This window comes from Streptomyces sp. NPDC001401 (assembly GCF_042895385.1).
Taxonomy (GTDB): domain Bacteria; phylum Actinomycetota; class Actinomycetes; order Streptomycetales; family Streptomycetaceae; genus Streptomyces.
On the sequence record NZ_JBIAWI010000005.1, the window covers coordinates 1 to 114,161 of the forward strand.

Here is a 114,161-nt window from a genome sequence, read left to right on the forward strand (position 1 = left end):
ATTTTTGGCACGCTGTTGAGTTCTCAAGGAACGGACGCTTCCTTCGTACTCACCCTCGCGGGCTTTCCTCCGGGCGCTTCCCTTCGGTCTTGCGTTTCCGACTCTATCAGACCGTTTCCCGATCCGATTTCCTCGGTGCTTTCCAGGATCCCGCTTTCGCGTTTCCCTTTCCGGCGCTTCCGACTTTATCAGAACTTTCGAGCCGGACTGACCGGCCGCTCATTTCCGATTCATCGGGAGTGGCTTCTTCGAAATCGATGTTTCCGAGAAGCAGACAGATGCTCACCGCTGCCGACCGGACTAGATCCAGTTCCAGGCAACTGTTCGAATCTACCTCCCCACTTGGTCCGTGTCAACGGCTCTTGTGGGGCGAAGGAGAGACTAACAGCTCAGGAGGTGTGTCCGCACATCAGGCGGCCATCGGCACCGTGGCGCTGCGGTCCGCTGTGTCGACGTCACCCGTCTCCCCGGCACGGGCTGCTCGGCCGCCCAGGACGAAGACGTACACGAGGAAGGCGAGCTCTACAGCGACCCCGATGCCTATTCGGGCCCAGGTGGGCAGGCCCGACGGGGTGACGAAGCCTTCGATGGCACCTGAGACGAAGAGGACGAGCGCGAGACCGATCGCCATGCCCACTGCGGCACGGCCTTCCTCGGCGAGGGCCGTGCGTCGGGAGCGGGGGCCTGGGTCTATGAGGGTCCAGCCGAGGCGGAGGCCGGTTCCGGCGGCCACGAAGACGGCCGTCAGTTCGAGCAGGCCGTGTGGGAGGACGAGGCCGAGGAAGGTGTCGAGTCGGCCGGCCGAGGACATCAGGCCGAAGCCGACCCCGAGGTTGAGCATGTTCTGGAAGAGGATCCAGAGGACGGGCAGGCCGAGGAAGACGCCGAGGATCAGGCACTGAGCTGCGGCCCATGCGTTGTTCGTCCAGACCTGGGCGGCGAAGGACGCCGCGGGGTGGCTCGAGTAGTACGTCTCGTACTGTCCCCCGGGACGGGTGAGTTCGCGCAGCTCACTGGGGGCCGCGATGGTGGCCTGCACCTCGGGGTGGGTGCCGATCCACCAACCCAGGAGGACGGCGACAACCGTGGACAGGAGCGCGGTGGGGACCCACCAGCGGCGCGATCTGTAGACCGCGGCAGGGAAGCCCTGCGTCAGGAAGCGTGTGACGTCGCGCCACGAGGCGCGTCGGGTGCCTGTCACCGCGCTACGCGCGCGCGCCACGAGTTGGCTGAGGCGTCCGGTCAGCTGGGGATCGGGGGCGCTGGACTGGATCAGCGAGAGGTGAGTGGCCGTGCGCTGGTAGAGCGCGACGAGTTCGTCGACCTCGGCGCCGGTGAGGCGGCGTTGACGCTTGAGGAGAGCGTCGAGGCGGTCCCATTCGGCTCGGTGGGCAGTGACGAAGACGTCGAGGTCCATCGGTTTGCCTGCTCCTCGGCTGCTCGTCGGCGGCTCGTCGTGGTGTCAGCTTTTCGTACTGCGGCGCGATGCGCCCTCAGCTTGGCAGACTGACCGTTCACGGGGCAGGCCAGGGGAAGGACTACGGGCGTGAGTGAGCTTGTGACGGGCGAGGCGGTGGCGCTGGAGTTGCGTCCCGCGAGGCTGCCCAGCAGGGCGCTTGCAGTGTTGCTCGACCTGGTCGTGGCCATGGTCGTCTACGTAGTCCTGACCATCGCTCTGGTCGCTGCCACGGCTTCGCTGGACGACGCGGCGCAGATCGCGGTGTCGATCGCGACCTTCGTACTGGTGCTGGTGGGCGGGCCGATCGCCGTCGAGACGCTCAGCCACGGTCGGTCGCTCGGAAAGATGGCCTGCGGGCTGCGAGTGGTGCGGGACGACGGGGGGCCGATCCGGTTCCGGCATGCACTGGTTCGGGGTGGGATCGGCGTGGTCGAGATCCTGATGACGTTCGGGGTCGTCGCCTGCATCGCATCCCTTGTGTCGGCTCGTGGGCGGCGGCTCGGCGACGTGTTCGCCGGGACTCTCGTCGTTCGGGAACGGGTGCCCGTGGCGCGGACCGGCTTCCTGCCTCCGCCGCCGCCCTGGCTGGCCGGAAGGTTCTCGGGGCTTGATCTGTCTGCGGTTCCCGACGGGTTGTGGCTCGCCGTCCGTCAGTATTTGACGCGGATGCAGCAGCTGGACCCTCAGGTCGGCTGGGCCATGGCGGAGCGGCTCGCTTCGGACCTCTCGGCTCGTACGGGGACACCGGCTCCGCAGGGCGTTCCGCCGGCGGTGTATCTGGCGGCTGTGGTGCAGGAGCGCCAGGCCCGCGAGGCACGACGGGCCTTCGCGAATGGATCGGTGGTGGGGAGTCCGGCTGCGGGTGGGCAGTCTGCGGGTGCCGTACGCCTAGGTGGTGCGCCGGGCTCCTACGAGCCTCCGGCCGGATTCCCTCCGGTGGTGGCTCCGCCAGCCGCTCATGTAGCGCAGCCAGCTGCGGTCGGGCAGCAGGCTGAGGCGCCGACACACGAAGCTCCGGCACGCGAGACCGCACAGACCGCACCGCAGGATGCGACGACGACCGGGCGTCCGGCCAGTGGCGCGAGCGGAACCGCCGAGTCCACCGGGTTCGTACCCCCGGCGTAGCCCCGTCGCGGCCGCCGTCGGCCGACGCACGAGCCGCATGGTCCGGCGAACGTCCAGCTCAGGTGAATGTGGACGGCGGCGATTCGAGGTCTTCGAGCTCGACGCCGGGCGCCGCGAGCACCACGTCGCCGGCGATGTGTACGGCGTGCTGCTCACCCGTGTCCAGGGCTGTGACCTGGTATTCGTCCACGGTCAGAGGGGCGTTGTCAGTGGCGTGTGTTTCTCTGTTCACCAAGGCCCAGGACTGGTCCACGGTGCGCGGGGCGAGGACGGGGTCGGTGAAGGCGACGAGGCGTACGCGGGTTGCTGTGGCAGAGGGGGTGAGGCGCAGGAGACGGGTGGTGGCGATGAGGAACGCGGGGGATGTGCCGGTGAAGGCGTGGGCGCGGACGTTGCCTTCGCTGGCATGGGCTCCGGTGGGGTCCGTGCGGACCCACGTGACGCCGTCGAGGGCGGCGCCGCGGACCTGCCAGCCCGCGGCGTGGAGTTCGAGGCGGATGGGGCGCCCCAGTTCGTCGAGGGCGAGGTCGACGGAGCCCCGGTGATCTCCCGCAGGGGTGGTGAGTTGGGAGACGTAGCGCCAGCCGGAGGGGCCGGGGGCGCAGTGGAAGTGCTCGTCTGCGAGGGGGGTGTGATCGTGCGGATCGTGGAGCGAATAACGGCCGCGGGGCATGAGGGTCCTGGGTCTTGACGGGCTGGTCCGGCCGCAGCGGCCAAAGGGGCAGGCCCCCGGCACGGGGGTGCGGGGGCCTGCCTCGGAGGAACTGCTGCGGGTGAGCGTGTCAGCGCACCGACGCGCTCACCGCAGCGGCGCCGAGCCGCTCAGTAGCGGTAGTGGTCCGACTTGTACGGGCCCTCGACCTCCACGCCGATGTACGCGGCCTGCTCGGGGCGGAGCGTGGTCAGCTTCACGCCGAGCGAGTCCAGGTGGAGACGAGCGACCTTCTCGTCGAGGTGCTTGGGCAGCGTGTACACGCCGGTCGGGTACTCGTCGGGCTTGGTGAACAGCTCGATCTGGGCCAGAGTCTGGTCCGCGAAGGAGTTGGACATCACGAACGACGGGTGACCGGTGGCGTTGCCCAGGTTCAGCAGGCGGCCCTCGGACAGCACGATGATCACCTTGCCGTCCGGGAACTTCCAGGTGTGGACCTGCGGCTTGACCTCGTCCTTGACGATGCCCGGGATCTTGGCGAGGCCGGCCATGTCGATCTCGTTGTCGAAGTGGCCGATGTTGCCGACGATCGCCTGGTGCTTCATCTTGGCCATGTCCGAGGCCATGATGATGTCCTTGTTGCCGGTCGTGGTGACGAAGATGTCGGCCTTGTCGACGACCTCGTCGAGGGTCGTGACCTGGTAACCGTCCATCGCCGCCTGAAGGGCGCAGATCGGGTCGATCTCGGTGACGATGACGCGGGCGCCCTGTCCGCGCAGGGACTCCGCGCAGCCCTTGCCCACGTCGCCGTAGCCGCAGACGACCGCGGTCTTGCCGCCGATGAGGACGTCGGTGGCGCGGTTGATGCCGTCGATCAGGGAGTGGCGGCAGCCGTACTTGTTGTCGAACTTCGACTTGGTGACGGCGTCGTTCACGTTGATCGCCGGGAACAGGAGGACGCCGTCACGCTGCATCTCGTACAGGCGGTGGACGCCGGTGGTGGTCTCCTCGGTCACGCCGCGGATCTCCGAGGCGAGCTGGGTCCACTTCTGCGAGCCGTTGGTGATGGTGCGGTGCAGGAGTTCGAGGATGACGCGGTGCTCGTCGGACTCGGCGGTGTCGACGGAGGGGACCTTGCCGTCCTTCTCGTACTCGACGCCCTTGTGGACGAGGAGGGTGGCGTCGCCGCCGTCGTCGAGAATCATGTTGGGGCCGCCGGTGGGGCTGTCCGGCCAGGTCAGCGCCTGCTCGGTGCACCACCAGTACTCCTCCAGGGTCTCGCCCTTCCAGGCGAAGACCGGGATGCCCTGCGGGTTCTCGGGCGTGCCGTTCGGGCCGACGGCGATGGCGGCGGCCGCGTGGTCCTGGGTGGAGAAGATGTTGCAGGAGGCCCAGCGGACCTGCGCGCCCAGGGCGACCAGGGTCTCGATGAGGACGGCGGTCTGCACGGTCATGTGCAGGGAGCCGGTGACGCGGGCGCCGGCCAGCGGCTGCGTCTCGGCGTACTCCTTGCGGATCGCCATCAGGCCGGGCATCTCGTGCTCGGCGAGGGTGATCTCCTTGCGGCCGAAGTCGGCCAGGGAGAGGTCGGCGACCTTGAAGTCCTGTCGGTTGTCGACAGTCGTCATTGCGAGCTGCTCCTCGGGGTTGGGGCGAGGTGGGTACGGCTGGTCTGCGCGGCGGCGGACACAGGGGTGCCCGAAAGAGGACACAGGCATGCCCGCGTGCGCGCAGCGCAGTCCGTCGGAGGCCCTCTCTCCCTCGGTCGGTCCGCAGTGGGACCGCCCGACCGCCATCAGCAGCGACGTCTGGCTCCGTCCCAAGCTACACCGGTCGGCCCGGCGGCCCCCAGTCCGCCTTCGAACACATCGCGCCGATCGGGACGTGTGGCGGGCGCTGGTCGCGAGGGTTGGGGGGAGCGATAACAGGTCACCTACGAACGGGAGAGCAGGAGGCAGCAGACCAGGTCGAACAGGGACTTTCGTGCCTTTGAGCCGGGCGGCGGGTGTTGCAGGATGCCAGGAGATCGGGAACCACTGATCGATCTTGCGGGGCGTCCGGGACGGCGCTTCGTGCGACAAAGGCGTTAGGAGATCGAAGTGACCAATCCGGCCGGCCCTCCCCCCATGGGCGGCGGCGATGGCGAGCAGAGGCGGCTGAAGCTGCTCGCGGTGACCGCATGCCCGACCGGCATCGCACACACGTACATGGCTGCGGAGAAGCTCGCGCAGGCTGCCGAGAGCCGTGGCATCGGCATGAAGGTGGAGACCCAGGGATCCATCGGGGCTGAAAACATCCTCGGCGACAACGATGTCAGAACCGCGGACGGCGTCATCGTCGCCGCGGACAAAGACGTGGACCTGAGTCGTTTCGCGGGCAAGCGGGTTCTCAGGGTCGGGGTGGCCGAGGGCATTCGCCACCCCGAGCGGCTGATCGAGCAGGTGCGGTCGGCGCCGGTGTATGAGCCCGGTAGCGCTGCGGCGGCTTCGGCGGCGGGCGGTGGCAGGGAGCGGAGCGTCACGTACAAGGCGCTGATGAATGGGGTCAGTTACATGATCCCGTTCGTGGTGGTCGGCGGATTGCTGATCGCCGTCTCGCTCTCGCTCGGTGGGCACGCGGACCCCTCCGGTGGTCTGGTCATCCCGAAGGGCTCCTTCTGGATGGACGTGAACAACATCGGGGTCATCGGCTTCACGCTGATGGTGCCGATTCTGTCCGGGTACATCGCGTATGCCATCGGTGATCGGCCTGCGCTCGTGCCGGGCATGATCGGTGGCTGGATCGCCAACACCGGGTCCTTGTACGGCTCCAAGGCGGGCGCGGGGTTCATCGGGGCGATCGTGACCGGGTTCCTTGCCGGGTATCTGGTGCTGTGGATCAAGAAGTTCAGGGTTCCGAAGTTCGTGCAGCCGATCATGCCGATCATCGTGATCCCGATCGTGGCGACGACGGTGCTCGGGATGTTCTTCATCTACGTCATCGGGAAGCCGATCTCGTGGGTGTTCGAGCATCTGACCAGCTGGCTCAGTGGAATGACGGGCACCAGCGCGATCCTGCTCGGCGCGATTCTGGGGCTCATGATCGCGTTCGACATGGGCGGGCCGGTCAACAAGACGGCCTTCCTGTTCGGCGCGGGACTCATTGCGACCGGCAACCAGACGGTCATGGGGATGTGCGCCGCCGCTATCCCGGTCATGCCGCTGGGGCAGGGGTTGGCGTCGCTGATAAGGAAGCGGCTCTACACCGAGCAGGAGCGGGAGACCGGTCTCGCGTCCCTGTTCATGGGCTGTTTCGGTATCTCCGAGGGGGCGATCCCGTTCGCGGCGGCGCGGCCCGCGCAGGTCATTCCGGCCAACATGCTCGGCGGCGCGGTGGCCGGTGCGGTCGCCGGTGTCGCCGGGGTGAAGGACGCGGTGCCGCACGGTGGGCCGATCGTGGCTGTGCTGGGCGCGGTCAGCGGCGTACCGATGTTCTTCGTGGCGGTGGTGTTCGGCACGGTGGTCACGGCGCTGACCACCGTGACCCTGGTCGACATGAGTGAGCGCAGGCGGCGCGGTGCGCCGGTGGCCGTCGTGGGCGTGGTTGGTGCCGAGCCCGCGCTGGTCCCGGCGGGCGTGGCGGTGTCGTCGGCAGGTTCGGACGCGCGTGCCGGCGTATCGACGCAGACCGTGGGTGGATCCATGCTGCCCACTTCGGGCTCGGTCTCAGTAAGCGGCCCCGCTCCTGAGGCCGAGCCGGCCGAGTCCGCCGAGAGCGGCGATGACGTCCTCTCCGGCTACCTCACCCAGCAGACCGTCAAGGTCCGGCTCGACGCGCAGGAGAAGGAGGCTGCCATCCGGGAGATGGCGGAGCTGCTGGCGCGGAGCGGCAAGGTGGCGGATGCGGACGAACTCGTGCGGGCGGCGCTGCGGCGCGAGGAGCAGGGTACGACCGGGCTCGGCGAGGAGATCGCGATTCCGCATGCCAAGACGGACGCGGTGACTGCGCCGGTCGTCGGGTTCGCTCGGTCCGCAGAAGGCGTGGAGTGGGGGTCGTTGGACGGTACGAAGGCGCGGCTGGTGTTCGTGATCGCCGTGCCGGAGGCGGCCGCGGGCGATGAGCACCTGCGGATTCTGGCGCTGTTGTCACGGAAGTTGATGGACGCCGGGTTCCGGGAGCGGCTCTTGGCGGCCGGGGACGAGCAGGCGGTGCTCGGCGTGCTGAGCGAGATCCGGTAGCCGGTTCAGGGCCTGCGTCCTGGCGAGGGCGCAGGCCCGCACAGCCGGTTCGCAGAGGGCCGCTACCCTCTGCGCGGCGCGGATGTTCCGCGTGGGGAGGGAGTGGCGATGAGCAGGGCGCGGAAGCTCGGGATCTGGGCGGGGGTGCTGGGGCCGCTGGGGGTGGTGCTGGTCGTTGTGGCGCTGTTGAGCCTGTGGACCGGCTACCACGGCACCACGGTCGCCAGCGACAGCATGTCGCCGACCTACACACAGGGGCAGCAGCTGGTGTACGAGCGTATGGACGGGACCGGCGTGCGGCGCGGCGACGTCGTGCTCTACTCGGCGCCGGAGCGCTATCAGGGCGCCGTCGTCATGCAGCGCGTCATCGGAGTGGGCGGCGATCACATCGTCTGCTGCACGGGCGGAGGCGAGGACGGGCGGCTCCTGGTGAACGGCAAGCCGCTCGACGAGCCGTACGTGTCGGAGGGCATCGCCGACGGAACGCATCAGTCGTACGACGTGCAGGTGCCCGAGGGTCGGCTCTTCGTGCTCGGTGATCACCGGTTGAACTCGCGGGACTCGCGGGCCTTTCCCGACGATCACGGTGGAACAGTGCCCGTGAGCGCGGTCCAGGGCCGTGTGACGGACGACTACACCGTGTTCGCGCTGCTCGGGGCGGCCGCGCTGGTGGGGGTCCTGATGGCGCTTACCGGGCTCGGGCTGGGGATCGCGGCCGTGGCCGTACGGAAGCGTGTCGTCGTGCCCCCGCCCCCGCCCTGGGCCGTACAGGTGTGATGACGGCCGACGGGGCCCGCCGAGCGTTCGGCGGGCCCCGTCGTCGTACGGCGGAAAAGGGTCAGTGGCCCGCGGGGTGCGGTGCCGGTCCCCCGGGCGTGGCCTCGCGGTCGGGGCCCTTGGCGGCCTCGGCCTCGCTGTAGATGTCCGGCTCGAGGTAGATGACCCGGGCGATGGGGACGGCGGCACGGATGCGGGCCTCGGCAGCGTTGATGGCGGAGGCTACCTCGGCGGCCGTGTCGTCGTGCTGGACGGCGATCTTGGCGGCGATCAGCAGCTCTTCGGGGCCGAGGTGGAGCGTGCGCATGTGGATGATGCCGGTGACCGTGTCACCGTCGACGATGGCGGCCTCGATCTTCTGGACCTCCTCGACGCCGGCGGCCTCGCCGAGGAGGAGGGACTTGGTCTCGGCGGCCAGGACGAGGGCGATGAGGACGAGCAGGATGCCGATGCAGACCGTGCCGATGCCGTCCCAGACGCCGTCGTCGGTGAGCAGGGCCATGCCGACGCCGCCGAGGGCGAGGACCAGACCGATGAGCGCACCGAAGTCCTCCAGGAGGACGACGGGCAGCTCGGGTGCCTTGGCGCGGCGGATGAACTGCGACCAGGACAGCTTGCCGCGCAGCTCGTTCGACTCCTTGATGGCCGTGCGGAACGAGAAGCCCTCGGCGACGATCGCGAAGACGAGGACGCCCACCGGCCAGTACCAGTGCTCGATCTCGTGCGGGTGGCGGATCTTCTCGTAGCCCTCATAGATGGCGAACATGCCGCCGACGGAGAAGAGGACGATCGAGACGAGGAAGGCGTAGATGTACCGCTCGCGGCCGTAGCCGAAGGGGTGTTGCGGGGTGGCCTCGCGCTGGGCCTTCTTGCCGCCGATCAGGAGCAGGGCCTGGTTGCCGGAGTCGGCGAGCGAGTGCACGCCCTCGGCGAGCATCGACGAGGAGCCGCTGAACGCGAACGCCACGAACTTCGATGCCGCGATCGCGAGGTTGGCGCCGAGTGCCGCCACGATCGCCCTGGTGCCGCCTGACGCGCTCATGTGTCCGCGTTGTCCCTTCGCCTTCGTACGTACGCCGTCCGGGGCCCCGCCTCGTCGCGGCTTTGCCCGTCCTTTGCCGGTGGGCCATTCTTGCAGCCCTGCCCGACGACGGCGCGTCAGGTATCCACAACCCCGGTCATACGATCGCACCGATCCGGAATCACACGACCACCGTGGCCCGGAAGACCGTGCCGGCTCCGGACACTTCCGCCTTCTCGCCCGCCGGGACGAAGACCGACCGGCCGGGGCGCAGTTCGTGTTCGCCCGCCCGCACGGCACCGGCCGTGCAGAGCAGGATCTGCGGGGTGGCGCGGGTGAGGTCGTGGGCGGAGCCGCCCTCGGGGAGGACGTACCGCGACAGCCGGAATTCGTCGATCGGCGTCTCGTAGACCTCCTCGCCGTCCGGGGACGCCTCGGGACGCAGCACTCCGGGGTCGCCGGCCTCGAAGCGGACGATGCGCAGGAGTTCGGGGACGTCGACGTGCTTGGGGGTCAGGCCGCAGCGCAGGACGTTGTCGGAGTTGGCCATGATCTCGACGCCGAGGCCGTTGAGGTACGCGTGCGGGATGCCTGCGCCGAGGAACAGGGCCTCGCCCGGCTGCAGACGGACGTGGTTGAGGAGCATCGCGGCGATGACGCCCGGGTCGCCGGGGTAGTGGTGGGCGATGTCCGCGTAGGGCGCGTAGTCGCCGCCGAGGCGGGTGCAGGCGGCCGCGGCTTCGGCGACCGTGTGGTGCATCTCCTCCGGGTCGGCGGTCAGGATCGCCGTCAGGACCTCACGCAGGGCCGCGTCCTCGGGGTGGGCGTGCAGCAGGTCGACGTACGGCTTGAGGGAGTCGACGCCGAGGCCGTCCAGCAGGTCGGCCGCCTGGAGCGGGTCGCGGAAGCCGCACAGGCCGTCGAACTCGGTGAGCGCGCAGATCAGTTCGGGCTTGTGGTTGGCGTCCTTGTAGTTGCGGTGCGGGGCGTCGACGGGGATGTTCCGGCGCTCCTCGTCCTCGTAACCCTCCTTCGCCTGCGCCAAGTTGGGGTGCACCTGGAGGGAGAGCGGGGCGCCCGCGGCGAGGATCTTGAGGAGGAAGGGCAGGCGGGGGCCGAATTTGGCGACGGCGGCCGGGCCGAGTTCCTTCTCCGGGTCCGCGTCGACGACCTCGACGAGCGTGCCGCGTTCGGTGCGCGAGGGGGCGCCGGGATGGGCGCCCATCCACATCTCCGCCTGCGGTTCACCGGTCGGTTCGACACCGAGCAGGTGCGGGATCGCGGTGGTCGAACCCCAGGCGTAGGGGCGGATGGTGTTGTCGAGGCGGTCCATGCTGTGTCTTCGTCTCCGTACGTACGCCGCTCGGCGGGCGCTGGTCAGTGGGCGCGGGTTGCGCGGGTCAACGTCAGGCCCCCGAGGCGAGCGCCAGGTAAACGGCGGCGAAATCCGTGATGGCGATCAGTTCGGCGAGGGTCTCCAGTTCGTCGCCGGGTTCCGGTTCCAGCTCGCTGATCGGCGTGTCGTGGCTGAGGGCCAGGTCACGGGCGGCGGGGGCCGCGGTGAGGCCGCCGATCGGGCGGTCGCGGAGCAACACCACGCGCGCGTGCAGGGCGGGTGCTTCCTCTACGCGGTCGCGGAAGAAGTCGTCCGGGTCGGCGCTGGCGGCGAGCGGACCGGCCAGCAGGGCGCTGTGTGCGGCGAGTGCCTCGGGGAGTTCGGCCACGACCGCCGGGCGGCCGGCGAGTTCGGCGAGGGCGGCCGCGAAACGGCGGCCCGCGGCGCCTGCCGAGACGCCCTCGGTCCATACGACGGGCAGCGCGTCGGCGAGTTCGGCGGCGAGCGTCTTGGCGGGGTTGCTGTAGGTCGCGATGGCGGGGCCGCAGCGTTCGGCGATGTGGTCGAGGCGGTCGGCGATCTTCTCGACGGCCTCCGGCGGGGCGGTGACCAGGCCGGTGCGGTCGAGAAGGGCGAGGAGGGGCGTGAGCAGCGCCCACAGGACGCCGGGGGCGGATGCGGCGAGCTCTTCTTCGTCCTGCTCGTACGGGGCTGTCGCCATCGGCACGAAGAGGCCGTGGGCGCCTTCCACCGCCTCGATGAGCGGGGTGCGGGCGGGGGCGACCGCGACGACCGTGCAGCCTCGGCGGTAGGCCGCGTCGGCGAGCAGGGACAGGCCCGGTTCGGTGCCGTCGGGAGTGGTGATCAGGAGCAGGTCGACGCTCCCGGCCCAGCCCGGGAGCTCCCAGCGCAGGGCGCCCGCGGCGGGGGCGACGCCGGTGGGGGCGAGGCGGATGACCGGGCTGCCGGGGCCGGCGAGGGTGCCGAGGAGGTCGGCGGCGCAGATCGCTGCGGCGCCGGGGCCCGCGATGAGGACCGCGCGGGGGCGGCCGTCGGGCTTGAGGTCGTTGACGCCGGCCTCTGCGGCGTGCCGCGCGGCCGTGCGGACGCGGGCTCCTGCCTCGGCGGCGCCGCGGAGCAGGCCGCGGCGGTCGGCCTCCGAGAGTGCCTCGGGGGTGTCGAGCAGCGATTCGTCGAGCATGGGCGGCAGCCTCCGATCGCCGGGGGTTCCTTGAGTGCGCGCCAGGGGTCGTACGCGCGCCGGGGCTTCGTGCGCAGGTGCCTGCGTGCGGTGCCTGTCTGCGCAGGTGGCGGGGGCGGCGTCAGGCGGGGCGGCGGGCCTCGTCGACGAGCAGGACGGGGATGCCGTCGCGGACGGGGTAGGCCAGGCCGCAGTCCTCACCCGTGCAGATCAGCTCGGATTCCTGCTCCTTGAGAGGGGCGTGGCAGGCCGGGCAGGCGAGGATCTCCAGGAGGCCGGCTTCGAGCGGCATGGGTGTGTCCCTTCGGGGAGGTGCGGTTGCGCTTGCTTGGGCGTGTGCGTGTGCGGATGTGCCTGGTCAGCGTACCGCCGTGGGGGGCGGGGTGCCGGGGTTGGGACGGGGTCGGGTCGGGTGGCTGTGGGAGCCCTGCGGCGGAGTCGCTGATGGATGCAGTCGCCCCCGCCGCCCTTACCCGTCCCGTCCCCAGGGGCTCCGCCCCTTCGACCCCGCCAGGGGCTCCGCCCCCTGGACCCCCGATCGGCCTGAACGGCCTCGTCCTCAAACGCCGGACGGGCTGAGAGTGGTCAGGCTCGGATGATGGCCAAGGCCTCGTCGCGGATCTTTGTCATCGTTGCCTCGTCCCTCGCCTCTGCGTTCAGACGCAGCAGCGGTTCGGTGTTGGAGGGGCGGACGTTGAACCACCAGTCGGTGGAGGTGACCGTCAGGCCGTCGAGTTCGTCGAGGGCTACGTCCTCGCGGGTGCCGTACGCCGACTTGATGGCCGCCAGGCGGTCGGCCTGGTCGGCGACCGTGGAGTTGATCTCGCCGGAGCCGACGTAGCGGTCGTACTCGGCGGTGAGGTTGGAGAGGGGGCCCGTCTGGCCGCCGAGGGCCGCGAGGACGTGGAGGGCGGCCAGCATGCCCGTGTCGGCGTTCCAGAAGTCCTTGAAGTAGTAGTGGGCCGAGTGTTCGCCGCCGAAGATCGCGCCCGACGTCGCCATTTCGGCCTTGATGAAGGAGTGGCCGACTCGGGTACGGGCCGGGGTGCCGCCGTGTTCGCGAACCACCTCGGGGACCGACCAGGATGTGATCAGGTTGTGGATGATCACGCCCTTGCCGCCGTTCCTGGCCAGCTCCCGCGCGGCCACGAGGGCCGTGATCGCGGACGGCGAGACCGGGTCGCCGTGCTCGTCGACGACGAAGCAGCGGTCCGCGTCACCGTCGAAGGCGATGCCGAGGTCGGCGCCCTCCTCGCGGACACGCTGCTGCAGGTCGACGAGGTTCGCCGGGTCCAGCGGGTTCGCCTCGTGGTTCGGGAACGTGCCGTCGAGTTCGAAGTACATCGGGACGAGGGTCAGGGGCAGGCCCGCGAAGACCGTCGGGACCGTGTGGCCGCCCATGCCGTTGCCCGCGTCGACCACGACCTTCAGGGGGCGGATGGAGCTCAGGTCGACGAGGGAGCGGAGGTGGGCCGCGTAGTCCGACAACGTGTCGCGCTGCGTGATGGTTCCCGGCGTCGCGGCCGGTTGCGGAGCGCCCGACTCCGTCCACTGCTCGGCCAGTTCGCGGATCTGGGCCAGGCCCGTGTCCTGGCCCACCGGCGCCGCGCCCGCGCGGCACAGCTTGATGCCGTTGTACTGCGCCGGGTTGTGGGAGGCCGTGAACATCGCGCCCGGCAGGTTCAGGGCGCCCGAGGCGTAGTACAGCTGATCGGTCGAGCACAGGCCGATCTCGGTCACGTCGACGCCCTGTGCGGCCGCCCCGCGCGCGAAGGCACGCGACAGACCGGGGGACGACGGCCGCATGTCGTGGCCGATCACGATCGCGTCCGCCCCCGTCACCTGGACGAAGGCCGCCCCGAACAGTTCGGCCAGCGACTCGTCCCACTGGTCCGGGACCACCCCGCGTACGTCGTACGCCTTCACGATCTGCGACAGATCAGCAGCCACGGCCAACCCTCCTGAAGTCCTATCGGTCGCCTCAAACTACCCGTACCGGTTGGCCGTGCGCTGCGCCGACTCCGAGTGGACCCCCAGCCGTAATCTCAGGTCAGAGCCGGGTGAGAAACCGGGAAGAGTCGGGGCAGGATCCGGGAAGAGTCAGGGCAGCATCCAGTCCAGGACCGGTGAGCTCTGGCCCATCACGATCAGGCACATCACCAGCAGCAATCCCGCACTCCAGGGCAGCACCTTGCGCAGCAGATCCCCCTCGCGGCCCGCGAGGCCCACGGCCGCGCATGCGATGGTGAGGTTCTGCGGCGAGATCATCTTGCCGAGTACGCCGCCCGAACTGTTGGCGGCTGCCAGGAGTTCGGGGGACAGGCCGGACTCGTGGGCGGCGGTCACCTGCAGGGCCCCGAACAGGGCGTTGGCCGACGTGTCCGAGCCGGAGACGGCCACCCCGAACCAGCCCAGGACGGGCGAGAGGAAGGCCAGTCCGGCTCCCGCCGCCGCCACGAAGTGGCCGATGGTGCCCGCCTGTCCGGAGAGGTTCATGACGTACGCGAGCGCCAGCACGGACGTCACGGTCAGGATCGCGAACCTCAGCTCGTGCACGGTCGCGAGCCACTCCTTGACCGCCACGCGTGCGTGCACGCCGAGTACGACCGCCGTGCAGACTCCGGCGAGCAGCACGAGCGTGCCGCCCGTCGACACGATCGGCCAGGTGAAGACATTGCCGCCGACCGGCTTCCCGTCCGGCCCGGCGACCTCCAGGAACGGCCAGTCGTACGTCTGGGTGGCCCGGGCCAGCCAGTCCTTGACCGCCGGGATCTGGGCGACCGAGAAGATCGCGACGATGAGTGCGTACGGGGCGTAGGCGCGCAGGACTTCGCGGCGCGGGTCCTGCTCGTCCAGTTCCTCGCTGCGTACGCCGGTCAGCACGGACGCGCGTACGGACTCGGTGGCGGGCACGCGCGCGTGCGGTACGGCGACCAGGGCGCCCGCGCCCGCCAAGGAGGCGCCGATGTCGGCGAGTTGGGCGGAGACGTAGTTGGAGGCGGCGAACTGGGCGACGGCGAAGGCGACTCCGCACACCAGGGCGGGCACCCAGGTCTCGCGCAGACCGCGCCGCCCGTCCACCAGCCAGACCAGGACGAGCGGCACCACCAGTGCCAGCAGCGGTGTTTGACGCCCCACCACAGAGGCCACGGAGTCCAGCGGCAGCCCCGTCACCTGCGCGAGCGTCACGACCGGGGTGCCCATCGCCCCGAAGGCGACCGGCGCGGTGTTGGCGACGAGCGCGACGACCGCCGCGCGCACCGGGTCGAAGCCGAGGGCGACGAGCATGACCGAGCAGATCGCGACCGGCGCACCGAATCCGGCGAGGGCCTCCAGGAGCGCACCGAAGCAGAACGCGACCACGAGCGCCTGGATGCGCGGGTCGTCCGACAGCCGGCCGAAGGAGCGGCGCAGGATGTCGAAGTGCCGGGTGCGGACGGTCATCCGGTACACCCACAGGGCGTTGACGACGATCCACAGGATGGGGAAGAGGCCGAAGACGGCTCCCTGGGCGGCGCTGGAGAGCGTCTGGTCGAGCGGCATGCCGTAAGCGAGCCAGGCGACCAGGACGGCCGCCAGGAGGCCTGTCGCGCCCGCCAGGTGCGCCTTCATGCGCACCCCTCCGAGCAGGACCAGGACGATCACCAGGGGCAGGGCCGCGACGAGGGCGGACAGGCCGAGCGAGTCGGCGACGGGTTCCAGTTCCTGGACGTACACGGGCGCCTCCCCGGATTCCGGCATGCGGAAAGCGATTTCCCGCCGGCCACCCGGAATGGTCGTGTCCGCGACAAGGGCGCGTCAATGGGCGTGCACCGCTGGATGAAACGGAGGGGGTGGACGTCCTCAGTTGTCGGGAGACCGCAGCACCCGCAGATGCCCGCGCCGCGCGACCTCCATCGGGTCCGCCGTGCGCCCGCCACCGCCGGCACCGGCCGCCCGCTCCTGGGGGCGTGCCGCCTCGCGCACCGCGTTGGCAAGCGCTTCCAGGTCGTCGCCGCTGGGGCGGGCCGGAGCGGAGCCGTCGAGGAGCCGGACGACCTCCCAGCCGCGCGGGGCGGTGAGGCGCTCGGAGTGCTCGGCGCACAGGTCGTAGCAGTGGGGTTCGGCGTAGGTGGCGAGCGGGCCGAGGACCGCGGTCGAGTCGGCGTAGACGTACGTCAGCGTCGCGACGGCGGGACGGCCGCAAGCGGTGCGCGAACAGCGACGTACAGGGCTCACGACGTTGGACGGTACCGCACTCTTGAGCGGGCCGCGACGACTCTCCCCCAGGTCACTCCACCGTGTCGTAGTGTGAAACACCCCACACACCTCTCCGGGAACACCCTGTTGACCTGCACGGACGCGCATTCACAGGGCGTCGCGCACTTCTGCGCCCGATCAACACACCGTACAAACACCGTCATTTGCCCCAAGATCGTCGGTCTCGGAGAGATACGGAAACGAGCCCAACCTTGGCTGGAATGGTCATCCTGCGACATGCCGTCCAGGGGGGTCGGAGGCCGTCCGGCCAGCCGCGTGGGGCACGGCGCACGGTCCCGGCGGGGACTACGCTTCACCAGTGATGGACAACCCCGTACCGCCCCGTGCCGCCCGCTCCGGGCCCCGCCGTCGTGATCGCCACGGCCGGGGCATGCGCGGCCCGATCGCGCCGCCCCAGGTGCCGCTCGCTGCGAGCCGTGCCGAGGCGTTCGCGGATCTGGTGCAGGACTCCGTGGAGCGGCTGGAACGGCGGTGGCCGCAGCTCGCCGAGATCGATTTCCTCGTCCTCGAGGTGCCGCGTCTGGACGGCCCCGGCGAGGCATGGAACGACGAGGCGGTGCCGCTGGGCGGCACGATTCCCTCCCGGGAGGGACGGCCGGCGCGGGTGATCGTCTATCGGCGACCGGTCGAGATCCGCACCAAGGGGCGTGACGAGCGGGCCGCGCTGGTGCACGAGGTGGTCGTGGAGCAGGTCGCCGAGTTGCTGGGGCTGACTCCGGAGACGGTGGATCCACGCTACGGCGAGGACTGAGCGGGGGGCTTCTGGGCCCCCGTACGTGGGGCGCCCTTCCTGGGGGCTGCCGCCCCCCAGACCCCCGCTTTCGGCCTGAACGGCCTCGTCCTCGAACGCCGGACGGGCTGAAAGATCAAAACCCGGCCGGCGCCCACCGGATGCGGCTATTTCTGCAGCACCGAAAGGTCCTGGTCCGCCTCCGGTACCGCGACCGTCCCCCGGTCGTCCGGCAGCGTCTGGACCGTGAAGCCCGGGACTCCCTCCTCCGTCGCCGCCAGCGTCCGAGCCGCGTACACCGGGCCGCCCGACAGTGGCTCGACCGTCAGTGCGTAGGTGCCCTTCAGGCCGCTCGGGACCGGGGCGTCGATGTCCTGGGTGGTGCCGGCCTTGATCGTGTACGTCTTCGAGACGGCGGTGCCGCCGTCGCTGCCCGCGGAGGCGGTGACCTTCACCTTGGCGGTGCGGGTGGGTGCCGCGAGGGACAGCGTGGAGCCCTTTCCGCTGTTGTCGGCGGACGTCGCGCGCGCGCCCACCGGGCTGGTGGCCGGGATGAACGCCGTCTCCTGCTTGTCGCCCCTGCCCCGTACGACCCGCAGCGCGGCGACGACCGGCACGGACTTGTCGGTGGGCGTGAGGACCAGTGAGCCCGCCTCGCCGCGCGTGACGGGACCGAGGTCGACCGCGGTGGTCATGCCGGCCTTCACGTGCAGCGTCTCGTTCCCGGCGGGCGTGATCTGCCCGGACGGGGAGGCGAGCCGCACCTTCAGGTCGGCGTCCGTGTCGCCGGGCGTGAAGGCGATCAGGCGCACGGACGTGGCGTCCTTGGGGATGCCGGGCAGGACGAGGCTGCCCGTCGGGTCCGTGGACGCGGGCAGCCAGTCGCCGCCGACCTTGTCGTCGAGGGCCTGTACGGCGGCGCCGACGCGTCCGCTGCGGACGTTCACGTGCACGGTGAGGTTGGTCTGCTTCTGGTCGGTGAGTGTGGACAGCAGCACCGGGTCGCTGGAGTGGGGGGCGACCGTGATGCCCTCCCCCACGGTCGACTTGAGGGCGCCGTCCTTGCCGTAGAGCTCGACGTCGACGACGGCGGCGGAGTCGTCCGGATTGGTGAGGTGGACGTAGTCGGTGCGGGCGGCGTCCGTGCTGGCGCCCGGGAACCAGAACTCGGTGTCCGGAGCGGTGCAGTTGACGCCCTGGAGGCCGCGGCCGGTGCCCGCGGCGACCTCGGTGGTCTCCTGCATCGCCCAGCCGGGCGCGAACCTGCCCTCGGCGGTGCCGACGAGGGCAGGCGTGTCGGCACCGGAGGTGTCGCCCGTGACGGGCTTGCCGGGCTCCTTGGGCGTGAGGACCGGCTTGTCGGCTGCCTTCTTCTTGTCGGCCTTCTTCTTGCCGCTCTTCTTGGTGTCCGTCTTGCCGCTGCCGCCCGTCGCGTCGGCCGACTGCTCGGTGGCGGACTGGAGTTGGGCCGTGCCGTCGCTTCCCGTGCCCTTGGTGACGGGCGTGAAGGACGTGTACGACGTCTCGGCGAGGTCGGAGGTGCTGGGCGCCGGGCACAGCAAGGTCGTGCGTTCCACGGGCAGTTCGGCGGCCGCCTTGGCGGTGTCCGCTCCGGAGGCGCCCGGAGCGGTGAGCGAGGCGAAGCCCGTGATGGCGGCGAGCGCGGCCGTGCCGGCGATCAGGGAGATGGTGGTGCGGTTCACTGCTGACTCCCGTCGGGGCGCTCAGGGGCGTTCGGGTGCGGCTGCGCCGGGTCGTACGTCGGGTCGTAACCCTGCTGGTACGAGGGGTCGTACGCGGTCTGGTCGTACGACCCCTGGGGGGAGCCCCCGTACGCGTACGGGTCGTACTGGCCGCCCTGGTACGGGTCCGCCTGGTACGTCTGGTCGTACGTGCCCGCCGGGTACTGCTGGGCGTCCTGGTACTGCTCGTTGCCGTAGCCGCCGTACTCGGCGCCCTGGTAGGCCGCCGCGTCCCAGTCGCCGTAGGACTGCTGCTGCGGGACCGCCACCGGTGTCTCCTCCGGAGGAGGAGACGGGAACTCATCGCTCCGGCCCGCCTCTTCGGCCTCGGCCTCCGCCTGGGCGCGCAGGCGGCGGGCGCGGCGGCCCTCGCCGGCGACGGCCTCGGCGGGAACGGCCGGCTCCTCCGGGAGGTCGTCGTCGATGTCGCGGCGCCGGCCGGGCAGGGCCAGGACGACGAGGACGACGGCCAGGAAGCCCTGCGCCCACAGCCAGGCGGTGTGCGTGATCGGGGCGTCGTAGGTGACGTCCAACTTGCCGCCGGAGGAGGGGAGTTGGAAGCCCTGGGCCCAGCCGTCGACCGTGGTGCGGGTGAGCGGCCTGCCGTCCAGGGTGGCCGTCCAGCCCTCGGCGGCGGTGTCGGCGAGGCGCAGGACGCGGCCGCCGGAGCCGGACGGGACCGTGGTGTGGATCTCGACGGGTCCGGCGGCGACCGGCTGCGCCGTACCGGAGCCGGAGGCGGGGACGATGGTGGCGCGCGCGACCTCCTGGTCGACCCGCCACAGGGCGCTGCCGCCCTGCTGGCTCAGGCGCGAGAGGCCAGGAGTGGCGTCCAGGACGCGGGTGACGTCGCGGGGCGCGCCCTTGCGGACGAGGACGTAGCGGACGGCGAACTTGCCGAGTTGGTCGGCCTGGTCGGCGCCGGAGCCGGCGACGAGGTTGGCGACGACCTTGTCCAGCTTGGCGTTCTCGCCGTCGGCCGCGGCGCTCTCGGCGTCGCCGAGGCGGGCGCCGGAGCCGCGGACCAGGGTGTAGCCGACGCGGGCCGTGGAGTCGCTGTCGAGCACGAGCGTGCGTGCCTGGTCGCGGGTGCCGCTCTCCTCGGCGACGAACGCGGGGACCTGCACGGGGTCCTGCCGCTCGACCGGTCCGTCGGCGCCGCGGATCATCCAGCCGAAGGCGAGGACCAGCGGGCCCGCGAAGGCGGCGAAGGCTATGAGAGCGGCCACCGGCTGGCGCCAGCCGAAGCTCTGCTCGGCCACACGCGCGCGTGCGCCGTCGGCGCCGAGGACGGCGGCGGCCAGGAGAGCGAGGCCGTAGACGAGGGTCGCCGGGCCGGCCCAGGTCGAGTTGTTGGACAGGACAGCGAAGACGAGGCCCACCAGGGCGACCGCCCAGGCCGTCCAGATTCCGAACTGACGCTCCGAGCGCAGCAGGGCGGCCAGCGCGGCCAGGACGATGCCGATGAGCATCAGCCCGCTGACCGTGCCCGGGCCGCCGGGGCTCACGCCGAGCAGGTCGAGGGCGGAGGCGGCCGAGGGGCCGTAGTCGAGCCCGGCCTCCTTGAAGAAGCCGAACGGGAGCAGCGACAGCGACCAGGGTGCGAGGACCAGCAGGGGCGTGCCGAGCTGGGCCAGGAAGCGCAGGCCGTGGGCGGTGATGTCGGCGCGCCGCACGGCCAGCAGTGCGATGCCGAGGACCAGCGCGACAGGCCACACGATCGGCGTGAACGCCGTGGTGATCGTCAGCAGCAGGGTGTACGCCCAGGTGGCGCGCCAACTGCCGTGCGCGGCCGAGTCGCTCGCGAGGCCGCTGGCCGCGACGCCTGCGCGCGCGATGAGCGGCAGCAGCACGGCCAGTACGGCGGTGCCTATGCGGCCGCCCGCGAGCGCGCCCGTGGCGGCGGGCAGGAAGGCGTAGACGACGGCCGCCCACGCGCGCAGCAGACGCGACTCGACGAGCGGGCGGGAGGCGAAGTACGCGGTGACGCCGGCCAGCGGCACCGAGCACACGAGCAGGACCGTGACCGCGAGCCCGGTCGAGCCGAACAGTGCGGAGGCGAGCATCGCCACGATCGCGAGGTACGGCGGCGCGGACGGAGTGCCGCCCGCGCCCACGGCGTGCCAGGAGTCGAGGTAGCGCGACCACAGCTCACCGGAGTCGGCCGGGGCGGGCAGCAGGGCGCCGCCCGCGAGCGCGCCGCCGCCGAGCAGTTCGCGGCAGGCGACCAGCGAGACGAACAGCAGCACCAGGAAGAGCATCGGGCCGGGCTTGCGGCCGATGCGCTTGAGGCGGGCGAACTGCTCGATCTCCAGGAATTCGGCATCGTCGCCGCCGGGTCCGGACTCGACCGCGCCGCCGTGCCGTCCGGCGCCGGAGGTCACCTCGGGGTCGGAGCGGCCGACGAGGTTGCCCGCGGCCTGCTCGACGGTGGCTCGTATGGTCGCGCCGGGCGGCGGGAACAGGGCGCGCAGTTCGCCCTTGTCGATCTGCGGGCGGCCGCGCCTGCGCCGGCCGGCGATGATCCGCTCGGGGCGCAGCAGTGTGCCCAGCAAGCCGCGGATCTCGTCGACCGCCTGCCCCGGCACCTTGCCGACGAGGTAGGCGACGGTCCGCAGAAGTGTGCCGAGCACGAGCCGCAGCAGCACCCAGGGCAGTGCGGCCGTACGCGTGTTGACCAGGAGGGTGTAGGCGGCGCCGGCCTTGTCGACCTTGTGCGGGGAGGCGACGGTGCGGCCCGAGCAGTCGACGGTGCGGCGCTCGCGGGAGGCGGCCTCGGCGTGTCGTACGAGCGCCTCGGGGGCGACGAGGACGCGGTGGCCTGCGGCGGTGGCGCGCCAGCACAGGTCGACGTCGTCACGCATCAGCGGCAGCCGGTTGTCGAAGCCGCCGAGTTCCTCGAAGACGTCGCGTCGGATCAGCATGCCGGCGGTGGACACGGACAGCACGGTCCGGACGTGGTCGTGCTGTCCCTGGTCCTGTTCGCGGCGGTCCAGACCGGTCCAGCGGCGGCCGGAGTTGGCGATGGTGACGCCGACCTCCAGGAGCTGGCGACGGTCGTACCAGCCGCGGAGTTTGGGGCCCACGACGGCCACGTCGTCGCGGCCGAGCTCCAGTTCGTTCTCCACGACGCGCAGCAGCTGGGCCAGGGCGTCGGGTTCGGGGGCGCAGTCGTCGTGCAGCAGCCACAGCCACTGGACCGGCTCCCCGTGCGGGAGGTCCGGCATGTCGTAAGCGTCGTCGCGCCAGGTGCGCGTGACCGGGTCCCAGCCGCTGGGCCGCTTCAGATAGGTCAGCTCGTCCGGGGTCAGGACGGGGGCGGTGCGTGCCGCCTCCTCGACGGCCTGGCCGAAGCCGGTGCGCCGGGCGAGGTGCAGCACGCGGTCGGCGCCGAGGGCGTCGGTGACCAGCTGCGCGGAGTCGTCCGCGCTGCCGGTGTCGGCGGCCACGACGTACTGAACGGGGCGCTCCTGGCCGAGCAGCCCGGCGAGCGCGTCGGGCAGCCAGCGGGCGCCGTCGTGGGAGACGACGACCGCCGTCACCACGTGACGTGGGAACTCGGGCGGGCGGGCCGGGTCAAACGCTGCTGCGGCAGCGACGCCTTGCTGGGCTGCCGAGTGGCTGTGCACGGACATCGAGGTACGGGCCCCGGTTCGATGGACTGCGGTGGACGTCTGCGCCCCGTGGGGGCGGCGAGGCGTCTCGGACGAGCGACCACACTATCGGCTGGGCATCACGGCGGCCCGCCGCCTGTGGATAACCCCACCTGCGACGGGCCGTTCGATTGTGTTTCGGTTGTGAGGCTGTCAGGCCGCCCGGTCAGATTGCGGCCTTCTTCAGACGGCGTCGTTCGCGCTCGGACAGACCGCCCCAGATACCGAAGCGCTCGTCGTTGGCGAGGGCGTATTCGAGGCACTCGGAGCGGACTTCACAGGCCAGGCAGACCTTCTTGGCCTCACGCGTGGAGCCGCCCTTCTCGGGGAAGAAGGACTCGGGGTCGGTCTGGGCGCACAGCGCGCGCTCCTGCCAGCCGAGTTCCTCGTCCGCGTCGTCGACCAGCAGTTGCTGCACCAGCTCGGTCATGTGCGCCCCTCGTCTGTCTTTCGCGTCCCCGTGATGTAGCCGTTACCGATTCCGGCTGAACGACACGAGTGAAATTACAAGTGTGCTGCTCCGGGCGAGTCAAGCCGAGATCTGCTATTGAGCCCCTTATTCACTCTGCGGAACCAAGGCCATGCGGAAAGTGTTCAAATCGGCATAAACCTTGACATGCAGACGAGGCCCGGAAGGAACTTCGACCCCGCGCAGAGCCTGTACGGGGAAGGACGCCCGGAGATCCGATCTCGTTCCACGCGCACCTCGAAGCAAACCGGATCACAGTCGGATCACAGGACCGCAACGAGGTTTGAGCGCCATGTGTCCCGGGCGGCGACTGCACAAACCTTTCGCCTCGGACATGAACCGGATGAGGTGAACCATGTCCCACATGCCGGGCGTCGAGTTGACAGTGAAGGTGTGAACCGCTGTCCTTGTGGGCATGCTCGCGAACTTGGCACTCACCTCGACCCGCACCGCCGGGTCCCACGGTGCTGCCCGCGCTCGCTGTAGCTGTTGTTGCTGTTCCAGCTGTTGAGCCACACCCGCTCCGGCTGTAGGCCCTGTCGTTCGTGACTGGGCTCCCGTTCCCTCTGACCTTCCTTCACTGAGGAACCACGCAACCCCTATGAACAGCGACAACGATCTCCAGATCGCCGGCGACATCCTCGAAGTCCAGCACCTGCTGCAGCCCCCGCGCGAGCACCCGGCCACGGTCGCCGAGTTCGTGGGCCTGGCCCGCTCCATCGCCGCCGACCGCTCGCAGTGGGAGCACCTCGTCGAGTACGACGCGACGACGCGCTGGTACCACCGGCTGCGCACCGGCCCGGGCTACGAGGTGTGGCTGCTGTCCTGGGTGCCCGGTCAGGGCAGCGGGCTGCACGACCACGGCCGGTCGTCGGGCGTGCTGACCGTGCTGGAGGGGACGCTGACCGAGCGCACCGAGCGGGGCACGCGCGCGTTGGGGGCGGGCGCGCAGCGGGTGTTCGCGCCGGGGTATGTGCACGAAGTCGTCAACGACGCGCTGGAGCCGGCGGTCAGTCTGCACGTCTACTACCCGGGGCTGACGGAGATGCCGATGCACTCCACGTGCACGGCGGCCCCCGCGGCATACGACGAGGTGGACGTCGTAACCGCCTGACGCGTTGTCGTACCCGCCTGCAAGACTTGCCTCATGCGCATTGTGGTTCTGGCAGGCGGCATCGGTGGTGCCCGGTTCCTGCGCGGTCTGAAGAAGGCCGTGCCGGACGCGGACATCACCGTCATCGGCAACACCGGGGACGACATCCACCTCTTCGGGCTGAAGGTCTGCCCGGACCTCGACACGGTGATGTACACGCTCGGCGGCGGCATCAACGAGGAGCAGGGCTGGGGGCGGGCCGACGAGACCTTCCATCTCAAGGAGGAGCTCGCGGCGTACGGCGTGGGGCCGGAGTGGTTCGGGCTCGGCGACCGGGACTTCGCCACGCACATCGTGCGGACGCAGATGATCGGCGCCGGATATCCGCTGAGCGCGGTGACGGAGGCCTTGTGCGACCGGTGGAAGCCCGGCGTGCGGCTGATCCCCATGACGGACGACCGGGTCGAGACGCATGTGGCCGTCGAGGTCGACGGTGAGCGCAGGGCGGTGCACTTCCAGGAGTACTGGGTGCGGCTGCGGGCCTCGGTGCCGGCCGAGGCGGTCGTGCCGGTCGGCGCGGAGCAGTCGAAGCCGGCGCCGGGTGTGCTGGAGGCGATCGCGGAGGCGGACGTCGTCCTCTTCCCGCCGTCGAACCCGGTCGTGTCCGTCGGCACGATCCTTGCCGTGCCCGGCATCCGGGAGGCGATCGCCGAGGCCGGGGTGCCGGTCGTCGGCCTCTCCCCCATCGTCGGGGACGCGCCCGTGCGTGGAATGGCCGACAAGGTGCTGGCCGCGGTCGGCGTGGAGTCCACGGCCGCGGCGGTGGCCGAGCACTACGGCTCGGGTCTGCTCGACGGCTGGCTCGTCGACACCGTGGACGCGGGCGTGGTGGACCGGGTCGAGGCCGCCGGGATCCGGTGCCGGGCCGTGCCGCTGATGATGACCGACCTGGACGCGACCGCACGGATGGCGCGCGAGGCGCTCGCGTTGGCGGAGGAGGTGCGGGTGTCTTGAGCGACGGGATTTCCGTGGGCGCGGATGCGCGCGGCGGCGGGGATACGGCCGACGGTGACGCTGCGGCGGGCGATACGTCACGGGTGGCTGAGAGCACGGGTGGCGGCGGGCGCGCGGGCGCGCCGAGCGGTGAGGCGGCGGCAGCCGCCTCTGCCACGAGCGGTACGTCCGCGGCGCACGAGGGGCCGAGAGGCAGCAGGCCTGCGGCCGCCCGCAGAAGTGAGGCTGCCGCAGCCGCCTCTGCCACAAGCAGTACGTCCGCGGCGCACGAGGGACCGAGAGGCAGCAGGCCTGCGGCCGCCCGCAGAAGTGAGGCTGCCGCAGCCGCCTCTGCCACAAGCAGTACGTCCGCGGCGCACGAGGGACCGGGGGGCAGCGAGCACGTGGGTGGGCCTGGTGGTGGGGCCGTGGGTGGCGGGCGTGTCGCGGGGGGCGATCCTGCGGTAGGAGGGGATGTCGTGGCCGGCGGTGTAAGTGGGTATCGGGTCTGGGCTGTGCCCGGGCTTCCCGAGGTTGCGCCGGGGGACGACGTCGCCAAGCTGATCGCCGCCGCCGAGCCCGGGCTGGTCGACGGGGACGTGTTGCTCGTCACCTCCAAGGTGGTGTCCAAGGCGGAGGGGCGGGTCGTCGAGGCGGGCGACCGGGAGGCCGCGATCGATGCCGAGACCGTGCGGGTCGTGGCGCGGCGCGGGGCCTTGCGGATCGTCGAGAACCGGCAGGGGCTTGTCATGGCCGCGGCCGGAGTGGATGCCTCCAACACGCCTTCCGGCACGGTGCTGTTGCTGCCCGAGGATCCGGACGCGTCCGCCCGGGCGATCCGGGACGGGCTGCGGGACGCCCTCGGCGTCAACGTCGGAGTCGTCGTCACCGACACCTTCGGGCGCCCCTGGCGCTCGGGGCTCACGGACGTCGCGATCGGCGCCGCCGGGGTGCACGTACTCGACGATCTGCGCGGGGGCACGGACGCGTACGGCAATCCGCTCAGCGCGACGGTCGTGGCGACGGCGGACGAGCTGGCCGCCGCCGGCGATCTGGTCAAGGGCAAGGCCGCCGGGCTGCCCGTCGCCGTCGTGCGCGGGCTGCCGCACGTGGTGGCCGAGGACGACGGGGAGGGGGCGCGGGCCATGGTGCGTGGCGGGCGCGACGACATGTTCCGGCTGGGGACGTCCGAGGCGATCCGCACGGCGGTGACCCAGCGCCGTACCGTGCGGGCCTTCACCGACGAACCCGTCGATCCCGGTGCCGTACGGCGGGCGATCGCCGCGGCCGTGACCGCGCCGGCGCCGCATCACACGACGCCGTGGCGGTTCGTGCTGCTGGAGTCGGAGGGCGCGCGGACCGAACTGCTGGATGCGATGCGCGATGCCTGGATCGCCGATCTGCGGCGGGACGGGAAGAGCGAGGAGTCCATGGCCAAGCGGGTGCGGCGGGGGGACGTGCTGCGGAACGCGCCGTACCTGGTGGTGCCGTGTCTCGTCATGGACGGGTCGCACACGTACGGGGACGCTCGGCGGGACGGGGCCGAGCGGGAGATGTTCGTCGTCGCTGCGGGCGCCGGCGTGCAGAACTTCCTGGTTGCGTTGGCCGGGGAGCGGCTGGGGTCCGCGTGGGTGTCGTCGACGATGTTCTGTCGGGATGTCGTGCGGGGGGTTCTCGGGTTGCCCGAGGACTGGGATCCGATGGGGGCCGTGGCGGTCGGGCATCCGGCGGAAGAGCCTCGGCCCAGGCCGGAGCGGGACGCCGGTGCGTTCATTGAGGTGCGGTGAGGCTGCCCTCCGGGTGCTGGGCGCCTACGGTTTGTGGGGTTCGGGGTTTCGTGCGCGGCTGCGGGTGAGTGGGGGCTTGTCGCGCCCACGCGGCGGAGCCGCAAATCAGACACAGCCCCGCGCCCCTGAAAGCCATAAGCCGTTGTGCGCACCGGCGGTCGTTCGTACCGCCTAGTCTCTTAGGGCATCCCCGACATCCCCAGGAACTCAGCCGTGGCAGGACGTTTCGCTCCCCGGCCCACTCGTACGACCGTGCGCGGTGGGCATGTTGTCGTGCCGGCGCGTGGTGGTGTGCCGCGGCAGGCCGTCGCGCCGGGGCGGGTGCGGACGGTCGTACCGAACGGGCCGCTGGATCTCGGGCTGGTGCTCGGGCCACTTCGGCGGGGTGGTGGGGATCCGACGTTTCGGGCGATGCCCGACGGGTCGGTGTGGCGGGCCAGTCTCACTCCGGCCGGGCCCGGCACGCTGCGGGTCTCCGTGTTCGGCGATGCGGTGCGCGGGGAGGCCTGGGGGCCGGGGGCCGAGTGGCTGCTCGACCAACTGCCGGAGTTGCTGGGGGCGGCGGACGATCCGGACGCGTTCGCGCCTCGGCACCGGCTGGTGGCGGTCGCGCGGCATCGGCGGCCTGGGTTGCGGCTGACGCGGACCGGGCTGGTGCTGGAGTCGTTGATTCCGTCGGTGCTGGAGCAGAAGGTCACGACCGGTGAGGCGTATCGGGCGTGGCGGCTGCTGGTGCGGAAGTACGGGGAGCCGGCACCGGGGCCCGCTGCGGGCGGGCGGCTGTGGGTGATGCCGGGGCCGCGGACGTGGGCGTTGATTCCGTCGTGGGAGTGGCACCGGGCGGGGGTCGACAACAAGCGGGCGTCGACGATTCTGCGGGCCGTGAAGGTCGCCGCGCGGCTGGAGGAGGCGGTCGGGATGGAGCCGGCGGCCGCGCAGGCGCGGTTGGAGGTCGTGCCGGGCATTGGCCCGTGGACGTCCGCTGAGACCGTGCAGCGCAGTCATGGGGCGCCGGACGCGGTGACCGTCGGGGATCTGCATCTGCCGGGCATCGTGGGGTGGGCGCTCGCCGGGGACCGGCACGCGGACGACGCGGCGATGCTGGAGCTGTTGGAGCCGTATGCGGGGCAGCGGCATCGGGCCGCGCGGTTCATTCTGCTGAGCGGGCGTACGCCGCCTCGGCGGGCGCCGAAGATGCCGAAGACCGACATCGGGCTGTTGTAGCGGCCCCGGAGGTGGAGCTGGGCGGGGGTGGGTTGCGCTCGCCCGTGCTTACGGGGTGCCGCCTGCGCCCACCCGTGCCGCCCTGGGCGGCACGAATGCCCGCAGGCTACGCGGCTGCGCGGCTGCAGCACGGCACCCCGACCGCCCTACTGGTCCGAGGAGAACCGCACCGACCCGGCCGGAATCCGCGCGTCGCACCACACCCGTACACCGTCCCGCAGTTCGTTGTCGGCGCCGACGACCGCGCCGTCGCCGATGACCGTGCCGGTCAGGACGGAGCGTTCGCCCACTCGGGCGCGGGTGCCGATGAGGGAGTCGGTGATGACGGCGCCGGGTTCGATGACGGCGCCCGGCAGGATCGTAGAACCGAAGACCCTGGCACCCTCCGCCACGAACGCGCCCTCGCCCACCACCGTGCCGCCCGTCAGCTTGGCGTCGGGGGCGACCCTGGCCGTCGGCAGGATCAGGCGGTCGCCGCAGCGGCCGGGGACCGCGGGGGACGGGGCGCGGCCCAGGACGAGGTCGGCGGAGCCGCGGACGAAGGCGGCCGGGGTGCCCAGGTCGAGCCAGTACGTCGAGTCGACCATGCCCTGGAGGTGGGCTCCGGCCGACAGGAGATCGGGGAACGTCTCCCGTTCCACCGAGACCGGGCGGCCCGCGGGGATCGTGTCGATGACGGAGCGGCGGAAGACGTACGCCCCCGCGTTGATCTGGTCGGTGACGATCTCCTCGGGGGTCTGCGGCTTCTCCAGGAAGGCGAGGACCCTGCCGGTTTCGTCCGTGGGGACCAGGCCGTAGGCGCGTGGGTCCGTGACCTTGGTGAGGTGGAGGGAGACGTCGGCGCCCGTCTTCTCGTGGGTGTCGACCAGTGCACGGATGTTCAGGCCCGTCAGGATGTCGCCGTTGAAGACCAGGATCGGTTCGTCGGGGCCCGAGTGCAGACGGGACGCGACGTTGCGGATGGCGCCGCCCGTGCCGAGGGGCTCCTCCTCCGTCACGTACTCGAGGTGGAGACCGAGCGACGAGCCGTCGCCGAAGTGGGGCTCGAAGACCTCGGCCAGGTAGGACGTGGCCAGGACGATGTGGTCCACGCCCGCCGCTCTCGCTCTCGCCAGTTGGTGCGTGAGGAACGGGACTCCGGCCGCGCGGACCATGGGCTTCGGCGTGTGGACCGTGAGCGGGCGCAGCCGGGTGCCCTTGCCGCCGACCAGGAGGATCGCTTCTGTCACCTGTCGTCTCTGCTTCCTGCCGGGACCGGCCGAACTGTCTGTCGGCCGGCCAGTTTATGCAGACCGTTGTGTGGCGCCTTCGACGGCCGTGCGGCGTTCCGCGGTTCCATCCGTGCAGGCCCCCCTGGCGTGAATGTGCCTCCTTGCCCAACTCCCTTGCGGGGCCTAGCGGCGGCCCTGGTAGCGCGCCGCGGTGGAGCGGGCCGTGCCGAGCTTGCGGTAGAGCTGCCAGCCCGGGCACGCCGTGGGGTAGCCGTCACGGTGGCCGGAGATCACATTCAGTCGTACGATCTTTCCTTTTCGATAGAGATTGCCACCGCTCGACTTCAGATATGTCTTTCCGCGCGGATTGGCCCCGTAGAGGCCGAGCTTCCAGGCGGTGAGCCGCGCGATGGCTTTCAGCGCGGCCGCGGGCGGCTTGCTCTTGCTGAAGCCGCCGAGGACGGCGATCCCCATGCTGTTGTTGTTGAAACCGAGAGTGTGGGCGCCCCTGACCGCCTTCGCCACTCCCCCGGCGCGCCCCTCGTAGATGTTTCCGCACTTGTCGACGAGGAAGTTGTAGCCGATGTCGCGCCAGCCCATGCTCTCGACGTGGTAGCGGTAGATACCGCGGATGACGGAGGCGGCCTGCGAACAGCGGTATGTGTTGCCGGTCGACGTGTGGTGCACGAACGCCGCCTTGACCTTCTTCGTGTAGGCGAACCCCCTCTCGCGCAGGCCCTCGTCCGCGCCCCAGCCCCGGCGGGTGATGATGCGGGGGCGGGGGCCGATGTGCGGCTTCTTCCGCTGACTCTCCGTCAACTCGCGCCCGCGCAGCGTCCGCATCTCCCGCTCGGTCGCCGACCGGCTCAGCGCGGGGATCACGGTGGCGCCGAGCGGGACGAGATCGGCGTTGGCGGTGGACGAGGCCAGGGCCGCGGCCGAGTCGGAGTTGCCGGCGGCGGCGGGACCGGCCTGGCTGCCGTGCGGCACGAGCGGTGCCGTGCCGGGCTTCGGGGCGTCGTCGCCCGCGGCGTCCGGGTCCGGGTCGCCCGGGTCCACGAGTTCCAGACGCAGGCCCGTAGGGAGGCCGGAGGCGGCCGGGACGGCGCGGGTGCTCGGGGCTCGGCCTTCAATACGGCGTCGCCCCTCGGCCCGGACCCGGACCTCCACCCCGTCCGAGTCGCCCACCCACAGGGGTGCCGTGGAGCCGCGGACGCGGCCCGAGGTGCGCTCGGCGCTGCCGGGGTCGGCCGCGTCGTCGTTGTGCGTCTCGAGGCTCCGCCAGCCGGACCAGACGCCATTGCCGGCCGCACGGGTACGGACCTGGACTTGGCCGTGCAGTTCGATGTCCGGGTTGTCCCAGATGACGCCGACCATCGAGAAACGCCGTACGTCCCGGCGGGTCAGGCCCTGCTCCATGAGGGCAGCGGAGGCCGTGGAGCCGATGGCGCGGGTGAGGGGAGCCAGGGGGGCGAGGGGCAGCGACCGGGTGCTGCCGGGGATGCCGGACCGGGCGGCCTGCGGCGCGGACCTTGCGCCGCCGAGCGCGGGTTTCGCCGTCGCCACGGGCACGGGCAGGGTCAGCGGAAGGGCGAGGGCGGCCGCGCAGGCGACGCCGATCGAGGAGGCGATCGAGGAGGCAAGGAATCCACGCATGCTCCTGATCTTGGACATAGTCATACATATCTGTCTATCCGGGAATTGACGGACCGTCGGTTTCCGTTCCGCCGAACCGGTGGCCCAGCCAAGCGGTGTGCGAGCGGCCGTCCGCGTACCCTTGCGCGGGTGAACGCCACCGACCGCACCCCTGCCGACCTGCTGCGTTCCGCGCTCGCCGCGGACCCCGGACGCCCCCTGGTGACCTTCTACGACGACGCCACGGGCGAGCGCGTCGAACTGTCTGTGGCCACCTTCGCCAATTGGGTGGCCAAGACCGCCAATCTCCTCCAGGGCGACCTCTCCGCGGCCCCCGGCGACCGGGTCGCGCTGCTGCTGCCCGCGCACTGGCAGACCGCGGTGTGGCTGCTGGCGTGTGCGTCGGTGGGGGCGATTGCCGATGTCGGCGGGGATCCGGCGGTGGCCGATGTGGTGGTGAGCGGGCCGGACACGCTTTCCGCCGCGCGGGCGTGCAGGGGGGAGCGGGTCGCCCTTGCGCTGCGACCGCTGGGCGGTCGGTTCCCGCAGGCGCCGGACGGCTTCGCCGATTACGCCGTGGAGGTGCCGAGCCAGGGGGATCGGTTCGTGCCGTTCGCGCCGGTGGATCCCGAGGAGGCCGGGCTGATTGTGGCCGGGCGGGAGTTCAGCGGGGCGGAGGTTGTCGAGCGGGCTCGGGCGGAGGCGGCCGGGCTTGGGCTCACCGGGCCGGGGTCGCGGATTCTGTCGGGGCTTTCGTACGACACGTGGGAAGGGTTGAACGCCGGGTTGTACGGGCCGCTTGCGACCGGGGGGTCTGTGGTGCTGTGCCGGCATCTGGCGCAGTTGGGGGAAGAGGCGCTGGCGAAGCGGGTTGAGAGTGAGCGGGTGAGTGTTGTGCGCCGCTGAGGCGGTTGTTTGGCGGGTGCGGGTGAGTGGGGGCTGGTCGCGCAGTTCCCCGCGCCCCTTAAGAGCCGCTGCAGTCACCCGGATGGGCCAGTAACGGGCGCCTTCGCCGCCGCTGCCGGGCCATGGTCGTAAGAGCTGCAGGTTGGGACTGCACGTTCATACGCCGTGAGGGAGGGAGCATGGCCGCGAAGGGGCGTCGGCGGCGGTGGGTGCGGTTTGGGGGGCTTGCGGTCGGTGTGGTGGTTGTGGGGGTCGTCGGGGGTGGGTGGGCGGTTTACGCGAAGCTGGACGGCAACATCCGGGCCGACAGAGCGGCCGCCGCGGAGCTCGCCCGGTACGAGAAGGAGCGGCCCACCTCGCTCGTCAAGGACGCGCAGAACATCCTGCTGATCGGGTCGGACTCGCGGTCCGGGAAGGGGAACGCGCGGTACGGGCGGGACTCGGGGACCGAGCGGTCCGACACGACGATCCTGCTGCACCTCTCCGCGGGGCGGCACACCGCCACCGCGATCTCGCTCCCCCGTGACCTGATGGTGGACATCCCCGCCTGTCTGCAGCCCGACGGGAACCGCTCCGAGCCGACGTTCGCGATGTTCAACTCCGCGTTCGAGACGGGCGGTTCGGCCTGCACCATCCGGACCGTCGAGAAACTGACGAACGTCCGCGTCGACCACCACATCGTGGTCGACTTCCACGGCTTCAAGGAGATGGTCGACGCGGTCGACGGCGTCCAGGTGTGCCTGACGGAGCCGATCGACGACAAGGCCGCCAAGCTGAAGCTGCCCGCGGGACGGGTCACGCTCGACGGCGAGCAGGCCCTCGGCTATGTGCGCGCCCGCAAGTCGCTCGGCGACGGCAGCGACACCGAGCGGATGGACCGTCAGCAGCGGTTCCTCGGGGCGCTCGTCAACAAGGTCCAGAGCAACGACGTACTGCTGAATCCGGTGAAGCTCTATCCCGTGCTGGACGCCGCCACTTCGTCCCTCACCACCGACCCGGGCCTGGCGAGCCTGCGTGGGCTGTACGAACTCGTGCGCGGGCTGCGCAACATCCCCACGAAAGCGGTGCAATTCCTCACGGTTCCGCGGGAGTCGTACGTCTACGACTCCAATCGCGACCAGCTCGTGGAGCCCGAGGCGGCGAAGTTGTTCGAACGGCTGCGCAGGGACGCGCCGTTGGCGGTCGCGAAGGAAGTTCCACGGGATTCCGGCTCAAAGAGTCGTAATTCGACCACGAGCAACGAGGGGAACTCGCACGTGGATTCGGGCGAGGATTCGTATGAGCAATCGCCCGACTACGGCGCGTACGGATACGGCGACGAGAAGCCCGGCGGAAAGCGGTCCGGCGAGGCCTCGGCGCCCAGTTCACCCGCGCCCACGTTCCGCGGAAACACCGCCGCCGAGGACGGCTGCAGGTAAGGCGGGCATCAAGGCGACGAACAGCCGTCTCAAGAAAACCCAAGGAAATGGGTGGATTGCCCAGTTGTAGGGACGTGGAATTTGTCACCGACGTCGCTCCACGCTGAACTGGGCGGATAGTGTGAGCGATCCGGTGCACCCGTCCGCCAGGTCCTTCCTGGGGTCGAGCACTGCGTGACCGAGACCCGAGCGCCTTTGAGGGGGAAGGCGCCGCGTGGCCCAGACGGAGGATTCGGACAACCGTGGACGCGCAAAGCCGTGGGCGGGCGGACAACGTCGATCCCGCAGACCAGTGGGTACTCAATCCGAACACCGGTGAATACGAACTGCGACTGACTCCTTCCGCACCGCAATCGGCGGTTCCCCGGCCCCGCAGATCCGCCCCCCGTGGCGCGAACGGTGCGGCGCGCGGGCGTACGGCGAACCCACAGGCCCCGGGCCGTGGGGTGCCGCCGCAGCGCCGCCGCCGCGGTGCGCCCGAGGAGCCGCTGCCGGGGCGGCGCGGGCGCCGGCCGGTGCAGAAGAAGTCGAAGGCGAAGAAGGTCCTGCTGTGGACCGGCGGCACCATGGCCTTCGTACTGGTCGCCGCGGCCGGCAGTGCGTATCTCTACATCAAGCACCTCAACGACAACATCACGTCCGTCTCCGACGACGGCGCGAGCACCGGTGGCTTCAGCAAGGGCAAGGCGATCAACATCCTGCTGATCGGCACCGACAAGCGCACCGGCAAGGGCAACGAAAAGTACGGCGACAAGAACAGCGTCGGTCACGCCGACACCACGATCCTGCTGCATCTCTCCAAGGACCGCTCGAACGCGACGGCGCTGAGCATCCCGCGCGACCTGATCACCGACATCCCGGACTGTCCGACCACACAGGCCGACGGCTCCCAGAAGGTCATCGCGGGCACCAGCAACGTCCGCTTCAACACCAGCCTCGGCCAGGACGAACGTACGCCCAGCTGTGTCGCGCGCACCGTCACGGAGCTGACCGGCATCAAGCCGGACAATTTCATGGTGGCCGACTTCAACGCGGTCAAGACGCTGACCAGCGCGGTGGGCGGCGTCGACGTCTGCCTAGGTAAGGACATCAACGACCCCGATTCACACCTGAATCTGAAGAAGGGCACGCAGCACATCGAGGGCGAGACCGCCCTCGCCTTCGTGCGCACCCGGCACGCGGTGGGCTTCGGCGGTGACCTGAGCCGGATCACGCTGCAGCAGCAGTTCCTCAGCGCGCTGATGCGCAAGCTGAAGTCGAACGACACCCTCAGCAACCCGGCGAAGATGGTGAAGGTGGCCGAGGCGGGCACCAAGGCGCTGACCGTCGACGCCAACCTCGACAGCATCGGCAAGCTGAAGGACCTCGGTCTGGAGCTGGGCAAGCTCAACCCGAAGAACCTGACGTTCACCACGGTGCCGGTGATCGACAACCCGGCCGAGAAGGTGAAGGCCACCGTCGTCCTCAAGCCGGGCGCGACCCAGCCGGTCTTCGACGCGATCAAGAACGACGTCTCCTTCACCGCGGTGAAGGAGAAAAAGAAGAAGGAGGCTGCCGCGGTGGCCGCCCGCCTCAAGGGCACCAAGTCGGCCGCCTCAGCGGTGCGGGTGCGGATCCTGAATGGCGGCGCCCTCGGCGGCAGTGCGCAGGCGGAGCTCGAGTACCTGCAGAACCAGGCGGGCGTGGAGAAGTCCGAGAACGCCGGCAACGCGGGCGTGCAGCTCGCCAAGACGACGCTCGAGTACGCCCCGGACCAGGCGGACCAGGCGCGTCGGCTGGCCGCCATCCTGGGGCTGTCCGGCTCGGCGCTGAAGCCCGGCAAGAGCGTGACCAACTCCCAGGGCCTGCCTGCCATGACGCTGACCCTCGGCAAGGACTTCCCCGGCGCGGGGGAATCCTTCACCGCGGCGACCAAGGCGCCGGACGTGGACAAGACCACCGCCGACAAGGTTGAGTGCGCCAAGTAGTGACCTGACAGGCCTGTCGTACGTCTAACAGGGCGTACGACAGGCCTGATGCATGGGCGCAGGGTGGGGAGGACGGGGAGATGGCGCAGAGCAGCGTGCAGGGGGAAGGGACGTTCCGGGGCGTTCCGCACACTCGTGAACCCGAGCGGGACAGCCCGCGCGATGGCGGCGGGCCGGGCGGCGGCCGGCACGGCAGGCGGGGCAGTCGCGGGCCTCGGCGGGGGCGCCGGGTGCTCAGATGGTCCGCGACCACGCTCTCGGTGCTGATACTCGGCACGGCCGGCGCCGGATACCTGTACTACCAGCACCTCAACGGCAACATCCAGAAGGGCGAGCGCAGCAGCGGCGACGCCAAGGCGCAGAAGACCGCGCCGAACGCGGCCGGGCAGACGCCGCTCAACATCCTGCTGATCGGCTCGGACAGCCGTAACTCCGACGAGAACGTGAAGCTCGGCGGCGCCAAGTACGACCGTGGCACCCCGCCGCTGGGCGATGTGCAGATGCTGATCCACCTCTCCGCGGACCGCAAGAGCGCCGCCATGGTGAGCATTCCGCGTGACACCAGGGTCGACATCCCGAAGTGCAAGGACCCGAAGTCCGGCGAGACGTATCCGGAGACGAACAAGATCATCAACGAGTCGCTGGCCCGTGGCGGCGCCGGCTGCACGCTGGCCACCTGGGAGAAGCTCACCGGGGTCTATATCGACCACTGGATGACGATCGACTTCTCGGGTGTGGTGCGGATGGCCGACGCCATCGGCGGCGTCGACGTCTGTGTGAAGCAGAACGTGTGGGACCGCTCGACGGCCGCCGTGCACGGCGGCTCCGGCCTGAAGCTGACGGCCGGCACGCACAAGGTCGAGGGCAAGCAGGCCCTGCAGTGGCTGCGCACCCGGCACGCCTGGGGCAGTGACCTGATGCGGGCCAGGGCCCAGCACATGTACCTGAACTCGATGATCCGCACGCTGAAGAACCAGAACGTCTTCACCGACACCGGGCGGCTGACCGACCTGGCCGAGGCGGCCACCAAGTCCCTGAAGGTCTCCGAGGAGATCGGCACGGTCAAGAAGCTGTACGACCTGGGCATGCAGCTCAAGTCGGTGCCGACGGACCGCATCACCTCGGTGACGATGCCGAACGTCGCGGACCCGCAGAACTCCGAGCACGTCGTACCGGACAGCGCGGGCGCCGCGAAGCTCTGGGAGATGCTCCGCGACGACATCCCTCTCGACAACAAGGGCAAGGCCTCCGACTCGAAGAAGACGACCGCCAAGGAGGAGGCCACCAAGGCCCCTTCGGCGCCGGACGGTCAGATCGGCGTCGTCGTGCAGAACGCCACCCAGACCTCCACGCTCGGCCCCGTGCCCGGGCGCGCGGGCACGATCGCCCAGGAGCTCGCACAGAAGGGATTCACCAAGGCGTCCAAGGACGCGACGGCAGGGCTCTCCGCGGACAAGACCGTCGTGCGCTACCCGAGCGCGGAACTGGAGGGCGACGCCCAGCGCATCGCCAAGTCGCTGGGGATTCCGCTGAGTTCGGTGCAGAAGTCGACGGACGTCTCCGGGGTCACCGTCGTGGTGGGTGCCGACTGGCGCACGGGCGCGGCGTATCCGAAGCAGTCCAAGCCCAAGGCCGGCGATCTGCCCGGCAACACCGACGCCATCAACGGCTCGGACAAGAGCCAGTGCATGGACGTGTACGCGCCCTACCGCTGGAGCTGATCTTCACCGATCCCCACAGCGAACTCCTAACTGACTGCACAATGATGAGGCGCGCTCACGTCCGAGGGGCTTCAGGGACGGCGCGCGCCCTCTCACTCGCCTGATCCGGGGGGACAGGCAACGGAGAGGTTCGGCATGTCCAGGGGTGGGAGGGCAGGGAGTTGGCGCGGAGCAGCGTGCGCGGAGGGGTTCCCGCGGTCGAGGACACCATGTCCCTGACGCCGCAGGGCCGGGACGCGACGGGCGAGCACGGCCGGCACGGCGGCGGCAGACGCAAGAAGGGCCCGGACGGCGACGGGAGGCGCCGTAGACGGCGTGTTCTGCGCTGGTCGGCGATGGTCCTGGCGGTGGTGATACTCGGCACGGCGGGGGCCGGCTATCTCTACTACCAGCACCTCAACGCCAACATCAAGAAGGACGCCCTCAACATCGGCGACAAGAAGGACAGAGCGGCCGAGTCGAAGGCCAACGCGGCCGGTCAGACACCGCTGAACATCCTGCTGATCGGCTCCGATGCACGGAACTCCAAGGAGAACCAGAAGCTCGGCGGCGCCAAGGACACCTTCAACACCGCCCCGCGCGCCGACGTCCAGATGCTGCTGCACGTCTCGGCGGACCGCACCAACATGTCGGTCGTCAGCATGCCGCGCGACACTCTCGTGGACATTCCCAAGTGCACGGACCCCGACAGCGGCAAGGTCTACGGGGCGCTCACCTCGACGATCACCAACGACTCCCTGGGCCGCGGCGGCCCCGGCTGCACGGTGGCGACCTGGGAGAAGCTGACCGACATCCACATCGATCACTTCATGATGATCGACTTTGCGGGCGTGGTGTCCATGGCGGACGCCATCGGCGGCGTACCGGTCTGTGTGGACGCCAACATCTACTCCAAGTCCTCCGACGGCCACGGCTCGGGCCTGAAGCTGAAGAAGGGCACCACGGACGTCAAGGGCATCAAGGCCCTGCAGTGGCTGCGCACGCGGTACGGCTTCGAGGACAACACGGACATAGCCCGGGCCAAGGCCCAGCACCAGTACATGAACGCCATGGTCCGCCAGCTGCGCGAGAACGCCACGCTCGGCAACCCGAACAAGCTCCGCAAGCTCGCCGAGACGGCCACCAATGCCCTGACCGTCGACGACGGCCTCGGGACCGTGGCGAAGCTGTACGACCTGAGCAAGGAGCTCAGGAAGGTCCCCACCAAGCGCATCACCATGACGACGATGCCCTGGCAGTACTCCGCGACGAACAGCGGCCGGGTCGTGCCCAGGCCGGGTGACGCGCAGAAGCTGTTCCGGCTCGTCCGCGAGGACATCGCGCTGGACGGCAAGGACAAGAAGAAGTCCACGAAGACGGCGACGTCCTCGGATCCGGCCGCGGCGGACGACAAGATCGCCGTACAGGTGCAGAACGGCACCAGGTCCAGCACGCGGCTCGCGGCCACCGGACGGGCACGCGCGATCGCCCAGCTGCTGGCCGGCGAGGGATTCACCGAGGCGGTGGCGGACAGCACGACGATCCTCAGCGAGGAGAAAACGGTGATCCGCTATCCGAGCGCGGACCTGGCGGGCGATGCCCAGCGGGTCGCCAAGTCGCTGGGGATTCCGCTGAGTTCGGTGCAGAAGTCGACCGGTGTCTCCGGGGTCACGCTGGTCGTCGGCGCCGACTGGCGCTCCGGCACGAAGTACACGGCCCCGGCGGACGACGACACGACGCCCGAGTCCGCGCAGGTCATCAACGGCTCGGACAAGAAGCAGTGCATGCACGTCAACCCGGGCTACACCTGGTAGTCGGGGGCGGCCCCCGGTGCTCGGGCTCTCAGTTGGAGGCGAGCACCGCGGGGCGCCGGGAGGCGATGACCTTCTTCGCCAGCGCCTTGGGGCTGGTCAGGAAGCCCCAGCCCCAGGACATGTGCATGGTGGCGAGAGCCACCGGGATCTGCAGCCGCGCCTTCAGCGGCAGCCCCTTGCCCGCCGGGACGGATCCGAGGGCTATCGCCGCGAGGTAGCCGCCGGGGATCACGAGACCCCAGGGCGTCAGCGCCGCGCCGACCACGAGACCCGCCGCGATCGCCAGGACCGCCGTCGGCGGTGCCAGGTAGCGCAGGTTGATGGAGCCCTCGTGGTAGCGGGCGACGACGTGCCGCCAGCGGCCGTAGTCCTTGTACTGCTTGGCGAGGGCGCGCACGCTGGGCCGCGGCCGGTACGACACCTTCAGCTCCGGCGAGAACCAGATCAGGCCGCCGGCTTCCCGGATGCGGAAGTTCAGCTCCCAGTCCTGGGCGCGGATGAACTCCTCGTTGTACCCGCCCTGCTGCTCCAGCGCCTCGCGCCGGAAGACGCCCAGGTAGACGGTCTCGGCCGGCTGGGCCTCGCCACCGGTGTGGAAGGCGGCGTTGCCGACCCCGATCTTCGAGGTCATGGCGGCGGCGACCGCGTGCTCCCAGTCGTTCTCGCCCTCGGCGTGCATGATGCCGCCGACGTTCTGCGCGCCGGTCTCCTCCAGGAGCCGTACGGCGGTCGCGATGTAGTTGGGCGAGAGCATGCCGTGCCCGTCGACGCGGACGACGATCGGGTGGCGGGAGGCCTTGATCGCGGCGTTCAGGGCGGCAGGCGTGCGACCGGTCGGGTTCGGGACGGTGTGGACGCGCGGGTCTTCGCGTACGAGCTCGGCGGCGATCTCGTCCGTGCGGTCCGCGGACGGACCGAGGGCGATCACGACCTCCATCTCGCCGGCGTACTCCTGCGCGAGGATCGCTTGGACGGCTCCGCGCAGATGCCGCTCCTCGTCGAGGACGGGCATGATCACAGAAACGGCGGGGAGCGGCACGTCGGGGTTGGCGTTCATCGCCCGTTACGTTACCGCGAACGGGGGACACCTTTGCGCCCCGCCGGGGCGGTGGCCCGGTCCACAGATCGTATCGGCCTACGGTGCTCACGGTCCCACGTACGGCGTCGCCCGGAGGTGTCCGCCTTGCCCACGCAGCCTCGGTCCGCCGCGCCCGCCCCTCCGCAGCGCCGTCCCCAGCCCGTGCGCACCCCACCGCCCGGCGGGCCGCGGCCGCCCGTGCCACGGAGGAAGCCGCGCTGGGTCATGCGGGCGGCGACGACCCTCTCCGTGGTCGTGCTCGCCTCCGCCGGGATCGGGCATGCGGTGGTCACCAGCCTGGATGCGGGCATCGCCCGCGTCGACCCCTTCAAGGACATGAAGAACCGCCCGAAGGCCGGTCACGGCATGAACGTCCTGCTGGTCGGCACGGACGGCCGCGACCGGATCAGCGAGGCCGAGCGGCACCGCTACCACCTGGGCGGCGAGCCCTGCCACTGCACCGACACGATGATGATCGTGCACATCTCGGCGGACCGGGAGCGGGCGACCGTGGTGAGCCTGCCGCGCGACTCGTACGCCATGACGCCCGCGTACACCGACGAGAGGACCGGGAAACGGATCTCCGGCCACCCCATCAAGATCAATGCGGCGTACGCGGAAGGCGGCCCGAACCTCACCGTCCAGACCGTCGAGGACATGACCCATGTGAAGATCGACCACTATCTGGAGGTCGACTTCACCAGCTTCATGAAGACGGTGGACGTGCTCGGCGGAGTGTCGGTCTGTACCGCCCTCCCCCTGAAGGACACGTACACCGGACTCGACCTCCCCGCCGGAACGCACACCCTCAATGGCGGACAGGCCCTGCAGTTCGTCCGCGCCAGGCATCTCGACGCGGCCTCCGACCTCGGCCGGATGAAGCGCCAGCAGCGCTTCCTGGCGGCGCTCATCGAGCGGGCCACGTCCTCCGGGATCCTGCTGAACCCGATGAAGTTCCGGGACGTGACGCGGGCCGTGCTGGGGTCGGTGCGTGCGGACAAGGGCTTCGGCACGGACGAGCTGCTCGACCTCGGGCGCGCGATGCGCAACTTCTCCCCCTCGTCCTCGGAGTTCACCACCGTGCCCATCGGACAGATGGGATACGTCGTGCCGGGCATCGGCGAGACGCTGAAATGGGACACCGCCAAGGCCGACCGCCTCTTCCGGTCGCTGCGCGACGACAAGCCGCTGGCCGCCCGCCAGACGCGCCCCCAGCCGGTGCCGGTCGAGGTGGACCCGCAGCAGATCCACGTCCAGGTCGAGAACGGCACGGCCACGGAGGGGCTCGGCAAGCGCGTGGACACCGCCCTGGCGGCGACCGGCTTCCGGACGACCCGCATGCCGGCGTACGCGGACGACCGCACCCAGAAGCGGACGGTCGTCGCCTACGACCCCGGGTGGGACCGGTCCGCGAAGGCGCTGGCCAGCGCGCTGCCCGGGAGCGAGCTGCGGGAGGTGAAGGGGCTCGGGCCGACGTTGAAGGTGATCGCGGGGGCCGACTTCCGGCAGGTGCGGCAGGTGCGGGCGGAGACCGCGGATCAGGGGGAGCCCGGGGTGATGACGGGGGGCCAGGAGATGTGCTCCTAACCCGAACGGACCCGTGACACGGCCCCCGGCGGAATGTCGGGGGTCGTGCGCTGTGCGGCATAAGTTGCGGATTGTTGGCGTCCGCCCGATGGCGCACGGCGCCGGGCAGGCGTAGGAACAGAAGGGCACGGGGCCCACCCCCGGGCCCCTCTGCCTCTCAGGAGGAGCCATGACCCAGACCGGACCCATGACCGCCATGAGCAAGGAGATGCAGGACTGCGTCCAGGCGTGCATGTCCTGCCACGCCGTGTGCGAGGAGACCATGAGCTCCTGCATGCAGATGGGCGGCGCGCCCTCGATGCAGATCATGCGCGCGCTCATGGACTGCTCCGAGATGACCCGGATGTGCGCGGACATGATGATGCGCCGCTCGCCCATGTCGGCCGAGATGTGCGCGATGTGTGCCAAGGCGTGCGACATGTGCGCCGAGGCGTGTATGTCCATGCCGGACGATCCTCAGATGATGCGCTGCGCGGAGGCGTGTCGCCGCACTGCCGAGATGTGCCGCGCGATGTCGGGCGCCACGATGTGACAACCGCCTGAGCGTGATCAAGGGCACCCGCGCCATGGGTGCCCTTGATCATGTGCAATTCGCCTGTGGGGAGCGGCAGTTGGCGCCGTCGCAGGTGGCCCTGCCCGGCTCCGCGGCCGTCAGGTGAACAGCGGCTCCAGTGCCCGCTCCAGGTCCGCCGCCGTGCGGAAGGGCACCGCCTGCATCCCCAGGGCGGCCGCCGCCTCGGCGTTCTCCTCGCTGTCGTCGACGAACAGGCAGCGCTCGGGGCGCACGCCGACCAGATCGGCCGCGAGGCGGTAGATGCGCGGGTCGGGCTTGGCGAGGCCGACGCGGGCGCTGTTGACGACCTCGTCCGCGAGGTCGGCGAGGCCGAGCGCGGTGAGGTCGTCCTCGAGGCGGACGGTGGCGTTGCTGACGAGGACCAGCGGAACCCGGGTGCGCGCCCGGCGCAGCAGCGAGACCACCGCCTCGTCGGCCGAGAAGGGGGACTCCAGCAGGGCCGTGCCCAGGTCCCACGCCGTCGCTTCCGGGACCAGACCGGACAGGCCCTCGGCGATCGCCTGCACCCACTCCTGCAGGTCGACCCGGCCCAGCAGCACCGGCAGATCGACCTCCGGCGCGAAGGCGACCTTCGCCGTGGTGCCCTCGGCGAGCCCGGCGGCCCGCTCCAGGGCGTGCAGCCCGGAGGGGTCGTAGGACCGGATCACGTTGTCCACGTCGCAGAGCACCGCGTCGAACGGTGCTCTGCCAGGCCGCTCAGTCACCCGAGACCGTGACCTTCTGGTCGTTGTTCAGCTCGTTCACCAGCGTCTTGACCTTCGCCTTGTCCCAGACGAGGTTGCCGCCGGTGGAGCCGGAGATCGGCATGTTCATCGACGTGCCGTCACCGCCGCTGACGCCCTTCATCGCCCAGAACATGGACGCCAGGTCCCACAGGCTCATGTCCTTGTCGACGGTCAGCGAGTCCAGACCGGCGCCCATCGTCGGGTACAGCTTGAAGGGGTTGAGGACCGTGGACGGGGTCGCCACCTGGTGCGCCAGCGCGGAGAGGAACTTCTGCTGGTTCTTGGTGCGCTGCAGGTCAGAAGTGGCGAAGGCGTGCCGGGTACGGACGAAGGCCAGGGCCTGCTCGCCGTTCAGCGTCTGCTCGCCCGACTTGAAGTCGGCGCCCGAGTACTTGTCCTTGAAGCCCTTGTCGATGTTGATCGTCACGCCGCCGACCGCGTCCACGATGTTCGCGAAGCCGGCGAAGCCGATCTCCACGTAGTGGTCGATGTGCAGGCCCATGTTGGCCTCGACCGTGCGGACGAGCAGCGTCGGGCCGTCCTCCGCGTAGGCCGCGTTCAGCTTGGTCTGCCGGCCCGTGGCCGGGTAGGTCTTGCCGGAGGTCGACCCCTTGTACGAGGGGATCGTCACGTTCGAGTCGCGGGGCAGCGATATGAGCGTGTCGCCGCTGTCGCCGACGTGCAGGATCATCATCGAGTCGGTCCGCTTGCCCTCCGCGGACCCGGTGTGCAGCTTCTTCTTCTGGTCGGAGGAGAGCCCGGCCCGGCTGTCGGAGCCGACGATCAGGTAGTTCGTGCCGTCGCCTGCCGAGGGCCGGTCGATGACCGTGGACAGGTCGACGTCCCGGTGCAGCTTGCCGTCGGCCCAGAAGTACGTGGCGACCGACGTCACGACCAGCGCCGTCACCAGGGTTATCGCCGTCCACTTGATACGGCGCCGCCAGTTCGGCCGCGGCCGGTACTCGCCCGGGTCACCGGGACCGCCCGGCCCTCCGCCGTACACCTGGCCGGTGTTGTAGCCGTCGTGGCCGTCGGCCGCGGGGCCGTCGTTGTAGCCGCCGCCGTACCCCTGGCCGTCGACGTAGTTCGGCTGCTGGGGAACCCGCCCGCCGTACGGCGGCGCGGACGGGCCGGAGCCCCCGTACGCGCCCGAGGCGGGCCGGCGGACCTGCCGCATCGCGCGCGCACCTTCAGGCTGTGCGCTGCCGCTGCCGCGTCCGTACCGGTTGCGGTTGTCGTCGGACCATGCCTCGGGCCAATCGTTCATGGGCCTTAGTGTGCAGGCAGCGGCCAGGTCCTTCACAAGGGTCGTAGGAAAATCAGGGCACGGCTGTTGCGAACCCAACACAAAGTCCGCAGATGTCGCCTCGGCATAAGGTGGAGGCCATGACAGACCAGGCCCCCGCCACGGAATCGGACACTCGGGAGATACCGAATGTCCCCGGCAAGCCCACCTCGGCGTCCCGGACCACGCTCAGCCACATCATGACCCACAACGACACCAACCTTCTGGGTACGGTGCACGGCGGCGTGATCATGAAGCTGGTGGACGACGCGGCGGGCGCGGTGGCCGGCCGGCACAGCGGCGGCCCCGCGGTCACGGCGTCGATGGACGAGATGGCGTTCCTGGAGCCGGTCCGCGTGGGCGACCTCGTCCATGTGAAGGCCCAGGTCAACTGGACCGGCCGGACGTCGATGGAGGTCGGGGTCCGGGTCCTGGCCGAGCGCTGGAACGAGTCGACCCCGCCCACCCAGGTCGGCTCCGCGTATCTCGTCTTCGCAGCCGTCGACGCCGACGGCAAGCCACGCCGGGTGCCGCCGGTGCTCCCGGAGACGGAGAAGGACAAGCGCCGCTACCAGGAGGCCCAGATCCGCCGGACGCATCGGCTGGCGAGGCGGCGGGCGATCGTGGAGCTGCGGGAGAAGCGGGCGGCGGAGGGGCTCGACGACTGAGCCGGAACGCACGACAGCCCCCGGCGCGGACGCCGGGGGCTGTGCCGTGTGCGCGCAGTGGTACGCGGAGTCCTACGGCAGGTTGCGCGCCATCACGATCCGCTGGACCTGGTTCGTGCCCTCGTAGATCTGCGTGATCTTCGCGTCGCGCATCATGCGCTCCACCGGGTAGTCACGGGTGTAGCCGTAACCGCCCAGCAGCTGCACCGCGTCCGTGGTGACCTCCATGGCCACGTCCGACGCGAAGCACTTCGCCGCCGCGCCCTGGAAGGTCAGGTCCTTGTCGCCGCGCTCCGAGGCCGCCGCGGCCTGGTACGTCAGGGCGCGGGCGGCGGAGACCTTCATGGCCATGTCGGCCAGCATGAACTGGATGCCCTGGAAGTCGGCGATCGGCTTGCCGAACTGCTTGCGCTCCTGGACGTAGCCCTTGGCGTAGTCGAGCGCGCCCTGGGCGACGCCGAGGGCCTGGGCGGCGATGGTGATGCGGGTGTGGTCGAGGGTCTTCATCGCCGTGGCGAAGCCGGTGCCCTCCTCGCCGATCATGCGGTCGGCGGGGATGCGGACGTTGTCGAGGTAGACCTCGCGGGTCGGGGAGCCCTTGATGCCGAGCTTCTTCTCCGGGGCGCCGAAGGAGACGCCCTCGTCCGACTTCTCGACGACGAAGGCCGAGATGCCCTTCGAGCGCTTCGAGGGGTCCGTCACCGCCATCACCGTGTAGTACTCGCTGACGCCCGCGTTGGTGATCCAGCGCTTCACGCCGTTCAGCACGTAGTGGTCGCCGTCGCGGACCGCCTTCGTCTTCATGCCGGCCGCGTCGGAGCCCGCGTCCGGCTCGGAGAGGCAGTACGAGAACATCGCGTCGCCCTTGGCGAGCGGAGTCATGTACTTCTTCTTCAGCTCCTCGGAGCCCGAGAGGATCACGGGGAGCGAGCCCAGTTTGTTCACGGCCGGGATCAGCGACGAGGAGACGCAGACACGCGCCACCTCCTCGATCACGATCACCGTGGCAAGGGCGTCCGCGCCCGCGCCGCCGTACTCCTCCGGGACGTGCACGGCGTGCAGGTCGCCGGCGACCAGCGCCTCCAGGGCCTCCTGCGGGAAGCGGGCCTCCTCGTCCACCGCGGCGGCGTACGGCGCGATCTTCGCCTCGGCCAGGGAACGAATCGCGTCGCGGAGCATGTCGTGCTCCTCGGACGGGCGGTACAGGTCGAAGTCAGCCGATCCGGCCAAGGTTTCTCACGCTCCAAGGACGCTTCTGACGCACTGTGGTGATGGCGCTAATTACCGTTAAGTAACTCAAATTTTAGGGGGCGGCCCACGGGAGTGATACGTGAGCTTGGCGACAACGGGCAGGCTGCCCATGAGTTGCCCGAGGAAAGCCCTTCGAACGCCCCGGATATGCTCGGGCAGCGCAGCGAACTCCGTCCCCGTCTGGAGCACCCATGAGCCTCAAGATCACCGTGATCGGCACCGGCTACCTCGGCGCCACACACGCCGCGGCCATGGCCGAGCTGGGCTTCGAGGTGCTCGCCCTGGACGTCGTACCGGAGAAGATCGAGAAGCTGGAGCGGGCCGAGGCGCCGATGTTCGAGCCCGGTCTCGAGGAGCTGCTGCGCAAGCATGTCGCCGGATTCGAGGGATCCACCGGGCGGCTCCGCTTCACCATGGACTACGCCGAGGTCGGGGCGTTCGGCGATGTCCACTTCCTGTGCATCAACACCCCGCAGAAGCACGGCGAGTACGCCTGCGACATGTCGTACGTCGATGCCGCCTTCGCCTCCCTCGCCCCGCATCTGACCGGGCCCGCGCTCGTCGTCGGCAAGTCGACGGTGCCCGTCGGGTCCGCCGACCGCCTCGCCCGCTACCTCGCCGAGAACTCCCCCGCCGGCGAGGACGCCGAGCTGGCCTGGAATCCGGAGTTCCTGCGGGAGGGCTTCGCCGTGCAGGACACGCTGCACCCGGACCGGATCGTGGTCGGCGTCCGCAGTGAGCGGTCCGAGAAGCTGCTGCGGGAGGTGTACGCGACCCCGATCGGCGAGGGGACGCCGTTCGTCGTCACGGACTTCCCGACCGCCGAGCTGGTGAAGACCTCCGCCAACTCCTTCCTCGCCACCAAGATCTCCTTCATCAACGCCATGGCCGAGATGTGCGAGGCCTCCGGCGGTGACGTCGCCAAGCTCGCCGAGGCGATCGGCTACGACGACCGGATCGGGAAGAAGTTCCTGCGGGCCGGCATCGGCTTCGGCGGCGGCTGTCTGCCCAAGGACATCCGGGCGTTCATGGCGCGCGCCGGTGAGCTCGGTGCCGACCAGGCGCTGACCTTCCTGCGCGAGATCGACTCGATCAACATGCGCCAGCGCGGGCAGATGGTGGAGCTGGCCCGGCAGGTGCTCGGCGGCGGCCCCTTCCTGGGCAAGCGGGTCGCGGTGCTCGGCGCCACCTTCAAGCCCGACTCGGACGACGTACGGGACTCCCCCGCGCTGAACGTCGCCGGGCAGATCCACCTCCAGGGCGGCCAGGTCACCGTCTACGACCCCAAGGGCATGGACAACGCCCGCAAGGTCTTCCCGACGCTCGGCTACGCCGACACCGCGATCGAGGCCGTACGGGGCGCCCACGTCGTCCTGCACCTGACCGAGTGGCGGGAGTTCCGCGAGCTGGACCCGGCGGCGCTGGGCGAGGTCGTGGCGGACCGGGTGATCCTGGACGGGCGCAACGCCCTCGACCCGGAGCTGTGGCGCAAGGCCGGGTGGACGTACCGGGCGATGGGCCGCCCCACCGCGTAGAGACGTAGAAACGAACGACGCCGGTTCGGCCGAGGCTCAGTCGGCCGAACCGGCGTCTTGTTGCATTCTGCACCACCGGCCCGCGGTGCGGCCGGTGAACTACTTCGCCCGGTACCGGCGCATCTTCGCGCGCGCCCCGCACACCTGCATGGAGCACCAGCGGCCGCGGCCGGCCGGGCTGCGGTCGTAGTACGCCCAGTGGCAGGTGACCGACTCGCAGGCCTTCAGCCTGGTCCAGGTGCCCGCCACCAGCGCCTCGGCGACGGCGGCCGCGACGCGGGAGAGCAGCGGACGTACGTCCGCGGGGGTCAGGGCGGCCGTGCCGTCCCGTTCGTCGACCGTCAGCACCAGCGGCGCTCCGGCCAGCAGATCTCCCAGCGGGGTCACCTCGCGGTGCGGCGGGTGGCCGGCATGGGCGAGCAGGGCCACGCGCAGCGACTCGCGCAGTTCGCGGGCCTGCGGCAGTTCGTCCGCCGCGAGACCGAAGCGGGCCCGGCCTTCCGCCGCGTCCAGCGAGTCGGCGGCGGACTCGATGTCCAGCGTGTTCACCAGGGACTCGACCAGGACCAGGCCCCCCGGTGCGGCCGATCTCTCACTCATGCTTGCGACGTTACCTCCAATGCGGGAGCATGCAGTAACCGCGTTACCTGTTGCAGGCCTCTACAGGTAACCCCACTTCGAGGAGGAGTCATGGCTCTCGCCAAGCTGGGCGTCGTCGTCCTGGACTGTCCCGACCCGAGCGCGCTGGCCGGTTTCTACGCCGAGGTGCTCGGCGGCACCGTCGAGGGCGAGGGAGAGTGGGTGGATCTGAAGGTGCCCGGCGGGCAGTCGCTGGCCTTCCAGGCGGCCGCCGGGTTCACAGCTCCGGAATGGCCCGCACCCGACCGCTCCCAGCAGTTCCACCTGGACCTGACCGTCGACGACCTGGACGCGGCCGAGGCCGGCGTGCTGGCGCTCGGCGCCAAGCCGCTGGACGCCGGCGACCGCTCGCGCAGCTGGCGGGTCTACGCGGATCCGGCCGGGCACCCGTTCTGTCTGTGCGCCTGCTGAACGAGGAGGGACCGCCGTGACGGTGGCGCGTTTCCGTTCCGTCGTGATCGACTGCCCGGACCCGCTCGCGCTCGCCGAGTTCTACGCGGCGGTCGTGGGCGGCACGCCCCATGTCCAGGAGGAGGACTGGGTGGTCCTGGAGGCGCCCGGGGTGCCGCGGCTGGCCTTCAACCTGGAGCCGGGGTTCCGGCCCCCGGCGTGGCCGCGGGAGGACGGCAACGCGCAGCAGTTCCACCTCGACCTCGACGCCGGGTCCACCTGGGAGGAGGTCGACGCGGCGGAGAAGAAGGTGCTGGAGCTGGGCGCCCGGCTGCTGCGGCGGGAGAAGGACCAGGTCGAGGAGGACTTCCGGGTGTTCGCCGATCCGGCGGGGCACCCGTTCTGCCTCTGCCGGATCGACCACCCGTAGCTCACCCGTCCAGGTCGGCGATCCTCGCCGTCGACGGCTCCCGGCGCTGCTGGAACGCGCGGGCCGTGAAGTCGGCCGTGCGCAGGACTCGTTGGACGTTGCCCCAGGTCAGCAGGGCGATGTCGGGCTCGGGCCAGCCGCGGTCCAGAAGTTCCGCGATGAGGTGCGGGTAGCAGGAGGCGTCGGCGAGGTCCTGGGGGTGGGCGGTGCCGGCGTCGTAGGTGCCGGACAGGCCGACGCACTCCGACCCCGCCACCTTGCGCACATGGTCGAGGTGGTCGGCGACGTCGTGGACGGACGGGCCCGCCTGTTCCGGCGCCAGCGGCACCATGCACAGGCCCTTGGCGGCGCCCAGCCCGGCGAGCAGGTCGTCGGGGAGGTTGGCCGGATGGGGGCACAGGGCGCGGGCGGCGGAGCGGGTGAACACCACCGGCGCCCTGGAGACCGCAAGGACGCGTCGGACGGTGTGCGCGGAGGCGCCGGAGAGGTCGGCGAGCACACCGAGCCGGTTCATCTCGCGCACGACCTCCTCGCCGAACCGGGTGAGCCCGGCCTCGCCCGCCCAGGACACGCCGGACAGGGTGAGGATGCGCAGGCCGAGGGTGTACAGGGCGCGCAGGATGCCGAGGGAGTCGCCGAGCGCGGCGGCTCCGGCGGGTCCGAGCAGCACTGCGATACGGCCGCAGTTGCAGGCGTCGGTCGCCTGCCCCGCGGTGCGGACGAGGCGCAGCCCGTCGGGGTGGGCCCGCATCACGGTGTTCACGAGGTCCAGCTGCTCCAGGGTCTCGACGACGGTCTGGTCCCCGGTGATGCCCTCCGGCAGGTGCAGCGAGCAGAACAGGATGCCGACGTGCCCCTCCCGCAGCCGCGGCACGTCCGTGTCGACGTCGCTCTCGCCGAGCTCCAGGTCGTACCAGGACAGATGTCTGAGGGCCCATGGGAGCCCGCTGTAGCCGTCGGCGACGGGATGGACGGCGAGGATGGCGTGGGCGCGCTCCAGGGGGGCGGCGCCTGGATCGGAGACGGGCTTGTAGGGCCCGGCCTGGACGGGGTCCGGCAAGCCGTCGAGCTCCCCGGTGCTGTGCAGTTCGTCGTCCTGGAGGTCTGCCATGACGGGCTCCGTACGTCGCGATCGTCCCGTGGGGATACGGTCACCGTCGCACGGAGCCGAGGGGGCTTCCTGGTGGATGGTGCGTTCGGGGGCCCGCCGGTTCAGCGACCCCCGGGCGGCAGCCGCCCGTTCAGCCGTCCAGTTCCTCGATGGTCGCGTTCGACGGCCCCCGCGTCACCTGCAGATCGCGTGCCACGTCCTCCGCCGCGCCCAGCACCCGTACCGAGTTCTGCCAGGTCAGCTTGGCCAGGTCGGGCTTCGACCAGCCTCGGTCCAGCAGCTCGGCGATCAGGTTCGGGTAGCCCGATACGTCGTTGAGACCGTCCGGGGTGAAGGCCGTGCCGTCGTAGTCGCCGCCGATGCCGAGGTGGTCGATGCCGGCGACCTCGCGCATGTGGTCCAGGTGGTCGGCGACCGTCGAGACCGTGGCGACCGGGCGCGGGTTGCGCTCCTCGAAGGCGCGGTGCACCTTCATCGCCTCGGGGGTCGTGTCGAGGTGGTGCAGTCCGTGGGCGCGCATGTTCTCGTCCGCGGCGAGGGTCCAGTCCACGGCCGCCTGGAGCACGAACTTCGGCACGAACGTCACCATCGCCACGCCGCCGTTGCCCGGCAGGCGTTCGAGGACGTCGTCCGGGATGTTGCGCGGGTGGTCGCAGACGGCCCGGGCGGAGGAGTGGGAGAAGATCACCGGCGCGGACGTGGCGTCCAGCGCGTCGCGCATCGTCGTCGCCGCCACGTGCGAGAGGTCGACCAGCATGCCGAGGCGGTTCATCTCCCGGACCACCTCGCGGCCGAAGGCCGACAGACCGCCGACGCCGGGCTCGTCGGTCGCCGAGTCCGCCCACGGGTTGTTGTCGTTGTGGGTGAGCGTCATGTAGCGGACGCCGAGCCCGTACAGCCCCCGCAGCGTGCCGAGGGAGCAGCCGATGGAGTGGCCGCCCTCCGCACCCATGAGGGAGGCGATACGGCCCTCACCGCGCGCCGTCTCCATTTCCGCCGCCGTCAGCGCGGGCGCCAGGTCCGCCGGGTAGCGCGCCAGCAACTGCCGTACGCAGTCGATCTGTTCGAGCGTGGCGGGCACCGCGTCCGGCAGGTCGGAGCGGACGTACACCGACCAGTACTGCGCACCGACGCCGCCCTCGCGCAGGCGCGGGATGTCGGTGTGCAGATGGGCGTTCTGGTGTACGGCGATGTCGCGGGCGTCGAGGTCGTAGCGGACCTGCTTGCGCAGGGCCCAGGGCAGGTCGTTGTGCCCGTCGACGACCGGGAACTCGCGCAGGAGTTCCCGGGCTTCCCCCAGGGAGGTCATCCGCGTCACTTCCCGAAGCCGAAGCCGTTGCCGCTGCCCTCGACCTTGGCGCGCAGGCGCTTGCCCTTCTCGGTGGCCTGGTCGTTCAGTTCCTGCTGGAACTCCCGCATGCGGCCGAGGAGTTCGTCGTCCTGGGTGGCCAGGATGCGGGCCGCGAGCAGGCCCGCGTTACGGGCGCCGGCGACGGAGACGGTGGCGACGGGCACACCGGCCGGCATCTGCACGATCGAGAGCAGGGAGTCCATGCCGTCCAGGTACTTCAGCGGCACCGGAACGCCGATGACCGGCAGCGGGGTCACGGAGGCCAGCATGCCCGGCAGGTGGGCCGCGCCGCCGGCGCCCGCGATGATCACCTTCAGGCCGCGCTCGGCGGCCTGCTCGCCGTACGCGATCATCTCGCGCGGCATGCGGTGCGCGGAGACGACGTCGACCTCGTAGTCGATCTCGAACTCGTCGAGGGCCTGGGCGGCGGCCTCCATGACGGGCCAGTCGGAGTCCGACCCCATGACGATGCCAACAACAGGGCTCATTCGGTGATCGTGCCTCTCAGGTAACCGGCTGCGTGACGTGCGCGCTCGAGGACGTCGTCCAGGTCCTCGCCGTAGGTGTTGACGTGGCCCACCTTGCGGCCGGGCTTCACGTCCTTGCCGTACATGTGGATCTTCAGCTGGGGGTCGCGGGCCATGCAGTGCAGATACGCCGAGTACATGTCCGGGTAGTCGCCGCCGAGGACGTTGACCATGACGGTCCACTTGGCGCGCGGACGCGGGTCGCCGAGCGGGAGATCCAGGACCGCGCGGACATGGTTGGCGAACTGCGAGGTTATGGCCCCGTCCTGGCTCCAGTGGCCGGAGTTGTGCGGGCGCATCGCGAGCTCGTTGACGAGGATGCGGCCGTCGCGGGTCTGGAACAGCTCGACGGCGAGATGGCCGACGACGTCCAGTTCCTTGGCGATGCGCAGCGCCATCTCCTCGGCCTGCAGGGCGAGGGTCTCCTCGAGGTCGGGCGCGGGCGCGATCACGGTGTCGCACACGCCGTTGACCTGCTGGGACTCGACGACCGGGTACGCGACCGCCTGGCCGTGCGGGGAGCGGACGACGTTCGCCGCCAGCTCCCGTACGTAGTCGACCTTCTCCTCGGCGAGGACCGGGACGCCCGCGCGGAACGGGTCCCCGGCCTCCGTCACGTCGTCGACGACCCACACGCCCTTGCCGTCGTAGCCGCCGCGGACGGTCTTGAGGACGACGGGGAAGCCGTCGCCCTCCGCCGCGAAGGCCGCCACATCGGCCGGGTCGCTCACGATCCGGTGCCGTGGGCACGGCACACCGATCGCGTCGAGCTTCGCGCGCATCACACCCTTGTCCTGGGCATGCACCAGCGCGTCGGGGCCCGGGCGCACGGGGATGCCGTCCGCCTCCAGCGCCCGTAGATGCTCGGTGGGTACGTGTTCGTGATCGAAGGTGATCACATCGCAGCCCCGCGCGAACTCGCGCAGCGTGTCCAGGTCGCGATAGTCGCCGATGACGACATCGCTGACGACCTGCGCCGCGGAATCCTGAGGGGTGTCACTGAGGAGCTTGAATCTGATGCCGAGCGGGATGCCTGCCTCGTGTGTCATACGAGCAAGCTGGCCTCCGCCGACCATGCCGACTACCGGGAACGTCACGCCCCTAGGGTATCGGCCGCGCCACACTGGCCGATTTCCGGCCGTTTCCGGGGTCTCTTACCCACGCCTTTCCGGGCTTTTCCGGTCCTCTTCCCGACCTCTATCCGACCTGTGAACACAACCACAGGCGTTTGAGAAGGGGGGTGGTTAGCATGGCTGGGTTGACGAAACCGATCGAACGGGGGCCTGCACGGCCATGGGACATGGTTCCGCCGGGCTGCGAAGGCTCGCACACGAGGTTGCCAAGTTCGGCGCTGTGGGCGCCGCGGGCACCATCGTGAATTTCGGGGTTTCCAACCTCCTCTGGCACCTCACGAGCCTGCAGGCCGTGCGCGCCAATGTGATCGCCACCGTCGTCGCGATCGCCTGCAACTACGTGGGCTTCCGCTACTTCACCTACCGGGACCGCGACAAGGGCGACCGGGCCAAGGAACTCACGCTGTTCCTCGCTTTCAGCGCGGTCGGCCTGGTGATCGAGAACGGCATCCTGTACGCGGCCATCTACGGCTTCGGCTGGGAGAGCTCGCTGGAGCGCAACATCTTCAAGGTCGTCGGCATCGGTATCGCCACGCTGTTCCGGTTCTGGTCGTACCGCACGTGGGTGTTCAAGGCACTGCCCGCCCACGAGGCCGTCACCAGCGCCGAATCGTTCCTGGAAGAGGCCGAGGCCGAGCACCCGAAGCCCAAGGCGCACGTGAGCTGAACCGCAGCCGGAGCGCCCTGAAGGGGCGCGGGGAACTGCGCGACCAGCCACGACGGCGCCGCAGACGATCGACGGCAAGTCGCGGCACTCACCGCGGAGCGAGCCCTCAGCGGACCATCGGCTCCTCGTCCTCCGCCGGAGGCCGCTTCAGCGGCGTACGCGACAGGAACAGGCCGAACACCGGCGGCTGGGTCTGCAGCATCTCCAGACGCCCGCCGTCCGCTTCCGCCAGATCCCGCGCCACCGCCAGCCCGATGCCCGTGGAGTTCCGTCCGCTGATCGTGCGCTCGAAGATCCGCGCACCGAGGTCGGCGGGCACGCCCGGCCCCTCGTCGGTGACCTCCACGACCGCCTGGTTGCCGGTCACCCGGGTACGCAGCGCCACCGTGCCCCCGCCGTGCATCAGCGAGTTCTCGATCAGCGCCGCCAGCACCTGCGCGACCGCGCCCGGCGTGCCGACCGCCTGCAGATGCCGTTTGCCGGAGCTCACGATCGCCCGCCCCGCCTGGCGGTAGGCGGGCCGCCACTCGGCGAGCTGCTGCTGGATGACCTCGTCGAGGTCGAAGGAGACGGCGCTGCCGGTGCGGGGGTCACGTGCGTTGGTCAGCAGCCGCTCCACCACGTCCGTCAGCCGCTCGACCTGGGCGAGCGCGACGTTGGCCTCTTCCTTCACCGTGTCCGGGTCGTCGGTGAGGGTGATCTCCTCGAGCCGCATCGACAGCGCGGTCAGCGGCGTACGCAGCTGGTGGGAGGCGTCGGCGGCCAGGCGCCGCTCGGCGGTGAGCATGCGGCCGATGCGCTCGGCGGAGGAGTCCAGCACATCCGCCACCCGGTCCAGCTCGGGAACGCCGTAGCGCTTGTGGCGGGGCCGCGGATCGCCGGAACCCAGCCGCTCGGCGGTCTCCGCGAGGTCGGTGAGCGGCGAGGCGAGCCGGTTGGCCTGCCGGATCGCCAGCAGTACGGCGGCCACCACGGCGAGCAGCGCGACCAGCCCGATGATCAGCAGCGTCCGGCCGACCTCCCGGCTCACGGTCGAACGCGGCTCCTCGACGACGACCCGCTCGCCCTCCTCGCCCGTGGCCCGCCCGCGGATGACCTCACCCTGGGGCTTGGTCCCGACCGCGATGGCCGGCTGCCCCGGGATCTGGATCACGGCGTACCGCTCCCCCGTGACCTGCCCCTTCAGCACCTCCGCGCTGACGGTGCCCGCCCCGATGAGCCGACTGTCCACAATGCTGGCCAGCCGCTGCGCCTCGGAGCTCACCCGTTCCTGAGCACTGTTGCTGATGGTCCGCGTCTCGACGATGACGAGAGACACACCGAAGACAGCGATGACCACGAGCACGACAGCAAGCGTGGACTGAATGAGACGACGACGCACGGGGCCCTCCGGGCAATGGTTCTACGACGACCAGTGTGCCTCGGGCGCCTGACCACACCGTCCAGGGGCAGCGCCCTGAAGGGGCGCGGGCCGCATCAATGTGCGGCTCCGCCGCGTGGGCGCGACCAGCCACAGACGACCGGCAGCCGCGCACTCTCACAAGCCCCCACTACGCAACGCGCGTAGCCGACTAGCTCTTCTCGAACCGGAAACCAACACCCCGCACGGTGGCGATGTACCGAGGGTTGGCCGCATCGTCGCCCAACTTCTTACGCAGCCACGAGATGTGCATGTCGAGGGTCTTCGTGGACGACCACCAGGTGGTGTCCCACACCTCGCGCATCAGCTGGTCCCGGGTGACCACCCGCCCCGCGTCCCGCACAAGCACCCGCAGCAGGTCGAACTCCTTGGCGGTGAGCTGGAGTTCCTCGTCGCCCATCCACGCACGGTGCGACTCGACATCGATCCGCACGCCGTGCGTGGCCGGCGGCTGCGCCGGCTCCGCGGCGCCGCGACGGAGCAGCGCCCGCACACGGGCGAGCAGTTCGGCAAGGCGGAACGGCTTGGTGACGTAGTCGTCGGCGCCGGCGTCGAGACCGACGACGGTGTCCACCTCGTCGGCACGCGCGGTCAGGATGAGGATCGGCACGGTGTGGCCTTCGGCGCGCAGCCGGCGGGCGACCTCGAGGCCGTCCATGCCGGGCAGACCGAGGTCCAGCACGACCAGGTCGATGCCGCCGGCGTTTCCGGCGTCGAGCGCGGTGGGTCCGTCCTCGCGCACCTCGACCTCGTAACCTTCCCGGCGCAGAGCGCGGGCCAGCGGCTCCGAGATGGACGCGTCGTCCTCGGCGAGCAGTACACGGGTCATGAGGTGATGGTAGTCCGCTCTTGACAGGTGCTGTGGTGTGATCGGCACCCGTGATTCTTACCTTTGGACGCTTGGAAGCGAACCTGTGTCTGTGCGGTGCGATCCCCGAAGAGACCTTGGAAAAGGTGTGTATGGTTCCACCTCCACCTGTGATCCGGGTCTCAAGTCCTTCCATATCCGGCAGTGTCCTGACGTATGGTGAAACAACGCCTCCAGCACTGCGGGGACCTTTGGCGACCACTTGACGCCGAAGGTCTCTTTTGTGTGCGGTAAACCCCCACCAGCACAGCAAGGAACGACCATGGCGTCCAGCCTGACGAAGGACTCGGTCCGCCCGGGCACCCCCGGTTCCGAGAAGACCTTCTTCGGCCACCCTCGCGGTCTGGCCACCCTCTTCATGACCGAGATGTGGGAGCGATTCAGCTTCTACGGCATGAGGGCCCTGCTCGTCCTGTACTTGGTCGCCCCGGCGTCCAAGGGCGGGCTCGCATTCGCAGCCGCCACCGGCGCGGCGGTCTACTCGGTGTACAACGCCACCGTCTACCTGCTGGCCATGCCCGGCGGCTGGATCGGTGACCGTCTCTGGGGTCCGCGCAAGACCGTGGCGGTCGCCGGCACGATCATCATGATCGGGCACTTCCTGCTCGCCGTACCGGTCAAGGCGTCCTTCTTCGTCGGCCTCGTCTTCATCGCCGTGGGCTCGGGTCTGCTGAAGGCCAACATCTCCACGATGGTCGGTCACCTCTACCCGGACCGCAACGACGCCCGCCGCGACGGCGCCTTCACCGTCTTCTACATGGGCATCAACCTGGGCGCCTTCGTCGCCCCGCTGCTCATCGGCTGGGTCGCCGACGCCACCAACTGGCACTTCGGCTTCGCGCTCGCGGGCGTGGGCATGGCGCTGGGCCTGACCCAGTACCTGCTCGGCACCCGCCACCTGAGCCCGATCAGCAACCAGGTGCCGCGGCCGGTGGACACCGCCGAGAAGGCCGCCCTGCTGAAGAAGGCGGGCCTGTGGGCCGCGGCCGCCGCGGTCTTCTACGGCATCGTGACCGCCACCGGCTCGTTCACCATCAACTGGGTCCTGTGGCCGCTGTCCCTGCTGGGTCTGGCGCTGCCCGCCTTCTTCTTCACCCGCATGCGCCGGGACAAGGAGCTGACGGCGGACGAGAAGTCCAAGATCTCGGGCTTCGTGTGGTTCTTCGTCGTCGCCGCGGTCTTCTGGATGATCTACGACCAGTCCGGTTCCACGCTGACGCTGTTCGCGAGCGACCACACCGCGAACAAGCTGTGGGGCTTCAGCTTCCCGGCCAGCTGGTTCCAGTCGCTGAACCCGCTCTTCGTCATCGCCCTCGCGCCCGTGGTCGCGGCCGTGTGGATCAAGCTGGGGCAGCGCAACCCGAGCACCACGGTGAAGTTCGCCCTCGGTCTGATCGGCATCGGTGTCTCCTTCGGCGTGATGATGCTGGCGATGGGCGCCTCCGGCGACGCCAAGGTCACCCCGCTGTGGCTGTGCTCCGTGTACCTGATCCAGACGGTGGCCGAGCTGTGCCTGTCCCCCGTCGGCCTGTCGGTCACCACCAAGCTGGCGCCGCAGAAGTACGCGAGCCAGATGATGGGTCTGTTCTTCCTCGCGGTCACCGCCGGCGACTGCCTGGCCGCGCTGACGCAGCTCGTCATCGGGGACGCGTTCCTGTCGACGACCTCGTTCGCCATCCAGGGCGCCATCGCGGCGCTCGGCGGTCTCGGCTTCGTCGCCTACCGCAAGAAGGTCATCAAGCTCATGGGTGACGTGCACTGATCCGAGGGCCTCGGCCCACACATGCGAGAGGGGCGGTCCGGGAAGACCCGGACCGCCCCTCTCGTGCGCTCAAGGGCTCTCCCGTGAACTTCTTACGCCGGTCAGCGCGTCCGCCGCCCCGGCATGAACGTGAACACCGCGCCGCCCAGCAGGATCGCCGTGCCCGCCACCAGGCCCAGGGCCTTCAGGGCGCCGTGGTCGCTCGAACCCGTTGCGGCCAGGCCGCCCGCGCCGCTGCTGCCGCCGGTCGAGGAGGAGCCGCCGGACGTCGACGAGCCGCCCGACGCCCCGCTCGCCTGCTGCGTCGTGTCCAGGGTCAGGGAGACCTCGGTCCTGTCGGGCTTGCACGTGGTCGTCGTGCCCAGGGCGTTGATGGTCAGGACGCCCGGGGAGAGGGTCGACTTTCCGTCCGCGCCCGGCTTGTAGGTGCCGGTGAGGTCGGGGATCTCTATCGGGTCGCCGGACTTGATGTCCTTGGAGTTCGTCGGGCCTTCGACGTGCACCGTGCCCTTGTCGGCGCCGCCCAGGACCACCTCCATCGACGGCTTGACCGAGCCCTTGGGGATGTCGGCCGGGCTGTCCATCACCGACTTCTTGAACTGCACGGTGAGGTCGAAACTGCCGCCGTCCTTCTTGGCGTTGATCTGGATGGGCGAGGTCGCCTTCTTCTCGCCGATGGGCGACTGGCAGGTGTACGGGATGTCGACTTCCTTGCCGGTGAAGTCGGTCTGGTCGCTTCCGGTGCCGTCACTCGCGGACGCGGAGGCCGACGCACTCGCCGTGTCGGAGGGCGAGGACGAGGGTGGCTGCGACGCCGAGTCCGTCGGGTCCGGTGTCGTAGTCGACGAGCTTCCGCCGCCCGGCGACACCTCGATCGTCGCCGCCTTCTGCACCGTCTCCGTCGGCGTGCACTTGGTGTCCGTCGACATGGCATTGACGGTGTACGCGTCCGGCGTCAGCGTCACCTCGCCCGGTGTCGTCAGCTTCAGGGTGCCCTTCATGTCGGACAGCACCATGGCGCCGCCCTTGGGGATGGCCGGGTTCTCCCGCGCCCCCTGCATCGCGATGGCGGCGGCCTGGGCGCCGGCCGCCTTCAGCACCCCGGAGGGCTGGACCGAGTTCGCGGGCAGGTCGATGATGTCCGGGTTCTTGGAGGCGGCCTGGACGAACTTCCATACGACGTCCACCGTGTCGCCCACCTTGGCCGTGGCCGGCGCGGTGATCTCGACCTTCGTCGTGCCGTCGACGGGGGTGATACCAGCGGGCGGCACGCAGTGCGTCGCGAACGACACCTCCGCGGCCTGCGCGGGCCCGGCGGCCAGGCCCAGCAGGACACCTGCCGAGCCCAGTACCAGCGCGGCGCCCGCCGCACCCGCTCTCCCGCTGCCGACCGGTGTGACTCTCCTGCGCTTTCTCACGGGGGTCCCTTCCTGGTGGGAGTCGTAGGACTCGTCGGGCTGTCGTCATGCGGTGCGGAGAGCCGACCGGCCGTGCCCGGATCGGAGTCCGGGGTGAACCACGGCAGGGTCGAAGTGGAGGCGGGCGCTTCTTCCGCCCGGGTGCTGAACTTCGGCATGCGCAGGGCGAGTTCGGGCAGGCGCAGCCCCCGGTGCCGGAGGCCGCCGGCGCGGCGCGGCCGTACCCGGTCCACGACCGCCATCCCGGCACGGAACACCGCGGCCGGCACGACCAGGCAGACCAGGAGCCAGAACAGGGTCACGCCCCAGGGGCGGCCCACGCCCCAGGTCTGCTCGGCGAGGACCTTCCCGTCGTACTTGAGGGAGACGGTGTAGTCGCCGTGCGCGCCCGCCGTGAGTTCGACGGGGAGCCTGAGCTGTGCCTTCTTGCCGGGTGCGATGGTGCCGCGCCACTGCTGGTCCTCCCACTGCGGGGCGAACACGCCGTGGGAGGTGCCGAGTTGGAAGACCGGGTTCTTGATCGCGGTGGTGCCGGCGTTGCCGACGGTGAAGACGAGGGTGCGCGAGGGCGGCGCGCCGAACCAGGTGAGCAGACCGCTCGATCCGTCGAGCCGGGTGTCCGTGAGGACCGACAGGCGCCCGCCGGACGGTTCGGCGGGGAGTGGCTCGACGGCGTGCCCGGCCACCTGGAAGACGGCGTCCGCCTGTGCCTTCGCGCCCTCGACGGTCGCCACGTGCACCACGCACGGGCAGGGCACCGGCGGTTCGGCGACCGGCAGTTTCTTGCTGAAGCGGCCCTTGGCATCGGTGGTGACGGCCCTTCCGTCCGCGTTGGCGCAGGAGTTGGTGCCGCCGATCACGCCCCGCGACGGCGTCGACTGTCCGCAGACCAGCACCATCAGCAGGGCGTGCGAACGCCAGCCGCTGCCGCTGACGGTGATCGAACCGCCCGTACCGGCCTGGGACTTGGAGAGCTTGACGGCCGGTCCGTCCGCCGAAGCCATGCCCGCCAGGGGCAGCAGGAGCAGCGCGAGCACCGCCGGCAACACCGTGATCCGCAGCTTGCCGTTCACGTCACCGCTCCCGTCAACTCGACTTCCGTACGCGGGGGTTCGAGCGCCTCGCCGTCGGTCGTACGGCGCCTGCGACGTCGTACGAGAAGCAGCGCACCCCCTGCCGCCACCGCACCCGCGGCCCCCGTCACCGCACCCCACGGCACGAACCGCGCCGATGCCCCGGCCGAGTCGTGCGCGCCGCCCGTCGCCGTCACGGTCAGCCGGACGTCGACCGAGTCCAGGGCGGGGTGGCCCGGCCAGGGTTCGGTGAGATGCAGGCGGCGGCCGGGGGCGAAGCGGATCGGCAGGGCGCGCGAAGGGCGGTCGAGGACCGGGCCGAAGACGCCGTCCGCATGTACGGCGAGGCTCGGTACAAGGGTGGTCGTACCACGGTTGACCAGGTCGTACGTGATGCGGTCGGCGTGTACGACGACGTGCTCGACGGTCAGCGCGGACAGTGCCGGTCCGCCCACCCGCAGACGGACCGGGACCGTGGCCCTGCGGCCGTCCTGGTCGCGGGCGACGATCTCGCCCGCGCGGTCGTCGCGCGCGCTCACCGTGAAGGGGACGTCGGCGCGGGTGCGGGCGGGCACCCGTACCCGGTCGGCGGCGAAGGTGACCGGGACGCCGGTGCCGCCCAGCCGTACCGTGACCGCCCGCCCGCTCCGGTTGACCACGGACACCGTGTCCTGCAGAACCGCCCCGGGCGCGCCCTCGGCGTAGATGGACGACCGTCCGCCGCCGGAGGGCGCGAGTGACCAGCCGTCGGCGGCCGAGGCCACCGGGGCAGCGGTCAGCACGAGCAGGAGGGACACGAACAGGACACGGGCGGCAGATGGCATCCAGCGGCTCCAGTGGTCGTGCGGCACAGGTATCGACGGTCGAGTGCAGCGCCCCTTAAGGGGCGCGGGCTGTATCGATTTGCGGCTCCGCCGCGTGGGCGCGACCAGCCACAACGGAGCCGCAGACAACCGACGGCCCATCGCGGCTCCACCCCGCGGAGCGCCTAGCGGCGAACCGCCTGATTCCGCCGAGTCAGCCACAGCGCGCCCGCCGCTCCGGCGAGGAGCACCGTGCCGCCGAGCGTGCCAAGGGCGATCGCCGAATCGTCGGGGCCGGTCTGCGGGAGGGAACCCCCCGAGTCCGCGCCGCTCTGGCTGTTGCCGGCGGAGCCACTCGCGGCCGTCACGTCGAGGGTGAGTGCCGGGCCCGGGTTGTTCGACGGCGTGCACGTGGTCGTCGTACCGAGCGCCTTGATGGTGAGGATGCCCGGCGTGAAGGTGACGCTGCCGGTCTTCCTCGGGGTGTACGTGCCCGTCAAGTCGTTGATTTTGATCGGGGTGTTGGCCGGAATCGCCGCCTGGTTGGCGGGGCCGGAGACGGACACGGTGCCGCTGTCGGCGCCGCCCAGCTTGATGGTGGCGCTCGGGTTCATCGCGCCCTTGCCCAGTTCGACCGGGCTGGAGGAGACGCCCTTCTGCCAGGACATGGTGAGCTTGTAGCCGCTGCCGCTCTTGACGCCCTTGATGTCGATGGGCGAGACGGCGCTCTTGTTCCCGATCGGCGTCTTGCACTGGTAGTTGACGTCGACGACCTTGGCCTCGGCTGCGGGGGCGGCGAGCAGCACCGCCGAGCCGGCCAGGGCCGCGGCGGACGCGAGCGCGGCGGTTCGATTCCGGTACGACACGGTTCCGCTCCCTCTTCGAGATCTTCGAGTCCCTCTGCAATTTCCTGACGGCACATCAGATTCGGCCGTCAAGGTACGCCCGGGGCCTTGAGGAGGGAAGAGAAGGTGCGCGCCGGAGTTGTGGGGATCCGGCGCGCACGGGAGGGGGTTGGAGTGGAGAGTGTGACCCGCGGTAACTCAGGGTCGGGCCATGCCCAACACCTCCGGCAGGCCGTACCGCCGCAGCACCTCCGGTACGGCCACCGTCCCGTCCGCCCGCTGATGCTGTTCCAGGAGCGCGGGCAACAGGCGGCTGGTGGCGAGGCCCGAGGCGTTGAGGGTGTGCACGAAGGCCGGTTTGCCGCCGCCCTGCGGGCGATAGCGGATGGCGCCGCGCCGGGCCTGGTAGTCGCGGGCGTTCGACACCGAGCTGACCTCGGCGTACCCGCCCAGGCTCGGCAGCCACACCTCGACGTCGTAGGTCTTGGCCTGGGCGGGGCTGGTGTCCTCGGCGGCGAGTTTGGTAACGCGGTAGTGCAGGCCGAGCCCGGCGACCAACTCCTCGGCGCGGGTGAGCAGTTCGAGCTGGGCGGCGTCCGAGTCCTCGGGGCGCGTGTACTGGAACAGCTCGACCTTGTTGAACTGGTGACCGCGCAGCGTGCCCCGCTCCGCGGTGCGGTAGCCGCCGCTCTCCTTGCGGTAACAGGGCGTGTAGGCGACGTACTTCAGCGGCAGCCCGCGCTCGTCGAGAGTCTCGCCGCGGTGCAGGTTGACCAGGGCGGTCTCGGCGGTGGGGAGGAGGAAGTGCTCGTCCACCCGGAAGACCTCGTCGGCGAACTTCGGGAACTGCCCTGCCGTATACCCGGCCTCGTACGTGAGCAGGTGCGGCGGCAGCACGAACTCGTAACCCGCGCGGCGGTGTGCGTCGAGGAAGTGGTTGAGCAGCGCCCACTCCAGGGCGGCTCCTTCGCCGCGGTAGATCCAGTAGCCGTTGCCGGCGAGGGCCGTGCCTCGCTTGTAGTCGATCAGGCCGAGCTCCTCGGCGAGCCGGACGTGGTCCTTGGCCGCGAAGCCGAAGGCGGGCGGGTCGCCGACCGTCCGTACGACCTGGTTGTTCTCCTTGCCGCCCGCGACGACGTCGTCGTCCGGGAGGTTGGGCAGGGCGTCGAGGAAGTCCTGGTGCTGCCGTGCGAGCCGGTCGAGCCCGGCCTCCGCCTCCGCCAGCCGGCCGGCCAGGGCCCTGGCCTCGGCCTGGAGCTCCTCGGCGGCCTCACCGGCCCCCCGTCGTACGGCGATGTCCGCCGAGATGCGCCGACGCTCGCCGCGCAGCCGCTCCACGGCCGTCCGGGCCTCGCGGAAGGCGGCGTCCAGGGCGAGGAAGGCCGGAATGTCGGCGTCCACGGCGCGCTTGCGCAGGGCGTCGCGGACCGTGTCGGGGTGCTGTCGGATGAGGGTGACGTCGAGCATGGTGCGCGCTCCGTCCGGTTCTGCCGGAGCGGCACGCGCCGCCCCGGGGGTGGTCCCTCGGGGCGTGGGCGAGAGGGTGCTCGCGGTGCCACCACGCCTTCACCGCCGTACGTACGCATCTCACGGCCGTACGACGGTCTCGTTCCGGCCTGATGACGGGGGCCGGCCGGCGGGGCATTTCCTCCCCGCACTCGGGAGTGGATTCGCCTCGGAACGCGAGGCCGCCCTCACAGCTGCGGGCAGCTCTCTCGGCTCGCGTGGACCTCGGCTACTTGGCTCCGTCAGCGCGTTGCAGACGAGCGTAGAGGGCGTGTCCGACCAGCGGAAACGAATTACGCCGGGGCGCCCAGCTCCGCCCACACGGTCTTGCCGGCCACTCCCGGCGTCCGTACGACGCCCCAGTCCAGACAGAGCCGCTGCACGATGAACATGCCGTGCCCGCCGGGGCGGCCCGCGCGGTGCGGGGTGCGGGGGGCCGGCTGGCCCGATCCCTTGTCCGAGACCTCGATGCGGATCACCTTGTTGTCGCAGGCGATCCACAGCTCGTCCGGGCCCTCGGCGTGCAGACAGGCGTTGGTGACCAGCTCGGAGACGACGAGCAGCACGTCCTCCGCGGCGGCCCGCTGGTCGGCGGTGGCGGCGGGCAGCCAGCCCCACGCGTACAGCGCCTGGCGGGCGAAGTCGCGAGCGAGCGGGACGACGCCGCTCTCGCCGTCGAAGTTCAGCCTGCGGACCTGGCCGCCGCCCCGGGACGACGCGGGCGCAGCCGACGACGGGGCCTCGTCGCCCTCGGACGCCCCGGTAGCGCCGCCGGGCTCCGGGCCGCGGTCGCCCGGCGAGTAAGGCCGGGTGGTGCTCATCAGCGCTTCACCTCACCGATTCACCAGTTCAAGATTCAAGAGTCAGTACGTACATCGACGGTGGATCCGTCGCTGTGCCGTCGACAAGTTGCTGCCGACATGTTCAGGATGTGCCTGCCGACAGGATGTCTTCTGCCCGACCGAACCGGCAGAACACCCCCGTATTCGGCCCGGAGCGCGTGACGCCCGGAAAGTGCCGGTCACACAGGGGTGAGTGGGACAGGACACAGGCTCGGGAGCGACGGCCGGGCTCAGCCGGACTCAGCCGGTTTCATCGGCCAGGGCCGCTTCGAGCGTGTCATGGACGGTGAAGACCGCTTCCGCCCCGGTGATCTCGAAGACGCGCGCCACCACGGGCTGCATCCCCGCGAGATGCACCCCGCCCCCCGCGGCCTCCGCCTTCAGGCGCGCGCCGAGCAGCACATTGAGTCCGGTGGAGTCGCAGAACTCCAGCCGTGAGCAGTCCACCACCAGCCGGCTGAATCCCTTGGCGAGGCATTCCTCGAGTGGCTCACGCAACAGATCGGCGGTGTGGTGATCCAACTCACCCACCGGGGTCACGACGGCGCTGGAGCCCTCTTCCCTGACCTCCACCAGTAGCCGGCCAGACTGTGCGCTGCCGACCGTCCCGCGGTCCATGCCGTCTTTCTCCCGACGTCGTGGCTGCTGACTCACGCCCTCGAACACTACGCCTTCCTCACACTCTCCGACACCCGAACAACCGCCCACAAACGGACATATCACCACAGAACGCACTTGCGGTGGGCGCGGTAAAGCGGGTAGGGCTAGTAGGGATACGTAACCGACACGGCCGGCTTTGGAGGCGCCGCACACTGCACGTGCACGCGCTGGCTTCGGCAGCCATACATATGCCGAGAACGATGGAGGACATCATGTCACCCCGGCTCGACGCATCGCATACCCAGGAGGCGACGTCGGCATCCCCTCCGGAACATCTGGATCCCATCGAGACAATCGAGAGCAGCGACCCAGAGGCGCTCGCCGGACTCACCGGGCTGGCAGGCCTTCCGGAGATCCCCCCGTACGACGAAGTGGGACCGGTGGACGCGCGAGCGCTCTCCAAGACCCTCTTCGAGCGCCTTGAGTCCCTCGAGGAAGGCACGCACGAATACTCGTACGTCCGTAACACCCTCGTCGAACTCAACCTCGCGCTGGTCAAGTTCGCCGCCTCCCGCTTTCGCTCCCGCAGCGAGCCGATGGAGGACATCATCCAGGTCGGCACGATCGGCCTGATCAAGGCGATCGACCGGTTCGAGCTGGCCCGGGGCGTCGAGTTCCCCACGTTCGCGATGCCGACCATCGTCGGCGAGATCAAGCGCTTCTTCCGCGACACCTCGTGGTCCGTGCGCGTACCGCGCAGGCTGCAGGAGCTCCGGCTCGACCTGGCCAAGGCCGGCGACGAGCTGGCCCAGAAGCTCGACCGGGCGCCGACGGTGGCGGAGCTCGCAGAGCGCCTGGAGCTGACGAAGGACGAGGTCGTCGAGGGCATGGCGGCGTCGAACGCCTACACCGCCTCCTCGCTGGACGCCCAGCCCGAGGAGGACGACGCCGAGGGCGCCCTGGCGGACCGGATCGGGTACGAGGACCACGGACTCGAAGGCATCGAGTACGTCGAGTCGTTGAAACCGCTGATCGCCGAACTCCCGCCCCGGGACCGGAAGATCCTCTCCCTGCGCTTCGTCGCGGGCCTGACCCAGTCGGAGATAGGCGAAGAGCTCGGCATCTCGCAGATGCATGTGTCGCGGCTGCTGTCGCGGACGCTGGTGCGGCTGCGCAAGGGGCTGACACTCGAGGAGTGACGCCTCTTCCGGTCTCCCGGTGAGTGTTTCTGAGCGTTTCTGAGCGCGGTGTGCCCGGCTGCCTGCCGGGCACACCGCGCTCCGGCTTTCCCTGGGTTACCCACAGAAACTCTTTCCCCAGAGGTTTACATCCATCACTATGGGCCCCCATACCCGCCGGTACGGCAGAGCTCCGGGCGGGCCGCAAGGGTGCAAGGAGGCGGGTGGCGATGGCTCGGGCCGACCGGACCGGAAGCGGGATCCCCGAGACAGGCGGCGGGATTCACGTGAACACGTCCGACGGACGCCTCGTGGAACTGCTGCGCACCAGCACCGCCACCGCCTACCCGGCCCTGCAGGAGGTCCGCACCCGCCACCAGCCCGCGGTCCTCTCCTACGCCCGCCTGTGCACGGCGAGCGAGTCCGCCGCCGGGCAACTGGCCACGCAGGCCTTCAGCCTGGCGGCCCGTCAGACCGCACGCGGTGCCGAGCCGCTCGTCCCGCTACGGCTGCAGCTCCTGCTGCTGACGGGCCGGTTGGCGGCATCCTGGGCTGCCGACGAACGGGCGGGCGGCCTCGACCCCGGCCTGCTGCTCGTCCTGAGCACGGCGGCCTCCGACGGCCCCACCCCACCCATGCTGGCCGCCTTCCAGTCCCTCCCGTCCCGGGCACAGGGCCTGCTCTGGTACGGCGTCGTGGAGCGCGAAGCGGAGGAGCGGACGGCCGTCCTGCTGGGCCTGACCCGCGAGGACGTCGCCCACGAGACCGCCTTCGCCCTCCAGACCATGGGCCAGGCCTGTCTGCGCACCCGTCTGGCCGCCTCCGACGACCCCCGCTGCGGCAACTTCAGCCGGCTCATCGAGGAGTCGGTACGGCCCGACAACCCTCGCAGCAGCAGCGATCTACGCGCGCATATGGTGCACTGCGCCCACTGCACGGCGGCCTACGAGGAGCTGTCCGCCCTCCGCGACGCCCCGCGCACCGCACTCGCCGAGGGCCTGCTGCCATGGGCGGGCACGGCATACGCCACGCGCGACGCGGCCTCCCCGCACCCCAAGGCCCGTACACGCGCCTCCGCACGCCCCAAGACCCTTGCGATCCCGGCGACTTGGCCGCTCTCCCGCCGCGTCCTGTTGACCTCGGTGGCCCTCGGGGTGGCCCTGACACCCCTGCTGGTGTTCCTGCTGTCGCAGGGCGGTTCGTCGCCTTCGCCGTCGCAGCAGGAGGCGGGCGCGGTCAGTACGCCGCCGACGCCGACGCTGTCGGCCATCCCATTGCCGTCGGCGACGAACAGGTCACCATCCCCGTCCCCGACTCCCACCCCGACTCGGACGCATCCGAAAAGCCCCTCTCCTTCGAAGTCGGCTTCCAAGTCGGCACGGCCGTCGCCCAAGCCCTCCCCCACGCACGCCCCGAACGGCACCTACGCCCAGGTGGTCAACGTGAGTTCGGGCCTGTGCCTGGACGTCCGCGACGGCGACTTCGAGAAGGGCACGGACGTCATCACAGCCCCCTGCTCCTCGTCCCGCACACAGCGCTGGCGGGTCGACTCCGCGCGCGGGGTCGTGCAGTCGTATGCCGACCCGGACTTCTGCCTGGACAGCCGGGGCGATGTGGACAGGGGCGTGGGCATCTGGGAGTGCAGCTCGGTGTACAGCGGCAACGGCCAGAACCTCAGGTTCACGGTGGATGCCGACGGGGTGATCCGCCCGGCGATCGCCATCGAGACCGCGCTGACGCCGTACGGCGGCGACGGTCTGTCGCTGCGGCCGTTGAGCGGGGGCGCCGAGCAGCGGTGGCGGGCAGGGGCTTCCTGATCAGGCTTCCTGCACGCCTCGCCGCCACACCCCGGTGACCAGCGGCACACCCGGCCGATAGGCGAGGTGTACGTGGCTCGGGGCGTCGAGGGCGATGAGGTCCGCGTATGCGCCGGGGCTCAGGCGGCCGATGTCGTCCCGGCGCAGGGCCCGGGCGCCGCCCGCCGTCGCCGACCACACCGCCTCGTCCGGGGTCATCCCCATGTCCCGTACCGCGAGGGCGATGCAGAAGGGGACGGAGGAGGTGAAGGACGAGCCCGGGTTGCAGTCGGTGGAGAGGGCGACCGTGGCGCCTGCGTCGAGGAGACGGCGGGCGTTCGGCCACTGTGCGCGGGTGGAGAACTCGGCGCCGGGGAGGAGGGTGGCGACCGTACCGCTGTTGGCGAGCGCGTCGACGTCCGCGTCCGTGAGGTGGGTGCAGTGGTCGGCGCTCGCTGCGTCGAGCTCGACCGCCAGCTGCACGCCGGGGCCGTAGGAGAGCTGGTTGGCGTGGATGCGGGGGTGCAGGCCCCTGGCCTTGCCTGCGGTGAGGATCGCGCGGGCCTGGTCGCCGTCGAAGGCGCCCTTCTCGCAGAAGACGTCGATCCAACGGGCGTACGGCGCACAGGCGTCGAGCATCTCGCCGGTGACCAGGGCGACGTAGCCGGCGGGGTCGTCGGCGTAGTCGGGGGACACGATGTGGGCGCCGAGGTAGGTGACCTCGTCGGTGTGCGCGGCGGCGATGCGCAGGGCGCGGGACTCGTCCTCGGTGGTCAGGCCGTAGCCGGACTTCGTCTCGAAGGTCGTCGTGCCCTGGCGGAGCGCCTCGGCGAGGTAGCGGGTGAGGTTGGCCTCGAGTTCGGCGTCCGTGGCCGCGCGGGTCGCCGCCACCGTCGTACGGATGCCGCCCGCGCTGTACGACCGCCCGGACATCCGGGCGTTGAACTCCTGCGTCCGGTCGCCCGCGAAGACCAGGTGGGAGTGCGAGTCCACGAAGCCGGGGAGGACCGCGCGGCCACCGGCGTCGACCCGGTTGTCAGTGGCGGGTGCTTTGCTTGATTCACCGGTCCACGCGACACGGTCGCCGTCGATGACGAGCGCCGCGTCCTGGATCAGGCCGAGGGGGGAGCCGTCACCGAGGGAGGGGTCGTTGGTGACCAGCGTGGCGATGTTGGTGATGACGGTGCTGCTCATCGTCGTGTCCTCGTGGGGGCGTCGGGCGGCTGGTTGGACGGGTTCGACGGTCTTTACGAGCGCAGGTCCTCGACGGCCTGCGCGAGGGCCTGCGGCACATCCGGTACGAGCGCATGCGCGCCGTCACGTACGACGTGCCGACCGCCCACGATCGTGTGCCGTACGTCCGCCGCGGTCGCGGCGAATACGGCGGTCTCGGCGCCGAGCCTGGGCAGCGGGCCTGCCGTCCTGACGGAGTCGAGCGCGATCGTCGTGAGGTCGGCGAGAGCGCCTTGCTCGATCGTGCCCGCCTCGTCCCAGCCGAGGGCCGCGTGACCGTCTGCGGAGGCGGCGCGCAGCAGGGCGGCGGCGGTCCAGTGGCCGCGGGTGCGGGTGCGCAGGCGCTCGTTCAGCTCCATCGCGCGTGCCTCTTCGAGCAGGTCGATGACGGCGTGGCTGTCGGAGCCGAGGGAGAGCGGGGAGCCCTCGTTCTGCAGGGCGACGGCCGGCCCGATGCCGTCCGCGAGGTCCCGCTCGGTCGTCGGGCACATGCAGGTGCCGGTGCCGGAACCGCCGATGAGGGAGATGTCCTCGGCGGTGAGGTGGGTGTTGTGGACGCCGGTGGTGCGCGGGCCGAGCACCCCGTGCAGGGCGAGGAGCTGCGTCGGGGTGCACCCGTGGACATCCAGGCACGCCTCGTTCTCGGCGGTCTGCTCCGACAGGTGCACATGGAGCGGGGCCCGCCGCTCCTCGGCCCACCGCGCCACGGTCGCCAACTGGTCGGCGGGCACGGCCCGTACGGAATGAATCGCCGCACCGATCCGCGCGTGATCCCGTTCCTTGAGAACTGAACAGCGTTCGGCCCAGGCCTCCGCGCTGCCGTCGGAGAAGCGCAGCTGGTGGGTGTTGGGCGGCTCGCCACCGGGCCTGTTCGAGATGCCGGAGGAGAGGTAGACGGTATCGAGGAGGGTGATGCGGATGCCGGCGTCGGCGGCGGCCGCGATGAGGGCCTCGCCCATGGCGTTGGGGTCGGCGTAGCGGGTGCCGCCGGGCGCGTGGTGGACGTAGTGGAACTCGCCGACGGAGGTGACGCCTGCCAGTGCCATCTCGGCGTACACGGCGCGGGCGAGTGCGTGGTACGTCTCCGGGGTCAGTTTGTCGGCGAACGAGTACATGACCTCGCGCCAGGTCCAGAAGGTGCCGGAACCGACCTGGACGGTGCCGCGCAGGGCGCGGTGGAAGGCGTGCGAGTGGGCGTTCGCCAGCCCCGGGAGCGTCAGTCCGCGCAGGATCTCGGCGCCGGGGGGCGGGGTGGGCACGTCCGTGCGGACGGCGGTGATGCGGCCGTCCGCAACCTCGACGGCCACCCCTGGCTCGACATGGGTGTCGAGCCAGGCGTGCTCCAGCCAGTACGTCCGCGTGTGGGAGTGCGTCACCTGCAGGCCAGCCCTTCCAGTACGTCGGCGAGTGCGAGCACCCCGGCCACGCAGTCGTCCTCGTCGGCGAACTCGGCCGGGGAGTGCGAGACACCCGTGGGGTTGCGCACGAACAGCATGGCGGTCGGGATGCTCCCGGAGAGGATTCCGGCGTCGTGTCCGGCACCGGTACCCAGGACGGGGACCGTGATGTCGGTGTGCTTGCCGAGGATATGGGCGAGTTCGTCACGCAGCGCGTGGTCGAACTCGACGACGGGCGTGAAGGACTCACGGACGACGTCCAGGTCGATGCCGTGTGCCTCGGCGTACTCACGGGCGGCCTTCTCGATGCCGCTGACGACGGTGTCGAGAGTGGTCTGGTCCTCGGCGCGGGAGTCGAGCCAGCCGCGCACGAGCGACGGGATGGCGTTGACGCCGTTCGGCTCGACGGCGATCTTGCCGAAGGTGGCGACGGCACCGGCGAGTTCGGCCTCCCGGCGGGCGGCGAGCACGGTCTCGGCGTACGACAGCATGGGGTCGCGCCGGTCGACGAGACGGGTCGTGCCCGCGTGGTTGGCCTCCCCGCGGAAGTCGAAGCGCCAGCGCCCGTGCGGCCAGATGGCACTGGCGATGCCGACGCGGTCGCCGGACAGGTCCAGCGCCCGCCCCTGCTCGACGTGCAGCTCGACGAAGGCACCGATACGGGCGAGGCGCTCCGGGTCCGCCCCGATGGCCTCGGGGTCGTATCCGGCGGCCTCCATGGCCTTGGGCAGCGTGATGCCGTCCCCGTCGGTCAGTTTGTGCGCCTGCTCGACGGTGAGCTGCCCGGCGGTGAGCCGGGACCCCACACAGGCGAGCCCGAACCGGGCGCCCTCCTCGTCACCGAAGTTGACGATGGCGAGCGGCTTGCTGAACTGCGCGTTCCTGCCGCGGAGTTCATCGAGCGCGGCGAAGGAGGACACGACGCCGAGGGGGCCGTCGAAGGCACCCCCGTCGGGCACGGAGTCGAGATGCGACCCCGTGACGACGGCGTCCCCGGCGCCCGGATCCCCGAGCCAGGCCCACTGGTTCCCGTTCCGGTCGACCTCGTAGCCCAGCCCGCGCCCCTCGGCCTGCTCCTTGAACCAGGCCCGGCATTCGCTATCGGCCCCGGTCCAGGCGAACCGACGGTAGCCATGGGAGTCGCGGTGCCGCCCGACGGGAAGCAGCTCACGCCACATGGAGTGGAACGAACTGCCACCAACAGCCTGCGAAACACCACCCCGCCCAGGCTGCGAGGCGCCACCCCGACCGGCCTGTACGGCGTCAGCCCGTCCAGGCTGCGAGGCGCCACTCCGACCAGGCTGCGAGGCGCCAGCCCGACCAAGCTGTGCGGCGTCAGCCCCACCAAGCTGCGAGACATCAGCCCGACCAGGCTGTGCGGCGTCAGCCCCACCAGGCTGTGCGGCGTCAGGCCGTCCAGGCTGTGGGCAGTCGTTCCGCAGGGCGGAACGGGTGGGCACAGCCGAACCCGCAGCCGGCGACGAGACCTCAGCCCCGACCGGACGGTTGCCGCCCCGCTCATCTCCCGGAAGGGTCACGCGTCGTCACCCTCGCGCATAGGAACCCGCACACCCCGCTCACCGGCAACCGACTCCGCGATGTCGTACCCGGCATCCACATGCCGGATGACGCCCATACCGGGGTCGTTGGTGAGGACGCGCCGGATCTTCTCGCCGGCGAGCTTCGTGCCGTCGGCAACAGAAACCTGCCCCGCGTGAATGGACCGCCCCATACCCACGCCACCACCATGGTGAATGGAAACCCACGACGCACCGGAAGCCACGTTGACCATGGCATTCAGCAGCGGCCAGTCCGCGATCGCGTCCGAGCCGTCGAGCATGGCCTCGGTCTCGCGGTAGGGCGAGGCGACGGAGCCGCAGTCGAGGTGGTCGCGCCCGATGGCCAGCGGCGCCGCAAGCTCACCGGAGGCCACCATGTCGTTGAACCGCTCGCCGGCCTTGTCCCGCTCGCCGTAGCCGAGCCAGCAGATACGCGCGGGCAGACCCTGGAAGTGGACCCGCTCCCCTGCCATCTTGATCCAGCGGGCGAGGGACTCGTTCTCCGGGAAGAGATCCAGGATCGCCTTGTCGGTCTTCGCGATGTCGGACGCCTCACCCGACAGGGCAGCCCAGCGGAAGGGGCCCTTGCCCTCGCAGAACAGCGGCCGGATGTACGCGGGCACAAAGCCCGGGAAGGCGAACGCCCGCTCGTACCCGGCGAGTTGGGCCTCGCCGCGGATCGAGTTGCCGTAGTCGAAGACCTCCGCACCGGCGTCCATGAAGCCGACCATCGCCTCGACGTGCTTGGCCATGGACTCCCGGGCACGGGTGGTGAAGCCGGCCGGGTCCTTGGCGGCGGCGTCCGCCATGTCGTCGAAGTCGACACCCAGCGGCAGGTACGACAGCGGGTCGTGCGCGGAGGTCTGGTCGGTGACGATGTCGACGGGGGCGCCCTCGGCGAGCATGCGCGGCAGCAGCTCCGCGGCGTTGCCCAGCAGGCCGATGGAGAGCGGGCGGCGCGCGTCGCGGGCCTCGACCGCGAGCTGGAGGGCGTGCTCCAGGCTGTCGGCCTTGACGTCCAGGTACCGGTGCTCGATGCGGCGCTCGATGGCACGCGGGTCGCAGTCGATACAGATGGCGACGCCGTCGTTCATGGTCACGGCGAGGGGCTGGGCGCCGCCCATGCCGCCGAGGCCGGCGGTGAGGGTGATGGTCCCGGCGAGGGTGCCGTTGAACTTCTTCGCGGCGACGGCGGCGAAGGTCTCGTAGGTGCCCTGGAGGATGCCCTGGGTGCCGATGTAGATCCAGGAGCCGGCGGTCATCTGGCCGTACATGGTCAGGCCGAGGGCCTCCAGGCGGCGGAACTCCTCCCAGTTGGCCCAGTCGCCGACCAGGTTGGAGTTGGCGATGAGGACGCGCGGGGCCCACTCGTGGGTCTGCATGACGCCGACCGGGCGGCCGGACTGGACGAGCATGGTCTCGTCCTGCTTCAGCCCCTTCAGCGTCCGCACCATCGCGTCGAAGGAGCGCCAGTCGCGGGCCGCCTTGCCCGTGCCGCCGTAGACGACGAGCTTGTCGGGGTGCTCGGCGACCTCCGGGTCGAGGTTGTTCTGCAGCATCCGCAGGGCGGCTTCCTGCTGCCATCCCAGGGCACTCAGTTCCGTACCGCGCGGCGCTCGTACGGGGCGGGGTCCTGACATGGTCTGCCTCCTAGCGGATTGTTGCTGCCGTTATTCACATCCTGACGTCCTGAATAGAACTAGTCAATACATCCGTGGGCCAGCGTGGGCCCGCCGCAGATGTTTGGCTGGATGTACAGGCGCGGACGGCGAGGAACGGGGGATGTGGTGGACGGCAGGTACGGGGACGAGGACGGGGCCGAGCGGGCGGCCCGGCGTGACGACGCGGTGCGGGCCGCCGTGGAACAGGGGCTGCTGGGGCCCGGCACCCCCATCGTGGGGCTGCTCGACGTCACCGGCATCCGGGAGACGGCGGCCGAGCTGCGGGCGGCGTTCGACACGGTCACGGCGCCCGGGACGCCCGTGCTGCACGCCTTCGCGGTGAAGGCGACGCCGCTGGTGCCGGTGCTGCGCCTGCTGCGCACGGAGGGGATCGGCGCGGAGGTCGCAAGCCCGGGCGAGCTGGCACTGGCGCGGGCCGCGGGGGTGCCGCCGAACCGTACGGTCCTGGACTCGCCCGCGAAGACGCCGGCCGAGCTGCGCGAGGCGCTGGCGCTGGGGATCGCCGTCAACGCGGACAATCCGCAGGAGCTCGAGCGTATCGACGGCCTGATGCGGTCGGCGACCAGCCGTTCGCCGCTCGGGATCCGGGTGAACCCGCAGGTCGGTGGGGGTTCCATCGAGGCGACGTCGACCGCGACGGCGACCTCGAAGTTCGGGGTGGCGCTGCGGGACGAGGGGGCGCGCGAGTGGGTCGTGGGGGCGTACGCGGACCGACCGTGGCTGACGCGGCTGCATGCGCACACCGGGTCCCAGGGCATTCCGCTCTCGCTGATGGTGCAGGGCGTGGCCGAGACGTACGCGCTCGCCGAGGAGATCAACCGGCGGCTCGGGCGCCCGCAGATCGACACGCTCGACATCGGCGGCGGGCTGCCGGTGAACTTCGGCTCGGACGGGACGACACCGACGTACGCGCAGTACGCGCGGCTGCTGAGCGAGGCGGTGCCGGGGCTGTTCGGCGGGCGGTACGGGCTGGTCACCGAGTTCGGGCGGTCGCTGCTGGCCAAGCACGGCACGGTGGTGGCCCGGGTGGAGTACGCCAAGAGCGCGGGCGGGCGGCCGGTCGCGGTGACGCACGCGGGCGTGCAGGTGGCCACGCGGACGGTGTACGTGCCGGAGGCCTGGCCGCTGCGGATCGCCGCGTACGACGAGAAGGGGCGCCCCAAGGAGGGGCCGGCCGTCGTGCAGGACGTCGCCGGGCCGGCCTGCTTCGCCGGTGATCTGCTCGCCGAGGGGCGTGCGCTGCCGCTGCTGGAGCAGGGGGACTACGCGGCGGCGCTGGACACGGGTGCGTACTATTTCGCGCACCACTACGCCTACAACTCCCTTGCCCGGCCCGGGATCTACGGCTTCGCCCCGGACGGCGCCGGTGGCGTCGCCTTCGCCACGGTCCGCGAGTCGCAGAGTCTGGACGAGATCGTGGCCGAGTCGGGAGGGGCGCACGCGGCCTCGCTCACCACCCTCCGGGCGCCCGACAGCCGTTGACGCACCCCGGTGGCTCTGCTGCTCAACTGGCGTGAAACCAAGGCAAGTCGACCCACCTTAGTCCCCCGGAGCATGTTCCACCGGAAAATGCCAGATCCCTCACCCCTCACGCACACGTTGCGTAGTTTCGGCGTCACTCAGCCGAACCCCGAGGCGGGAGGGGAACAACGGTGCCCGGAATCGACGAGTGCCTGCTGGAAGCGATGCGACTGCCCGGTGCGCGGGGCGCAGCGCTGATCGACTGGACCAGCGGGCTGGCCCTGGGCACGGTGGGCGAGTCCCCGGGCGGGGACCAGGAGACGGCGGCGGTGGAGGTCTCCGAGATCGCCCGGCTGGCCGCCGAGCAGCACGCGTTCGCGCCCGACGACGATCCCGACGACGGTGCGGCCGCCGACGCCGATCCACCGGTCGAGGACCTGATCGTCAGCAACCGGGACAGCTATCACGTACTGCGGTTCGTGGGGGCGTCCTTCGACGGCAGCGTGTTCCTGCACCTGTGGCTGGCCCGCGCGGAGGGCAACCTCGCCCTGGCCCGCATCCGGCTGGGCGAGATGGCCGAACGGCTGGTGCTGGCATGACCACCGTCCGGATGACCGAGCCCCCGCGCCTGCCCGTGCGCAACAAGACGGCGGCCGGCGAGCGGGGGTGGGGCGGTGTCTCGCCGATGCTGACGCGGCTCGCCGCCGAGCGGGCCACCGGAGTGCTGGTCCGGGAGCGCGGCACGCTCCACCTCGCCGACGGCCTGGTCGTGCACGCCGAGAGCCCGTACGCCCCCGGCCTCGACACCCTCCTCATGGCCCACGGCACACTCACCCCCGAGGCCTGGCAGCAGGCGCGGACGGAGGCGGGCGAGGCCCACCGTGTCGGCCGCCACCTGGTCGACAGCGGCGGCGTCACCGCCGGCGCGCTGGAGGTGTGCCACCTGGCGGCCCTGTACGACGCCGCGTACTTCGCCCTCGCCCCGAGCAGCACCCCGGGCCGCTTCCGCTACGGCGCCACCCACTGGCTCGGCCCCGTCCACCCCGTGCCGGTGGCTGCCCTGGAGCGCGAGACGCTGCGCCGCCGCGACCTCCTGCACCGCATCTGGCCGGACCCGGCCGCGGACGAGGCCCCGCTGATCCGCGCCGACCCGGTGGCGGCCCCCGCCCTCACCCGACGCCAGCGGACGGTGCTGGCGCGGGTGAACGGCGCCAGCAGAGCCACGGAGATCGCCCGGGAACTGGGCCATCTGGCGTTCCACACCCTGGTGGACGTACGGCGGCTGACGGCGGCAGGCCTCGTGGCGCCGCACACAGGGCGCGAACCCCCGTCCGGCGACGCGGCCTCAGCAGCCACCGCGGAGTTGTCGCTCGATCCCCACATCACCCTGCTGAAGAGGCTCAGAGATGCGCTGGAGGCCCTTTGAGAGGAGACACCGGATGGCAGCCGACCCCCACGTGCTCGACGAGCTGCGCCGTCTGAGAGCCCGCGTCCCCCAGCTCACCGGGGCCCTGGTGAGCGGCGTCGACGGGCGCGTCATCGCCCAGGACACCCCCGGTGTCGACCCCGACGCCATGGCCGCGCTCTCCGCGACCGCGCACGGGGCCGCCAAGAAGCTGGCGGACGCGACGGGCCAGGGCGAGTTCCAGGAACTGCTCGTCCGCGGCATGTACGGCTACGCGTCGACGTACGCGGCGGGCGGCGGCGCCGTGCTGACCCTGCTCGCCCAGGACCGGGTGAACCTCGGCCGGCTCCTCCTGGAGGGCCGCCGCGCGGCCGCCCGCATCGGCGAACTCGCGGACAGCCGTACGGGACCCGCGAAGCAGGCCGCCAAGCCGGATCCCGAACCGGAGACCAAACCAGAGACCAAACCGGCCCCACCCGACGCCAAACCGGCCGCCAAGACGGCCGCCACACGGACCAGAACCCCGCGCGCACCACGCACCACAACCACCAACGCGCGTACCACCACGGAAAGTTGAAAGGACCGAGGAGCACAGTCATGGCCAATACCGAAACCGCACTGAAAGAGGCGCTCGCCTCCATCGAGGGCGCCACCGGCGTCGCGCTCGTCGACTACACCAGCGGCATGGCGCTGGGCACGATGGGCGGCAGCAAGAGCTTCGACCTCAACGTCGCCGCTGCCGGCAACACCGATGTCGTGCGCGCCAAGATGCGCACCATGGAGCACCTCGGGCTCAAGGGCCAGATCGAGGACATCCTGATCACCCTGACCGACCAGTACCACCTGATCCGGCTGATCAGCGGCCGCGGCGGCAACGGCCTCTTCCTGTATCTGGTCCTCGACATCAAGAGGTCCAACCTGGCGATGGCCCGCCACCAGCTGAAGAAGATCGAGGAGGACCTCGAGGTCTGACCGCCCCGCTACACGAGCGCCGCGGTGCGGCGGCGCGCCCCGCCCGGGGCCGCGTCGCCCGCCGCGATGCCCGTGCTGCGGTAGGCCCTGACCGCCTTGCCGGCCGGTCGGCCGCCGTTCCCGGCGAGCCAGTCGACCCGCACCCACAGCAGGGCGTCGTGGGCCCGTTCGCGCCGCCCGAGCCAGGCGGCCTTCAGCCGCAGCCCGGTGCCGCAGCCGGCGAGCAGCATGCCGCCCGCCGCGGGCACGGCGAAGGAGCCCCCGAGCGCGACCACGAAGGCGAGCAGCAGCCACCAGCGGTGCCCGCGGCGCCAGTTGCGCACGCTCACCGCACGGTCCTGGAGCACGTCGTGCTTGCCCGCGCGGGCGGCCGAGCGGGCGAGAGCGGTGTACCGCTTGCGGCGGGCGTACGACACCACGGCCGCCGCGACGATGAACAGCGCGGCACCGGCCATGACACCGACCCGCCGCCCCGTGACCCCCGGCACCAGCACCCCGACACCCGCCGCGAACACCCCGGCCCACCACAGCGGTGCGGCTCCGGCCCGTACGACGACGGCCACCCGAACCAGACCTTGAGCTCTGCCCTCTCCGCGTGCCACGTTCCGCCTCCTCGCCCTACGGCACAGTCCTCCGGCGGCGCAGGCTAGTGAGCGAAAGTGAGACGAGCCTTAAAGCGGCCGCACTGCACGGAAAGCCGTCTCACTGCACGGACAGCCGTCTCACTCCACGAAAACGCGGTATCACTCCACGAACAGCCCCCGCGCCGCCGCCCGCGCGTCGAACTCCTCCAGGCGGGCCTGCGCGTCCGGCAGGTCGTCGCACATCGCCTCCAGCAGGACGCGGCCCAGCAGCATCGGCGCGCAGGCGGTGTCGAAGGCGAGGCCCGTGCCGACGGCCGCGGGCAGCAGCAGGTCGGACACCTTGGCGACGGGTGCGAAGGCCGAGTCCGCGACGGTCACGATCGTCAGGCCCGCCTCCTTGGCGAAGGCCAGTGTGTCCACGACCTCGCGCGGATGCCGGGGCAGCGCGAAGCACAGCAGGGCGCTCGCACCGGCCCGTACGGCGGCCTCGATGCGGTCGTGGATCATCGTGCCGCCCTCGTTCAGCAGCCGTACGTCCGGGTGGACCTTGGCGGCGAAGTAGCCGAAGCCGTAGGCCTGGGAGGCGGCGGCGCGCAGGCCGAGGACGGGCAGGGGACGGGAGGCTGCCAGCAGGCGGCCCGCCTTCTGCACGGGCCGAGGGTCGGCCAGCAGCTCGGCGAGGTGCCTGAGGTTCTCGATCTCGGCCTCCACGGCCTGCTGGTACTCGTTGTACGAGCCGACGGCCGCCGCCTGTTCGGCAGGGGCGACCTCGCGCAGGTGCTTGCGCAGCGCCGGGTAGCCGTCGAAGCCGAGGGCGACGGCGAAGCGGGTCACGGACGGCTGGCTGACCCCGGCCAGTTCGGCCAGCTCCACGCTGGACAGGAACGGCACGTCGGCGGCCCGCCGCACCATGCTGTGCGCGATGCGCCGCTGGGTCGGCGTCAGCCGGTGCCCCTCGAAGAGCGCCTGCAGCCGCCCCGCCGGGCTGTCCATCACGCTCATGTCCCTCTCCGTGCTCATGACTCGCTCCCCCTCCAGATGTCCGTGAACCGGTCCAGCAGTGCGGCCGCCGCCGTCACGTCGTCCGTGAGCGGCCGGTCGGCCAGGTCCGCCGCCAGTACCGACTCGGCGAGCTCCAGCGCACGGCCCACCGGGAGGTCCGGTTCGGGTCGCAGATCGCGCTGGCGCAAGGCCCGTACGGCGGCGACGAGTTCGCAGCCGACGACGAGACGGTACGCGCGACAGGCGCGCAGCGTCTGGCGTGCGGCGAGCGAGGCGAAGCTGGCCTGTTCCTCGACGCCCCGGGAGAGTACAGCGTGGCCGAGCGAGGCGGGGGCGGAGAAGGCCCGCAGATCGCCGAGGGCGGCTCCGGCGGCGTACTCGAGGATCATCACGCCGGAGGAGGCGGGCACCTCGTCGGCGAGGAAGGGCCGCAGGCGGGTGAAGGCGGGCTCGTTGAGCGTGGAGAGGCGGGAGGTCGACAGCCGGGCCACCTGGGTGAGGGCCAGCCTGAAGTGGTCCAGGGCGAGGGCGAGTTGGGCCTGGTAGAAGCCGCCGTGGTGGTAGGCGGCCATGTCCTGGGGTGAGATCAGCGGGTTCTCGGCGGCCGCGTTGATCTCGATCGCGACGACCTCCTCCAGGCCGTCCGCGGCATCCAGCGCGGGTCCGTGGATCTGGGGCAGACAGCGGAAGCCGTACGGGTCCTGGATCCGGCCGAGGGGAGGAGTCGGGTGGTCCGCGGCGCCGATCAGCTCCCGCATCCGGCGGGCGACCTCGCTGGACCCCCGGTGCGGGCGGGCGGCGTGCACGGGGGCGGCGTACGCCTCGTGCGAGCCGTCGACGGCCAGCAGGGAGAGGGCGGCGACGACCTGGGTGGCCTGCACGAGCCCGCGCAGTTCGTGCAGGGCGAGGGCGGCCTGGCCGAGGGTGAGGGCGTTGCTGCTGATGAAGGCCAGGGCGTCGTTGTTGTCGAGCTGCTGCGGCTTGGGTGCGCCCGGCCCCCGCCAGGGGTGCTCACCGGCGAGCGCAAGGCCCGCCTGCGCGAGGGCCGCGATGTCGCCGGTGCCGACCGACCCGAACTCGTTGACGACCGGATGCGCCCCGCTCTCCAGCGCCTCGCACAGCGCCGTGACGACGGTGGGCCTGAGGCCGGCGCCGCCCGCGAGCAGCTGGTTGGCGCGGACGGCGAGCATCGCCCGCACCTCCCGCGCGGGCAGTTCGTCGCCGATCGCGCCGGCATGGCTGCGCAGCAGTCTGAGGCCGTGCTCGGCGGCCGCCTCGGTGGGCACGTCCTCGTTCCGGTTGGCGCCCACGCCGGTGGAGCGGCCGTAGACACGTCCGGTCGCGGCGATCTGCCGGGCGGCGTCCCAGGTCTCCTCGACGCGCCGCATCGCCTCGCTGCCGGGGACGGGCCGCGCGCTCCCGTCGGCGAGGCGCACGACGTCCGCGACGCCGAGACCGACCCCGTCGAGGACGACGAGCCCGGTACCCCCGGAGAACGCCGTTCCCGGCGTGTCCACGATCCGAGACGACATAAGGCCCCAAACTCCCCTCAAACCGGACACTCGATCTTGCTCTTCGGTCATCCGTTACCTCGGATTAACACCAACCCGTTGACAACCTATTCAGCTACCAAGAACTCTGCATGACGTTATACAGCCGGGCAAGGGACAACTCATGATCCAGTTCGACGCGGTCCACAAGCGCTTCCCCAACGGCACGACAGCAGTCCACGACCTCTCCCTGGAAATTCCGGAAGGGGGCGTGACGGTCCTCGTCGGATCTTCCGGTTGCGGCAAGACGACCACCCTGCGGATGGTCAACCGCATGGTAGAGCCGACCTCCGGAACCATCCGGGTCGGCGGCAAGGACGTCACGCGGCAGGACGCCGCCGAGCTGCGCCGCTCCATCGGGTACGTCATCCAGCAGTCAGGTCTGTTCCTGCACCGCACGGTGCTGGACAACATCGCCACCGTGCCGCTGCTGCTGGGCCACGGCCGCCGCAGGGCGCGGGCCCGCGCCGCGGAGCTGCTGGAGACCGTCGGCCTCGCCGCCGACGCCGGCAAGCGCTACCCGCACCAGCTCTCCGGCGGCCAGCAGCAGCGCGTGGGCGTGGCCCGCGCCCTGGCCGCCGACCCGCCCGTCCTGCTGATGGACGAGCCCTTCGGCGCGGTCGACCCGGTGGTGCGCACCCAGCTCCAGGACGAACTCCTGCGCCTGCAGAAGGAGTTGAGCAAGACCATCGTCTTCGTCACGCACGACGTCGACGAGGCCGTGCGGCTCGGCGACCAGATTGCGATCTTCCGCACCGGCGGCCATCTGGTGCAGTGCGCCACGCCCGCCGAGCTCCTCGCCCGCCCGGCCGACGACTTCGTGGCCGACTTCCTCGGCGCCGAGCGCGGCCTGAAGCTGCTCTCGCTGAAGACCCTCGCGGACGTCCCGCAGGGCCCGGCCCCCGAGGGCGGCGCCTGGACCCTCGTACTCGACGAGGCACGCAAGCCCGTGCACTGGGCGCCGAAGGACACGAAGGACGCCGAGATCCCCGTACGACCGCTCAGGAACGGCGACTCGCTCCTCTCCGCCCTCAACGAGTCCCTCGCCTCCCCCACCGGCCTGGTGGCTCGCGTCGACGCGGACGGCGTCCTCACCGGCGTCTCGTCCCGCGACGACATCCACGAGCACGCCGGCCGGGCGCACACGGAAGCCCGGGTGGCCGCATGACCATCGACTGGTCGTGGATTGGCGACCACACCGACGACCTGACCAGCCTGACGATCTCCCATCTCCAGGCCGCCCTGACCGCCGTCTTCTTCGGCGTCCTGATCTCGCTGCCGCTCGCGGTGGTCGCGCACCGGATCCGCCCCCTGCGCGGCTTCCTGCTCGGCTTCTCGAACGTCCTGTTCACGATCCCGTCGATCGCGATCTTCGTACTCCTGCTGCCGATCAGCGGTCTGACTCGCACCACCACGGTCATCGGCCTGACGGTCTACACCCTGGTCGTGCTGCTGCGGAACACGGTCGAGGGCCTCGACTCGGTCCCCGCGAAGACCAAGGAGGCGGCCAAGGCGATGGGCACGCGCCCCCTGCGCACGCTCCTCACCGTCGAGTTCCCCCTCGCGCTCCCCGTGATCATGGCGGGCGTCCGTATCGCGACGGTCATGTCGATCTCCCTGGTCTCGGTCGCGACCTACATCGGCGACGGCGGCCTCGGCCAGCTCTTCACCGACGGCTTCCAGCGCAACTTCCCGACCCCGGTGATCGTGGGCGTGGTCCTCACGATCCTCCTCGCCGTGGTCGCGGACGCCCTGCTGGTCGCCGTCCAATACGTCCTGACCCCGTGGCGGAGGCGGCGAGCCTGACATGTACGAACTCCTCAAGAACCTCGGCAAGTGGCTGACCAGCGGCGCGAGTTGGTCCGGTTCGGACGGCATCGCCCACCGCCTCGCCGAGCACCTCCAGTACTCGCTCCTCGCAACGCTCATCGCGGCCGCCATCGGCCTCCCCCTCGGCCTCCTCATCGGCCACACGGGCAAGGGCGCCTTCGTCGCGATCAACCTCTCGTCCTTCGGCCGCGCGCTGCCGACCGTGGGCCTGGTCGTCCTGGTCTTCCTGGCCGGCGGTCTGTCGATGCTGCCGGTCTACGTGGCGCTGGTCGCCCTCGCGGTCCCGGCGATCGTCACCAACACCTACGCCGGCATGACGGCCGTCGACCCGGACGTGAAGGACGCGGCACGGGGCCAGGGCATGCGCGGCCACCAGGTCCTGTTCCAGGTCGAGTTGCCCCTCGCGCTCCCCCTGATCATGACGGGCCTGCGCCTCGCCCTGATCCAGGTCGTCGCCACGGCCACCATCGCCGCATACGTCTCCTTCGGCGGCCTCGGCCGCTACGTCTTCGACGGCCTCGCCCAGCGCGACCTCGTACAGGTGCTGGGCGGTGCGGTGCTGGTCGCCGTGGTCGCCGTAACCCTCGACCTGCTGCTGAGCACCCTCCAGCGCTTCCTCTTCCGCCACCGCACCGCCTAGGGCGCACAGACAACCGCTTAGGAATCCAGACCATGAACCGACGCACCCTCATCGGCGGCCTGTTCGCGGCCGCCTCCGTCCCCGCCCTGTCCGCGTGCGCGAGCGGCATCACCTCTCTCGACAGCCAGGGCTCCGCCTCCGGTGGCGGCGGCTCCAGCAAGGGCGGAGTCACCATCGGCACCGCCAACTTCACCGAGAACCAGGTGCTGGGCTACCTCTACGCGGCCGTTCTCCAGCAGGCCGGCGTGAAGGTGAAGGTCCGCCCCAACCTCGGCACCCGCGAGATCGTGATCCCCGCGCTCAAGGCGGGCGACATCGACCTGCTGCCCGAGTACCAGGGCGCCCTCCTCAACTACCTGGCCCCGAAGGACACGTCCGCGGAGCCGGGCACCATGCAGAACGCACTCACCCTGGCGATGCCCGGCGGCCTCCAGGTGCTGCCGTACGGCCAGGCGGCCGACTCCGACTGCTTCGTCGTCACCCGGGCGACCGCGCGGAAGTACGGCCTGACCACGCTCGCCGACCTGAAGAAGCAGAACGGCAAGCTGGTCATCGGCGCGGCCCCCGAGGTGAAGAAGCGCCAGGTCGGCGCGGTCGGCCTCAAGGACGTCTACGGCGTGGAGTTCAAGGAGTTCAAGTCGCTCGACTCCGACGGCCCGCTGGTCAAGGGCGCCCTGAAGAAGGGCGACGTGGACGTGGCGAACCTCTTCACCACCGACACCGACATCGCCGCCAACGACTGGGTGGTGCTGTCCGACCCGAAGAACCTCATCCCCAGCCAGCACATCGTCCCGCTGATCGCCGACCGCAAGGCCGACGACAGGGTCCGCAAGGCCCTCGCCAAGCTCGGCAACGTCCTGACCACCGAGCAGCTCACCCAGCTCAACAGCCAGGTCGACAACGACAAGAAGGACCCGGAGGACGTGGCCAACGCGTATGCGAAGCAGCACGGGCTGGCCTGACCGACTGGGGATCAAGCAGCGGTATCGCGGGGTCGATGATCTGACGACGAATCGGCCAAGTGTCGTTAAACGGGCACTCAGGGTGACTGATCGCGCGCATACGGTGAACGTGCGCTATTGGCACACCACCTGAGGAACCGTCATGGCCTCGAACCGCAGGGCCTTCCTGACAGCCACGGCCGCCGCCGGCGCGCTGGCCGCCGCCCCCGCGTCGGCGGCCCCCGCCGCACCGGACGACCGTCCCCGCCCGACGACCGCCCACGCCGCCCTGGCCGAACTGCTCGCCGGCAACCGGCGCTACGCCACCGGCCTGTCCCGCCACCCCGACGAGGGACTCCTGCGCCGGCACGCGCTCGCGGCCGGGCAGCACCCGTTCGCGGTGGTCGTCGGCTGCATCGACTCCCGCGTACCGCCGGAACTCGTCTTCGACCAGGGCCTCGGGGACCTGCTGTGCATAAGGACCGCCGGCCAGGTGCTGGACGAGGCGGTCCTCGGATCCATCCAGTACGGCGTCGAGGAGCTGCGCATCCCGCTGGTGCTGGTGCTCGGGCACGAGCGCTGCGGGGCGGTCGCGGCGACCCTGGACCACCTGCGCACCGGCGCCCGGGTCCCCGGCCACCTGGAGCTGCTGGTCGACGAGATCGCCCCGGCGGCCCGCCGCACCCGGGCGCTGCCCGGCGACTGGGCCGAACACACCATGCGGGCGAACACGATCTGGGTACGGGACGCGATCCGAGCGGATTCCGCGTTCGCGGCGGCCACGGTGACAGCGGCCAGGTTCGACCTGGACACCGGGCTCGTATCCCTTCTGCCCTGAACCCCGAGTTCAACGGCACCCGGCGCTCCCGGCTGTGCCCACCCGTTCCGCCCTGCGGAACGACTGCCCACAGCGGTCCCGATAGCGGTACCCACCGCGGTCCCCCCACACAAAGAGACCCCCGTAATGACCACGCACCCCGCCCGCGCCCTCTCCGTCCTGCCCTCTGCCGCCGACCTCCGCTCCATGACGCGCGCCCCGCGCCGCGACCTCCTCTGCGGCCTGACCGTTGCCGTGGTCGCCCTTCCCCTCGCCCTCGGTTTCGGGGTCACCTCCGGGCTCGGTGCCGCCTCCGGGCTGGTCACCGCGATCGTCGCCGGGGCGCTCGCCGCGCTGTTCGGCGGCAGCGCACGCCAGGTCAGCGGGCCCACCGGCGCGATGACCGTCGTCCTGGTCCCGATCGTCCACCACTACGGCGCCGACGGCGTCCTCACCGTCGGCCTGATCGCCGGGCTCATGCTGCTGGGGCTCGCCTTCGCCCGGGCCGGATCCGCCATGGCCTACGTACCCGCGCCCGTGATCGCCGGTTTCACCATCGGCATCGCGGCGGTGATCGCCCTCCAGCAGGTACCGAACGCGCTCGGCGTGCCGCTCCCGCACGGCGAGGAGGTGGCCGTCGTCGCGGCACGCGCGGTGGAGGAGTTCGGGGCCGCGCCTCAGTGGCCTGCCCTGCTGCTCGCCCTGGGTTCGGCCGTGCTGATGCTCGCGGGGGCCCGCTGGAAGCCGACGGTCCCCTTCTCCCTCGCGGCCGTCGCCGCGGCCACCGTCGCGGCCGAGGCCCTGCACCTGCACGTCACCCGCATCGGCCAGCTCCCGCCCTCCCTGCCGGCCCCCTCCCTCGCCTTCCTCGACGTCTCCCGCATCCCCACCCTCCTCGCCCCCGCAGCCGCGGTGGCCGCGCTGGCCGCCCTGGAATCGCTCCTGTCCGCCTCAGTGGCCGACGGGATGCGCCCGGGCGAGCGCCACGACCCCGGCAAGGAGCTCTTCGGCCAGGGCATCGCCAACCTCGCGGCCCCGCTCTTCGGCGGCGTCCCGGCGACGGGCGCCATCGCCCGCACCGCGGTCAACGTCCGTACCGGCGCGACCTCCCGGCTGGCCGCCCTCGCTCACGCCGTGATCCTGGCCGGGATCGTCGCGGTCGCCGCCCCGCTGGTGGGCCGCATCCCGCTGGCCGCGCTGGCGGGCGTACTGCTCGCGACCGCCGTACGGATGGTGGAGACGGACGCGGTACGGGCCATGGCCCGCGCGACCCGCGGCGACGCCCTGGTCCTGGTCCTCACCGCGGCCTCGACGCTCGCCCTCGACCTGGTGCGAGCCGTACTGATCGGTCTCGCCGTCTCCGTCCTCCTGGCCCTGCGCGCAGCCGTCCGCGGCACCCGCCTCACGCCCGCCGCGGCTGACGAAGTGGCCGGCGGGGCGGGCACGGTGACGTACCGCTTCGACGGCCCGCTCCTGTTCGCCGCCGCCCACCGCTTCCGCCGCAGCCTCGCCGACGTGCAGGGGGTCGCGGCCGTCGACCTGCGCCTGTCGGGCCTGACGGCGGTGGACGCGACCGGCGCGCTGGCGCTGAAGGACGTGGTGGGCGATCTGCACGGCCGCGGCATCGAGGTCAGCATCACGGGTGTGGAGCAGGACCACCGCAGGGTCCTGGAGTCGTTCGGCGTCCTCCCGGTGAACCCCATCCCCAACAGGGGGGCTATCCCCAGTGCGGCGGGCGCCCCGGCTCCCTAGCGTGGATTCCCATGACGGGAATGTGGACGGAGACCGGGATGGACGCGCGGGACGCCGAGCTCAAGAAGGAACTCAACGCCACCCTGCAGGCGCGCAGGGAACTGGGCGAGGAGTACGAGTCCGCACTGGTCGACTCGTTCCTGGAGAAGGTCGACCAGCGCATCGACGGCGCGGTCGAGCGCCGGGTGCGCCGGCAGCTCGCCGAGCAGCAGATGGTGGTGGCCCGGGGCTCCCGGGCGCCGAGGCCGACGGACTCCTGGGGCGAGCGCTTCGGCTTCGGCATCGTCTCGCTGGTCCTGGCGATCCCGCTGTCCGCGATCGGCGGCGGCACCGGCCATCTGCCCGGACTGTTCGTCACCTGGGCCGGCATCGTCGGCGTGAACGCCTTCCAGGCCGTCCGCGCCAACGCGGGCCTCTTCGGCCGCCGCCACAGGTCCGCGAAGTCCACCAAGGACGACGACCGCTGGGAGGACTGACCTCTCACGCCTGCCGGGTCGGCAGCACCATGATCTGCCGCAGGTTGACGTGCCGGGGACGGCTGCTCACATACGCCACGACATCGGCGACCTCCTCGGACGACAGCGAGCCCAGCGCATCGACCATCCCGTCGACCTGCTCCCGCAGCGAGTCGCTGTCGATGTGCTGGGCCAGCTCGGTCGCCGTCAGCCCGGGCTCGATGTTGGTGACACGCACGTCACGCGGCCCGAACTCGCCGCGCAGGGACTGCGAGAGATAGGTGACGGCGGCCTTGGTCGCCCCGTACACCGCGTAGTTGGGGAAGGTGATGTGCGCGCCGACGGACGAGATGTTCACGAGGTCCGCGGTGCGGCCGTCCGCGGCCGTGCCCACCAGATCACCGGTGAAGGCGCGGATCACCCGCAGCACCCCGCCGACATTGGTGTCGAGCATCCGCTGCCACTCGTCGACCCGCCCGTCGTCGACGGGGTTCGGCAGCATGACACCGGCCGAGTTGACGACCAGGTCGACGGTCCCGTAGGCGGCATGGATCCGCTCGACGGCCGCGTCCACCGACCCGGCGTCGGTCACATCGGCGGCCACGGCGAGCGCCTGCCCGCCGTCCGCCCGGATCTTCTCCACGATCGCGTCCAGCCGCTCCCGACGCCGGGCCAGCAGCGCGACCCTGGCACCCTGCGCGGCCAGGAGTACGGCAACGGCCTCGCCGATCCCGCTCGCGGCCCCGGTGACGACTGCGGTACGGCCGGCCAGGTTCTCGTACGACATGAGTGCTCCTCCGCAAGGAAGCCGTCCGGGCATCTCCCGGCGACGCCAACCACTCTGCGCCGCCCGGCGGGCCCTACCCAGGGATGAGCTTTTCCTGGGTCTGCCAGTACCAGGTTCGGCTCCGGCCGCTGCCCTACGATCGAACCCATGGACGGGGACCTCGGAGATTTCCTGCGCTCGCGCCGCGCCCGCATCCAGCCCGAGGAGGTGGGGCTGGCCTCGCACGGGCGGCGCCGCGTGCCCGGCCTGCGCCGCGAGGAGGTGGCGCAGCTGGCCGGAGTGAGCGTCGACTACTACATCCGCCTGGAGCAGGGCCGCGGGCCGAGCGTCTCGGACGCGGTTCTGGACGCCATTTCGCGCGTACTGCGACTGGGCGAGGAGGAGCACGCGTATCTGTACGCGGTGGCCCGGCCGCAGAAGAAGCGCGAGCGGCGCCGGGCCGCGCCCCGAGTTCGCCCGGGCATCCAGCTGCTGCTCGACGGCATGCCGCACAACCCGGCGTTCGTCCTCGGGCCCGCCATGGACGTCCTGGCCTGGAACGCGCTCGCGGACGCCCTGAGCGGCTTCAGCCGCATGGCCCCCGCCCGGCGCAACATCGTCCGTCAGGCCTTCCTGACCCCCGAGGGCCGGGACATGTATCCCGACTGGGCCGCGGTCGCCGCCCAGACCGTGGCCCATCTGCGGCTGAACGCGGGCGCCCGCCCCGACGACCCCGGCCTGCGCGAACTCGTCGGCGAGCTCTCCCTCAAGAGCGAGGACTTCCGCCGCCTGTGGGCCGACCACCAGGTCAAGGCGTGCATGTACGGCATCAAGCGCGTCCGGCACCCGGTCGCGGGCCTGCTGACCCTGCCGTACGAATCGCTGTCGGTCCCGGGGGAACCGGACCAGACGATCGTGGCGTACACCCCGGAGCCGGGCTCGGAGACGGCCGAACGCCTTGCCCTGCTGGGTAGTTGGGCCACCACGGGCGCATAACCGCGCCGCAGAGGGGCTGAAAAAGATATGCGCGGGGACCGCCGCACCCCCGTTGCCGGGGGGCGGGACGACGGCGGTCCCCGCGAGGGACGTTGACCGGGTCAGGGCCGGGTCTCACGTCCGGGCGTCCATGGAGGTCCGGGAGCCGCTCCGGAGGTCCTTGGACGTTTCGGTGTCGGCTGGGGCGGGGAGCCGCTCCCGCCCTGCCGACACCCACTAATGTGCCGGACCCGTGTTAAGCGTGTGCTGCGTGGACGTGACGCCCTCGTACCACTTCCGCGAAGTCCACCAATTAGGTAGGCAAAAGGAAGTTCGCCGTCGGCACGGTCCGTTCACCGGACGTTTGCCGCTACTTCCCGCCCTTGGCGAGGAAGGCCAGCAGGTCCTGCCGGCTGACCACACCGGTCGGCTTGCCCTCGACGAGGACGATCGCCGCGTCCGCCTTGCCCAGTACGGCCATCAGGTCGCCGACCGGCTCGCCGGAACCGACCTGGGGCAGCGGGGCCGACATGTGCTTCTCCAGCGGGTCCTCGAGGGAGGCCCGCTTGGTGAACAGGGCGTCCAGCAGCTCCCGTTCGACGACGGAGCCCACGACCTCGGCGGCCATGACGTCGGGGTGACCGGCGCCCGGCTTCACGATCGGCATCTGCGAGACGCCGTACTCGCGCAGCACCTCGATGGCCTGGCCGACGGTTTCGTCCGGGTGCATGTGGACGAGGGACGGGATGGCGCCGTGCTCCTTGTCGTTGAGGACGTCGGCGACGCGGGCGCTGGAACCCTCGTCCTCGAGGAAGCCGTAGTCGGCCATCCACTCGTCGTTGAAGATCTTGGAGAGGTAGCCGCGCCCGCTGTCGGGCAGCAGCACCACCACGACGCCGTTCTCGTCCAGCCGCTCGGCGACCCGCAGGGCCGCCACGACCGCCATGCCGCAGGAGCCGCCGACGAGGAGCCCCTCCTCCTTGGCGAGCCGGCGGGTCATCTGGAAGGAGTCCTTGTCGGAGACGGCGACGATCTCGTCGGCGACGGTCCGGTCATAGGCGGTGGGCCAGAAGTCCTCGCCCACCCCCTCGACGAGGTAGGGCCGCCCGGAGCCGCCCGAATAGACGGACCCTTCGGGGTCGGCGCCGACCACCTGCACCTTCCCGTCACTGGCGTCCTTCAGATACCGCCCGGTCCCGGAGATGGTGCCGCCGGTCCCCACGCCCGCCACGAAGTGGGTGATCTTCCCCTCCGTCTGCTCCCACAGCTCGGGGCCGGTGGAGTGGTAGTGGGAGAGGGGGTTGTTGGGGTTGGAGTACTGGTCGGGCTTCCAGGCGCCGGGCGTCTCGCGCACGAGCCGGTCGGAGACGTTGTAGTAGGAGTCCGGGTGCTCGGGGTCCACGGCGGTCGGGCACACGACGACCTCCGCCCCGTACGCCCGCAGCACATTGATCTTGTCGGTGCTCACCTTGTCCGGGCACACGAAGATGCACTTGTACCCCTTCTGCTGCGCCACGATGGCCAGGCCGACGCCGGTGTTCCCGCTGGTCGGCTCCACGATCGTCCCGCCGGGCTTGAGCGCGCCGCTCTCCTCCGCCGCCTCGATCATGCGCAGGGCGATGCGGTCCTTCACGGAGCCGCCGGGGTTGAAGTACTCGACCTTGGCCAGGACGGTTGCCCGGATGCCCTTGGTCACGTTGTTGAGCCTCACCAGCGGGGTGTTGCCGACGAGACTGATCATCGAGTCGTGGAATTGCACCGTTGTCTCCGGATGCTTGCAAAAGAAGTGGTCGTGATTGTTCCGTCAGCCTACGGCTCACAAGAGCCGTTCACGCGCCGTTGAGATTGGTGAACGGCCTGTACGGGGCAAGGAGTGGATGTACGGCTACGAGGAGGTGGCGGCGACGTATGACGAGCATGTCGAGGGCGAGGGTGGCCCGGCGGATCGCGGCCGGCGCGGCATACGGCGGTGGCGGGATCGGACTGGCCGGCGCAGCCGCCGTCGGTCTGCTGCTGGCCGAGGTCCGGATGGCCAGGCGCCATGTGGGCAACGGCTCCGGCGGGCGCGTCCCGGTCGCGGACGGCCTGTACGGCAACACGTACTCCACCCCCGACGAACCGCCCCTGCGCCTGACGATGCTCGGTGACTCCACGGCCGCGGGCCAGGGTGTGCACCGGGCGGGCCAGACACCGGGCGCGCTGCTGGCGTCCGGGCTGTCCGCGGTGGCGGAACGCCCGGTGGAACTTCACAACGTGGCCCTTCCGGGGGCCACGTCCGACGATCTGGACCGCCAGGTGGCGCTGGTCCTGGCGAACCCCGCGCTGGTGCCGGACATCTGCGTGATCATGATCGGCGCGAACGACGTCACCCACCGCATGCCGCCGACCCGCTCGGTCCGCCACCTCTCGTCGACGGTACGGCGGTTGCGTACGGCCGGTGCGGAGGTGGTGGTCGGCACCTGCCCCGACCTGGGCACGGTGGAACGGGTCCAGCAGCCCCTGCGCTGGCTGGCCCGCCGGGCTTCGCGTCAGCTGGCGGCCGCCCAGACGATCGGCACGGTCGAACAGGGCGGCCGCACGGTGTCCCTTGGCGACCTTCTCGGCCCGGAGTTCGAGGCGAACCCCCGGGAGCTGTTCGGCCCCGACAACTACCACCCCTCGGCGGAGGGCTACGCGACGGCCGCGATGGCGGTGCTGCCGACGGTGTGCGCGGCCCTGGAGCTTTGGCCGGCGGAGGAGGAACGCCCCGACGTCACCCGTCGCGAGGGCTTCCTGCCGGTGGCAAAGGCGGCCGCGGAGGCCGCCTCCGAGGCAGGCACAGAGGTCACGGCAGCGATGCCGACGGGACCGCGGGGGCCGTGGGCCCTGCTCAAGCGCAGGCGCCGCCGCCGCGTACCGGAACCGGAACGGGCCCCGGTGCAACAGCCGTCCCAGTGATCTCGCCCCCGCGAAAAAAGCAAGCGCTTAGAAAATTGCGGTCAGGGTCACACCCCGACACGGGTGACCGTGAAGGTACGTACGGGTAACTTCCCAACCAGCCCTGCCCAGAAGAACACCCCCCGTACGCCAATGGAGCCGTGATGCCCGAAGCCGTGATCGTCTCGACCGCCCGCTCCCCCATCGGCCGCGCCGTCAAGGGCTCCCTCAAGGACCTGCGCCCCGACGACCTGACCGCCACGATCATCCAGGCCGCCCTCGCCAAGGTCCCCGAGCTGGACCCGCGCGACATCGACGACCTGCACCTCGGCTGCGGCCTCCCCGGCGGCGAGCAGGGCCACAACCTCGGCCGGATCGTCGCCGTACAGATGGGCATGGACCACCTCCCGGGCTGCACGATCACCCGCTACTGCTCCTCGTCGCTCCAGACGAGCCGCATGGCCCTGCACGCCATCAAGGCCGGCGAGGGCGACGTCTTCATCTCGGCCGGCGTCGAGATGGTCTCCCGCTACGCCAACGGCAGCTCCGACATGCCCAGCGGCCGCAACCCCCTCTTCGCCGAGGCCGAGGCCCGCACCGAGGCCGTCGCCCAGCAGGAGGGCACCACCTGGCACGACCCGCGTGAGGACGGCCTGCTCCCCGACCCCTACATCGCGATGGGGCAGACCGCCGAGAACCTGGCCCGCCTCAAGGGCATCACCCGCCAGGACATGGACGAGTTCGGCGTCCGCTCGCAGAACCTCGCCGAAGAGGCCATCAAGAACGGGTTCTGGGAGCGCGAGATCACCCCGGTGACGCTCCCCGACGGCACGGTCGTCTCCAAGGACGACGGCCCGCGCGCCGGTGTCACCCTGGAGGGCGTCTCGGGCCTGAAGCCGGTCTTCCGCCCCGACGGCCTGGTCACCGCGGGCAACTGCTGCCCGCTGAACGACGGCGCCGCCGCGGTCGTCATCATGTCCGACACCAAGGCCCGCGAGCTCGGCCTCACCCCGCTCGCCCGCATCGTGTCGACCGGTGTCTCCGGACTCTCCCCGGAGATCATGGGCCTCGGCCCGGTCGAGGCCAGCAACCAGGCCCTGCGCCGCGCCGGCCTCACCATCGACGACATCGACCTGGTCGAGATCAACGAGGCGTTCGCCGCCCAGGTGATCCCCTCCTACCGCGACCTGAACATCCCGCTGGAGAAGCTGAACGTGAACGGCGGCGCCATCGCCGTCGGCCACCCCTTCGGCATGACCGGCGCCCGTATCACCGGCACGCTCATCAACTCCCTCCAGTTCCACGACAAGCAGTTCGGCCTGGAGACGATGTGCGTCGGCGGCGGCCAGGGCATGGCGATGGTCATCGAGCGCCTCAGCTGACCCTCTGACCCACACCTCTCGGTAGCCAACTCGGCACCCACCGTGAGCCAATGGCCCGGAGTCCGGGAAACCCCGGCCCTCCGGGCCGTTTTGTGATCCAATCTCCCCCAGGATGTGACCTATCTCCCTTAGAAGAGGGATTTACGCAGGTCAAGGCTGATGCGCCACTAAACCCCGGACCCAAAGTCCTGCCCGTTTCGTGACGTTACGCACTGACAGCTGGTTAGTCCGCCCTTCAAGCTGATGTAGGAAGTCGGGGGTCGACTTTGAACCGGGAGTACGTCAGTGAGCGCCATGCCGATCGCCTTGCTGGTCACCACGGCCGCCACGGGCGCCGTGGGCGTCGCCGTCCTGCGCACGCTCATGGTGCTGCGCCGTGAGGTCGCGGCTCTGCACACCCAGCTCGCCGAGAGCCGCACCGCGCGCGGTCTCGTGCCGGCCGCCCGCCCCTCCTCCGAGGCCGACGAGATACGCGCCGCAGTGGCCGAGGCGCTCGCCGAGGAGCGCGAGCGGGAGCTGGCCGAGGCGCGCGCCTTCTGGGCCGCGCAGGAGGCCCGTGACGCCTCCGACGCGCCCTCGCTGCTGGGCCTGGCGGACAGCGAGCTGTTCCTGCCCCGGCAGGCCGATTTCATGGGCCTGGAGCCGGTGAGCGAGCCGACCGCGGACGCCGACGAGTTCGCGGGGGACTCCCCCGAACTGGCCGCGGCCCGCCGCCGCCACCCCTCCCACCCGGACTTCGTCCCGGTCCAGTCACCGGTCGTGAACGACCACGAACGCACGGTGGCCACCCTCGAGGAACTCGCCGCCTCCCGCGTGGAACTGGCCGACGTCCGCCCGGGCCCCCTCGGCACCCTCGACGTCTACGTCTTCGCCGACGGCACCACCCTGTGCATGACCCCGGGCCACCGCGAAACGGCGGAACGTCTCGCCTCGGCCCTGCGGGCGGGCGAAACCCCGGTACTGCTCGGCGGTTCCGGAATCTCGGGCGCGTACACGCTGACGTTCGAGTGCGGCGAGGAGAACGTCTACATCCTGGCGGACAGGGTCATAGCGTCGCTGTAGGCCGCCGGGCAGTCGCGCACAAGCCTCAGACCCCCGCCCGCTGCTGCGCCTCCTCCACCAACCGCACAGCCTCATCCACCTGGCCCTCGTCACTCAGCACGAGGGCCAAGTCATGCACAGCGACGGTGATTTGGTCGGCGGCGGCGAACATCCCGGCGTCCGGCATCTCCCGCGGCTCAGCGCCCGGCTCCTCCAGAACCTGCGCCCGACAGGACAGTTCCCGGGCCAACCCCAGAGCCTCAGCGGCAGCGCCCCGCTGCAGCCGGCTCTGCGGGGCGGCCCGCAAACGGTCGGCAAAGTGATCAACGGCACGAGTCAAGGGCGTCGTATCAACCACGAAGTGGAGCGTACGCGTCCCATCCTGACTGTTGCCAACGGGCGAACGCTCAGGCACGGTGACCTGAAGGACCGGCTTACATCCCCTTTTCGTCCGGAGGCGCCGATGTCCCAAGTCTTCTCCGAGGAGACCCATCGCAACCTGCTCGCCCGCATCCCCCATTGCACCGGTCGTGAAGTGTCCGACTGGCTGCGCACCGTCGACGAAGGCCCCGCCCTCTTCCGCTTCGAGGAGAAGGTCAGCTGGCTCCGCCATGAACACAACCTCGCGTACGGCCACGCGAAGGCGATCATCCACGAGTACGACCTGAGGAGGGCCGCGCGCAAATTCCTCTAGCGCGCACTGTCTGGACGACGAAGAAGGGCCCCGGTAAGACCGGGGCCCTTCTTATGTCGGCGGTCGGCCGAACCAGCCGTACGGCCAGTCGTTGCTGTTGAGGATCTAGTCGTTGCTGTTGAGGATCGCGAGGATCCGCAGGAACTCCATGTAGATCCACACCAGTGTCAGCGTCAGACCGAAGGCTGCCAGCCACGCCTCCTGGCGGGGCGCGCCGTAGGCGATGCCGTCCTCGACCTGCTTGAAGTCGAGGGCGAGGAAGCAGGCGCCGAGGATGACGCCGATGACGCCGAAGAAGATGCCGAGCCCGCCGCTGCGGAAGCCGAGGCCGTCACCGCCGCCGAAGACGGCGAACAGCAGGTTCACCATCATCAGCAGTACGAAGCCGAGCGCGGCCGCCATCACGAAGCCGTAGAAGCGGCGGTTGACGCGGATCCAGCCGGCCCTGTAGGCGACCAGCACCGCGGCGAAGACCGCCATCGTGCCGATCACGGCCTGCATGGCCGCGCCGCTCGCGATGCGGTTGTCGACGACGCTGGAGACGACGCCGAGGAAGACACCCTCGAACGCGGCGTACGACAGGATCAGCGCCGGCGAGGCCGTGCGCTTGAAGGACTGGACGAACGCCAGAACCATGCCGACCAGCGCGGCGCCGATGCCGATGCCGTAGGACCGGCCGATGTGGGCGTCGTCGACCGGCAGCAGCGCCCAGGCGAGCGCGGCCGTCACGATCAGGGTGCCGAGCGTGGACGCCGTGCGCAGCACGACGTCGTCCATCGTCATCCGGCCGGTGGTGGCCGGGGCCTGCGGCGGTGCGCCCTGCTGCAGGCCCTGCTGGGCGTAGGGGTTCTGCGCGTACGGGTTGCCGGTCGGCTGGGCGTACGGGTTGCCCTGCGTGGTGACAGCGGGACCCCCGGCCTGCGGCGCGGTGTTGAAGCCCGCGTAGCCGTTGTCGCGGCTGAACCCCCGTCGCGAGAAGACCGGGTTTCTGCTCCTCATTGCACTCCTCCATGGCCGCCGTGCGCGGCCTTGAGCATCAAGGGTAATGGGTAGGCAAAGGATTGACCCTAGTGCTTGGGGAGGATCTTTCCCTCGTCGTGCTGCGCAACACGCTAGCCCGGTCGGTGATTCCCCTTACCGCAGGGGCCCATTCATGACCAACCTGCGACATGGCCGGAACCGGTCGGAGATCGCCTCCTTACGCCACCCGTATGTCACCCGGTGGCTCAGTCCAGGGGAAAGCCCGTGTACCCCTCGGCGAGATCGGTCTCCGCCGCCCGGGAGGAGGCGATGCGCTCCAGCCGGGCGAGCTGCATCCGGTCCTCGAAGGGCGATGCGTCGGGGGCGCGGTGCAACAGGGTCGTCATGTCGTACGAGAACCGCTCGGCCTGCCAGACACGGCGCAGACAGGTCTCGGAGTAGGCGTCGAGCAGCACCGCCGAACCGGTCTCCTTCCGGTACGTCAGCGCCCGCGCGAACGTCACGACGTCCCCCACGGCCAGGTTCAGCCCCTTCGCTCCGGTCGGCGGCACGATGTGCGCCGCGTCCCCGGCGAGGAAGAGGCGGCCGTACCGCATGGGCTCATGGACGTACGACCGCATGGGGGTGACCGACTTCTGGGTGATCGGCCCGCGCTCCAGCCGCCACCCGTCCGCCGTCTCGAAGCGGCGCTCCAGCTCGTCCCAGATCTCCTGGTCCCCCCACGCCTCGGCGTCCGTGCCCTCGGGCACCTGGAGGTAGAGGCGGGAGACGGACGGGGAGCGCATGGAGAGGAGGGCGAAGCCGCGGTCGTGGCGGGCGTAGACGAGTTCGTCGTGCGAGGGCGGTACGTCGGCGAGGATGCCGAGCCAGCCGAAGGGGTACGTCCGCTCGAAGACGCGGGAGAGCGAGGCGGGGACCGCCTGCCGGGCCACGCCCCAGAAGCCGTCGCAGCCGACGACGTAGTCGCACTCCAGGACGTCCTCGTTCCCCTCGTGCCGGAAGCGGATGCGCGGGCTGTCGGTGTCCGCGCCCTCCACCGCCAGCGCCTCCGCCTCGAACAGCAGCGGGCCTCCCTCCTTGAGCTGGAGGGCGATGAGGTCCTTGCACACCTCGGTCTGGGCGTACACCATCACGGACCGGCCGCCGGTGAGGGCGGGGAAGTCGACGCGGTGGCGCTTCTTCGCGTACCGCAGCTCGATGCCGTCGTGGCGCAGCCCCTCGCGGTCCATGCGCTCCCCGGCGCCGGCCGCGCGCAGTACGTCCACCGTGCCCTGCTCCAGGATCCCGGCGCGCTGGCGCTGCTCGACGTAGGCGCGGTCCCGGCTTTCGAGCACGACCGAGTCGATGCCGGCGTTGTGGAGCAGCCGGGCGAGGAGGAGGCCGGCAGGGCCGGCTCCGATGATGCCGACGGTGGTGCGCATCCTGCATCCTTTGGTCGTTGGCCGTTGTTCGTGCAGTGAAATTTACTTCACTGATTTCCTGACGTGAGTTTCCGTCCGCTCACACCCGATGTCAACGGGTCGCGCGGTGAAGTCTTCAATGCATGGTGCAGGGATCGATCACGCATCGACGAACATGGTGGTGCCCGGAGCCGGACTTGAACCGGCACGCCCGCGTAGGGGCAGCGAGGTTTAAGCTCGCCGTGTCTGCATTCCACCATCCGGGCAGGCCATGGGCTCCGCGTCGAGGTTCCGAGCCTATCGGGATACATCCCCCGAACAGCGGAGCGGTGGACCGATGTTGTCTTATTTTATTGAGGTCTGAGGGTGCATCAGCCCATGGAACGCGCCATCCGCACTTGCCAATAGCCTTGCGTGCGACGGTTGGCGGCACATGCGGAATGACGGAATTTCACCGCCCGAACGAGGGTGCTCCACCGGTTCTCGACGGGAGCGTTTGCCGGGGCCGACGGGGCGCGGCGGTCAGGGGTCCCCGTCATCCCCAGGTATGACACGGCGGACTCGGGTCCGACCGGAGTCGCCCCCGTGAACCGGAACAGCGGCTGACTACACGGCAGACTCCTGCCACCACGATGGAACACGTCATCTTCAAGACGTCGTCCCGCGAGGAGTCCTTTCCCGTGACCACCACACCCGTCGCCGACCGGTCCACCACCACCGTGGCCGCACGAGCCACGGATCTCTCCAAGATCTACGGACAGGGCGAGACCCAGGTGGTCGCCCTCGACCGGGTCTCCGTCGACTTCCGGCAGGCCGAGTTCACCGCGATCATGGGCCCCTCGGGGTCGGGCAAGTCCACGCTGATGCACTGTGTGGCCGGTCTCGACAGCTTCTCCTCCGGCTCCGTGCGCATCGGCGAGACCGAGCTGGGTTCCCTGAAGGACAAGCAGCTCACCAAGTTGCGCAGGGACAAGATCGGCTTCATCTTCCAGGCGTTCAACCTGCTGCCGACGCTGACGGCCCTGGAGAACATCACCCTCCCGATGGACATCGCGGGCCGCAAGGCCGACAAGCAGTGGCTGGACCGGGTCATCGAGATGGTGGGGCTGCGGGACCGTCTCGGTCACCGCCCGGCCCAGCTCTCCGGCGGCCAGCAGCAGCGCGTCGCCGTGGCCCGCGCACTGGCCTCCCGCCCCGACATCATCTTCGGCGACGAGCCGACCGGAAACCTCGACTCCCGCTCCGGCGCCGAAGTGCTGGGCTTTCTGCGCAACTCCGTACGGGAGTTGGGGCAGACGGTGGTCATGGTGACCCACGACCCGGTGGCGGCGGCGTACGCGGACCGGGTGGTGTTCCTGGCGGACGGCCGGATCGTCGACCACATGCTGCAGCCGACGGCGGAAAGCGTGCTCGACTTCATGAAGCAATTCGACGCGAAGGGTCGCACCAGCTGATGTTCCGCACAGCACTGCGCAACGTCTTCGCGCACAAGGCCAGGCTGCTGATGACCGTGCTCGCCGTGATGCTCGGCGTCGCGTTCGTGTCGGGCACGCTGGTCTTCACCAACACCATCTCGGATGCGTTCCAGAAGAGTTCGGCCAAAGGCTTCGACCAGGTCGACGTGGCCGTGCAGGCCAAGTACCAGGAGAACAAGGGCAATACGGTCGGCAAGAAGCCCGAGCTGACCCAGGCGATGCTCGACAAGAGCGCCAAGGTACCGGGGGCGGCGAACGCCGTCGGCGTGGTGACCGGCTTCACCGCCATCGCCGACAAGGACGGCAAGCTCATCGGCGGCGGCTTCCAGTCGCAGGGCGGCAACTACTGGGGCGGCAAGGACGCCCGCTACCCGCTGAAGTCCGGCAGCGCGCCGCACGGCGCGAACCAGGTCGCCATCGACGCCAAGACGGCCGAACGCGCCGGGTACAAGGTCGGCGACGAGGTCCGCCTCTCCGTCGACGGCCCCGTCCTCACCCCGACGATCAGCGGCATCTTCACCACGGACGACGGCAATGTCGCCGCCGGCGGCAGCCTCGCCCTCTACGACACGGCCACCGCCCAGAAGCTGTTCGGCAAGCCGGGCACGTACGACGAGATCGACGTGAAGGCCGCTCCCGGCACCTCCCAGGTCGCGCTGAAGACCGGCCTGGACAACGCGCTGGGCACCAAGCTCGTCGAGACCACCACCGGCAAGAAGCTCGCCGACGACCAGGCCGAGCAGATCTCCTCGTCGATGAGCGGGCTGAAGCAGGGCCTGCTGGTCTTCGCCGGCATCGCGCTCTTCGTCGGCACGTTCATCATCGCCAACACCTTCACCATGCTGGTCGCCCAGCGCACCAAGGAGCTCGCGCTGCTGCGGGCCGTCGGTGCCTCGCGCCGCCAGGTCACCCGGTCCGTGCTGATCGAGGCCTTCGTGGTCGGTGTGGTCGCAGGCGTCACCGGCCTGGTAGCGGGCATCGGCATCGGCGCCGGCCTGCGCTCCCTGATGGGCACGCTGGGCGCCAGCGTGCCCGACGGCCCGCTGGTCATCACACCGGGCACGGTCGCGGCGGCCCTCGCGGTCGGCGTCGTCATCACCATGCTCGCGGCGTGGCTGCCCGGCCGCCGCGCCGCGAAGATCCCGCCGGTGGCCGCGATGAGCAGCGTCCACGCGAAGGCGACGACCAAGTCGCTGGTGCTGCGCAACACGCTGGGCGCGCTGTTCAGTGGCGCGGGTATCGCGGTGGTCCTCGCGGCGACGACGATGGACGGCTCGGGCGGGCAGGCCCCGATGGGCCTCGGCGCGGTCCTGCTCATCATCGGCGTCTTCATCCTCACACCGTTGCTGTCCCGCCCGCTGATCGCGGCCGCGGCCCCGGTCCTGCGGATCTTCGGCATCTCGGGCAAGCTGGCCCGCCAGAACTCGGTGCGCAACCCACGCCGCACGGCGGCCACGGCCTCCGCGCTGATGATCGGTCTCACCCTCATCACCGGTATGACGGTGATGGCGGGCAGCCTGCAGAAGTCGATCGACAAGATGGCCTCGTCCGCCATCAAGGCCGACTACGTGGTCTCCATGGCCAACGGCAACGAGCTCTCGCCGGACGTCGACAGGAAGCTGGACGCCACCGACGGTGTCACCGCAACCAGCCCCCTGCGCAACGTCTATTCGCGCATCGACGGCACGGGCGAGTCCCTGACCGGCGTGAACGGCTCGGCGATCGTCGGGCTGACCGACCTGAAGGTGGACAGCGGCGCCTTCAAGGTGGGCGGCGCGCAGGTCGTCGTGGACGAGGACACGGCCAAGTCGCATGGCTGGAAGGAGGGTTCGGGCTTCACCGCGCACTATGAGGACGGGAAGTCGACCCCGCTGACGGTCTCCGGTATCTACAAGGGCAACGAACTCATCCGCGGCATCCTGGTCGACAGCCGGACCGTCACCCCGCACCTGACCGACCCCGGTGACATGCAGGTCCTGGTGAAGACGGCGGACGGCGCGTCCGACGCGACCAAGGACAAGCTGGAGAAGGCCCTCGGCACCAACCCGGCCATCAAGGTCCAGAGCAAGCAGGACCTGTCCGACGACATCGCGAAGATGTTCACGCTGATGCTGAACATGCTCTACGGCCTGCTCGCCATGGCCGTGATCGTCGCGGTCCTCGGTGTCATCAACACCCTGGCCATGTCGGTCTTCGAACGCTCCCAGGAGATCGGCATGCTCCGCGCGATCGGCCTGGACCGCAAGGGCATCAAGCGGATGGTCCGTCTGGAGTCGCTCGTCATCTCGCTCTTCGGCGGGGTGCTGGGCATCGGCCTGGGCGTGTTCTTCGGCTGGGCGGCCGGCGAACTCCTCGGCACGAAGATGGCGACGTACGAACTGGTCCTGCCCTGGGCGCGGATGGCCGTCTTCCTCCTCCTGGCGGCGACGGTCGGCGTCCTGGCGGCCCTGTGGCCGGCCCGGCGGGCGGCACGGCTGAACATGCTGGCGGCCATCAAGTCGGAGTAGCCGTACGGCAGTCGGGGCCCCGTTCGTCCACCGAACGGGGCCCCTTCGTACGTACGGGACTCACGCACCCCAGGTACGGGCGCGCAGCGGCATCCCGGAGGCGCCGCCGTCCGGTGTCCGCACGGCCAGCACCTGGTTGACGCCGATGCGGTTGCGCTCGAAGGCCAGGGCGCAGGCGGCCATGTACAGCCGCCAGACGCGGGCGCGGCCGGGCCCGGCCAGCCGCATCGCCCGCGGCCAGTCGGCCTCCAGGTTGGCCACCCAGCGGCGCAGGGTGAGCCCGTAGTGCTCGCGGATCGCCTCCACGTCACGCACCTCGAGCCCGGCGCGCTCCAGCTGCCCGACGGTGCTGCCGAGGGGGGCGAGTTCACCGTCGGGGAAGACATAGGCGTCGATGAACTCGTCGACGCTGTACGACGATTCGTCGCGCTGCGGACGGCGCGCGATCTGGTGGTTGAGCAGCCGCCCGCCGGGCTTCAGCAGGCGGTACAGCTCCTCCGCGTACTCCAAGTACCTTTCCTTGCCCACGTGTTCGGCCATGCCGACGGAGGCGATGGCGTCGTACGGCCCGTCGGGGACGTCGCGGTAGTCCTGCACCCGGATCTCGACCCGGTCGGTCAGCCCTTCGCCCGCGACGCGCTTACGGGCGTACGCGGCCTGCTCCTGCGACAGCGTGATGCCGACGACGCTCGCGCCGTGCTCGCGGGCGGCGTGGATGGCCAGGGAGCCCCAGCCGCAGCCGACGTCGAGAAGCCGCTGACCGGGTGTCAGGCCGAGTTTGCGGCAGATGAGTTCGAGCTTGTCGCGCTGGGCGTCCTCGAGGGTGGCGCCGGGGGTGGTGTCGGGGTTGGGCCAGTAGGCGCACGAGTAGACCATCGACGGGCCGAGGACGATCTCGTAGAAGTCGTTGCCGACGTCGTAGTGGTGGCTGATGGCGCGCCTGTCGCTGCGTTTGGTGTGCAGATGGGTGCGGGCCCTGCGGACCTCCTCGCGGGGCGGGGCGAGCGGCAGCGGGAGCCCGGCGACCTTCACGAGGCCGCGTGCGGCGGCGCGCACCTCGGGGTCGCGCAGCATCTGCAGCAGGCTCCTGGCGTCCTCCCCGCGCTCCCACACGAGCTCCGACATCAGATCGAGGGTGGCATAGAGATCCCCCTCGATGTCCAGGTCCCCGGCGACCCAGGCCCGGGCCAGCCCCAGCTCCCCCGGCTTGAACAGCAGGCGCCGTACCGCCCGCCGATTCCGCACGACCAGCGCCGGTGCGCCCGGCGGCCCTGCCTGCGAACCGTCCCAGGCGCGGATGCGCACCGGGAGCGGTACCCCCAGCAACTGTTCGACGAGGCTCTTCAGCCGCAGTGCGGCGTCGGCCATGGCGCACACCTCCGTGACAACGCTCCCGGAATGTCCAACACCACGTATAAACAAAATGGCGTGGCTGCACAGTCCCCCGTGCGCGTGGAGCTGTGCATTTTTCACCCGGGAAACGCCGAAGGACCCCCTGCACCACGGATGGCAGGGGGCCCTTCGGCGGTTCAGCGACCGGAGCCGGTCAGGAGGCCTTCGCCTCGGTCTTCTCCGGCTTGGCTGCCGCAGGCGCCGGCATGGGCTTGGCGGCCTCGTAGAACTCCTCGCGCGGGTGCTCCATCGCGCCGAGGGAGACGACCTCGCGCTTGAGGAACATACCGAGGGTCCAGTCGGCGAAGACGCGGACCTTGCGGTTCCAGGTCGGCATGGCCAGACCGTGGTAGCCGCGGTGCATGTACCAGGCGAGACGGCCCTTGAGCTTGATCTTCATCTTGCCCATGACGATCATCGCGACGCCCTTGTGCAGGCCGAGACCCGCGACGGCGCCCTTGTTGCCGTGGCTGTAGTCCTTCTGCGGGAAGCCCCGCATACCGGAGATCACGTTGTCGCCGAGGACCTTGGCCTGACGCAGGGCGTGCTGGGCGTTCGGCGGGCACCAGGCGTTCTCGTTGCCCGCCTTGCGGCCGACGAGGTCCGGGACCTGGGCGTTGTCGCCGGCGGCCCAGATGTAGTCGGTGCCCTGGACCTGGAGGGTCGGGGCGCAGTCGACGTGACCGCGGGGGCCGAGCGGCAGGCCGTAGCGGGACAGAACCGGGTTCGGCTTCACACCGGCGGTCCACACGACGGTGTTGGAGTCGACCTCGAGGCCGTTCTTCAGCACCACATGCCCGTCGACGCAGGAGTCCATCGAGGTGGAGAGGTAGATCTCCACACCGCGGCTCTCCAGGTGCTCCTTGCCGTAGGCGCCCAGCTTGGGGCCGACCTCGGGGAGGATCTTGTCGGCGGCGTCGACGAGGATGAAGCGCATGTCCTCGCGGGACACGGTCTTGTAGTACTTGGCCGCGTCGCGGGCCAGGTCCTCGACCTCACCGATGGTCTCCGCACCGGCGAAGCCGCCGCCGACGAAGACGAAGGTGAGCGCCTTGCGGCGGATCTCCTCGTCGGTCGTGGAGTCGGCCTTGTCGAGCTGCTCGAGAACGTGGTTGCGCAGGCCGATGGCCTCCTCGACGCCCTTCATACCGATGCCCTGCTCGGCGAGGCCGGGGATCGGGAAGGTGCGGGAGACCGCGCCGAGCGCGATCACCAGGTAGTCGAAGGGCAGCTCGTACGCCTCGCCGACCAGCGGCGCGACGGTGGCGACCTTGCGGTCCTGGTCGATGGTGGTGACCCGGCCGGTGAGAACCTCCGCCTTCGGCAGCACGCGTCGCAGCGGGACGACGACGTGGCGCGGGGAGATGTTGCCGGCGGCGGTTTCGGGAAGGAAGGGCTGGTAGGTCATGTACGACCGGGGGTCGACGACCGTGACGGTCGCCTCTCCGTAGCGCATCTTCTTCTGGATACGCCGAGCTGCGTACAGGCCTACGTACCCACCGCCTACTACGAGGATCCTGGGACGCTCCGTGGTGCTCATGCCATCGAGTATCCACCTGCCCCAGGGGGGTCGCTCGTGCGCCCCTTCACAAGCTCTTGCAGGGGGTGTGTTATCCTCCGCGGCTCGCTGACACGGGCCGTGTCGCGGCGGGGGTCTCACGGGGCGGTACGTCCCGTTGTCAATGCCGCGTGAGCTGCCTCTCCGCGTCGCCGGAGGTGTCGTGAGCCCTCCGTAACACCTCCCGGTGAGCGCCCTCCAGGGAAGCTTCCCACACCTCTTCTGAACACGTTCAAGGGGTTGTTGGGACCCCGGAAGGCCCAACCGGCCCCTTTTCGTGCTTCCACGAGGCGGAATTCCTTGTGAAGAACTTCACGAACTTTCCTGGCGGCGTGTCGCCGAGAGGCCCCGAAAGGCCCCCCGGGGCACGCTCATACGCTATCCGACCTGCTCGTCCGAGAGCTACCGATCGGTAATAAGAGAGAGCTACGCCACCGACCACGCGATGCCGTCGAGGATGTCGTGCTCGCTCACGACGACCTCCTCGGCCCCGATCCGCTCCATGATCGACAGCAGTACGAGGGCCCCCGCGGCGATCACGTCGACGCGCCCCGGGTGCATGGAGGGGACGGCCGCGCGCTCGACGTGGGTGGAGTGCAGCAGCCACCCGGTGATCTCGCGGACCTTGTCGAGGGAGATCCGGGAGTGGTGGATGCGCTCCGAGTCGTACTCGGGCAGCTCCTGCGCGATCGACGACACCGTGGTGACGGACCCGGCGAGCCCGACCAGCGTGCGCGCCTCGCGCAGCGGGACCGTCTCCTCGGCGAGGTCGAGGGCCCGCTCGATGTCGGCCCGCATGGCCGCGATCTGCTCCTCGGTGGGCGGGTCGGTGACCGCGCCGTCCTGCACGAGGTGCCGCTCGGTCATCCGCACGCAACCGACGTCCACCGAGCGCGCCGCGCGCACATGGTCGTCGCCGACGACGAACTCGGTCGAGCCGCCGCCGATGTCGACCACCAGGTAGGGACGGTCGAGGTCGTCACGCCCCTTCAGTTCCTTGGTCGCCCCCGTGAAGGAGAACTCGGCCTCCTGCTCGCCGGAGATGACCTCGGGCTCGACACCCAGGATGTCCACGACGCCCCGTACGAATTCGTCGCGGTTCGAGGCGTCCCGGGAGGCCGAGGTGGCCACGAACCGCACCTTGTCGGCGCCCAGTTCGCGGATCACGTCCGCGTACTCCCGGCACGCCGCGAACGTCCGCTCCAGCGCCTCGGGGGCCAGCCGGCCGGTCCGGTCGACGTCCTGGCCGAGCCGCACGATCGTCATGCGCCGGTCGAGCTCCAGCAGTTCGCCCGTGGCCGGGTTGACGTCCGCGACAAGCAGCCGGATGGAGTTCGTACCGCAGTCGACGGCGGCGACCCGGCTGAAGCCCTCGGGAACCATCGGCTTGTACGCGAAGAAGCCGCTGCGGATCGCGGCGGGGTCGGTGACCTCGCCCTGCGCCTCGCCGGGGAGCTCGTCCGCCGGGTCGGGCGCGTGCAGCGGCTGCACGCACGGACCCTTGAGCCACCACTCCGGCAGCATCGCGATCGCCTCGTCGCCCAGCGGGTTGACGCCCGGGCCCGCGGCCAGGGAGTGGCCCACCAGGACGTGCAGGCACTTCACCCGGTCGGGCATGCCGCCCGCGCTCGGGAAGCCCTCCAGGACCTCGATGGCGTCACGGCGCGCGATGTAGTCCTCGTGTGCGGCGCGGTACGCGGCGGCCAGCTCCGGGTCGGTCTGCAGCCGCTCCGTCATCTCCTTCATGACGCCGTTCGCCTCCAGCGTGCCGATCGCCGAGGCGGCGCGCGGGCACGTCAGGTAGTACGTCGTCGGGAAGGGCGTGCCGTCGGGCAGCCGCGGCGCGGTCTCCACGACGTCCGGCTGGCCGCAGGGGCAGCGGTGCGCGATGGCACGCAGCCCGCGCGGCGGCCGCCCGAGCTGCTGCTTGAAGGCCTCGACGTCGGCGTCGGTGGGCTCGGTGCGCGGGGTGGGCGGCGGGGGCGTATCCATGCCTGTACTGAATTCCTCTGTCGGTTCACTGGGCGGAGGCGTCGGACTTGTCGACCCCGTCCCAGACGTTCGTGTACCAGGGGCGGTGGCCCGCGCCCTGCTCGAAGCGCGACTGCTTGGCCACGTTCGGGTCGATCACGACGTAACTCGTCTCCCCGGGCAGCACATAGTGCAGGCGCAGCCGGATCTGCTGCTCGGCGTACTCGTCGTCCTGCCAGCGCGCCTTGAGGTCGCGCAGCTGCTCGACCCGCGCCTTGGCCTGCTCCTTCTGCCGCTGGAGATCGGCGATCTGGGAGCGCTGGGAGACGTACTGCCTTATGGGGTACGCGAGGGCCACGACCAGCGAGCAGAGCACCAGGGCGAGCAGCGCCGCCCGGCCGGTCAGCCGGGATCGGCGGGCCTGCCGTTTGGTCTGGGAGCGGTAGACACGGGCCGCCGTCTGCTCGCCCAGCAGCCTGATCCTGGTCGCGGTGGAGAACCGGTCCCGGTCCTTCACGGCCATGTTCCCCGCCTCCCGTCACACGCGCGTACGTCCCCGCACACGGTACGGGACCGGTACGGGGACGTACGTACGACTGGCGCAGGCTTAACCCTTTACGGTTCAGCCCTTGATGCTCAGCCCTTGAAGCGGGGGAACGCCGAGCGGCCCGCGTACTCCGCGGCGTCGTCGAGGATCTCCTCGATGCGCAGCAGCTGGTTGTACTTGGCGACACGGTCCGAGCGGGCCGGGGCGCCGGTCTTGATCTGGCCGCAGTTCACCGCGACGGCGAGGTCGGCGATGGTGACGTCCTCGGTCTCGCCGGAGCGGTGGGACATCATGCACTTGAAGCCGTTGCGCTGGGCCATCTCGACGGCGTCCAGGGTCTCGGTCAGCGAGCCGATCTGGTTCACCTTGACGAGCAGGGCGTTGGCGGTGCCCTCCTCGATGCCGCGGGCCAGGCGCTCCGGGTTGGTGACGAAGAGGTCGTCGCCGACGATCTGGACCTTGTCGCCGATCCGGTCGGTGATGACCTTCCAGCCGGCCCAGTCGTCCTCGTACAGCGGGTCCTCGATGGAGACGAGCGGGTACGCGGAGACCAGCTCCTCGTAGTACTCGGTCATCTCGGCGGCCGAGCGGGACTTGCCCTCGAACTCGTACTTGCCGTCCTTGTAGAACTCGGACGCGGCGACGTCGAGCGCGAGCGCGATCTGCTCGCCGGGGACGTAACCGGCCTGCTTGATGGCCTCGATGATGAGGTCGAGCGCGGCGCGGTTGGACTCCAGGTTCGGGGCGAAGCCGCCCTCGTCGCCGAGGCCGGTGGACAGGCCCTTGGTCTTCAGCACCTTCTTGAGGGTGTGGTAGACCTCGGCGCCCCAGCGCAGGGCCTCGGAGAAGGACTCCGCGCCGATCGGGGCGATCATGAACTCCTGGATGTCCACGTTGGAGTCGGCGTGCGAGCCGCCGTTCAGGATGTTCATCATCGGAACGGGCAGCAGGTGCGCGTTGGGGCCGCCCAGGTAGCGGAAGAGCGGGAGGTCGCTGGCCTCGGAGGCGGCGTGGGCGACGGCGAGGGAGACGCCGAGGATGGCGTTGGCGCCGAGGGAGCCCTTGTTGTCGGTGGCGTCCAGGTCGAACATGGCCTGGTCGATCAGGCGCTGCTCGGTGGCGTCGTAGCCGACCAGCTCCGGGCCGATCTGCTCGATGACGGCGAGGACGGCCTTCTCGACACCCTTGCCGCCGTAGCGGTTGGGGTCACCGTCGCGGAGCTCGATGGCCTCGAAGGCGCCCGTGGAGGCGCCGGACGGGACGGCGGCACGACCCGTGCTGCCGTCGTCGAGGCCGACCTCGACCTCGACCGTGGGGTTGCCTCGGGAGTCCAGGATTTCCCGGGCTACGACGACGTCGATGGACGGCACGAGCATCTCCTTCATGGATGTGACGCGGCTGCGGCAGTAGCGCAGTGGCTCTGCGAGACGAGCCTAACCGCCTCAGGCCGATCGGCCACGTTGCCGACCACGCCTTGGGCAGAACCGAGAGTAAATTGTTTCCGAACGGAACAAAGCGTGGGGGCAAAAAGAACCCCGCCCCGGTGCGTACGGGGGAAGACGCACCGGAGCGGGGAGCCCGTGGGGACGGGGGAGGCCCTCACGTGTCCTCCATGCTGGAGGACACGGCTGTCAGGGCGCTGTGGTTCAGCTACCAGCCCTCTGTTGCCCGAGCTGCTACTTGAGGTGCAGCTGCTGGCCCGGGTAGATGAGGTTGGCGTCCTCGACGATGTCCTTGTTCAGCTTGAACAGCTTCTGCCAGCCGCCCTTGACGCCGTGCTTCTCGGCGATCGAGCTGAGGGTGTCGCCCTTGACGACCTTGTACTCGCCGTCGCCCTTCTTGACCTTCTTGCCGGTCGGGGTGGTGACGGTCTTCGTCGACTTCTTGGCCGTCGGGCGCTCGGCGGAGCGGGAGGCGCTCTGCTCGGAGGAGTGGCTGCTGGTGGAGGACGAGCTGCTGGAGCTGCTCGACGCGCTGCCGCCGTTGTAGGCGGCGCCGGACAGTCCCGTGCCGCAGACCGGCCAGGCGCCCTTGCCCTGGGCGGCGAGGACCTTCTCGGCGACGGCTATCTGCTGCGCCTTGCTGGCCTGGTTGGCGGTGGAGGCGTACTGCGTGCCGCCGTACGCGGCCCAGGTGGAGGCGGAGAACTGCAGGCCGCCGTAGTAGCCGTTCCCGGTGTTGATGGACCAGTTGCCGCCCGACTCGCACTGGGCGACGGTGTCCCACTCGGAGGCGGTGGCGGCGGAGGCGCTGCCGGCCGCCATCAGCGGGGCGGCGATGGCGACACCGGTGACGCCGGCCAGCGCGGCGACGCGGGTGGCCTTGGACGGACGGCGGTGCTTGCCCTTGCCGGAAAACAGCATGGTTCATCCCCTCACCGACGCCTGCGAGGTGAGCTGTCGGGTTCGGGCCGGTTGAGTTGCCCGGCCGTGCCCTCGCTTGCACGAGGCACGGCTACACCCCTAGCCGCCGCCGTCAACTGCCCGGTGCGGCACTTACCTTGGGTCCCCCGCTCCTGCCTACGGCGCTGTTAAGCGACGACTGTTCCCGTACGGCCGCTGGCAGGATTCGGCGTTGCGGCAGCCGGGGCTCGTGGTGACGAGCGGTGACGACGGTAGACATGCGATCCGCCGAATTTCAAAGACGATCAGGGCTTCTGAGACTCATCCCACACTTTCACCAAACCGGACATTCAGCGCGAAGTGTGACGTGAACTCCCGCTGCATTTCGCCCTATTCGGCACCCACTTGCAGGGTCTGACCGGCGACGATGTGGTTCGGGTCGGTACCGATGGCCTTCTTGTTCTTGGCGTAGAGCGCCCGCCATCCGCCGTCCAGGTCAAGGGAGTCGACGATGGAGGCGAGAGTGTCGCCGGCATGGACGGTGTACGTGTCGCCCGCGCGACTGCCGGCCTTGGTCTCACCCTTGGTCTCGCCCTTGGTTTCGTCGGCGCTGGCGCCGCGGTGGCGGCCGGTGCCGATCGCTCCGGTGTCGACGAGGCTCCAAGAACCCACCGCCTGCTCGGACTTGTCCGAGTCGTCCCCGTTCGCCTTGTCTGTGGACGAGCTGTCGCCGCCCTGTGAGCCGCCCGAGGCTTTCTCGGACGGCGAGGTGGAGGGCGAGGCCGATGTACCGGATTCGGCGGAGTTGTCCGTCGTGTCCGTGGAGGCCGAAGGGGAGGTGCTGGAGGACGAGTCGGAGGACGAATCCGACGAAGAGGACTCATCGGAAGCGCCACTCGACGAGTTGGACAAGCCGGTGGAGTCGGATGAATCAGATGAGCCGGACGAACCGGAACCGCCGTCCAGCACACCCGTGTCGACGTCGGCCGAACCCGAGTCCTTGGTCAGCCCGGAGGTCAGTCCGCAGGTGTGGAAGGCGCCGACACCCTGGTCGTCCAGGAGCTTCTCGGCGACGGCTATCTGCTGGTTGCGGCTGGCCAGGTCGGCGCTGGGGGCGTAGTCGAGGCCGCCGTACTTCTCCCAGTTCTCCTGGGTCAACTTGAGCCCGCCGTAGAACCCGTTGCCGCTGTTCTCGCTCCAGGAGCCGCCGGTCTCGCACTGTGCCACCTTGTCCCACGTGGTGCCGTCGGCGGCACTGGCGCCGCTCGCGGCGAAGAGCGGGATCGCGATGGCGGAGCCGGTCACTCCGGCAGCGACGAGGAGAGCCGGAGCCTGGCGGGGGCGACGGTGTCGACCGTTCCCGGAGAGCATGCGGAGACCTTTCGCGAGACAGCAGTGACCGCGCGGCGCATGACACCGACAGGCGTTCGATACCACCGCGCTGGTCCGTGAACGTATCCGCTGCCGATCACTTGTCACAAGTTAATGCCGCGTAGATCACGTGAAGATCACAGACTTGAGCGCGTGTCACCTTTGACCGGTTCACTGCGGCGGCGCATTCACGGGCGGGCTCCGGATACGGTCGTCCTGTGAACGTCCCGAACACCGCTCCCGAACTCTTCACCTGGGAATTCGCCGGCGACCCGTACCCGGCCTACGCCTGGCTGCGCGAGCACTCCCCCGTCCACTGGACGAAACTTCCCAGCGGGGTCGAGGCATGGCTGGTGACCCGCTATGCCGACGCGCGCCAGGCCCTCGCGGACGGGCGGCTCTCGAAGAACCCCGCGCATCACGCCGAGGACGCGCACGGCAAGAGCAGGACCGGAATCCCGGGGGAGCGCAGCGCCAATCTGATGACGCATCTGCTCAACATCGACCCGCCGGACCACACCCGGCTTCGCCGCCTCGTCTCCAAGGCGTTCACCCCGCGCCGGGTGGCCGAATTCACGCCGCGCGTACAGGAGTTGACGGACGATCTCATCGACCGGTTCGCGCCGCACGGCGAGGCCGACCTGATCCACGACTTCGCCTTCCCCCTCCCCATCTATGCGATCTGCGATCTGCTCGGCGTCCCGCGCGAGGACCAGGACGACTTCCGCGACTGGGCGGGGATGATGATCAGGCACGGCGGGGGCCCGCGCGGCGGCGTCGCCCGCTCCGTCAAGAAAATGCGCAGCTATCTCGCCGAACTCATCCACCGCAAGCGGGGCGACCTCGGCGAGGACCTGATCTCGGGTCTCATCCGCGCTTCCGACCACGGCGAACACCTCACCGAGAACGAGGCCGCCGCCATGTGCTTCGTGCTTCTCTTCGCCGGCTTCGAAACCACCATCAATCTGATCGGCAATGGGACATATGCGCTTTTGCGCAATCCCGAGCAGCGGCACCGGCTGCAGGAGTCGATCGAGCGCGGTGAGACCGCCCTGCTCGACACCGGTATAGAGGAGCTGCTCCGCTACGACGGCCCGGTCGAACTGGCCACCTGGCGCTTCGCCACCGAACCGCTGGCCATCGGCGGGCAGCGCATCGCCACCGGAGACCCCGTCCTGGTCGTCCTGGCCGCGGCGGCCCGCGACCCCGCCCGCTTCTCGGAGCCCGACACGCTCGATCTCTCCCGCCGGGACAACCAGCACCTCGGATACGGCCACGGCATCCACTACTGTCTCGGCGCCCCCCTGGCCCGCCTCGAAGGCCGCACCGCCCTCGAGACCCTGCTGCGCCGTCTGCCCGACCTCGAGCTCGCCGCCGACCCCGCCGATCTGCGCTGGCGGGGCGGGCTGATCATGCGCGGACTACGAGACCTGCCCGTGCGGTTCACCGCTGCCTGACCGGCCCAGGGCCTCCGTCTCCTTGATCGCATCGCGGTAGGCCCGGGCCGCCGCCCGCAGTGCGGCCTCCGGGTCCACGCCCTCCGCCTCGGCGCGCGCCGCCAGCGCGAGCAACTCGTAGCCGACACCCTCGACTTGGGGCAGCGGAACCTCCAGGCCCGCCGTCCGCACCCGCGACGCCAGCTTCGCCGCGAGGGCCAGGCCGGGCTGGCCGAGGGGAATGCCCTCCGTCACCGAGGTGCGCTGCTTCTCGACCGCCTTGGTGCGCAGCCAGTGCTCCTTGACCTCCTCGGGCGTCGACGCGGTCTCGTCGCCGAAGACGTGCGGGTGGCGGTGGATGAGCTTGGCTACGATGCCGGCGGCCACGTCGTCGACGGAGAAGGGGGCGTCCCGGTCCTCCTCCGCTATACGGGCGTGGAAGACGACCTGGAGCAGGACGTCGCCCAGCTCCTCGCGCAGTTCGTCGCGGTCGCCCTCCTCGATCGCCTCGACGAGTTCGTACGCCTCCTCGATGCCGTACTTCGCCAGGCCCTTGTGGGTCTGCTGGGACGACCACGGGCACTCGGCGCGGATGCGGTCCATGACCTGGACGAGGTCCAGGAGGCGGGCGCCCGGGAGGTCGTAGGAGGCGGGGAGCAGCTCCAGGTCCGGCATGCGGATGCGTCCGGAGCCGGCGAGGCGGGCCAGGCCGTCGGTCAGGGCCGGCTCGCCCTCGCCGGTCGCGACCACGACGATCGTGCGGCCGCCCCCGCATGCGTCGACCAGTTCCTCGGCGGCGGGGGCTGCCTCGTCGACCCGTATGCCCGCCTCCCGCAGATACGGCAGCTGCGGGTGGGCGCCGTCCGAGCACAGCACGCGGTCGGCGGCGTGCAGCGCCTGCCAGGCGGGCCAGGACAGCAGGCCGGGTGCGACGCGGTGGCTGGTGGTGAGCAGGACGATGCGGCCGGGGGCCTCTTCGGAGCTGGTTGCGTTCACGATCCGAACGTAACGCACGCCGCCGACAGCCCCGGAAGTTGTCCACAGGGCTGTTGTCGACATGGCCGCTGTCCACAGGGCGGGCGGCCCTGGAGGACCGTTACGCCGTCTGCTGGGTCCCGGTCGCCGTGACCTCGCGTACCCACGGGGTCTTCGCGTCGACGCGGCTGCTCTTCTGGACGTCCCAGGTGCCGTAGCGCGGGTTGAGGTCGACGCGGAGTTCCTTGGACGCCTGGGTCAGGGCGTTCCAGAAGGCCGGCTTGCTGGTGTCGGCGCCGAGGGCCTGGGCCAGCTTCTGGGCCTCGAGCTGGAGGCGCAGGTTGTCGTCGAGGCGCTGCGGGGCGACGCCGTACTGCTGGAGCCAGGCCGTCTGCAGTGCCTTGGAGCCGCCGACCTGCTGCTCCAGGCCGGAGCGCATCTGCTGGACCTCCTTGGGGGTGACGTGCACGCCCGCGTCCTGGGCGGCGCGGTGCAGCACCCGGTCGATGACCATCCCGTGCAGGGTGTCGCGGGTGAGGCCGGCGGTCTGCGAGACGGCCTGCTTGTACTGCGCCTCGTCCTTCACGGCCGCCCGCTGCGCCGTGCGCACCTCGTTCACCCGGGTCTCCAGCTGCGCCACGGTGATCCTTTCGCCGCCGACGACGGCTGCCGCACCGGGGTGCGCATCGCTTCCGCAGGCGGTGAGGAGGGGGGCCGCGGCGGCGATCGCGGCGGTGAGGAGGAGCGCGGTGCGACGTCGGCGGTGCAAGGAAGCCTCCCGAGGAGATTGTGCGACGGTGCACAAAGTCTTGCGGTGATCGATGGTAGGCAGTGGGTGGGCTGTGGCCAACCCATTCGACCAACGATTCACCGGGACTTCGGGCACCGCCGCGCCCCACGCCGCCCGCACGCGCGCGTGCCGGGGCTCAGCCGGTGATGGCCACCGGGGCGTCCCACGCGTCGCGGTCCACGGTGATCGTGTACCCGTTCCGCGTCTCCTTGCTGTTGACCAGGTACTGGTGGGCGCGGCTGTGGTTGGTGAACTGGGTGGAGCCCCACGGCCAGTCCGCGGTCGTGGTGTTCTGCTTGTCCCACAGGGCGTACCAGAGGTTGCCCGGCAGGTCGGTCTTGTCGGTCGCGGTGGCGATCGCCTTGGCGCTGGAGCTGGTGAAGCCGTAGTAGCCGGTGCGGTACGTCTTGGCGTGCAGTTCCTTGTCGAAGGCGCGGACGTACGTCAGCACGGCGTTGTTGCACGACGTGTTCGTGATGTCGTACAACTCCATGTCCAGGTAGATCGGGCTGCCGGCCTTGATGCCGAGCGCCGAGGCCTTGGCCACCGCGTCGTCCGCCTCGCTCTTGCCGACGGTCGCGGCCGTGGAGGCGCTGATCTTCTCGGAGCCGCCGGATCCGCAGGACGGCTGCGCGCCGACGTAGAGCGGAATGAGCTTCCAGCCGACCGTGCTGACCGACTTCACCCAGGATGCGGTGAGGTTGGGCTGGGAGCAGCCGCGGTTCTTGCCGCCGATGTAGACCGCGGCGGCGCCGTAGAAGCCGGTGTGCCAGGCCTTCATCGCGGAGAGGGAGGGCGCGGCGCAGGTGTCGAAGGCGCGTCCGGTGTACGTCTTCTGCGCGGGCCAGGTGGTGGCGGCCATGGAGGTCTGCGCGGCGATTCCAGCTCCCGCGACGACGGTGGCAGCGGC

General features: G+C 70.5%; 98 protein-coding genes, 1 tRNA gene, 1 pseudogene and 1 riboswitch (1 of these 101 running past the window's edge). Of the genes and pseudogenes, 43 read left to right on the top strand and 57 right to left on the bottom strand.

All coding sequences use genetic code 11. The annotated features are described in order from the left end of the window. Window positions 1-409 precede the first annotated feature (409 nt). Window positions 410-1,417, bottom strand: coding sequence for a stage II sporulation protein M (locus ACFY10_RS18460; RefSeq protein ID WP_390666195.1), 1,008 nt, complete (start codon window positions 1,415-1,417; stop codon window positions 410-412). A 129-nt stretch (window positions 1,418-1,546) separates the two neighbouring features. Here ACFY10_RS18460 and ACFY10_RS18465 point away from each other — a divergent pair, with 129 nt between their 5' ends. Continuing rightward, complete coding sequence (locus ACFY10_RS18465; protein ID WP_390666196.1) at window positions 1,547-2,584, top strand: RDD family protein; 1,038 nt, start codon at window positions 1,547-1,549, stop codon at window positions 2,582-2,584. 58 nt (window positions 2,585-2,642) lie between these two features. On the opposite strand, the gene ACFY10_RS18470 is transcribed toward ACFY10_RS18465, so the two are convergent. Beyond that, window positions 2,643-3,257 carry a hypothetical protein gene (locus ACFY10_RS18470; protein WP_390666197.1) on the bottom strand — a complete coding sequence of 205 codons (615 nt, stop codon included), beginning with the start codon at window positions 3,255-3,257 and terminating at the stop codon, window positions 2,643-2,645. A 149-nt stretch (window positions 3,258-3,406) separates the two neighbouring features. Then, entirely contained in the window at window positions 3,407-4,864 is a 1,458-nt protein-coding gene (gene ahcY, locus ACFY10_RS18475) for an adenosylhomocysteinase (protein ID WP_390666198.1), read from the bottom strand. 471 nt (window positions 4,865-5,335) lie between these two features. Here ahcY and ACFY10_RS18480 point away from each other — a divergent pair, with 471 nt between their 5' ends. Further along, a complete protein-coding gene (locus ACFY10_RS18480; protein WP_390666199.1) occupies window positions 5,336-7,453 on the top strand; it encodes a fructose-specific PTS transporter subunit EIIC in 2,118 nt (705 codons plus the stop codon). Between the two features lie 108 nt (window positions 7,454-7,561). Continuing rightward, window positions 7,562-8,230, top strand: a complete 669-nt coding sequence (lepB, locus tag ACFY10_RS18485; protein WP_390666200.1) for a signal peptidase I — start codon at window positions 7,562-7,564, stop codon at window positions 8,228-8,230. Between the two features lie 61 nt (window positions 8,231-8,291). Here the strand turns inward: lepB and ACFY10_RS18490 are convergent, their stop codons facing one another. The 7 genes from ACFY10_RS18490 to ACFY10_RS18520 all read right to left on the bottom strand — a co-directional run bounded on the left by ACFY10_RS18490 (window position 8,292) and on the right by ACFY10_RS18520 (window position 16,057). Continuing rightward, entirely contained in the window at window positions 8,292-9,272 is a 981-nt protein-coding gene (locus ACFY10_RS18490; protein ID WP_390666201.1) for a cation diffusion facilitator family transporter, read from the bottom strand. A 160-nt stretch (window positions 9,273-9,432) separates the two neighbouring features. Continuing rightward, on the bottom strand, window positions 9,433-10,584 hold the full coding sequence (gene manA / locus ACFY10_RS18495) for a mannose-6-phosphate isomerase, class I (RefSeq protein WP_390666202.1): 1,152 nt from the start codon (window positions 10,582-10,584) through the stop codon (window positions 9,433-9,435). 73 nt (window positions 10,585-10,657) lie between these two features. After that, a complete protein-coding gene (locus ACFY10_RS18500; RefSeq protein ID WP_390666203.1) occupies window positions 10,658-11,788 on the bottom strand; it encodes an SIS domain-containing protein in 1,131 nt (376 codons plus the stop codon). A 121-nt stretch (window positions 11,789-11,909) separates the two neighbouring features. Continuing rightward, window positions 11,910-12,080 (bottom strand): Trm112 family protein, encoded by a 171-nt coding sequence (locus ACFY10_RS18505; RefSeq protein WP_390666204.1) that lies wholly within the window; start codon window positions 12,078-12,080, stop codon window positions 11,910-11,912. Between the two features lie 293 nt (window positions 12,081-12,373). Beyond that, window positions 12,374-13,738, bottom strand: a complete 1,365-nt coding sequence (locus ACFY10_RS18510; protein ID WP_390666205.1) for a phosphomannomutase/phosphoglucomutase — start codon at window positions 13,736-13,738, stop codon at window positions 12,374-12,376. Window positions 13,739-13,888: 150 nt separating this feature from the next. After that, window positions 13,889-15,505, bottom strand: coding sequence for an L-lactate permease (locus ACFY10_RS18515; protein ID WP_390666726.1), 1,617 nt, complete (start codon window positions 15,503-15,505; stop codon window positions 13,889-13,891). Window positions 15,506-15,631: 126 nt separating this feature from the next. Next, window positions 15,632-16,057, bottom strand: coding sequence for a DUF3499 domain-containing protein (locus ACFY10_RS18520; RefSeq protein ID WP_275773589.1), 426 nt, complete (start codon window positions 16,055-16,057; stop codon window positions 15,632-15,634). A 292-nt stretch (window positions 16,058-16,349) separates the two neighbouring features. Between ACFY10_RS18520 and ACFY10_RS18525 the strand changes: the two genes are divergently transcribed. Then, entirely contained in the window at window positions 16,350-16,799 is a 450-nt protein-coding gene (locus ACFY10_RS18525; protein WP_390666727.1) for a metallopeptidase family protein, read from the top strand. 146 nt (window positions 16,800-16,945) lie between these two features. Here the strand turns inward: ACFY10_RS18525 and ACFY10_RS18530 are convergent, their stop codons facing one another. From ACFY10_RS18530 to ACFY10_RS18540, 3 genes are all read right to left on the bottom strand, one after another. Continuing rightward, window positions 16,946-18,481, bottom strand: coding sequence for a DUF5719 family protein (locus tag ACFY10_RS18530; RefSeq protein ID WP_390666206.1), 1,536 nt, complete (start codon window positions 18,479-18,481; stop codon window positions 16,946-16,948). Continuing rightward, window positions 18,478-22,155 carry a glycosyltransferase gene (locus ACFY10_RS18535; RefSeq protein ID WP_390666207.1) on the bottom strand — a complete coding sequence of 1,226 codons (3,678 nt, stop codon included), beginning with the start codon at window positions 22,153-22,155 and terminating at the stop codon, window positions 18,478-18,480. Before ACFY10_RS18535 ends, ACFY10_RS18530 begins: the two co-directional genes overlap by 4 nt. A 184-nt stretch (window positions 22,156-22,339) precedes the next feature. Further along, complete coding sequence (locus ACFY10_RS18540) at window positions 22,340-22,603, bottom strand: WhiB family transcriptional regulator (protein ID WP_010986447.1); 264 nt, start codon at window positions 22,601-22,603, stop codon at window positions 22,340-22,342. A 640-nt stretch (window positions 22,604-23,243) separates the two neighbouring features. Here ACFY10_RS18540 and ACFY10_RS18545 point away from each other — a divergent pair. From ACFY10_RS18545 to ACFY10_RS18560, 4 genes are all read left to right on the top strand, one after another. Then, window positions 23,244-23,756, top strand: coding sequence for a cysteine dioxygenase (locus ACFY10_RS18545; RefSeq protein ID WP_390666208.1), 513 nt, complete (start codon window positions 23,244-23,246; stop codon window positions 23,754-23,756). A 33-nt stretch (window positions 23,757-23,789) separates the two neighbouring features. Next, complete coding sequence (gene cofD, locus ACFY10_RS18550) at window positions 23,790-24,749, top strand: 2-phospho-L-lactate transferase (protein ID WP_390666209.1); 960 nt, start codon at window positions 23,790-23,792, stop codon at window positions 24,747-24,749. A gap of 458 nt (window positions 24,750-25,207) precedes the next feature. After that, a complete protein-coding gene (locus ACFY10_RS18555) occupies window positions 25,208-26,515 on the top strand; it encodes a coenzyme F420-0:L-glutamate ligase (RefSeq protein ID WP_390666210.1) in 1,308 nt (435 codons plus the stop codon). 213 nt (window positions 26,516-26,728) lie between these two features. Continuing rightward, entirely contained in the window at window positions 26,729-27,739 is a 1,011-nt protein-coding gene (locus tag ACFY10_RS18560; RefSeq protein WP_390666211.1) for a DNA-3-methyladenine glycosylase family protein, read from the top strand. Window positions 27,740-27,885: 146 nt separating this feature from the next. On the opposite strand, the gene ACFY10_RS18565 is transcribed toward ACFY10_RS18560, so the two are convergent. Together ACFY10_RS18565 and ACFY10_RS18570 are read right to left on the bottom strand one after the other, a co-directional pair. Then, on the bottom strand, window positions 27,886-28,968 hold the full coding sequence (locus ACFY10_RS18565; RefSeq protein ID WP_390666212.1) for a sugar phosphate nucleotidyltransferase: 1,083 nt from the start codon (window positions 28,966-28,968) through the stop codon (window positions 27,886-27,888). A 165-nt stretch (window positions 28,969-29,133) separates the two neighbouring features. Next, on the bottom strand, window positions 29,134-30,606 hold the full coding sequence (locus ACFY10_RS18570) for a peptidoglycan recognition protein (protein WP_390666213.1): 1,473 nt from the start codon (window positions 30,604-30,606) through the stop codon (window positions 29,134-29,136). Between the two features lie 129 nt (window positions 30,607-30,735). Here ACFY10_RS18570 and ACFY10_RS18575 point away from each other — a divergent pair, with 129 nt between their 5' ends. The 5 genes from ACFY10_RS18575 to ACFY10_RS18595 all read left to right on the top strand — a co-directional run bounded on the left by ACFY10_RS18575 (window position 30,736) and on the right by ACFY10_RS18595 (window position 38,390). Continuing rightward, a complete protein-coding gene (locus ACFY10_RS18575) occupies window positions 30,736-31,491 on the top strand; it encodes a TIGR03089 family protein (protein ID WP_390666214.1) in 756 nt (251 codons plus the stop codon). A 179-nt stretch (window positions 31,492-31,670) separates the two neighbouring features. Further along, the gene (locus tag ACFY10_RS18580) at window positions 31,671-32,909 is read left to right on the top strand and encodes an LCP family protein (RefSeq protein ID WP_390666215.1); all 1,239 of its coding nucleotides are present in this window, start codon (window positions 31,671-31,673) and stop codon (window positions 32,907-32,909) included. A gap of 242 nt (window positions 32,910-33,151) precedes the next feature. Then, window positions 33,152-34,876 (top strand): LCP family protein, encoded by a 1,725-nt coding sequence (locus ACFY10_RS18585; protein ID WP_390666216.1) that lies wholly within the window; start codon window positions 33,152-33,154, stop codon window positions 34,874-34,876. 80 nt (window positions 34,877-34,956) lie between these two features. Continuing rightward, complete coding sequence (locus tag ACFY10_RS18590; RefSeq protein WP_390666217.1) at window positions 34,957-36,597, top strand: LCP family protein; 1,641 nt, start codon at window positions 34,957-34,959, stop codon at window positions 36,595-36,597. A 209-nt stretch (window positions 36,598-36,806) separates the two neighbouring features. Continuing rightward, window positions 36,807-38,390 (top strand): LCP family protein, encoded by a 1,584-nt coding sequence (locus ACFY10_RS18595; protein ID WP_390666218.1) that lies wholly within the window; start codon window positions 36,807-36,809, stop codon window positions 38,388-38,390. Window positions 38,391-38,418: 28 nt separating this feature from the next. Here ACFY10_RS18595 and ACFY10_RS18600 read toward each other — a convergent pair whose 3' ends face one another. Further along, entirely contained in the window at window positions 38,419-39,447 is a 1,029-nt protein-coding gene (locus ACFY10_RS18600) for a glycosyltransferase family 2 protein (RefSeq protein WP_390666219.1), read from the bottom strand. Window positions 39,448-39,693: 246 nt separating this feature from the next. Here ACFY10_RS18600 and ACFY10_RS18605 point away from each other — a divergent pair, with 246 nt between their 5' ends. Together ACFY10_RS18605 and ACFY10_RS18610 are read left to right on the top strand one after the other, a co-directional pair. After that, window positions 39,694-41,055, top strand: coding sequence for an LCP family protein (locus tag ACFY10_RS18605; protein WP_390666220.1), 1,362 nt, complete (start codon window positions 39,694-39,696; stop codon window positions 41,053-41,055). Between the two features lie 169 nt (window positions 41,056-41,224). Continuing rightward, window positions 41,225-41,587 (top strand): four-helix bundle copper-binding protein, encoded by a 363-nt coding sequence (locus ACFY10_RS18610; RefSeq protein WP_390666221.1) that lies wholly within the window; start codon window positions 41,225-41,227, stop codon window positions 41,585-41,587. A gap of 119 nt (window positions 41,588-41,706) precedes the next feature. On the opposite strand, the gene ACFY10_RS18615 is transcribed toward ACFY10_RS18610, so the two are convergent. After that, on the bottom strand, window positions 41,707-42,333 hold the full coding sequence (locus ACFY10_RS18615) for an HAD family hydrolase (protein WP_390666222.1): 627 nt from the start codon (window positions 42,331-42,333) through the stop codon (window positions 41,707-41,709). Then, a complete protein-coding gene (locus ACFY10_RS18620; protein ID WP_390666223.1) occupies window positions 42,326-43,621 on the bottom strand; it encodes an LCP family protein in 1,296 nt (431 codons plus the stop codon). Before ACFY10_RS18620 ends, ACFY10_RS18615 begins: the two co-directional genes overlap by 8 nt. 119 nt (window positions 43,622-43,740) lie before the next feature. Between ACFY10_RS18620 and ACFY10_RS18625 the strand changes: the two genes are divergently transcribed. Then, the gene (locus tag ACFY10_RS18625) at window positions 43,741-44,307 is read left to right on the top strand and encodes an acyl-CoA thioesterase (protein ID WP_390666224.1); all 567 of its coding nucleotides are present in this window, start codon (window positions 43,741-43,743) and stop codon (window positions 44,305-44,307) included. Window positions 44,308-44,379: 72 nt separating this feature from the next. On the opposite strand, the gene ACFY10_RS18630 is transcribed toward ACFY10_RS18625, so the two are convergent. After that, window positions 44,380-45,537, bottom strand: a complete 1,158-nt coding sequence (locus ACFY10_RS18630; protein ID WP_390666225.1) for an acyl-CoA dehydrogenase — start codon at window positions 45,535-45,537, stop codon at window positions 44,380-44,382. A 212-nt stretch (window positions 45,538-45,749) separates the two neighbouring features. Between ACFY10_RS18630 and ACFY10_RS18635 the strand changes: the two genes are divergently transcribed. Beyond that, entirely contained in the window at window positions 45,750-47,093 is a 1,344-nt protein-coding gene (locus ACFY10_RS18635; RefSeq protein ID WP_390666226.1) for a UDP-glucose dehydrogenase family protein, read from the top strand. Between the two features lie 99 nt (window positions 47,094-47,192). Here the strand turns inward: ACFY10_RS18635 and ACFY10_RS18640 are convergent, their stop codons facing one another. Continuing rightward, window positions 47,193-47,693 carry a CGNR zinc finger domain-containing protein gene (locus ACFY10_RS18640; protein ID WP_390666227.1) on the bottom strand — a complete coding sequence of 167 codons (501 nt, stop codon included), beginning with the start codon at window positions 47,691-47,693 and terminating at the stop codon, window positions 47,193-47,195. A gap of 90 nt (window positions 47,694-47,783) precedes the next feature. Between ACFY10_RS18640 and ACFY10_RS18645 the strand changes: the two genes are divergently transcribed. Both ACFY10_RS18645 and ACFY10_RS18650 read left to right on the top strand, forming a co-directional pair. Beyond that, a complete protein-coding gene (locus ACFY10_RS18645; protein ID WP_390666228.1) occupies window positions 47,784-48,143 on the top strand; it encodes a VOC family protein in 360 nt (119 codons plus the stop codon). Between the two features lie 16 nt (window positions 48,144-48,159). Beyond that, window positions 48,160-48,552, top strand: a complete 393-nt coding sequence (locus tag ACFY10_RS18650; protein ID WP_390666229.1) for a VOC family protein — start codon at window positions 48,160-48,162, stop codon at window positions 48,550-48,552. A 1-nt stretch (window position 48,553) separates the two neighbouring features. Here ACFY10_RS18650 and ACFY10_RS18655 read toward each other — a convergent pair whose 3' ends face one another. The 4 genes from ACFY10_RS18655 to ACFY10_RS18670 all read right to left on the bottom strand — a co-directional run bounded on the left by ACFY10_RS18655 (window position 48,554) and on the right by ACFY10_RS18670 (window position 52,638). Then, window positions 48,554-49,663: a dipeptidase gene (locus tag ACFY10_RS18655; protein WP_390666230.1), complete on the bottom strand. Its 1,110-nt coding sequence runs from the start codon at window positions 49,661-49,663 to the stop codon at window positions 48,554-48,556. A gap of 130 nt (window positions 49,664-49,793) precedes the next feature. Next, on the bottom strand, window positions 49,794-50,972 hold the full coding sequence (locus ACFY10_RS18660; RefSeq protein WP_390666231.1) for a dipeptidase: 1,179 nt from the start codon (window positions 50,970-50,972) through the stop codon (window positions 49,794-49,796). Between the two features lie 5 nt (window positions 50,973-50,977). Beyond that, window positions 50,978-51,502, bottom strand: a complete 525-nt coding sequence (gene purE, locus ACFY10_RS18665; RefSeq protein WP_390666232.1) for a 5-(carboxyamino)imidazole ribonucleotide mutase — start codon at window positions 51,500-51,502, stop codon at window positions 50,978-50,980. Continuing rightward, window positions 51,499-52,638, bottom strand: a complete 1,140-nt coding sequence (locus ACFY10_RS18670) for a 5-(carboxyamino)imidazole ribonucleotide synthase (protein WP_390666233.1) — start codon at window positions 52,636-52,638, stop codon at window positions 51,499-51,501. The genes purE and ACFY10_RS18670 overlap by 4 nt, the downstream gene beginning before the upstream one ends. A gap of 196 nt (window positions 52,639-52,834) precedes the next feature. Between ACFY10_RS18670 and ACFY10_RS18675 the strand changes: the two genes are divergently transcribed. After that, the gene (locus ACFY10_RS18675) at window positions 52,835-53,341 is read left to right on the top strand and encodes a GtrA family protein (protein ID WP_390666234.1); all 507 of its coding nucleotides are present in this window, start codon (window positions 52,835-52,837) and stop codon (window positions 53,339-53,341) included. A gap of 106 nt (window positions 53,342-53,447) precedes the next feature. Here ACFY10_RS18675 and ACFY10_RS18680 read toward each other — a convergent pair whose 3' ends face one another. Both ACFY10_RS18680 and ACFY10_RS18685 read right to left on the bottom strand, forming a co-directional pair. Continuing rightward, window positions 53,448-54,722, bottom strand: a complete 1,275-nt coding sequence (locus ACFY10_RS18680; RefSeq protein ID WP_390666235.1) for an ATP-binding protein — start codon at window positions 54,720-54,722, stop codon at window positions 53,448-53,450. 190 nt (window positions 54,723-54,912) lie between these two features. Then, complete coding sequence (locus tag ACFY10_RS18685; RefSeq protein WP_030941720.1) at window positions 54,913-55,590, bottom strand: response regulator transcription factor; 678 nt, start codon at window positions 55,588-55,590, stop codon at window positions 54,913-54,915. Window positions 55,591-55,891: 301 nt separating this feature from the next. Between ACFY10_RS18685 and ACFY10_RS18690 the strand changes: the two genes are divergently transcribed. Beyond that, window positions 55,892-57,391, top strand: a complete 1,500-nt coding sequence (locus ACFY10_RS18690; RefSeq protein ID WP_390666236.1) for a peptide MFS transporter — start codon at window positions 55,892-55,894, stop codon at window positions 57,389-57,391. A gap of 101 nt (window positions 57,392-57,492) precedes the next feature. On the opposite strand, the gene ACFY10_RS18695 is transcribed toward ACFY10_RS18690, so the two are convergent. From ACFY10_RS18695 to ACFY10_RS18725, 7 genes are all read right to left on the bottom strand, one after another. Beyond that, the gene (locus tag ACFY10_RS18695) at window positions 57,493-58,809 is read right to left on the bottom strand and encodes a hypothetical protein (RefSeq protein WP_390666237.1); all 1,317 of its coding nucleotides are present in this window, start codon (window positions 58,807-58,809) and stop codon (window positions 57,493-57,495) included. Then, a complete protein-coding gene (locus ACFY10_RS18700; protein ID WP_390666238.1) occupies window positions 58,806-59,882 on the bottom strand; it encodes a hypothetical protein in 1,077 nt (358 codons plus the stop codon). The genes ACFY10_RS18695 and ACFY10_RS18700 overlap by 4 nt, the downstream gene beginning before the upstream one ends. Then, a complete protein-coding gene (locus ACFY10_RS18705; RefSeq protein WP_390666239.1) occupies window positions 59,879-60,706 on the bottom strand; it encodes a hypothetical protein in 828 nt (275 codons plus the stop codon). Before ACFY10_RS18705 ends, ACFY10_RS18700 begins: the two co-directional genes overlap by 4 nt. A 164-nt stretch (window positions 60,707-60,870) precedes the next feature. Continuing rightward, on the bottom strand, window positions 60,871-61,551 hold the full coding sequence (locus tag ACFY10_RS18710) for an LPXTG cell wall anchor domain-containing protein (RefSeq protein WP_390666240.1): 681 nt from the start codon (window positions 61,549-61,551) through the stop codon (window positions 60,871-60,873). Window positions 61,552-61,728: 177 nt separating this feature from the next. Next, the gene (gene serS / locus ACFY10_RS18715; RefSeq protein WP_390666241.1) at window positions 61,729-62,997 is read right to left on the bottom strand and encodes a serine--tRNA ligase; all 1,269 of its coding nucleotides are present in this window, start codon (window positions 62,995-62,997) and stop codon (window positions 61,729-61,731) included. 332 nt (window positions 62,998-63,329) lie between these two features. Further along, on the bottom strand, window positions 63,330-63,857 hold the full coding sequence (locus ACFY10_RS18720) for an ATP-binding protein (RefSeq protein WP_390666242.1): 528 nt from the start codon (window positions 63,855-63,857) through the stop codon (window positions 63,330-63,332). A gap of 261 nt (window positions 63,858-64,118) precedes the next feature. After that, complete coding sequence (locus tag ACFY10_RS18725; protein WP_390666728.1) at window positions 64,119-64,496, bottom strand: STAS domain-containing protein; 378 nt, start codon at window positions 64,494-64,496, stop codon at window positions 64,119-64,121. Between the two features lie 242 nt (window positions 64,497-64,738). Between ACFY10_RS18725 and ACFY10_RS18730 the strand changes: the two genes are divergently transcribed. Together ACFY10_RS18730 and ACFY10_RS18735 are read left to right on the top strand one after the other, a co-directional pair. Next, window positions 64,739-65,677, top strand: a complete 939-nt coding sequence (locus tag ACFY10_RS18730) for an RNA polymerase sigma factor SigF (protein WP_390666243.1) — start codon at window positions 64,739-64,741, stop codon at window positions 65,675-65,677. A gap of 209 nt (window positions 65,678-65,886) precedes the next feature. Next, the gene (locus ACFY10_RS18735) at window positions 65,887-67,473 is read left to right on the top strand and encodes a ricin-type beta-trefoil lectin domain protein (RefSeq protein WP_390666244.1); all 1,587 of its coding nucleotides are present in this window, start codon (window positions 65,887-65,889) and stop codon (window positions 67,471-67,473) included. Here the strand turns inward: ACFY10_RS18735 and hutI are convergent, their stop codons facing one another. From hutI to hutU, 4 genes are all read right to left on the bottom strand, one after another. Beyond that, on the bottom strand, window positions 67,474-68,646 hold the full coding sequence (hutI, locus tag ACFY10_RS18740; protein ID WP_390666245.1) for an imidazolonepropionase: 1,173 nt from the start codon (window positions 68,644-68,646) through the stop codon (window positions 67,474-67,476). Window positions 68,647-68,699: 53 nt separating this feature from the next. After that, window positions 68,700-70,061 (bottom strand): formimidoylglutamate deiminase, encoded by a 1,362-nt coding sequence (locus ACFY10_RS18745; protein ID WP_390666246.1) that lies wholly within the window; start codon window positions 70,059-70,061, stop codon window positions 68,700-68,702. Further along, window positions 70,058-71,260, bottom strand: a complete 1,203-nt coding sequence (locus ACFY10_RS18750) for an allantoate amidohydrolase (RefSeq protein ID WP_390666247.1) — start codon at window positions 71,258-71,260, stop codon at window positions 70,058-70,060. Before ACFY10_RS18750 ends, ACFY10_RS18745 begins: the two co-directional genes overlap by 4 nt. Window positions 71,261-71,616: 356 nt before the next feature. Beyond that, window positions 71,617-73,281: a urocanate hydratase gene (gene hutU / locus ACFY10_RS18755; RefSeq protein ID WP_390666248.1), complete on the bottom strand. Its 1,665-nt coding sequence runs from the start codon at window positions 73,279-73,281 to the stop codon at window positions 71,617-71,619. Between the two features lie 99 nt (window positions 73,282-73,380). Here hutU and ACFY10_RS18760 point away from each other — a divergent pair, with 99 nt between their 5' ends. The 5 genes from ACFY10_RS18760 to ACFY10_RS18780 all read left to right on the top strand — a co-directional run bounded on the left by ACFY10_RS18760 (window position 73,381) and on the right by ACFY10_RS18780 (window position 77,161). Then, the gene (locus ACFY10_RS18760; RefSeq protein ID WP_390666249.1) at window positions 73,381-74,805 is read left to right on the top strand and encodes a diaminopimelate decarboxylase; all 1,425 of its coding nucleotides are present in this window, start codon (window positions 73,381-73,383) and stop codon (window positions 74,803-74,805) included. Between the two features lie 170 nt (window positions 74,806-74,975). Beyond that, window positions 74,976-75,383, top strand: coding sequence for a hypothetical protein (locus ACFY10_RS18765; protein ID WP_390666250.1), 408 nt, complete (start codon window positions 74,976-74,978; stop codon window positions 75,381-75,383). Beyond that, the gene (locus ACFY10_RS18770) at window positions 75,380-76,210 is read left to right on the top strand and encodes a transcriptional regulator (protein ID WP_390666251.1); all 831 of its coding nucleotides are present in this window, start codon (window positions 75,380-75,382) and stop codon (window positions 76,208-76,210) included. The genes ACFY10_RS18765 and ACFY10_RS18770 overlap by 4 nt, the downstream gene beginning before the upstream one ends. A gap of 13 nt (window positions 76,211-76,223) precedes the next feature. Next, window positions 76,224-76,766, top strand: a complete 543-nt coding sequence (locus ACFY10_RS18775; protein ID WP_390666252.1) for a roadblock/LC7 domain-containing protein — start codon at window positions 76,224-76,226, stop codon at window positions 76,764-76,766. A gap of 20 nt (window positions 76,767-76,786) precedes the next feature. Then, a complete protein-coding gene (locus ACFY10_RS18780; protein ID WP_390666253.1) occupies window positions 76,787-77,161 on the top strand; it encodes a hypothetical protein in 375 nt (124 codons plus the stop codon). Between the two features lie 8 nt (window positions 77,162-77,169). Here ACFY10_RS18780 and ACFY10_RS18785 read toward each other — a convergent pair whose 3' ends face one another. The 3 genes from ACFY10_RS18785 to ACFY10_RS18795 all read right to left on the bottom strand — a co-directional run bounded on the left by ACFY10_RS18785 (window position 77,170) and on the right by ACFY10_RS18795 (window position 80,279). After that, on the bottom strand, window positions 77,170-77,763 hold the full coding sequence (locus ACFY10_RS18785) for a hypothetical protein (RefSeq protein WP_390666254.1): 594 nt from the start codon (window positions 77,761-77,763) through the stop codon (window positions 77,170-77,172). A gap of 141 nt (window positions 77,764-77,904) precedes the next feature. Beyond that, the gene (locus ACFY10_RS18790; protein ID WP_390666255.1) at window positions 77,905-78,765 is read right to left on the bottom strand and encodes a MurR/RpiR family transcriptional regulator; all 861 of its coding nucleotides are present in this window, start codon (window positions 78,763-78,765) and stop codon (window positions 77,905-77,907) included. Then, the gene (locus tag ACFY10_RS18795) at window positions 78,762-80,279 is read right to left on the bottom strand and encodes an aromatic amino acid ammonia-lyase (protein WP_390666256.1); all 1,518 of its coding nucleotides are present in this window, start codon (window positions 80,277-80,279) and stop codon (window positions 78,762-78,764) included. Before ACFY10_RS18795 ends, ACFY10_RS18790 begins: the two co-directional genes overlap by 4 nt. A 142-nt stretch (window positions 80,280-80,421) precedes the next feature. Here ACFY10_RS18795 and ACFY10_RS18800 point away from each other — a divergent pair, with 142 nt between their 5' ends. The 7 genes from ACFY10_RS18800 to ACFY10_RS18830 all read left to right on the top strand — a co-directional run bounded on the left by ACFY10_RS18800 (window position 80,422) and on the right by ACFY10_RS18830 (window position 86,753). Then, on the top strand, window positions 80,422-81,465 hold the full coding sequence (locus ACFY10_RS18800; RefSeq protein WP_390666257.1) for an ABC transporter ATP-binding protein: 1,044 nt from the start codon (window positions 80,422-80,424) through the stop codon (window positions 81,463-81,465). Continuing rightward, window positions 81,462-82,103 (top strand): ABC transporter permease, encoded by a 642-nt coding sequence (locus tag ACFY10_RS18805; protein WP_390666258.1) that lies wholly within the window; start codon window positions 81,462-81,464, stop codon window positions 82,101-82,103. The genes ACFY10_RS18800 and ACFY10_RS18805 overlap by 4 nt, the downstream gene beginning before the upstream one ends. Before the next feature lies 1 nt (window position 82,104). After that, window positions 82,105-82,767 carry an ABC transporter permease gene (locus ACFY10_RS18810; protein WP_390666259.1) on the top strand — a complete coding sequence of 221 codons (663 nt, stop codon included), beginning with the start codon at window positions 82,105-82,107 and terminating at the stop codon, window positions 82,765-82,767. A 32-nt stretch (window positions 82,768-82,799) separates the two neighbouring features. Further along, complete coding sequence (locus ACFY10_RS18815) at window positions 82,800-83,729, top strand: ABC transporter substrate-binding protein (RefSeq protein ID WP_390666260.1); 930 nt, start codon at window positions 82,800-82,802, stop codon at window positions 83,727-83,729. Between the two features lie 142 nt (window positions 83,730-83,871). Beyond that, window positions 83,872-84,546: a carbonic anhydrase gene (locus ACFY10_RS18820; RefSeq protein WP_390666261.1), complete on the top strand. Its 675-nt coding sequence runs from the start codon at window positions 83,872-83,874 to the stop codon at window positions 84,544-84,546. Window positions 84,547-84,672: 126 nt separating this feature from the next. After that, the gene (locus ACFY10_RS18825; RefSeq protein ID WP_390666262.1) at window positions 84,673-86,277 is read left to right on the top strand and encodes a SulP family inorganic anion transporter; all 1,605 of its coding nucleotides are present in this window, start codon (window positions 84,673-84,675) and stop codon (window positions 86,275-86,277) included. A gap of 38 nt (window positions 86,278-86,315) precedes the next feature. After that, window positions 86,316-86,753 carry a hypothetical protein gene (locus ACFY10_RS18830; RefSeq protein WP_390666729.1) on the top strand — a complete coding sequence of 146 codons (438 nt, stop codon included), beginning with the start codon at window positions 86,316-86,318 and terminating at the stop codon, window positions 86,751-86,753. A 4-nt stretch (window positions 86,754-86,757) separates the two neighbouring features. Here ACFY10_RS18830 and ACFY10_RS18835 read toward each other — a convergent pair whose 3' ends face one another. After that, window positions 86,758-87,519, bottom strand: coding sequence for an SDR family oxidoreductase (locus ACFY10_RS18835; RefSeq protein ID WP_390666263.1), 762 nt, complete (start codon window positions 87,517-87,519; stop codon window positions 86,758-86,760). Between the two features lie 147 nt (window positions 87,520-87,666). Between ACFY10_RS18835 and ACFY10_RS18840 the strand changes: the two genes are divergently transcribed. Beyond that, window positions 87,667-88,494 carry a helix-turn-helix transcriptional regulator gene (locus ACFY10_RS18840; protein WP_390666264.1) on the top strand — a complete coding sequence of 276 codons (828 nt, stop codon included), beginning with the start codon at window positions 87,667-87,669 and terminating at the stop codon, window positions 88,492-88,494. Window positions 88,495-88,843: 349 nt separating this feature from the next. Here ACFY10_RS18840 and ACFY10_RS18845 read toward each other — a convergent pair whose 3' ends face one another. Continuing rightward, on the bottom strand, window positions 88,844-90,232 hold the full coding sequence (locus ACFY10_RS18845; RefSeq protein WP_390666265.1) for a cystathionine beta-synthase: 1,389 nt from the start codon (window positions 90,230-90,232) through the stop codon (window positions 88,844-88,846). A gap of 149 nt (window positions 90,233-90,381) precedes the next feature. On the opposite strand from ACFY10_RS18845, the gene ACFY10_RS18850 reads away from it, so the two are divergent. From ACFY10_RS18850 to ACFY10_RS18860, 3 genes are all read left to right on the top strand, one after another. Next, window positions 90,382-91,410: an SGNH/GDSL hydrolase family protein gene (locus ACFY10_RS18850; RefSeq protein ID WP_390666266.1), complete on the top strand. Its 1,029-nt coding sequence runs from the start codon at window positions 90,382-90,384 to the stop codon at window positions 91,408-91,410. Window positions 91,411-91,553: 143 nt separating this feature from the next. Then, complete coding sequence (locus ACFY10_RS18855; RefSeq protein ID WP_390666267.1) at window positions 91,554-92,771, top strand: acetyl-CoA C-acetyltransferase; 1,218 nt, start codon at window positions 91,554-91,556, stop codon at window positions 92,769-92,771. A 285-nt stretch (window positions 92,772-93,056) separates the two neighbouring features. After that, window positions 93,057-93,833 (top strand): hypothetical protein, encoded by a 777-nt coding sequence (locus tag ACFY10_RS18860; protein ID WP_390666268.1) that lies wholly within the window; start codon window positions 93,057-93,059, stop codon window positions 93,831-93,833. Between the two features lie 25 nt (window positions 93,834-93,858). On the opposite strand, the gene ACFY10_RS18865 is transcribed toward ACFY10_RS18860, so the two are convergent. After that, window positions 93,859-94,170 carry a hypothetical protein gene (locus tag ACFY10_RS18865; protein WP_390666269.1) on the bottom strand — a complete coding sequence of 104 codons (312 nt, stop codon included), beginning with the start codon at window positions 94,168-94,170 and terminating at the stop codon, window positions 93,859-93,861. 105 nt (window positions 94,171-94,275) lie between these two features. On the opposite strand from ACFY10_RS18865, the gene ACFY10_RS18870 reads away from it, so the two are divergent. After that, window positions 94,276-94,506 carry a DUF4287 domain-containing protein gene (locus tag ACFY10_RS18870; protein WP_390666270.1) on the top strand — a complete coding sequence of 77 codons (231 nt, stop codon included), beginning with the start codon at window positions 94,276-94,278 and terminating at the stop codon, window positions 94,504-94,506. A gap of 105 nt (window positions 94,507-94,611) precedes the next feature. Here the strand turns inward: ACFY10_RS18870 and ACFY10_RS18875 are convergent, their stop codons facing one another. From ACFY10_RS18875 to ACFY10_RS18885, 3 genes are all read right to left on the bottom strand, one after another. Then, entirely contained in the window at window positions 94,612-95,505 is an 894-nt protein-coding gene (locus ACFY10_RS18875) for a Bax inhibitor-1/YccA family protein (RefSeq protein WP_390666271.1), read from the bottom strand. A gap of 227 nt (window positions 95,506-95,732) precedes the next feature. After that, entirely contained in the window at window positions 95,733-96,908 is a 1,176-nt protein-coding gene (locus ACFY10_RS18880) for a 4-hydroxybenzoate 3-monooxygenase (RefSeq protein WP_390666272.1), read from the bottom strand. A 158-nt stretch (window positions 96,909-97,066) separates the two neighbouring features. Further along, window positions 97,067-97,153: transfer RNA gene (locus tag ACFY10_RS18885), tRNA-Leu, on the bottom strand. 414 nt (window positions 97,154-97,567) lie between these two features. Between ACFY10_RS18885 and ACFY10_RS18890 the strand changes: the two genes are divergently transcribed. Continuing rightward, a complete protein-coding gene (locus ACFY10_RS18890) occupies window positions 97,568-98,341 on the top strand; it encodes an ABC transporter ATP-binding protein (RefSeq protein ID WP_390666273.1) in 774 nt (257 codons plus the stop codon). Beyond that, window positions 98,341-100,869 carry an ABC transporter permease gene (locus ACFY10_RS18895; RefSeq protein ID WP_390666274.1) on the top strand — a complete coding sequence of 843 codons (2,529 nt, stop codon included), beginning with the start codon at window positions 98,341-98,343 and terminating at the stop codon, window positions 100,867-100,869. Before ACFY10_RS18890 ends, ACFY10_RS18895 begins: the two co-directional genes overlap by 1 nt. Window positions 100,870-100,929: 60 nt before the next feature. On the opposite strand, the gene ACFY10_RS18900 is transcribed toward ACFY10_RS18895, so the two are convergent. The 8 genes and pseudogenes from ACFY10_RS18900 to ACFY10_RS18935 all read right to left on the bottom strand — a co-directional run bounded on the left by ACFY10_RS18900 (window position 100,930) and on the right by ACFY10_RS18935 (window position 110,050). Beyond that, window positions 100,930-102,237 carry a class I SAM-dependent methyltransferase gene (locus ACFY10_RS18900; protein WP_390666275.1) on the bottom strand — a complete coding sequence of 436 codons (1,308 nt, stop codon included), beginning with the start codon at window positions 102,235-102,237 and terminating at the stop codon, window positions 100,930-100,932. Between the two features lie 178 nt (window positions 102,238-102,415). Continuing rightward, window positions 102,416-103,801 (bottom strand): NAD(P)/FAD-dependent oxidoreductase, encoded by a 1,386-nt coding sequence (locus tag ACFY10_RS18905; RefSeq protein WP_390666276.1) that lies wholly within the window; start codon window positions 103,799-103,801, stop codon window positions 102,416-102,418. A 444-nt stretch (window positions 103,802-104,245) separates the two neighbouring features. Continuing rightward, window positions 104,246-105,202, bottom strand: coding sequence for an exopolyphosphatase (locus ACFY10_RS18910; protein ID WP_390666730.1), 957 nt, complete (start codon window positions 105,200-105,202; stop codon window positions 104,246-104,248). Window positions 105,203-105,409: 207 nt separating this feature from the next. Then, window positions 105,410-105,811, bottom strand: a pseudogene (locus ACFY10_RS18915) (DUF501 domain-containing protein); the annotation flags it as partial. Between the two features lie 25 nt (window positions 105,812-105,836). Then, window positions 105,837-106,313: a septum formation initiator family protein gene (locus ACFY10_RS18920; protein WP_390666277.1), complete on the bottom strand. Its 477-nt coding sequence runs from the start codon at window positions 106,311-106,313 to the stop codon at window positions 105,837-105,839. A gap of 113 nt (window positions 106,314-106,426) precedes the next feature. After that, the gene (eno, locus tag ACFY10_RS18925) at window positions 106,427-107,713 is read right to left on the bottom strand and encodes a phosphopyruvate hydratase (protein WP_390666731.1); all 1,287 of its coding nucleotides are present in this window, start codon (window positions 107,711-107,713) and stop codon (window positions 106,427-106,429) included. Window positions 107,714-108,013: 300 nt separating this feature from the next. Next, window positions 108,014-108,700 carry a transglycosylase family protein gene (locus tag ACFY10_RS18930; protein WP_390666278.1) on the bottom strand — a complete coding sequence of 229 codons (687 nt, stop codon included), beginning with the start codon at window positions 108,698-108,700 and terminating at the stop codon, window positions 108,014-108,016. 3 nt (window positions 108,701-108,703) lie between these two features. Continuing rightward, window positions 108,704-108,874: riboswitch (cyclic di-AMP (ydaO/yuaA leader) on the bottom strand. Window positions 108,875-109,069: 195 nt separating this feature from the next. Then, window positions 109,070-110,050, bottom strand: a complete 981-nt coding sequence (locus ACFY10_RS18935; protein ID WP_390666279.1) for a transglycosylase family protein — start codon at window positions 110,048-110,050, stop codon at window positions 109,070-109,072. Window positions 110,051-110,268: 218 nt separating this feature from the next. Here ACFY10_RS18935 and ACFY10_RS18940 point away from each other — a divergent pair, with 218 nt between their 5' ends. Next, entirely contained in the window at window positions 110,269-111,507 is a 1,239-nt protein-coding gene (locus ACFY10_RS18940; protein ID WP_390666280.1) for a cytochrome P450, read from the top strand. Here the strand turns inward: ACFY10_RS18940 and ACFY10_RS18945 are convergent. From ACFY10_RS18945 to ACFY10_RS18955, 3 genes are all read right to left on the bottom strand, one after another. After that, a complete protein-coding gene (locus tag ACFY10_RS18945) occupies window positions 111,472-112,482 on the bottom strand; it encodes a nucleoside triphosphate pyrophosphohydrolase (protein ID WP_390666281.1) in 1,011 nt (336 codons plus the stop codon). The genes ACFY10_RS18940 and ACFY10_RS18945 overlap by 36 nt on opposite strands. 100 nt (window positions 112,483-112,582) lie before the next feature. Further along, window positions 112,583-113,230: a SurA N-terminal domain-containing protein gene (locus ACFY10_RS18950; protein ID WP_390666282.1), complete on the bottom strand. Its 648-nt coding sequence runs from the start codon at window positions 113,228-113,230 to the stop codon at window positions 112,583-112,585. 157 nt (window positions 113,231-113,387) lie between these two features. Continuing rightward, on the bottom strand, window positions 113,388-114,161 hold the 3' portion of the coding sequence (locus ACFY10_RS18955) for a glycoside hydrolase domain-containing protein (protein ID WP_390666283.1). Its footprint extends 51 nt past the window's final position; the window shows 774 of its 825 coding nt (coding positions 52-825); its start codon lies beyond the right edge, outside the window; its stop codon occupies window positions 113,388-113,390.

Bases quoted from the DNA above. Each gene is read 5' to 3' on its own strand.
- ACFY10_RS18460 (WP_390666195.1), bottom strand. From the start codon at position 1,417: ATGGACCTCGACGTCTTCGTCACTGCCCACCGAGCCGAATGGGACCGC.
- ACFY10_RS18470 (WP_390666197.1), bottom strand. From the start codon at position 3,257: ATGCCCCGCGGCCGTTATTCGCTCCACGATCCGCACGATCACACCCCC.
- ahcY (WP_390666198.1), bottom strand. From the start codon at position 4,864: ATGACGACTGTCGACAACCGACAGGACTTCAAGGTCGCCGACCTCTCC.
- lepB (WP_390666200.1), top strand. From the start codon at position 7,562: ATGAGCAGGGCGCGGAAGCTCGGGATCTGGGCGGGGGTGCTGGGGCCG.
- ACFY10_RS18490 (WP_390666201.1), bottom strand. From the start codon at position 9,272: ATGAGCGCGTCAGGCGGCACCAGGGCGATCGTGGCGGCACTCGGCGCC.
- manA (WP_390666202.1), bottom strand. From the start codon at position 10,584: ATGGACCGCCTCGACAACACCATCCGCCCCTACGCCTGGGGTTCGACC.
- ACFY10_RS18500 (WP_390666203.1), bottom strand. From the start codon at position 11,788: ATGCTCGACGAATCGCTGCTCGACACCCCCGAGGCACTCTCGGAGGCC.
- ACFY10_RS18505 (WP_390666204.1), bottom strand. From the start codon at position 12,080: ATGCCGCTCGAAGCCGGCCTCCTGGAGATCCTCGCCTGCCCGGCCTGC.
- ACFY10_RS18525 (WP_390666727.1), top strand. From the start codon at position 16,350: ATGGACAACCCCGTACCGCCCCGTGCCGCCCGCTCCGGGCCCCGCCGT.
- ACFY10_RS18535 (WP_390666207.1), bottom strand. From the start codon at position 22,155: ATGTCCGTGCACAGCCACTCGGCAGCCCAGCAAGGCGTCGCTGCCGCA.
- ACFY10_RS18540 (WP_010986447.1), bottom strand. From the start codon at position 22,603: ATGACCGAGCTGGTGCAGCAACTGCTGGTCGACGACGCGGACGAGGAA.
- ACFY10_RS18545 (WP_390666208.1), top strand. From the start codon at position 23,244: ATGAACAGCGACAACGATCTCCAGATCGCCGGCGACATCCTCGAAGTC.
- cofD (WP_390666209.1), top strand. From the start codon at position 23,790: ATGCGCATTGTGGTTCTGGCAGGCGGCATCGGTGGTGCCCGGTTCCTG.
- ACFY10_RS18570 (WP_390666213.1), bottom strand. From the start codon at position 30,606: ATGCGTGGATTCCTTGCCTCCTCGATCGCCTCCTCGATCGGCGTCGCC.
- ACFY10_RS18580 (WP_390666215.1), top strand. From the start codon at position 31,671: ATGGCCGCGAAGGGGCGTCGGCGGCGGTGGGTGCGGTTTGGGGGGCTT.
- ACFY10_RS18590 (WP_390666217.1), top strand. From the start codon at position 34,957: ATGGCGCAGAGCAGCGTGCAGGGGGAAGGGACGTTCCGGGGCGTTCCG.
- ACFY10_RS18595 (WP_390666218.1), top strand. From the start codon at position 36,807: ATGTCCCTGACGCCGCAGGGCCGGGACGCGACGGGCGAGCACGGCCGG.
- ACFY10_RS18600 (WP_390666219.1), bottom strand. From the start codon at position 39,447: ATGAACGCCAACCCCGACGTGCCGCTCCCCGCCGTTTCTGTGATCATG.
- ACFY10_RS18605 (WP_390666220.1), top strand. From the start codon at position 39,694: ATGCGGGCGGCGACGACCCTCTCCGTGGTCGTGCTCGCCTCCGCCGGG.
- ACFY10_RS18610 (WP_390666221.1), top strand. From the start codon at position 41,225: ATGACCCAGACCGGACCCATGACCGCCATGAGCAAGGAGATGCAGGAC.
- ACFY10_RS18620 (WP_390666223.1), bottom strand. From the start codon at position 43,621: ATGAACGATTGGCCCGAGGCATGGTCCGACGACAACCGCAACCGGTAC.
- ACFY10_RS18625 (WP_390666224.1), top strand. From the start codon at position 43,741: ATGACAGACCAGGCCCCCGCCACGGAATCGGACACTCGGGAGATACCG.
- ACFY10_RS18635 (WP_390666226.1), top strand. From the start codon at position 45,750: ATGAGCCTCAAGATCACCGTGATCGGCACCGGCTACCTCGGCGCCACA.
- ACFY10_RS18640 (WP_390666227.1), bottom strand. From the start codon at position 47,693: ATGAGTGAGAGATCGGCCGCACCGGGGGGCCTGGTCCTGGTCGAGTCC.
- ACFY10_RS18645 (WP_390666228.1), top strand. From the start codon at position 47,784: ATGGCTCTCGCCAAGCTGGGCGTCGTCGTCCTGGACTGTCCCGACCCG.
- ACFY10_RS18655 (WP_390666230.1), bottom strand. From the start codon at position 49,663: ATGGCAGACCTCCAGGACGACGAACTGCACAGCACCGGGGAGCTCGAC.
- ACFY10_RS18660 (WP_390666231.1), bottom strand. From the start codon at position 50,972: ATGACCTCCCTGGGGGAAGCCCGGGAACTCCTGCGCGAGTTCCCGGTC.
- purE (WP_390666232.1), bottom strand. From the start codon at position 51,502: ATGAGCCCTGTTGTTGGCATCGTCATGGGGTCGGACTCCGACTGGCCC.
- ACFY10_RS18675 (WP_390666234.1), top strand. From the start codon at position 52,835: ATGGGACATGGTTCCGCCGGGCTGCGAAGGCTCGCACACGAGGTTGCC.
- ACFY10_RS18685 (WP_030941720.1), bottom strand. From the start codon at position 55,590: ATGACCCGTGTACTGCTCGCCGAGGACGACGCGTCCATCTCGGAGCCG.
- ACFY10_RS18690 (WP_390666236.1), top strand. From the start codon at position 55,892: ATGGCGTCCAGCCTGACGAAGGACTCGGTCCGCCCGGGCACCCCCGGT.
- ACFY10_RS18705 (WP_390666239.1), bottom strand. From the start codon at position 60,706: ATGCCATCTGCCGCCCGTGTCCTGTTCGTGTCCCTCCTGCTCGTGCTG.
- serS (WP_390666241.1), bottom strand. From the start codon at position 62,997: ATGCTCGACGTCACCCTCATCCGACAGCACCCCGACACGGTCCGCGAC.
- ACFY10_RS18720 (WP_390666242.1), bottom strand. From the start codon at position 63,857: ATGAGCACCACCCGGCCTTACTCGCCGGGCGACCGCGGCCCGGAGCCC.
- ACFY10_RS18725 (WP_390666728.1), bottom strand. From the start codon at position 64,496: ATGGACCGCGGGACGGTCGGCAGCGCACAGTCTGGCCGGCTACTGGTG.
- ACFY10_RS18730 (WP_390666243.1), top strand. From the start codon at position 64,739: ATGGAGGACATCATGTCACCCCGGCTCGACGCATCGCATACCCAGGAG.
- ACFY10_RS18735 (WP_390666244.1), top strand. From the start codon at position 65,887: ATGGCTCGGGCCGACCGGACCGGAAGCGGGATCCCCGAGACAGGCGGC.
- hutI (WP_390666245.1), bottom strand. From the start codon at position 68,646: ATGAGCAGCACCGTCATCACCAACATCGCCACGCTGGTCACCAACGAC.
- ACFY10_RS18750 (WP_390666247.1), bottom strand. From the start codon at position 71,260: ATGTGGCGTGAGCTGCTTCCCGTCGGGCGGCACCGCGACTCCCATGGC.
- hutU (WP_390666248.1), bottom strand. From the start codon at position 73,281: ATGTCAGGACCCCGCCCCGTACGAGCGCCGCGCGGTACGGAACTGAGT.
- ACFY10_RS18760 (WP_390666249.1), top strand. From the start codon at position 73,381: ATGTTTGGCTGGATGTACAGGCGCGGACGGCGAGGAACGGGGGATGTG.
- ACFY10_RS18770 (WP_390666251.1), top strand. From the start codon at position 75,380: ATGACCACCGTCCGGATGACCGAGCCCCCGCGCCTGCCCGTGCGCAAC.
- ACFY10_RS18775 (WP_390666252.1), top strand. From the start codon at position 76,224: ATGGCAGCCGACCCCCACGTGCTCGACGAGCTGCGCCGTCTGAGAGCC.
- ACFY10_RS18780 (WP_390666253.1), top strand. From the start codon at position 76,787: ATGGCCAATACCGAAACCGCACTGAAAGAGGCGCTCGCCTCCATCGAG.
- ACFY10_RS18790 (WP_390666255.1), bottom strand. From the start codon at position 78,765: ATGAGCACGGAGAGGGACATGAGCGTGATGGACAGCCCGGCGGGGCGG.
- ACFY10_RS18795 (WP_390666256.1), bottom strand. From the start codon at position 80,279: ATGTCGTCTCGGATCGTGGACACGCCGGGAACGGCGTTCTCCGGGGGT.
- ACFY10_RS18800 (WP_390666257.1), top strand. From the start codon at position 80,422: ATGATCCAGTTCGACGCGGTCCACAAGCGCTTCCCCAACGGCACGACA.
- ACFY10_RS18805 (WP_390666258.1), top strand. From the start codon at position 81,462: ATGACCATCGACTGGTCGTGGATTGGCGACCACACCGACGACCTGACC.
- ACFY10_RS18810 (WP_390666259.1), top strand. From the start codon at position 82,105: ATGTACGAACTCCTCAAGAACCTCGGCAAGTGGCTGACCAGCGGCGCG.
- ACFY10_RS18815 (WP_390666260.1), top strand. From the start codon at position 82,800: ATGAACCGACGCACCCTCATCGGCGGCCTGTTCGCGGCCGCCTCCGTC.
- ACFY10_RS18820 (WP_390666261.1), top strand. From the start codon at position 83,872: ATGGCCTCGAACCGCAGGGCCTTCCTGACAGCCACGGCCGCCGCCGGC.
- ACFY10_RS18825 (WP_390666262.1), top strand. From the start codon at position 84,673: ATGACCACGCACCCCGCCCGCGCCCTCTCCGTCCTGCCCTCTGCCGCC.
- ACFY10_RS18830 (WP_390666729.1), top strand. From the start codon at position 86,316: ATGGACGCGCGGGACGCCGAGCTCAAGAAGGAACTCAACGCCACCCTG.
- ACFY10_RS18835 (WP_390666263.1), bottom strand. From the start codon at position 87,519: ATGTCGTACGAGAACCTGGCCGGCCGTACCGCAGTCGTCACCGGGGCC.
- ACFY10_RS18840 (WP_390666264.1), top strand. From the start codon at position 87,667: ATGGACGGGGACCTCGGAGATTTCCTGCGCTCGCGCCGCGCCCGCATC.
- ACFY10_RS18850 (WP_390666266.1), top strand. From the start codon at position 90,382: ATGACGAGCATGTCGAGGGCGAGGGTGGCCCGGCGGATCGCGGCCGGC.
- ACFY10_RS18855 (WP_390666267.1), top strand. From the start codon at position 91,554: ATGCCCGAAGCCGTGATCGTCTCGACCGCCCGCTCCCCCATCGGCCGC.
- ACFY10_RS18870 (WP_390666270.1), top strand. From the start codon at position 94,276: ATGTCCCAAGTCTTCTCCGAGGAGACCCATCGCAACCTGCTCGCCCGC.
- ACFY10_RS18875 (WP_390666271.1), bottom strand. From the start codon at position 95,505: ATGAGGAGCAGAAACCCGGTCTTCTCGCGACGGGGGTTCAGCCGCGAC.
- ACFY10_RS18880 (WP_390666272.1), bottom strand. From the start codon at position 96,908: ATGCGCACCACCGTCGGCATCATCGGAGCCGGCCCTGCCGGCCTCCTC.
- ACFY10_RS18895 (WP_390666274.1), top strand. From the start codon at position 98,341: ATGTTCCGCACAGCACTGCGCAACGTCTTCGCGCACAAGGCCAGGCTG.
- ACFY10_RS18900 (WP_390666275.1), bottom strand. From the start codon at position 102,237: ATGGCCGACGCCGCACTGCGGCTGAAGAGCCTCGTCGAACAGTTGCTG.
- ACFY10_RS18905 (WP_390666276.1), bottom strand. From the start codon at position 103,801: ATGAGCACCACGGAGCGTCCCAGGATCCTCGTAGTAGGCGGTGGGTAC.
- ACFY10_RS18910 (WP_390666730.1), bottom strand. From the start codon at position 105,202: ATGGTTCCCGAGGGCTTCAGCCGGGTCGCCGCCGTCGACTGCGGTACG.
- ACFY10_RS18920 (WP_390666277.1), bottom strand. From the start codon at position 106,313: ATGGCCGTGAAGGACCGGGACCGGTTCTCCACCGCGACCAGGATCAGG.
- eno (WP_390666731.1), bottom strand. From the start codon at position 107,713: ATGCTCGTGCCGTCCATCGACGTCGTCGTAGCCCGGGAAATCCTGGAC.
- ACFY10_RS18930 (WP_390666278.1), bottom strand. From the start codon at position 108,700: ATGCTGTTTTCCGGCAAGGGCAAGCACCGCCGTCCGTCCAAGGCCACC.
- ACFY10_RS18935 (WP_390666279.1), bottom strand. From the start codon at position 110,050: ATGCTCTCCGGGAACGGTCGACACCGTCGCCCCCGCCAGGCTCCGGCT.